The sequence below is a fragment of the Pseudomonas schmalbachii genome (genome assembly GCF_017589465.1).
Classification (GTDB): domain Bacteria; phylum Pseudomonadota; class Gammaproteobacteria; order Pseudomonadales; family Pseudomonadaceae; genus Pseudomonas; species Pseudomonas schmalbachii.
The window spans coordinates 798,700-914,042 of the sequence record NZ_JAELYA010000001.1; the positions used below are offsets into that span (position 1 = coordinate 798,700).

The window sequence follows — 115,343 nt, forward strand, 5'->3', positions numbered from 1 at the left end:
ATTGCGTGCAATTCAATTACTCAAAAGATAGGCCCGACCTGATGGGCGGGCCCGGGAACTCAGGTGCGCGGCACCAGCTTCAGCGATGCCGAGTTGATGCAGTAGCGCAGGCCGGTCGGGCGCGGACCGTCGGGGAACACATGGCCCAGGTGCGCATCGCACTGCTTGCAGCGCACCTCGATGCGATGCATGCCATGGCTGGAATCCTCGTATTCGGCGATCGCCTCGGCGGAAACCGGCTGGAAGTAGCTTGGCCAGCCGCTGCCGGAATCGTACTTGGCGTCGGAGTCGAACAGCGCCGTGCCGCAGCAGACGCAGTGATAGATACCGGGGGTCTTGGTGGCGTAGTACTCGCCGGTGAAGGCCCGCTCCGTCCCGCCGAGGCGGCAGACATGGAACTGCTGGTCCGTCAGTTCCTCGCGCCAGCTTTCCAGGGGCTTTTCGATCTTGTCCATCGGCATACCTCATCTTCGAAAAAAGCCCGGCCGCTCTCTTTTCCGGGAACCGGGCCGCACGTATGATGCGTGACTGCAAGAGCTGGTTCAGAATCTGCCGCGCGAAACCCCTTCAGCGATAAAAAAGCCTTAAAAAAGGCACTTTTTCGCTCATATCTCCGCTTTCCAGGCATTTTCCAGATATACGGCCGTGGCGCGCGAGGCTCCGGACCAGTTCTACTGACGCCAGTCTGTCACCCGCGTTACAGCCTGCCAAGCCGAGCGCTCCACGCCCGGCCGCTGGCGCGGGGTTCGTCCACTTCGGGAACCACATCATGCAGGTCAGCAAATCGAACAAGCTCGCCAACGTCTGCTACGACATCCGCGGGCCGGTGCTCAAGCACGCCAAACGCCTGGAAGAGGAAGGCCATCGCATCCTCAAGCTGAACATCGGCAACCCGGCGCCGTTCGGTTTCGAAGCGCCTGACGAAATCCTCCAGGACGTCATCCGCAACCTGCCGACCGCCCAGGGCTACAGCGACTCCAAGGGCCTGTTCAGCGCGCGCAAGGCGGTGATGCAGTACTACCAGCAGAAGCAGGTGGAAGGCGTCGGCATCGAGGACATCTACCTCGGCAACGGCGTATCCGAGCTGATCGTGATGGCCATGCAGGCGTTGCTGAACAACGGCGACGAAGTGCTGATCCCGGCGCCCGACTACCCGCTGTGGACCGCCTCGGTGGCGCTCGGCGGCGGCAAGCCGGTGCACTACCTGTGCGACGAGCAGGCCGGCTGGTTCCCCGACATTGACGACATGAAGGCGAAGATCACCCCCAATACCAAGGCATTGGTGCTGATCAACCCGAACAACCCGACCGGCGCGGTGTATTCGAAGGAAGTCCTGATGGACATCGTCGAACTGGCGCGCCAGCACAACCTGGTGCTGTTCTCCGACGAGATCTACGACAAGATCCTCTACGACGAAGCCCAGCACATCTCCACCGCCTCGCTGGCGCCGGACGTGCTCTGCCTGACCTTCAACGGCCTGTCCAAGTCCTACCGGGTGGCCGGCTTCCGCTCCGGCTGGGTGGCGATTTCCGGTCCGAAGCACAAGGCGCAGAGCTACATCGAGGGCCTCGACATCCTCGCCAACATGCGCCTGTGCGCCAACGTGCCGAGCCAGCATGCGATCCAGACCGCGCTGGGCGGCTACCAGAGCATCAACGACCTGGTGCTGCCGCACGGCCGCCTCTACGAGCAGCGCAACCGCGCCTGGGAACTGCTCAACGACATCCCCGGGGTCAGCTGCGTCAAGCCGATGGGTGCGCTCTACGCCTTCCCGCGCATCGATCCGAAGGTCTGCCCAATCCACAACGACGAGAAGTTCGTCCTCGACCTGCTGCTCTCCGAGAAGCTGCTGATTGTCCAGGGCACCGCCTTCAACTGGCCGTGGCCGGACCACTTCCGCGTGGTCACCCTGCCCCGCGTCGACGACCTGGAACAGGCCATCGGCCGCATCGGCAACTTCCTCAAGACCTATCGCCAGTAAACGGAGCACGGCGGCGCCATCCCATGGACCTGCAGATCGATGATTTCTACAAGGATGCCGCCGCCGGCCTGCTCACCCTGTACCGGGCCTTCCCGCGCAAGATCGCCCTCTACGTCGAGGACCTGATCGGCCGCGAGGACCCCGACGAGTTCGGCCTGCCGAGCATTCGTCACCAGAGTTGTCTGGGCACCCTCATCTGGCTGGCCGAGGAAGGCTACCTGCGCTTCGACAGCGCCATCCGCTACGAAGCCCTCGACCAGGCGGTGCTCACCGAGAAGGCCTTCCTCCGCCTCACCCGCTGCGTGCCCCACGCCGTGCGCGATGGAGAGCTGCCGCCAAGCGTGCGCCGCGAGCAGGCGACGCTGGCCTTCCAGTTGCGCTCCGCACTCGCCGAGCGCCATGGCGAACGCGTCGCCCGCCTCACCCGCATGGTCTTCGAAAGCGATCTGCCCCGCGCCAGCGACATAGTTTGAAATAGTCGCCGCGTTGAATAGCGTATGGGCCGCCCGTATATACCCGCCATAATTTCAACAGTCTTTACGGCGCCGCCGCGCGCGCCCACGGAATCACGACAATAATTTCAGTCGCAAAGCGCCTGATACCTGAGGAGTAGCCTTTTCCATGATGCGCATCCTGTTGTTCCTGGCCACCAACCTGGCAGTTCTGGTGATCGCCAGCATCACCCTCAAACTGCTCGGAGTGGACCGCTTCACCGGCCAGAATTACGGCAGCCTGCTGATCTTCTGCGCCGTGTTCGGCTTCGCCGGCTCGCTGGTCTCGCTGTTCATCTCGAAGTGGATGGCGAAGATGAGCACCGGCACCGAAATCATCAGCCAGCCGCGCACCCGTCATGAACAGTGGCTGCTGCAGACCGTCGAAGAGCTCTCCCGCGAAGCCGGGATCAAGATGCCCGAGGTCGGCATCTTCCCCGCTTACGAAGCCAACGCCTTCGCCACCGGCTGGAACAAGAACGACGCGCTGGTAGCGGTCAGCCAGGGCCTGCTGGAACGCTTCTCGCCGGAAGAAGTGAAGGCCGTGCTGGCCCACGAGATCGGCCACGTGGCCAACGGCGACATGGTCACCCTGGCGCTGATCCAGGGCGTGGTGAACACCTTCGTGATGTTCTTCGCGCGCATCTTCGGCAACTTCGTCGACAAGGCGATCCTGAAGAACGAGGACGGCCCGGGCATCGGCTACTTCGTTGCGACCATCTTCGCCGAGCTGGTACTGGGCATCCTCGCCAGCATCATCGTCATGTGGTTCTCGCGCCGCCGCGAATTCCGCGCCGACGAAGCCGGCGCCCACCTGGCCGGCAGCGGCGCGATGATCGCCGCACTGCAACGCCTGCGCGCCGAACAGGGCGTGCCGGTGCAGATGCCCGACACCCTGGCGGCCTTCGGTATCAACGGTGTGCTGAAGCACGGCCTGGCCGGCCTGTTCATGAGCCACCCGCCGCTGGAAGAACGCATCGAGGCCCTGCGCAACGCACGCTGAGCCACACGACAAACCGTTTTTTTGGGACAGGGCGACGAAAGTCGCCCTTTTTTTATCAGCGCCATGCTGCCCATGCAGGTTGGCGCTGAGCTTGCGAAGCCCAACGGTGCAACGCCCGGCAGATGTTGGGCTTCACTGCGTTCAGCGCCAACCTACGCCAGCAGCGCTACGGATTTGATCTGAGCCCATACCGGCAGCCCCGGCTTCAAGCCGAGCTGGTCGTGGGAAAAGCGGGTGATCCGCGCCAGCAGCGGCGTACCGGCGACATCCAGCTTCACCAGCCGGTGCGCCGGATTGTCCGTGTCGACGATCTCAGCCACCGTCGCCGGCAGCACATTGAGGATGCTGCTGTGCGCCTGCCGCTCCAGGCTCAGGCTGACGTCCCGCGCCTGGACCTTGATCCGCAATGCCCTGCCCTGCGCCAGCGCGGCGTGGGCAAGACGAATGCCCAGGTCAGTCCCCGGCAGGCCGACGCTGAGCAGGCCGTAGTCCGCGTCATGGCCGAGCACATGGCCGTCGATGACCACGCCGGCGTCTTCCAGCAGCGAGGTCGGCAGGTCGGTACGCGCCAGGGTGGCGCCGACCGGTCCGCTGGCCAGCACGCGGCCACCCTCCAGCAGCACCAGATGATCGGCCAGCCGCGCGACTTCGTCCGGCGAGTGGCTGACGTAGAGGATCGGGATATCCAGCTCGTCGTGCAGGCGCTCCAGGTACGGCAGGATTTCCGCCTTGCGCTTGAGGTCGAGGGCGGCCAGCGGTTCGTCCATCAGCAGCAGCTTCGGGCTGGTGAGCAGCGCCCGCGCCATGCCGACCCGCTGCCGCTCGCCGCCGGAAAGGTTGCGCGGCATGCGCTCCAGCAGGTGATCGATGCCGAGCAGGTCGACGGCCTGCCGCAGTTCGACGCGATGCTGGTCGCGCGGCACGCGCTTCATGCCATAGGTGAGATTGCGCCGCACCGACAGGTGCTCGAACAGATTGGCCTCCTGGAACACATAGCCGATGGCGCGCTTGTGCGGCGGCAGGAACAGGCCGCGCTCGCTGTCCTGCCAGACTTCGCCGTTCACCGCCAGATAGGCCGTGGCGGCCTTCTCCAGACCGGCGACGCAGCGCAGGCAGGTGGTCTTGCCCGAGCCGGAATGGCCGAACAGCGCGCTCACTCCGCGTCCAGGCATTTGCAGGTCCACATCCAGGCTGAATGCCGGATAGTCCAGGCGGAAACGCGCCTCGATACTCATTTCAGGTCCATGACTGCGAGCGCCGGCTGGCATACACCGCCAGCAGCACGAAGAAGGAAAACACCACCATGCCGCCGGCCAGCCAGTGCGCCTGGGCGTACTCCATGGCCTCGACGTGGTCGAATATCTGCACCGAGACCACGCGGGTCTTCTCCGGGATGTTGCCGCCGATCATCAGCACCACGCCGAACTCGCCGACCGTATGGGCGAAACCGAGGATGGCGGCGGTGACGAAGCCCGGCCGGGCCAGCGGCAGGACCACGCTGAAGAAGCAGTCCAGCGGGCTCGCCCGCAGCGTCGCGGCGGCCTCCAGCGGGCGCGTGCCGATGGCTTCGAAAGCGTTCTGCAGCGGCTGCACCACGAACGGCAGCGAATAGAACACCGAGCCCACCACCAGCCCGGCGAAGCTGAACGGCAGCAGGCCGATGCCCATTTGCTGGGTCAACTGGCCGATGGGACCGTTCGGCCCCATGGTCACCAGCAGGTAGAAGCCGATCACCGTCGGCGGCAACACCAGCGGCAGCGCCACCACCGCGCCCACCGGCCCCTTCAGCCAGGAGCGGGTGCGTGCCAGCCACCAGGCGATCGGCGTGCCGATCAGCAGCAGGATCAGGGTGGTCAGCGATGCCAGTTCGAGGGTCAGGACAATGGCCGAGATATCCGCCGACGTCAGGGGCATCGCTGTTTCCTTCCTTGTGGTTAGAGCTCGTAGCCGTAGGACTTGATCACGGCAGCCGCCTTCGGTCCCTTCAGGTATTCAACCAGGGCCTTGGCCGCCGCGTTGTCCTTGCCCTTGTTGAGGATCACCGCATCCTGGCGGATCGGTTCGTGCATGTCGGCCGGCACGATCCAGGCCGAACCGCTGCTCACCTTGCCATCCTTGTAGATCTGCGACAACGCCACGAAGCCCAGTTCGGCATTGCCACTGGACACGAACTGGTAGGCCTGGGTGATGTTCTGCCCCTCGACGATCTTGCCGGCGAGCTGCCGGGTCAGGCCGAGCTTGTCCAGCACCTGGGTGGCGGCCAGGCCGTAGGGCGCGGTCTTCGGGTTGGCGATGGAGAGGTGCTGGAACTCGTTCTTCTTCAGCACCTCGCCCTTGTCATCGACATAGCCGGTCTTCGGCGACCACAGCGCCAGGCTGCCGATGGCGTAGGTGAAGCGAGAGCCGGGAACGATCTCCTTTTCCTGCTCCAGCTTCGCCGGGGTGCTGTCGTCGGCGGCGAGGAACACCTCGAAGGGCGCGCCGTTCCTGATCTGCGCATAGAACTGCCCGGTGGAGCCGTAGGCGGCGACCAGCTTGTGCCCGGTGTCCTTCTCGAAGTCCTTGGCGATGGCCTGGATCGGCGCGGTGAAGTTGGCGGCGACGGCGACCTGAACCTCATCGGCCAGGGCAGCGTGCATGGCCAGGCAGGAGGCGATGGCCAGGGTGAGGCGGGCGAAACGATGTTTCATCTGATTGCTCCAGGGAGGTGTCGTTGTGATTTGGATGAACCGAACGGAGCCGGGGCGGTTGGTCTATAACTCCAGGCGCCCCGAAGGAAAGCCGACCGGCCCGGCAGCGAGCCGCTCCGGCGAAAGAAACCCAGAGCCCAGGAGAACAGGCCATGAAAGTCAGCGCACGCAACGTATTCAAGGGAACCGTCAAGAACCTGCGCGATGGCGCGGTGAACGCCGAGGTGGTGGTCGCCCTGCCCGGCGGCGCCGAGCTGGTGGCGATCGTCACCGAAGGCAGCGTGAAGAGCCTGGGCCTGGCCCAGGGCAAGGAGGTCTACGCGCTGGTCAAGGCGCCGTGGGTGATGCTGATGACCGAAGGCAGCGACATCCGCCTGTCCGCGCGCAACTGCCTGCCGGGCAAGGTCAAATCCGTGGCCGACGGCGCGGTGAATGCCGAAGTGGTCCTCACCCTGGATGGCGGAACCGAAGTGGTCGCCGTGGTCACCCGCGATGCCGTCAACGAACTCGGCCTGGCTCCTGGCGTCAGCGCGACGGCGGTGATCAAGGCTTCCCATGTGATCCTCGGAGTTCCTGCCTGATGACTATCCGGAGAGCCCGCCGCGAGCGGGCTCTCTTCCCTGCCCCGCAATTTGCCAGAGCGCGGCGTCTTGCACAGCACCCGTTATAGCAAAAATTACATAACGAAAGAGGTATTGCCGCGACAATGGATGCGAATGCCGGGCATGCATTCTGCATTTTCTGACCTAAAGGTCAATTTCTAGATCCTGTAGCGGAGGATCACGCCATGCGTCTCGAAGGCTCCTGCCACTGCGGCGCCGTCAGGTTCAGCCTGGAAAGCGCCCACCCCTACCCGTATCAGCGCTGCTACTGCTCGATCTGCCGCAAGACCCAGGGCGGCGGCGGTTATGCGATCAATCTGGCCGGCGACTCGCGCAGTCTGAAGGTGCGCGGGGCCAAGCGGGTCAGCGTCTACCACGCGAAGATCAAGCCGGAAGGCGCCCGCCGCGCCTACACCAGCAGCGCCGCCCGGCATTTCTGCAGCCTCTGCGGCAGCGCGCTGTGGCTGTACGACCCGACCTGGCCCGAGCTGATCCACCCGTTCGCCTCGGCCATCGACACGCCGCTACCGGTCCCGCCGGAGCACACCCACCTGCTGCTCGACTCGAAGGCGCCGTGGGTGGAAGTGGATGAGCGGCCGGGCGACAAGCTGTTCGACGGCTATCCCGAAGAGTCCATCGCGGAGTGGCATGAACGTCTGGGATTGTGTCGGTAAGAGCATTTCATCCCTAGCGTTCGTGGCCTGATTCCAATTGCAACTTTCGATATTCCGTCGAGTCAGTTCCAATTAGACCCTATGCCCGCGTCCGCCCAAGGAGAAGCGCCATGCGCCATCCCGTTCGCGAGATTTCGGAATCAGGTACACCGGCTCTGCTGCAGCGCTTCCGGCACGTGCGTGCAGCCAGCGAGGCGATCTGCGCGCCGCTGTCCGTCGAGGACCAGGTGATCCAGAGCATGCCCGACGTCAGCCCGCCGAAGTGGCACCTGGCGCATGTCAGCTGGTTCTTCGAGGCCTTCCTGCTGAAGCCCTTCCTGCCCGGCTACCGCACGCCGGAGCCGCTCTACGACCACCTGTTCAATTCCTACTACGAGACCCATGGCACGCCCTTCACCCGTGCCCGGCGCGGGCTGATCTCGCGGCCCGGAGTGGCCGAGGTCATTGCCTTCCGCGCGCATGTCGACCGGGCCATGGAGGAACTGCTCGGCGCGCCGCCGGAGCAGCACGCCGAAGAGATCGCCCGCCGCGTCGAGCTCGGCCTGCAGCACGAACAGCAGCACCAGGAACTGCTGTTCATGGACATCAAACACATCCTCGCGCAGAACCCGCTGCACCCGGCCTATCGCACCGACCTGGCGCCGCCACCGACGACGCCGGCCGCGCCGCTGCGCTGGCACGAATACGCCGGCGGCCTGCACCAGATCGGCCATGACGGCCAGGGCTTCGCCTTCGATTGCGAGATGCCGCGCCACCGTGAATTCCTCGGCGACTTCCGCCTGGCCAGCCGGCCGGTGAGCAACGGCGACTACCTTGGCTTCATCATCGACGGCGGCTATGCGCGCAGCGAGCTGTGGCTGTCCGACGGCTGGAACGAGGTGCGCCAGCACGGCTGGCACGCGCCGCTGTACTGGCTGTGGGAGGACGACGAGTGGTACGAGCTGACCCTCGGCGGCCTGCGCCCGCTGGACCTCAACGCGCCGGTCTGCCACCTGAGCTTCTACGAGGCCGACGCCTACGCCAACTGGGCCGGCGCGCGGCTGCCCACCGAGGCGGAGTGGGAAGTGGCGGCGGCGAAGCTGCCGCTGCAGGGCAACTTCGTCGACAGCGACCACTTGCAGCCGGTCGCCGCGGCGGACGATCCGCATGCGCCGCAGCAGATGTTCGGCGATGTCTGGGAATGGACCGGCAGCGCCTACCGCCCCTACCCGCGCTTCCAGCCGCTGCCCGGCAGCCTGGGGGAATACAACGGCAAGTTCATGAGCGGCCAGATGGTGCTGCGCGGCGGCTGTTGCGCGACACCGCGGGACCACATCCGCTGCACCTACCGCAACTTCTTCTATCCCGCCATGCGCTGGCAGTTCGCCGGACTGCGCCTGGCCAAGGAGGCTTGAATGGCCCTCGCAGTCAACTTCCACGACCGCCTGGCGCACGACGACAGCGCCTCGCTGCGCGATGAAGTCCTCGCCGGATTCGCCGCCGGGCCGAAACGCCTGGCGCCGAAGTTCTTCTACGACCGGCGCGGCTCCGAGCTGTTCGAGCAGATCACCCGCCTGCCCGAGTACTACCTGACGCGCACCGAGGAAGGCATCCTCGCCAGCGCCGCCGACGACATCGCCGACCGCCTCGGCCGCGACGTCACCCTGGTGGAACTGGGCAGCGGCGCCAGCCGCAAGGTCCGCCTGCTGCTGGAGGCACTGCGCCCGGCGCGCTACCTGGGCATCGACATCTCCCGCGACTTCCTCCTGAGCAGCACGCAACGACTGGCCGACGACTATCCCTGGCTGAACGTGCACGCGCTGCACGCCGATTTCTCCCACCCGCTGGCGCTGCCCCGTCCGCTGGATGACGGGCGGCCGGTGGCGTTCTTTCCCGGTTCGAGCATCGGCAACTTCACCCCGAACGAGGCGCGCATCTTCCTGCGCAACCTGCACCGCCTGCTGCCGCGCGGCGGCGGCCTGCTGATCGGCGTCGATCTGGCCAAAGACCCCCGCATCCTCGAAGCGGCCTACAACGACAGCGCCGGCGTGACCGCCGCCTTCAACCTGAACCTGCTGCAGCGCATCCGCCGCGAACTGGACACCGACCTCGACCCGTCGCGCTTCCGCCACCACGCCTTCTACAACGAGGCGCAATCGCGCATCGAGATGCACCTGCTCAGCACCCGCCCGCAGACTGTGCGCGTGGAAGGCCGGCGCTTCATGTTCCGCGACGGCGAGAGCCTGCACACGGAGAACTCCTGCAAGTACAGCATCGACGCCTTCCGCGAACTGGCCGGCTCCTCCGGCTTCCGCCCGGCGGCGCTGTGGACCGATCCGCAGCAGTGGTTCAGCGTGCATTACCTGACGCGGGAGTGACGCCGGCTCAGAACGAAGCCGCCAGCGCGACAAGCAGCAGGAGCGGCGGAGCACCCAGCGCGGCAAGGCGCGGACGGAAGGCGAAAGCCAGGACGAAGCCGAGCGCCATCACCGACAGCAGGACGCACCAGACCACCGGGCCGATGTTCCAGCCCCAGCGGAAAACCGACACGGCGAACGCCGCCAGCAGGCACAGTCCGCCGCCGAGCCGCAAAGCCAGGCGACGCAGCGGCGCGGAGGCACCACCGGCGACCTGCCGATGGTGGCGGTCCATGGCCAGCGCCCAGGCTGCCCAGCCGGCATAGAGCAAGGCCGGCACCGCGAGTGGATGGAGCATCATTCGGGCCCCCCCGGCGTTGCGTTTGCGGCGACATCCCGGCGGCTGGCCTGGCGCCGCAGGCGGATGGCCAAGGCAGCCAGCAGCAGGCCGCTGGCCAGCGCGGTGAGATCGACCAGCGCCAGGCGCCAGTCGCCCTGCGGCAGCGTACGCAGCAGGTGGCTGTCGCAGGTCAGGCCGTTCACCAGCGGCACGAGCATGGCCAGCAGCGCAGCGCCGGCGAGCAGCTCGCTCCAGAGCCGCGCCGGCGGGCGCACACAGGCGTACAGCAGGGCCGCGCCCCATGCGGCGAAGAAGCTGCCGACTTCCCAGCCGGCCCGCCCGGCGAGACCCGCCGGCAGCAGCCGGTTGGCCAGCAGGTAGGCAGCGCAGGCCAGCAGCGTTCCGCCGACCGCCGCCGGATTGAGCCGCGCGGCGAGGCGCACGACGGCGGCATCGCGGCCGCTGCGCTCGCGCTTCAGCGTGAACAGCAGCAGGCCGGTGACGATCATCGCGCAACTGCCCAGGCCGGCGAGGAAATACAGCCAGCGCAGGAAGTCGCCGCCGAAATGGGCGAAATGCAGGCCGCCCATCACCCGCTCCGTCAGGTAGCTGGCGCGCGGCTGCAGGCGCTGGGCGACGATCCCGCCGCTGCAGCCATCGAACACCAGCGCATCGCTGACCCGCGCCAGGCGGTCGTCGCGGCTGCGGAAGACATGCACCAGCGCGCCCGCATCACCGGGATTCTGTACCAGCAGGGACGCTACCCGGCCGACCCCGAACTGCGCCTCCGCGCGCTCCAGCAACGGGCCGAGCGGCTGCAACGTGCAGGCCTCGCCGGATACTGGACGCACCACCGGCGGCACCAGTTCGGTGAAATAGGCCCTGGCATCGCCGGCATACAGCGCCTGGATCGCCGCCGGCATATAGAAGGCATAGAACAGCACCAGCCCGGTGTAGGTGATCATCAGGTGGAACGGCAGCAACAGCACGCCGCTGGCATTGTGGGCGTCCAGCCAGGCGCGCTGGGTCGCGGCGCGCGGGCGGAAGGTGAAGAAGTCGCGGAAGATCCGCCGGTGGATGACCACCCCGGTGACCAGCGCCGCCAGCATGGCCATGGCCAGCCCGCCGACGATCCACACGCCGGGCTTGCCCAGCCCCAGGCTGTAGTGGAAGCGCGAGAAGAATGCGCCGCCCTGGGTGGCGCGCACGTCGAGCAGCGTGCCGCCGAGCGGGTCCAGCCAGCGGCTGCTGCCCTTCCCGTCCCGGGCCTGCCAGGCGATCTGCAGGCCCGGGTCGCGTACGTCCGGCAGGCTGATGCTCCAGCTGCGCGCACCTTCGGCCCCGGTTCGCAGCAGGCGTTCGGCGACGGCCAGCGCGTCGCGGTCCGATACACGCGCCACGCCGTGCAATTCCGGCTGCATCCAGTAGCCGATCTCCGCCTTGAACAGCGCCAGGCTACCGGTCAGGAAAACCGCGAAGAGCAGCCAGCCGGCGAACAGCCCGGCCCAGGTGTGCAGCCAGTCGAAGGACTGGACGAGGGAACGCTTCACGGCCGCCCCTCCCCCGGCCATCCGGCGACCGCCACGGCCAGCGCGGCGAGCAGCAGCAGGCCGAGCCAGAGCCGCCCCGGGCGCGGGGTGGCGAAGGTCCACAGGAGGATGCCGAGGTAGATGGCGAAGGACGGCAGCGTGGCGACCAGCGCCGCGTCGGGCCGCTCCAACGGCAGCAACGCGGCCAGGCCGGCGGTCAGCGCGTAGCTGACCAGGTAACCGCCGGGCACGGCGGCGAGCACGCGCAACGCCACCGCACCGGCATGCCGCCATCGTCCATCGCAGGTTCCGCTGCGGGTCGCCATCACCAGTACAGCTCGGTGCTGACGCCGACGGTGCGCGGCGCGTTGCGCTGACCGACCGCCGGGCTGCCGAAGGTGGGCGTGACTTCGAAGTATTCCTCGTCGAAGACGTTGTTGGCGAACAGCGTCACGGCGAAGCGCTCGCTTTCCACCCCGGCGGAGAGATTCACCGAGTTGCGCTCGTCGAGGTCGACGAAATTCCCCGCATCCGCATAGCCGCCGCGCGTCACGTAGTACTCGGCACGCAGGATGGCGTCCAGCTGGTCGGTCAGCGCCATGCGGTAGGTCGAGGCCAGGTTCAGGGTGTGGGTCGGCACATCGGGAATCCGCTTGCCGCTCACGTCCATGGTGGTGCCGGCGCCGTTCGGCGGCAGCGCCACCTGGACCTGCGGCGCGTCGTCGAACTCGGCCAGCAGGTAGCCATAGGCCGCGCTCAGTTCGAGGCCCTCCAGCGGCAGGGCGCGCAGCGACAGTTCGGCGCCATCGGTGACGCCGTCGCCGACGTTGCTGAAGAAGCTGGTAGCGCCGATCCGGGTGCGCAGCTGGAAGTCTTCCTGCTTCTGGTGGAACAGGCTGGCATTGAGGACCAGCCGGTCGTCGAACCACTGGCTCTTGGCGCCGACCTCATAGCTGATCACGTCCTCGGGATCGAAGGTGGCCTCCCCCGGGAATGGCGTCGGGCCGAAGTTGACGCCACCGGACTTGTAGGCGGTGGCGACCTTGGCGTAGGTCATCAGGTGCTCGTTCCAGTCGTAGGCGAGGCTCAGGCCGGGGTTCCAGCGCTTGTAGGTGTCGTCGCTGTCGTTGACGAACAGCGTGGTGAACCGCGGCGCGGCGGCGGTCTTGCGCAGCAGTTCCACCGACACATCCTTGTCTTCCTGGGAATAGCGCAGGCTGCCGGTCAGGCGCAGGCCGGCGAGAATCTCGTAGGTCGCCTCGCCGAAGACCGCGTACTGCTCGATGCGGCCGTCGATCAACGCCCGGTCCAGGCGCCGGTCGGCCAGCCGGGTGGTGTCCTGGCGGGTGTCGATGTCATCGCGGAAGTAGTTGAGGCCGACCACCCAGCTCAGCGGCCCGCCCACTTCGTCCGGCGAGCTGAAGCGGAATTCCTGGTTGATCTGCCTGGCGTCGAAGGTATTGAAGATCGAGGCGACCGGCGCCGCGGTGCCGTCGCCGTCGCTCAGCAGTTCGCCGTCGGGCAGGCTCAGCCCGCTGATGGAACGGACGGTCAGCCAGTCGCTGGCCAGCCACTTGATGTCGCTGCTGTAGCGGGTCGAATTGCGCGAGGTGCGGCCGAGGATGTCGTTGATGCTGTGGTCCGGGTCGTCGGCCGTGACCAACGCCGTGCCGGGCAGGCGCTGCTCGATGCGCTCGGCGCCGAACACCATGTCCCAGTCCTCGTGAGGCGTGATGCCGACCTTGAAGCGCCCGCCGTCGCGCGCCATGTCCTTCTCGTCGCGGCCGACGGTGCTGTTGGACAGGTAGCCGTCGCGCTCGTCGTGGAAGCCGGCGATGCGGAAGCGCAGGTTGCGGCTCTCGGTCGGCAGGTTGAGCATGGCTTCGAGGTTGCGCGCGTCGTAGTTGCCGGCGCCGGCCTTGACCCTGGCCTCGAAGATGTCCGTGGGGTTGGCCGTCTGGATGTTGATCGCGCCGCCCACCGCGTTGCGGCCGTAGAGGCCGCCCTGCGGGCCGAGCAGGACGTTGACCTGGTCGATGTCGAACAGCGGGATGTTGTTGTTATTGCCCTGGATGTAGTTGTAGGCGCCGTCGACGTAGAGTCCTATGCCGGCATCGGTGTTGTTGTTGCGGGTCGAGTTGCCGCGCAGGTTGATCACCACGTCGCCGTTCGAGCGTTCCTCGAAGAAGGCGTTCGGCGTCTGCCGCAGCACGCCCTCGATGCCACGGGTCTGGCTGCGTTCCAGCTCCCGGCTGTCGAAGACGTAGTCGCTGCCGGCCACCCGCTGCACATTCTCGGGGCCGCGCTTGGCCTTGATGAGCACGCTGGGCAACTGGAGGATGGCGCTGTCGGGCTCGGACTCCAGCAGCACGTCGCCGTCGGCGGTGAGCTGGAAGGTGATGCCGGTGCCGGTCAGCAGCCGCTGCAGCGCCTGCTCGGGCGGCATGGTGCCGCGCACGCCCGGCGAGTTCCGGTCCCTGACCAGATTCGCGTCGACGGAAACCTGCAGGCCCGACTGCAGGCCGAACCGCGCCAGGGCATCGGCCAGCGGCATCGCCGGAATATCGAAGCCCCGCTCGGCCGCCTGGGCCAGTTGCAGACCATCGCCCTGCGCCGACACGGCCGTCGATCCCTGTCCCTGTTCGGCCAGCGCCGAACCGGTCACCGCCATCACTGCCAGGACGCCGCCCAGCATCCGGCCCTTGCCACCCCCGGTGTATCCCATTTTCCCCTCCCAGATTCGTCGTTGATGCGGGGTAGACGCAAATGCAACTGCGCCGCATTCCCCCTCCATGCAAACAACGTCGGGGCGACGATTTTTTTCGGAAGAAAATGCGCGGATGGCGAAAATTTTTTTGATTCTTCCCGGCGCGCTCGCTTCGTAGGGCGGGTGCAACCCGCCAGTCAGGAGCTGCGATGGCGGGTTGCACCCGCCCTACCTTGCCCCGGAATTCCGCGAGCCGGCCCGCTCTGGGACGGGCTCAGCCGGCGGATATCACCAGCAGCCAGGGCGATACCTGGCGCACCTTGCCGCCGTGCGCGCCGGCCAGGATGCGCAGCGCGGCGGCCGGGTCGGCGAGGTTGTACACGCCGGTCACCCGCTGCCCGGCGAACGCGTCGTCGGCCAGGATGATCAGCCCCTGGTGGTAGCGGCGCAGTTCCTCGACCACTTCGCCCAACGGCCGGTCGCGCACCACGATCTGCCCCTGCCGCCACGCCGCCACCTGGTCGGCCGGCATGCTGCCATGCTCGACCGCGCCGTCCCGCCCGAGGCGCAGCCAGTCGCCCTTGCCCAGGCGCGCCGGCAGCGGCGCCGGGGCGCCGGGTTGCTCGACCAGCACCCGCCCATGGTCGACCGCGACGGCCACGCTGTCGCCGTCCCGACGCACCTCGAAGGCGGTGCCAAGTACAGTGGTCCGCACCTCGCCGGCCTGCACCCGGAACGGGCGCGCGGCGTCGGCGGCCACCTCGAAGAACGCCTCGCCCCGCAGCAACTGCACGCGGCGCTCGCCCTGGACGAAGGCGACGGCGATGGCGCTGTCGGCGCCCAGCCGCACCTGGCTGCCGTCCTCCAGGCGCAATGTGCGCTGCTCGGCGGTGGCGGTCAGGTGGTCGGCTTCCATTCGCAGCAGCAGGGACGGCATCGCCGCCAGCGCCAGGCAGGCAGCCATGGCACCGAGCGCCAGCCGCCGGCGCCAGGCAGTCCGCCGAGGCGTTCGCGGGGACAGGCTCGCCGGAGCCGGAGCCGCCGTGGCAGCCTCGCGCGGCGCCCAGTGTTCGGCGTGACGAGGCTGCAACTGGCCCATCATCTGGTAGACATCGGCGGTGTCCGCCCAGGCCAGGGCGTTGGCCGGACTGGCGTCCAGCCACGCCTCGAAGCGCGCCTGCAGCGCCGCGTCGTCGGGGTCTTCCTCCAGGGCAATCAGCCAGCGGGCGGCCTCCGCCGTTGCGCGCTCCTGATCTTCAGCCGGTATTGTCATGCCTCTCCCCTGGCCCACGCCGTCGGCACACGGCGCACACACAGCAATCGGAACTCCTCTCCAATAAACGTCAGAGGAGCCGGTTTTTTCGGAAAATTGCGATTCACCGCTATGGTGACGGGCGCACCCGGCGCCGGCAATGGGCGATGCCGTCGGCGACGATGTCGTGGGCGACGGTCACCGACACACCGAGATGGGACGCGATGTCCTTCAGCTTGCAGCCACCGAGCCGGCGCATCTCCAGGGCGATACGGGTGCGCTCGGGCAGTTCGGCCATCGCCGCCATGAGCAGTTCCAGCTCGCGACTGGCCAGCGCTTCCGCCTCGGGCGAAGTGGCTTCGCCGGTGATTTCCTCTTCCGCCACTTCGTTCCGACGCCCCTCGCGCACCGCCCGGCGGCGACCGTCGAGAGCGAGGTTGCGGACGATGCGGTACAGGTAGCCGAGCGGTTCCTCCAGCGCGCGCCCATCCGCCGCCGCGCCGAAGCGCAGCCAGGCCTCCTGCAGCACGTCCTCGGCCTGGGAGCGGTCGCCAACGATGCCGCTGGCGTAGTTCAGCAGCTCGCTGCGATGGGCCAGATACAGGCTGAGCATCCCGTCGCGCACGCGTCGTCGGTCCTCGTGAGTGGGTGGTGCGGTGAACTCCGCATGGATTATTTGCAAATCAGAATCCATCGCATTTGTGGAGCGAAGGCTATCTGCCACCTCCCGCCACGTCAACGTGCCGACGACGAAACCGGCAGCGCCCGGACGCATTCGCGTCCGGGCGCTGGATATTCAGCGATTGCGCCGGTCGTCCGGCTCGGCCCGTCACAACGGACGGAGCCGGCGCTGTTGGGCTTCGCAGGCTCAGCACCAACCTACTTCAGGTACTTGGCGAAGAACTCCGTCGACCGCGCATTGGCCAGCTTCGCCGAGACGGCGTTGTAGTGCACCCCGGCATGGCGGGCGAAGGCGTGGCTGCAGCCGGGATAGGTGTGGATCTCCACGTGCGGGTTGCCGCTCAGCCCGGCGACGATCTTCTGCCGGGCTTCGGCCGGGACGAATTCGTCCGCTTCGGCGATATGCATGAGCAGGCCATGCTTGACGTTGCTCGCCTCGTCCAGGTGCTTGTCGATGCCCACGCCGTAGTACGACACCGCGGCATCGACCTTGGTACGGGTGGCCGTCAGGAAGGACAGCAGCCCGCCCAGGCAGTAGCCCACCACGCCGACCCTGGTGACCGCATCGGGGCGTTTGAGGGCGGTGGCGATGGTGGCGATGATGTCGGAGACGCCGTTGTCGACATCGAAGCCGGTGTAGAGCTTCATCGCCTTGTCCCACTCTTCCTGGGTCTTGTCGGTGATGCTGACCCCGGGCTCCTGGCGCCAGAACAGGTCCGGGCAGACGGCGACGTAGCCCTGCGAGGCCAGCTTGCGGCAGGTTTCGCGCATGTCCTCGTTGATGCCGAAGATTTCCTGGATCACCACGACGACCGGAGCCGGCGTCGCCGCCGGCAAGGCGACGAAGGCGGCAAAGTCGCCATCCGGCGTGGTAACGGTCAGCGCGCTGTCGCGCACTTCCGGGTTGGCAGTGCTCATCGGGAGCATTCCTCCTCAGCTTTTGACGAACTCCAGCAGATCGCCGTTGAGCTTGTCCTTGTGGGTGTCGGTCAGCCCATGCGGCGCGCCGCGATAGACCAGCAGTCTGGCGTTGGGTATCAGCTTCGCCGATTCCTGGGCGGCGGCCTGGATCGGCACGATCTGGTCATCATCGCCATGCAATACCAGGGTCGGCACGTCGAACTTCTTCAGGTCTTCGGTGAAATCGGTTTCCGAGAAAGCCTTGATGCAGTCGTAGGCGTTCTTGTGCCCGGCCATCATGCCCTGCATCCAGAACGAATCGATGATGCCCTGGGAGGGCCGCGCGCCGGGCCGGTTGTAGCCGAAGAACGGGCCGCTGGCGATATCCCGGTACAGCTGCGAACGGTCGGCGATGGAGCCGGCGCGGATATCGTCGAAGACCATGATCGGCAGGCCCTTGGGGTTCTTCTCGGTCAGCAGCATGAGCGGCGGCACGGCCGAGATCAGGCCGGCCTTGGCGACACGCCGGGTGCCATGCCGGCCGATGTAGCGGCTGACTTCGCCACCGCCGGTGGAGAAGCCGAACAGGATGGCGTCCTTCAGGTCCAGCGCCTCGACAAGTTCGGCGAGATCGTCGGCGTAGGTGTCCATTTCGTTGCCGTTCCACGGTTGGCTGGAACGCCCGTGGCCGCGGCGGTCATGGGCGATGCAGCGGAATCCGTGGTTGGCGAGGAACAGCATCTGCGATTCCCAGCTATCGGAACACAACGGCCAGCCATGGCTGAACACGATCGGCTGGCCGGAGCCCCAGTCCTTGTAGTAGAGCTCGGTGCCGTCGCGGGTTGTGATGTAGCTCATCTTGCGCCCTCCTTTGGAATTGGAGTGCCGGACGGCCACACCGGGCCGCCCGCAGCTTTCACGGGAGACAGCGGTAGAGCCAGGCGGAGCCCTGCCGCCACGATGCCGCCGCCATTGCGGGTTGGCGGCGGTTCTCGCTCACTTCCTCTCTTCCTCCGGTGATTGCCTGCGCAAACCGCTTGGCCCGGCCGGGTGTGCCGGGATAGTCCGCCGGGGCTCACTCGCCCTGGCGGGGCATGCCGAGGTATTCGTCGGTGGAGATGACCGTCGCATACGCGAATGCAAGGGCCGCCATGAACGCTGCATGGGCCTGCCCGGCCGGCACCACCACCCCGTTGAATTCCAGATCGCGCGTAGCACAGGCGTCGTGAATCACCGTGGCCTTGTAACCGTAGTCCACTGCGGCGCGCGTGACGGCGTCCACGCACATGTGGCTCATATTTCCGACGATTACCACCTCCTCGATGCCGTGGCTGTCCAGCAGCGGCTTCAGTTCGGTCTGCCGGAAGGAGTTGACGAAGTTCTTCAGCACCACCGGCTCGTCGCCCTGGTTGCGCACCCTGGGGTTGATTTCCGCGCCGGGCGAGCCGGGCACGAAGAACGGCGCCTCGCTGGACGGGAATTCATGGCGGATATGCACCACCAGGTCGCCGGCCTCCCGCGCCGCGCCGATCAGCCGGGCGGCGTTGTCGGCCGCCGCCTCGACTCCGCTGAGGGTCCATTTGCCGCCGGGGAAGTAGTCGTTCTGGATGTCCACCACGATGAGCGCTTGCCTGGTCATGTCGTTTTCCTCTCGCTGGGGGGACGGCTGTCCCGTGTGGTCTTTGTAATCTCCCGGAATCTGGTCGAGGATTGGCGGAATCGACAATTTCGAGGGAGAAACTGACATGGTCGCCCAGCACGATACGGTGGAAGTCGGCCTGCTTGTCTACCCCGGCGCGCAGCTCGCGGCGGTGTACGGCCTGACCGACCTGTTCAGCGTAGCCAACCGGATGGCCGGCGAGCACCCCGGGTCCGGCCTGCCGACCCTGCGAGTGCGGCATTGGGCGGCGGACGCCGGGTCGGGGGATATCCGCTGCGTGTTCGACAGCCATCCAGCGCTGAGCAGCCGCATGAACGTGGTGATCCTGCCGCCCTGCCTGGACGGCCTGCCCCCGGTCGAGAACCTGCAGCCGTTCAGCCAGTGGCTGCGCCAGCAGCACGCCGCCGGCGCGACGCTCAGCTCGGTTTGCGCCGGGGTCCTGCTGCTGGCGGAAACCGGCCTGCTCAGCGGGCGCCCGGCGACCACCCACTGGAACTTCGCCAGGACGCTGGGCGAGCGCTATCCGGATATCGCGGTGGATGCCGACAAGCTGATCATCGACGACGGCGACATCATCACCGCCGGCGGCGTGATGGCCTGGGCCGACCTCGGCCTGGCGCTGGTGGACCGCTTGCTGGCGCCGTCGATCGCCTCGGCCACCGCACACTTCCTGGTGATCGACCTGAGCCGGCAGACGCAGCGCTACTTCAGCCGCTTCGCGCCGCCGCTCACCCACGGCGACGCGGCGGTGCTGAAGGTCCAGCACTGGCTGCAGAAACAGGGCGCCCGCGATGTGACCCTGGGGGCGATGGCCGAACAGGCCGGACTGGGCGAGCGCACCTTCCTGCGGCGCTTCCAGCAGGCCACCGGGCTGAAGCCGACGGAATACTGCCAGGAACTGCGCGTGGCCAAGGGACGCGAGCTGCTGGAGTTCACCACCCGCAGCGTCGACCAGATCGCCTGGGAAGTCGGCTACCAGGACCCGGGCGCGTTCCGCAAGGTGTTCCAGCGCATCGTCGGCCTGCCGCCCAAGGAGTACCGCCTGCGCTTCGGCGTGCGCTGCGCGTCTCGCCCGGCCTGAAGGTCAGTCCGACTGCGGCCGCTGGCGGCGCGGCCAGACCAGGGTGAAGCAGGCGCCGCCGAGTTTTTCGCTGCGGCCGATATGCGCCCGCCCGCCGTGCCAGCGCATGATCCGCCGGACGATGGACAATCCCAGGCCGTGCCCGCCGGTCACCCGCGTGCGGCTGTCGTCGACGCGGAAGAACGGCGTGAACAGCCGCTCCCAGCGCTCCTCCGGGACGCCGGGGCCGTCGTCCTCGACATCCACCCTGCAGCGGTCGAAGCTGACCCGGTAGCTCACCCGCACCCGCCCTTCGGCATAGCGCAGGGCGTTGCCGATCAGGTTCTGCAGGGCCCGCTGCAGGTAGCGCGGCTCGGCCTCGATCCAGCTGCCCTGGTCGAACGGCACCAGGCTGGTCGCCTCGCAGGTGATGCGAACTTCGCGGCGCAACGGCGCGATCTCTCCGGCGACCCGCTCGACCAGCGCGCTCAGCTCCAGCCGCTCGAAGGTCATGGGCGGCGAGCCCTGTTCCAGCCGCGCGTAGGTGAGCATCTCGTCGACCAGCGTATCGAGTTCCTGGATGTCGCCATCCATGCCGTCCATGTACTTGCGGCGGGCGGAATCGGTCTGCGCCGACTCGATCATCTCCAGGCCGAAACGCAGGCGCGCGACCGGCGTGCGCAGCTCGTGGGAAACCGCGCGCACCAGCTCGCGCTGGACGCTGAGCAGTTGCTGCAACTGTTCGGCCATGTGGTTGAAGGTGCCGGCCAGCCGCCCCACCGAGTCCGAGCCGCGCACCTCCACCCGCGCGTCGAGGTTGCCGCGGGCGATGCGTGCGGCCGCCGTATCCAGGCCGAGCAGGCGCTGCTCCAGGCGGCTGACCAGGAAGAACACGATCAGGCCGATCAGGGTCAGCGCGACCAGCGCGATCCCCAGCAGCAGTTGCGTCGGATAGGGATTCATCTGGTGGATCGGCCCCAGTTCCAGGGTCCACGGCGTATTGAGGATGCCCGACAGCACGCGGATCGAGCGGCCATCCTTGCCCAGCGCGAGCACCGTATCGCCCTCCTCCACGCGACGGCTCTGGTCGTCGTCGAGGTCGACATCCTTCAGGTTGCGCAGGTGCACCTCGAAGCCGAACTGCTTGTCGCGGACGATGCGCGCCAGGTGATACGGATACTGGCTGGCCGGGTAGCCCTGCAGGTCGTCCATCAGCAGGTAGATGGTCGCCCGTGCCAGCTGCTCGCTGATCTGCTCCACCTCGCCGACCAGGATCATGCCCTCCGCGGCGCTGATCTGGGTGGTCACCTTGAAGTCATGCGGGCCGTTCTGGCGGACCAGCACGTCGTCCTTCAGCAGCCGCGCGCGGTCGCGCCCGGGCATGTTCAGCGAATCCAGCGTCCGCTGCTGCAGCGGGATGCCCATCAGCCGGCTCCACTGCGACAGCGCGCGCCTGCGCTCGATGTCGTTCATCGGCCGCAGGTCGTCGGCCATCAGGCGGAAGGTGCCGCGCGCCAGCTCTTCGAGGTAGCGACCGCTGCGCACCTCGTTGACCACGTGCAGGGTGAAGGCGCCGAGCGCGGCCACCAGCACCAGGGCCAGCAGCATGCCGCCGTAGATGCGCAGGAAGATGGATTTCAATGCTTGTTCCCTCTATCCCTCAAACAACGGGAGGGGTGATGCATGCTCGGCGCCCGCCGGCATTCCGGACCGCCCCCTCTCCCTCTGGGAGAGGGCTGGGGTGAGGGGTTCTACACCTCACCGACAAACAGATAGCCCTTGCTGCGCACCGTCTTGATCTGCCGCGGATGCATCGGGTCGTCGCCGATCTTCGGGCGGATGCGCGAGATGCGCACGTCGATGGAACGGTCCTGACCGTCGTATTCGATGCCGCGCAGGGAGTTGAAGATTTCCTCGCGGGACAGGATGCGCCCGGCATTGGAGGCCAGCAGCCAGAGCAGGTCGAACTCGGCGCTGGTCAGCTCGATGGTCTGCTCGTCCAGCCAGGCTTCGCGCATGGCGTTGTCGATCACCAGGCGGCCGAACGACAGGCGCTTGCCGGAAGTTGCCGCAGCCGGCTCGACTGCTTCCTTGCGCCGCAACAGGGCGCGGATGCGCGCCAGCAGCAGGCGCGGGCGTACCGGCTTGCACACGTAGTCGTCGGCGCCCATCTCCAGACCCTGCACCTGGTCCATGTCGTCCGTGCGCGCCGTGAGCATCAGGATCGGCCCGTCATAGTCCGGGCGGATGCGCCGGCAGATCGACAGGCCGTCCTCGCCCGGCAGCATCAGGTCGAGCACGACCAGGTCCGGTCGCTCGGCAAGAATGCGCTCCACTGCCGCCGCCCCGTTGGACTCAACGGAAACCTCGAGGCCGTTGCTCTCCAGGTAGTCCTGGGTCAACTCGGCCAGACGCTGGTCATCCTCGACGATGAGAATCCGCGCCTCTTGTTCCATACCGCCTCCTAAGTCCGATCCGGGGGTGCTGAACATACCGGGTTATAGCCGCTCCGCCAGATCATGCCGCACGACAACAGGTCCGGAGCACATTCGATACTCCGCCCTTCGCCTGCCCGGCCTTCGCTCGCAGCCATCTTCCCAGTATGGAAAAACGCCGCATTGTAGCCAACAGGCCCGCCTCCCGCACTGGCGTGCCGGAAATGCCTTACAACCACTAGATATTGTGGTAGGTTTCCGCACCGTCGCAGGCCCCGGGGCGCACCGAAAAAACCATCCGGCTGCGACGAACGGGGAAAAACCGACGCTGCTCCGGCCATACGCCGCGCCCAGCCAGTCACGCACATTTCACCCACATTTTATCCACAGGTTTTCCCCACATCCTCGCCTTGCAAACCCTCCAATAGCGCATTATCTTGTACCCCCGTCGCAGCAGACCCCTACATGTTGTGGTTGGCGACAGAAATCGGACACAAGAAGAAGACGTACTCGCGAGCCGGAATCAGGCTCCTCCGGTTTTATTCCAGTTCTTTCCAGCAGTACTGAAATACAGTGGCGGTGATCCACCCCAAGGGGGCGCTTCATGTCGTTGGAAATTCGGTATGGCAGTTGCTTCAGCTACGTTCAGCGGAAGTCGACTACCACTAGGTATTGTGGTTCCAGCCTTGTCGCTGCAACCAAAGACTCGGGCCAGGGAGGCGCTCCAGTCCCTCCGCTCAGTCCTTGAATCAAGTTCCTGCAGCCGGCCCCGCCGGATGCTGCTTTTGCGTTACCGATTTTTCTTTGGAAATGGGCGTTTCGATGCCCCTCAAAAACATTACGAGAATGTGGAGATAACCACCCATGCAAATCGACCCCACTCGCGAGAACCCGCAGGCCGTGACGCCGCAGGCCGCCGAATCCGCCCAGGATCTGGCTGCCACCGCGCCGGGCCAGCTGCGCGTGATCAAGCGCAACGGCACCGTAGTCCCCTACACCGATGACAAGATCACCGTAGCCATCACCAAGGCGTTCCTCGCCGTGGAGGGCGGCACCGCCGCCGCCTCGTCGCGCATCCATGAAACCGTCGCCCGCCTGACCGAGCAGGTCACCGCGACCTTCAAGCGCCGCATGCCGTCCGGTGGCACCATCCACATCGAAGAAATCCAGGACCAGGTCGAACTGGCCCTGATGCGCGCCGGCGAGCAGAAAGTCGCCCGCGACTACGTGATCTACCGCGAAGCCCGCGCCAACGAGCGCAAGAACAGCGCCAGCACCGTCGCCCAGCCGCACCCGAGCATCCGCATCACCCGCGCCGACGGCAGCCAGCAGCCGCTCGACATGGGCCGCCTGAACACCATCATCCGCGAAGCCTGCGAAGGCCTGGCCGAAGTCGATGGCGACCTGATCCAGCGCGAAACCCTGAAGAACCTGTACGACGGCGTGGCCGAGAAGGACGTCAACACCGCCCTGGTGATGACCGCCCGTACCCTGGTCGAGCGTGAGCCGAACTACTCCTACGTCACCGCCCGCCTGCTGATGGACACCCTGCGCGCCGAAGGCCTGGGCTTCCTCGGCGTGGCCGAAAGCGCCACCCACCACGAGATGGCCGACCTCTACGCCAAGGCCCTGCCGGCGTACGTCGAGAAAGGCGTCGAGTTCGAACTGCTCGATCCGAAACTGAAGGAATTCGACCTGGAGAAACTCGGCCGCGCCCTGAACCACGAGCGCGACCAGCAGTTCACCTACCTCGGCCTGCAGACCCTGTACGACCGCTACTTCATCCACAAGGACGGCATCCGTTTCGAACTGCCGCAGGTCTTCTTCATGCGCGTGGCCATGGGCCTGGCCATCGAAGAGAAGCAGAAAGAAGAACGCGCCATCGAGTTCTACAACCTGCTGTCCTCGTTCGACTACATGTCGTCCACCCCGACCCTGTTCAACGCCGGCACCCTGCGTCCGCAGCTGTCCAGCTGCTACCTGACCACCGTTCCGGACGACCTGTCGGGCATCTACAGCGCCATCCACGACAACGCCATGCTGTCCAAATTCGCCGGCGGCCTGGGTAACGACTGGACGCCGGTGCGCGCGCTGGGCTCCTACATCAAGGGCACCAACGGCAAGTCCCAGGGCGTCGTGCCGTTCCTCAAAGTGGTGAACGACACCGCCGTCGCCGTGAACCAGGGTGGCAAGCGCAAGGGCGCCGTCTGCGCGTACCTCGAAACCTGGCACATGGACATCGAAGAGTTCATCGAGCTGCGCAAGAACACCGGTGACGACCGCCGCCGCACCCACGACATGAACACCGCGAACTGGATTCCGGACCTGTTCATGAAGCGCGTGTTCGACGATGGCTCCTGGACCCTGTTCTCGCCGTCCGACGTCCCGGACCTGCACGACCTCACCGGCAAGGCCTTCGAAGAGCGCTACGAGTACTACGAAGCCATGGCCGGCTACGGCAAGATCAAGCTGCACAAGGTCGTCCAGGCCAAGGACCTGTGGCGCAAGATGCTCTCCATGCTGTTCGAGACCGGCCACCCGTGGCTGACCTTCAAGGACCCGTGCAACCTGCGCAGCCCGCAGCAGCACGTCGGCGTGGTCCACAGCTCGAACCTGTGCACCGAGATCACCCTGAACACCAACAAGGACGAGATCGCGGTCTGCAACCTGGGCTCGATCAACCTGGTCAACCACATCGTCGACGGCAAGCTGGACACCGCGAAGCTGGAGAAAACCGTCAAGACCGCAGTACGCATGCTCGATAACGTCATCGACATCAACTACTACTCGGTCCCGCAGGCGCGCAACTCCAACCTCAAGCACCGTCCGGTCGGCCTCGGCATCATGGGCTTCCAGGACGCGCTGTACCTGCAGCACATTCCGTACGGCTCGGACGCGGCCATCGAGTTCGCCGACAAGTCCATGGAAGCGGTGAGCTACTTCGCCATCCAGGCTTCCTGTGACCTGGCCGACGAGCGCGGCGCCTACGAGACCTTCGAAGGCTCGCTGTGGTCCAAGGGCATCCTGCCGCTGGACTCCCAGCAGATCCTGATCGAGGCCCGTGGCCAGAAGTACATCGACGTCGACCTCACCGAGTCCCTGGACTGGGCACCGGTCCGCGCCCGCGTGCAGAAAGGCATCCGCAACTCGAACATCATGGCCATCGCACCGACCGCGACCATCGCCAACATCACCGGCGTATCGCAGTCCATCGAGCCGACCTACCAGAACCTGTACGTGAAATCGAACCTCTCGGGCGAGTTCACCGTGATCAACCCCTACCTGGTGCACGACCTCAAGGCGCGCGGCCTGTGGGACCCGGTCATGGTCAACGACCTGAAGTACTACGACGGCTCCGTGCAGCAGATCGAGCGCATCCCGCAGGACCTCAAGGATCTGTACGCCACCGCGTTCGAGGTGGAAACCCGCTGGATCGTCGACGCCGCCAGCCGCCGCCAGAAGTGGATCGACCAGGCCCAGTCGCTGAACCTGTACATCGCCGGCGCCTCGGGCAAGAAGCTCGACGTGACCTACCGCATGGCCTGGTATCGCGGTCTGAAGACCACCTACTACCTCCGTGCCCTGGCCGCGACCAGCACCGAGAAGTCGACCATCAACACCGGCAAGCTGAACGCCGTGTCCTCGGCGATCGACGAGACCCTGCAGGCCGCGCCGCAACCGGCGCCGGTTCCGAAGGCGTGCTCGATCGACAACCCGGATTGCGAGGCTTGCCAATAAGGCTTCGCCACGTGCGGTGAACCCCACCGCACGCACGGACAATCCCCTCTCCCTCCGGGAGAGGGCTAGGGTGAGGGGCTCTTTTTATCCCCTCCCCCGATTAAAGCTTTCGCGTGCACCTCACGCACCCAAACACCCAGGCCGGCCCAGACCGGTCCGCCAGACCAGGAGAGGAACAATGCTCAGCTGGGACGAATTCGACAAGGAAGACGGCGCCGAAGCCGTTGCCGCCAAACCCGCCGCACCGGTAGTTGCAGCGGCCATCGACAAGCTCGACAACGAAGCCGCCGGCTCGGTCGAGAGCGCCCGCGCCGTCTCGACCGACGACTCCGACGCCGTTGCCCGCGCCAAGAAAGCCCTGGACGACCTCGACATCCAGGAAGGCCTGGACGACCTCGAAGGCTCCGCCGCGCGCGTGCAGGTTGGCGACAAGCAGATGATCAACGCCCGCGCCGACCTCAACCAGCTCGTACCGTTCAAGTACGACTGGGCCTGGCAGAAGTATCTGGATGGTTGCGCCAACCACTGGATGCCGCAGGAAGTGAACATGAACGCCGACATTGCCCTGTGGAAGAGCAAGGACGGCCTCAGCGAAGACGAGCGCCGCATCGTCATGCGCAACCTCGGCTTCTTCTCCACCGCCGACTCCCTGGTTGCCAACAACCTGGTCCTGGCCGTGTACCGCCTGATCACCAACCCCGAGTGCCGCCAGTACATCCTGCGCCAGGCCTTCGAAGAGGCGATCCACACCCACGCCTACCAGTACTGCATCGAGTCGCTGGGCATGGATGAAGGCGAGATCTTCAACATGTACCACGAGATTCCTTCGGTCGCGAAGAAAGCCTCCTGGGGCCTGAAGTACACCCGCTCGATCTCCGACCCGCAGTTCCAGACCGGCACCCCGGAAACCGATCGCCAGTTCCTGCGCAACCTGATCGCCTACTACTGCGTACTGGAAGGCATCTTCTTCTATTGCGGCTTCACCCAGATCCTCTCCATGGGCCGCCGCAACAAGATGACCGGCACCGCCGAGCAGTTCCAGTACATCCTGCGCGACGAGTCCATGCACCTGAACTTCGGCATCGACGTGATCAACCAGATCAAGATCGAAAACCCGCACCTGTGGGACGCCGCGATGAAGGACGAAGCGACCCAGATGATCCTGCAGGGCACCCAACTGGAAATCGAATACGCCCGCGATACCATGCCGCGCGGCGTACTGGGCATGAACGCCGCGATGATGGAGGACTACCTCAAATTCATCGCCAACCGCCGCCTGACCCAGATCGGCCTGAAAGAGGAATACCCGGGCGCAACCAACCCGTTCCCGTGGATGTCGGAAATCATGGATCTGAAAAAGGAAAAGAACTTCTTTGAGACCCGCGTAATTGAATACCAGACTGGCGGTGCGCTGAGCTGGGATTGATATACCGAGCAATACGTCAAGACCATTAGAAACGCTGTAACTCGAAATGGAATTTTGGGGCAGTGATTAGAAAGAAGAAGCCCCGCCTTGTGCGGGGCTTCACTTTTACTCTGGAGCCACGTAAGCCGCTGGCTTATAGGAGAAAACAATGGCATGGGCAAAACCTGAGTTCAAGCCTGAGCAAGTAAACGCAGCCGCCAAGAAACTAGCCACCATGGAGTTTCCTGTTGTAGACCAAGAAGGACTAGAAAACCTCTCTATTATTAATAACTGGCGCTCCTCTCATGCTTACCCCCTCAACACCTTTCAAATAACCCTCAGAACCAAGGCAAGAAAAATTGAGCGCGAAGTAATTGTCGCCCAGCGCTCAAAGCGCCTAGAGTCCATTCATAAAAAGCTAGTTAGCAAACCTACGATGCGAATGACTCAAATGCAAGACATCGCAGGCTGCAGGGCAGTATTCACCAAGGTTAAAGATGTCTATAAGCTTGTGAGCGAATACAAAACAAGCAGGTTTGACCATAAATTCAGAAACGAAAAAGATTACATTGCCAACCCCAAACCTGACGGATATCGCTGCTACCATTTAGTTTATGAGTACAAAGGAACTAGAGTAGAAACAGCCGCTTACTCAGGCCTTCGGGTGGAGATACAAATTCGCTCAAAAATGCAACACGCATGGGCAACTGCTGTGGAGGCTGTAGGCATATTCACAAAGCAGGCATTGAAATCCAATCAAGGAAACCAAGACTGGCTCCGATTTTTCTCTTTAATGGGCTCCGCAATTGCAGCAATAGAGAGCACCGCCCCAGTTCCTGAAACCCCCACTACCAAAGCTGAATTAGTAACCGAAATAAGCCAACTAGCAACCCAACTACACGTTAAAGAAATGCTACAAGCGTATAACGCAACAATTACTACACTTGGCTCTGCGAAAGACGAGAAATATTTCATTGTAGAAATGGATCCCGAACAACACAAAATTACTGTTCGCCGCTACAAGGCAAGGCAATCTGAAGAAGCCAACAAAATTTACACCGAACTCGAAAGCAGAATACCTGATAGCTCGTCGACTCAAGTCGTACTAGTATCGGTTGAAAACATCAACGCACTTAAGCGCGCCTACCCAAACTACTTCCTCGACACAAATAATTTCAGCAAAATTGTGGATCGAGTTCTAAAAGGCAATATCCCCGAACCACAACCCCACGCTCCCCTGCTTCTTTAACGAATAGCCTGAATATACCCACGGTGGAAAAGGCTTCGCCGTTTTCCACCCTACGAGATGTCCTACGCGGAGGTGGGGTGGGTGTAGGGTGGACAACGCGAAGCTTGTCCACCACTGTTCGCCGCCACACATTTGCTCAAGGATTGAGCCGCCATGTCCACCTACCGCCGCGTCCGTGCGCCGGGGGCGACCTATTTCTTTACCGTCAATCTGAACGACCGCAGCAGCGATCTGCTGGTGCGTGAAGTCGATCTGTTGCGCCAGACGGTGCGGGCTACGAAGGCTCGCCATCCCTTCCATATCGATGCCTGGGTGATCCTGCCCGAACACATGCATTGCCTGTGGACGTTGCCTGAAGGCGACGCCGATTTCGCTCTGCGCTGGAAGGTCATCAAGTTCGCCTTCGCCAAACGTGTTCCGAAAACCGAGGCGCGCACTTGCGGACAACACAAACGCGGCGAGCGTGGGATCTGGCAACGACGCTATTGGGAACACCTGATCCGCGACGATCTCGATTACCAGCGGCACTTCGATTACATCCATTTCAATCCGTTGAAGCACGGACATGTGGATCGGCTGGCGGATTGGCCGTATTCGAGTTTTCACCGGGCCGTTCGGGCAGGAATTTATTCCCGGGATTGGTGCGATGGTTGGGATCTGGATGGCGATGGCTTCGGAGAGGGCTTAGGAACCGGTGGAAAACGCTTCGAGGTTTTCCACCCGTAGCCGTCCAGCAACCCCTGAAAAATTCCTGGCTGACAGCAGCCGATACTCGAAGTGACTGCCATGGATGACATCGCCGGCCAATGCCGGGCCCAGCCCGGAATAGGTGTACCGCTGGAAAGATGCGCCGCCACTCATTCAGACCTTCTCAGACTATTTCGTCATTCGGCTATCGAGTTCTTGCACTCAATCTAGACTGCAATCCGAACAGGTCGAATTCGGCGGCGCCCCGCCTGGAAGCAGGGCGATCTCGAGGAAGGCTCCAAAGGGCCTCAATGGTCGGCCAGTACCAAAGTCTCCCGCTGCCTGCAGGACCAGCAGAGGAAACAGCATGCAAGGCAAGCGCTACCGCAACTCCCTCCGATGCTTTGTCCCCGTCTCGGTCTGCGTACTTGGCCTGTGGCCGTGCACCACCTGGGCTGGCGGCGACCTGCTCTGCGAAGACAACCAGTTCGATGGCAATCCCCTCGCTGACGGGCTGGACCTGCACTTCGCCTACACGCGGGTCTGGCTCGGCGACATGGATGTGGGCCAGACCAGGGCGCGCTCGGGCAACACGCTGTCCGGCACTTACGACAACGCCATGCTGCACATACTGGGCGGGGGTGCGGTTTGGCGTTTCTGAAGACACGAATCGGCAGTCCCCCATCGGGGGGATCAATACCTTTTCCTTTCCGCAATAGCATTCAAAACCTGCCAATCGGCGCGACCAGACCTTCCCGTACCTGGGCAACTTCAAGCAGAGCAAGGCTGCGCCACCCTCTCACCAGGCGTTTCTACGTTTTCAGGAGGAAACCATGCTCAAACCCCATCTGCGATTGACGACACTCGCGTGTCTGATCGGCGCCCTCGCTCTGGCCCCGGTCCCGGCCAGTGCCGAGGAGGCGCCGGCCTCCCCACTGGTCAAGCAGATCAACAATGGCAACTGGCTCGACCCGAAGGAAGCCGAAAGCCTGCGTGACGAGCTGTATTACCAGCGTGCCGTGTTCGCCTACATGACCATGCTTCCGGCGCTGAACACCATTGGCCTGCGCGATGGCTCGGCGAAGGCCTTCGGCTCCGGCTACAACGTGCTGCCGATCTGGAAGGAACGCATGGACGCCCGCGCCCAGGTGCCCACGCCGAACGCCGATGTGATCTATTCCATGAGCTACCTGGACCTGAAGCAGACCGGTCCGCTGGTGGTGAACGCCCCGGCGAACGTGATCGGCATGTTCACCGACTTCTTCCAGCGCACCATCACCGACGTCGGCGCCGTCGGCCCCGACCGCGCGCGTGGCGGGCTGTTCCTGCTGCTGCCGCCGGACTACCAGGGTCATGTGCCGAGCGGCTACTACACCTTCAAGTCGCCGACCTACAACGTCTTCCTGTTCTTCCGCACCATCATGGCCAAGGGTGACGGCAAGCCGGACCCGGCGCCGGCGGTGAAGAACGCCGAGACCACCCGCATCTACCCGCTGTGGGCGCCGGAGAAGGACGTCAAGCCGATGGAATTCCCGGACGGCAGCGGCAAGCGGGTCGACATGATGTATCCGACCGACAACGCCTACTGGACCAAGCTCAAGGAGTTCGTCGACTACGAACCCGTCGAGGCCATCGCTCCGGAACTGCGCGGCGTGCTGGCGTCCATCGGCATCGTCAAGGGCGAACCGTTCAAGCCAACCGCGAAACAGCAGGAACTCCTGAAGAAGGCCGTGGAGACCGCGCCGAAGATGATCCTCGCCACCCGCCAACTGGGCCGCGACGACAAGCGCAACCTCTACTACAAGGACCGCCAGTACGAGAACACCTGGGCCGGCGGCACCGCCGAGTGGATGCAGTCCAGCTACCTGGACGTGAACCAGCGCGCCAGCTTCTTCCAGATCGCCTATTCGTCGGCGCCGGCGATGGTCATGCACACCACCGGGGCAGGCTCGAAGTATCCGTTCACCGCCCGCGACAAGGACGGCAACTTCCTCGAAGGCGGACACACCTACAAGCTGCGCCTGCCACCCAACCCGCCGGCGGGCCTGTTCTGGGCGGTGACGGCCTACAACGTGACCGACGGCACCATGCCGGAAACCAAACAGCTGTTGCCCTCCACCAACGGCTACTACGACATCGTGAAACAGGCCGACGGCTCCATCGAGATCTGGTTCGGCCCGGAGAAACCGCAGGATGTCGCCGACAACGCCTTCATCCAGACCATCCCCGGCCGCAACTTCCTCGCCACCGTGCGCCTGTATGGCACCGGGCATGCGTTCTACGACCAGAGCTGGAAACCGGACGATCTGGTCAAGGTGAAGTAATCGCGAACACCCGGCGAAGCGCCTGACAGCGACTCGCCGGGCTCCGGAACAACACGCTGTACCAACGCCAATGGATTGCCGGTCGTACATGCCCTCCCCCGCCAGGGACAAGGAGAGCAACTGGCGGCCGGCCCACCAGGAGGAACCGCTCCATGAAAGCACCGCTCAAGATTCTATCGGCCGCGATCCTGTCGCTGACCATCTGCGTTCCGCTGAGCCATGCCGCTACGCAGGGCCAGCAGCCCGCGGCCCCCATCGTCATGCCGTCGCACGACGTGCTGATGCATCCGGCATACGTCGAGACCATCGCCCGCATGGCTTATGTATGGGGCTGGCCGATGGTGAACATGCTGAACCGCTACGAAACCATCACCAAGGCACCCCATCCGGGACTGCTTGGCGGCGTCCTGCCCGTCGCGCCGCGCGGCCAGCTCGGTATGCTGCACGACTACATCACCCCGGACGAAACTTTCGTCACCTGCCCGAACCAGGACGTGGTCTATGGCCTGGGCTTCTTCTCGCTGGACGAGGAGCCGGTGATCGTCCAGGTGCCGGACTTCGGCGACCGCTTCTGGGTATACGCCCTGTACGACCAGCGCACCGACCAGTTCGGCGAGCTGGGCAAGCCCTATGCCAGCAAACCCGGCTTCTACATGCTGGTGGGACCGAAGTGGAAGGGCGAGAAGCCTGAAGGCGTCGAAGCCATCATCCGCAGCCCCACCGCCCTGGCCAATGCCATCCCGCGGATATTCATGGACGACACCGCCGCAGACCGCGCGGCGATCCAGGGCAAGATCAACCAGATCGCCGCCTACCCGCTGAAGGATTTCGACGGGAAGATGAAGACCATCGACTGGAAGAACACGCCGGACATCCCGAACCCGAATGCGGGCAAGGCCAGCGGCGGTGAAACCAAGTGGGTGGTTCCGGAGAAATTCTTCGACCAGTTCGCCAGGGTGCTGGAGATGGTTCCGCCGCAGCCGGGCGAGGAAGCGCTCTATGGCCAGTTCCGCCTGCTCATGGACGCCGCCGCCAAGGACCCGGCGATCAAGAAGCAACTGATCGAAGTGGCGCAGAAGACCGAGAAGGAAGTGATCGCGCCGTTCTTCCAGTGGAAGCACAACGGCCGCCCCGCCGGCAACGGCTGGAACCGATCCACCAACAATGCGGCGTTCGGCCTCGACTACTTCAACCGTGCCGGCACGGCCAAGTCGAACATGTTCGACAACCGGCCCAACGAAACCCAGTACTACTACACCGACTTCGACGAGTCGGGCGCGCAGCTCAACGGCAGCCACAGCTACCAGGTCACCTTCGCCGCCGGGCAGGAGCCGCCGGTGCAGGGCTTCTGGTCGCTGACGCTGTACAACCAGCACCACCTGTTCAGCGCCAACGAGCTCAACCGCTATTCGCTGGGCACCAAGAACAAGGACCTGAAGCACAATGCCGATGGTTCGCTGACGCTGTATGTCGGCCCCACCTCGCCCGGCAAGGACAAGGAAGCCAACTGGCTGCCTTCGCCGAAGGAACCCATCTCGCTGTACCTGCGTGCGTACTGGGGCAAGGAAGGCGTCACCGGTGGCAGCTGGAAGCCGCCAGTGATCAAGAAGCTGTAAGCGATCCGCAAAAGACAATGCCCTCCTTGGAGGGCATTGTCGCTTTGAATGCCTGGGCGCTGCCCATATGCAGGGCAATCCCTCAAGAACGATCGGCCGCTCAGCTCACCAGCCCCAGTTCCTTGGCCCGCACGATCGCCTGGGTGCGCCGGGAAACGCCGAGCTTGTTGTTTATCCGCTGCGCATGACTCTTCACCGTATGCAGGGAGATGTGCAGGCGCTCGGCGATTTCCTGGTTCGCCAGCCCCTCGGCGATCATCTCCAGCACGGAGCGCTCGCGACGGCTCAACTGCCCGGGATCGGCCGCCGCGACCTCGTCGCTGTCGACTTCGTTTCTGACGATCCATCTGCCAACTTCGGGCATGAGCGCCTGCCACTGGTACTCGAAGGCCGTTCCCCCCATTCGCCGCGCCTGTCCCAGTCCCTCCAGCAGTGCCGCCTGCGCCTTGCGCTGGCGACCACCGGCGAGATGCGCCTCGGACAGTGCGAACCACAATTCGCACGCCTGCCCCTGCAATCCCTCTTCCTGGATCTGCTCCAGCAAGCCCTCGATCACGCCCGTCACATCCTCGCCAGCGGCAATGCGAGTACGCGCATGCAGCAGCTCGAACTGGCGCCGGACATCCAGTCCCAGGTGGGCAAGCCGCCATCCCGGCCGCATCCGGCACCGTTCCAGGTAACGGGTCGCCAGGACCGCGCAGCGTTGGTGCTGCCCCTGCAGCAGCCACAGCTTGCCGCGCAGCAGATCGAGCTGCGGCTGGTACAGCGCTGCCGATACCCGACGCAGCTGCATGGCGCGCGTGGCTTCACCGAGCTGCTCGAAAGCATCATCCAGGCGGCCCAGCGACGCATCCACCTCCGCCAGGCCGATATAGGCCCATACGGCAGCGGGATCGCTACATTCCAGACCGATATCCAATGCCCGCGCATAGGACTCCCTGGCCGCCACTGCGTGACCCTGGCGCCAGAAAATCCGGCCCTGCTGGATCAATGCCCTGCCTCCCACCATACCGGTCAGCGAGCCCAGTTCGGCCACCACGCGGGCCAGCAGACGCTGCGCGCGCAACAGCTCTCCCCGCTGCTCCAGATGGCCTGCGTACTGCAGCATCAGCAGCCCCTCCAGCTGGAGGTTGCCGTTCGCCCGCACCTCCTGCGAAGTCGCGGTACTGAAGCGCTTCGCTTCGTCCAGCCTGCCCTCGGCGTAGGCGATGTCGATCAGCAGCAGATGCGCCATCGCACGTTGCGCCAATGCTTCCGGCGGCAGTTCCGGCAAGGCCGCGCGAATCAGCGACGACGCGATTTCGGCATGTCCACGCAGCAGCGCCAACTGGCCGGACAGCAGCCGCCACTGGGCCAGCAGTTCGCCGTGCTGCCTATCGTCGGGCCGCTCGAGGAAACCCTCCAGCTCGTCGATGCAACCCTGCGCCTCCTCCAGGCGCCCGGCCAGCAACAGTGCCCAGCCCAGCAATACCACCAGGCGCGGCGTGCTTCGCAGCAACTCGCCGGGCAGCTCGTCTCGCCATTGCAGCAGGCGGCTCATGCCATTGCCCTGCAGCAGGGCATCCACGGCGTAGCGTTCCAGCAGGCTGGCGGCCACGTCGGACTGCCCCGCCAGCAGCGCGAAGCGAATGGCGCCATCGACTTTCCCCTGGGCGGAGAAGTATTGCGATGCCCGGCGGTAAAGCCCGGTTCGATGGCTCTCCGGCACGCTCACCGCCAGCAGCGGCGCGGCGACCGGATGCACGCGATAGCGTCCATCCGACGCTTGCAGCGGTTCGACGAATGCGCCCGAGTCGATGAGTTCGCTCAGCGGCCGATGCTCGTCGGGCGCTCGCAGGGTCCGGTACAGCTGTTCATCGAAACTGGGCAGGCAGGCCAGCAGGCACAGCGTTTCGCGGTGCTGCGTCGGCATCCGCGCGAGCAGCTCGCCGTCCAGATAGCTGTTCAGCAGATGCTCGGCGGAAAATGGCGAGTGCGCCAGCAGGTGCAACCTGACAGCAGCCCACCAGCCCTGCGTGCGCTGCATCAGCAGGTCGACATCGATCCAGCTGTCGTCTCCTTCGACCTTCTGCACCAGCTCGGCCAGCTCGCTGCAGGTCAGCGCCAACTGCCGTGCATCCACTTCGCAGAGATCGTTCGACAACAGCAGGCGGGTAAGCTGCAAGGCTGGCCGGCGGCGGCTGGCTACCCACCAGCCGATCTGCGGCGAGGCGAGATGCATGAGATGCCTGAGCAGGGAGTCGAACGCCTCGCAGGATGTCTGCGGAAGGTTGTCGAGCATGATCCACAACGGCCGGGCGCAATTGGCCAGGAACGACGCGATCGCCTGGCTTTCGGAGGTCGGCAGGCCCAGCGCGGCGGCCAGACGCTGGTGGAACTCCGCAGTCCCGGTCGCGCTTCCATGCAGCTCCAGCCAGCAGATGGCGGTACCGGGCGGGCAGAATCCGGCGCACTCCCGCAGCAGCACGCTCTTTCCGCTGCCCGGCGGGCCGGACAGGAGGCGCAGGCGTGGAGCGCCGCGCAGGAGATGCTGGGTGAGACGGGGGCGTGGCAGATGATCCGCTGGCAATGCGGGAAGCCTGCTCAGCTCGATTCCGGGCAGTTCCGGGTGCATGGGATTGGCCTTTGGCTTGAGTCCGCCGATCCTAGGAAGCACGCGCGGTATCGTTGATCCCCTGAATGGGGGAAAAAATGCGGCCCGAAGGCCGCAAATCAGGAGTAGCTCTTACGAGCATCGGGGCTTCCCCCGACTCCACCGGGTGCCGCGCACCAGCCCGGCACCCTGCAGATCCGTTTTAGAAGTTCACCCCCAGGCTCAGCGCGATGAAGTCCCGATCGGTCGAGGTGTTGAAGTCGCCGCCGAAGAAGTCTGTATAGGAAAGGCTGGCCGTGTAGGTGTTGGCGTAATCCGCGTCCAGGCCCAGGCTGATAGCCTTGCTGCCTTCGTTGAACAGCCCGTTGGGGCCATAGCCGTTCACGTCGTGGGACCAGCTGATGTTCGGCTTGAGGTTCACCCCGGCGAACGCGTTGTTGTAATCCCAGATCGCGCGGGCGCGGTAACCCCAGGAGGTGCTGGTCACGTAACCGTCGTTCACGCAGTTGCTGGTCAGGTTGGTGAAGTCGTTGTTGCCCACGGCGCCGGAAATGGTCGTCTGGTTCAGCGCGCGGCAGGTATCCACCCCGCCGGTGGCGGGCAGCGGCCCCGGACCGAAGACTGGATCGCGGCCGAAACGCGCTTCGCTGGTGGACTCCAGCCCGCCGGCATGCACTACGCCGAGTTCGCCGATCAGCGTCAGGCGCTCTGCACCCATTACCTGGTCGAAGAAATGCGCCAGGGTGGTCTGGAACTGGGTGATTTCCTTGCGACGGTAACCGTGCAGGTCGGCACCGGGGGTGGCATCGAGGACCGAGGCATTGCCGAAGGCGGCGAACGCCGGGTTGAGCGCCGCCAGCGGGCCGACGTTGGCGAACAGGATGTCGGTGGTGTTCAGTTGCACCGGAGCGTTCGGCCGATAGCTCAGCTCGCCGCTCCAGGCGGTGCCGGTCGGCAGCGTGGTGGCGAAGCTCAGGCCGTAGAGATGGATGTCCTCGGGGTACTCGATGAAGTAACTGGTGTTGCCGGCGACCACCAGCGGCGCAGCGGCACCCGTACGCGCGCCAGTGTTGTAGACGACCTGCCCCGGTGCCGACGTGCTGAGGAACGGTGTGCGGCTGTGGTAGTTCATGTAATAGGCGCCGAACTCGGTGTCCAGCGGTTCGAAGGTGTAGCGCAGCGTCATGCCCCACTGCCCGCTGTCGCGCGCATCGCGGTCGCCCGCGCGGCGTACCAGCGTGCCTTCGCTGTTCTGGTCGATGTCGAGCGCAGTCCCGGGCAGTGCGGCATTGACCGCCTGTCCCGCCGCCAGGTTGTTGGTCAGCACGCGGAGGTTGTCATTGCAGCCGTCGGCAGCCACGTCCGCCTGGGAGAAGAAGGTGCCGCAGTTGTCGATGACGGTCTGGTCCCATTCGATCTGGTAGAAGCCTTCGACGGCCAGGTTGTCGGTCAGGCTCTGCGACAGATAGAACATGTTCACCGGGATCAGGCCTTCCTTGATCTCGGCGCCGGGACGGCGGAACGCGGAAACGTCGATCGGGTTGATCGAGTTGATGCTGTTCAGGATGAAGGTACTTTCACCCCAGCTCACCACCTGCTTGCCCAGGCGCACCGAGCCCGGTTTATCGGCGATGTTGTAGTTGTGGTAGATGAACGCGTCTAGCAGCTGCGCGCCGGAGGATTTGGCGCCTTCCTTGCGACCGCTGTCGTCGATGTCCTTGAACAGGCGGCTCTCGTCCTTCAGCTCGAAGTCGTACCAGTACTTGCCGCGCAGGAAGATGCCGGTGTCCTGGTATTTCAGTTCGAGGTCGTGGATGCCCTTGAAGATCTTCGAGAAGGTCTCGCCCTGCTTGAAGTTCAGGTGCCCATCGTCGGAGGTCTGCGACAGCCCCCTGCCGCCGTTGTTGACGCCGATCAGGTCGCGGTCGGGATTGGCTGTCGCCCAGCTGGCACCGATGGAAAGGCTGGAGTCGAACTGCCCTTCGATTTCACCGATGTTGAAGGTGGCGGCCTCGCTGTGACCCGCCAGACCGGCGGCGATCGCCACGGCCAGTGCCTGGAACTTGAATCCGGCGCGCTTTTTTATTTTGCTCATGCGGCTCTTCCCTATTGGGTGTTTGTTGGCCGCGAAAGCTAATCAAGCACCACCGGCGCACGTAAGCGACAAAGTAGTGATTCGAAATTCATACCTCCGTGCGCACCGCGGCGCGACTGGAGTCCTGTTTGCCGTGCCCCCCATTCGGGGGACATTTTCCCCCGTGGCGGATTGATAGCGTGGATACCGGGTAGCACGTCCTGCCCGCGCCGGGTCGAACCCGGCACACCTGCGCCCCATCAAGTACATCGAGGAAAGTGACATGTCCCCAATAAGATCCTGGCTGCGAGCCGGGGCTTTCTCTCTTACCGCCCTGTCCGCCGCCACGCTGGCCGCCGTGCCCGCTGACGAAGCCGCACAACTCGGCAAGAACCTCACGCCCATGGGTGCGGAAATGGCCGGCAATGCCGACGGCAGCATCCCCGCCTGGACCGGCGGCCTGCCGAAGAACGCCGCGCCGGTGGATGCCAAGGGCTTCCTCAGCGATCCCTTCCCCAACGACAAGCCGCTGTTCACCATCACCAAGGACAACTACGCTAAGTACCAGGACAAGCTGACGCCCGGCCAGGTCGAGATGTTCAAGCGCTATGGCGACAGCTATGTCATGCCGGTCTTCCAGACCCGCCGCACTGCCACCGTGCCCGATGCGGTATTCGCCGCTGCGAAGAAGAACGCCACCACGACCACCATGGTCACCGGCGGCAACGGCCTGACCAACTTCGATACGGCCGTCCCCTTCCCCATTCCCAGGAACGGGCTGGAAGTCATCTGGAACCACATCACCCGCTATCGTGGCGGCAGCTTCAGCCGGCAGATCGTCCAGGCCACCCCGCAGGCCGACGGCACGCCGAGCCTGGTGACCTTCGAGGATCACTTCACCTTCCGCACCAACCTGAAGGACTACAAGCCCGACGAGAACACCAACCTGCTGTTCTGCTTCACCCAGCAGGTGGTACAGCCGGCGCGTCTGGCCGGTAGCGTGCTGCTGGTCCGCGAGCCCATCGACCAGGTCGAGGAACCGCGCCAGGCGTGGATGTACAACGCCGGCCAGCGCCGCGTACGCCGCGCCCCGCAGGTCGCCTACGATGGTCCGGGCGTCGCCACCGACGGCCTGCGCACCTCCGACAACTACGACATGTACAACGGCTCGCCCGACCGCTACGACTGGAAGCTGATCGGCAAGAAGGAGATCTACATTCCCTACAACAGCTATCGCCTGACCTCCACCAAGCTGAAGTACTCCGACATCCTCAAGGCCGGCCATATCAACCAGAACCTCGCCCGCTACGAGCTGCACCGGGTCTGGGAAGTCGAGGCGACCCTCAAGACCGGCCAGCGCCATATCTATGCCAAGCGCCACTTCTTCATCGACGAGGACACCTGGCAAGCCGCCGAGATCGACCACTACGACGGCCGCGGCCTGCTCTGGCGCGTAGCCGAAGCCCATGCCATGCAGATGTATGACTACCAGGTGCCGTACTACGCCCTGGAAACCCTCTACGACCTGCAATCCGGCCGCTACCTGGCGCTGGGCCTGACCAACCAGGAGAAGCATTTCTACAATTTCAACTTCCAGGCTTCCAACGCCGACTACAGCCCTGCGGCGCTGCGCAACATGGGCGTTCGCTGATCGCGGATTCCGTTGCGGTAATACGAAAGGCCACCTTCGGGTGGCCTTTTTCATTTATGTACGGCGAGGCGACAGGTGTCCGTAGGTTGGCGTTGAGCGAAGCGATACCCAACAGGACGATTGGTGCGACGCGGTTTCACTGTAGGAGCGGGCCATGCCCGCGAAAAATCGCCATGCAAGAGCTTCGCGGGCATGGCCCGCTCCTACGATCATCCGCGGGGCGAACTCCTGTAGGAGCGAGCTCTGCTCGCGAAGCTTTTGCGGGGCTGAGGTTCGCGAGCAGAGCTCGCTCCTACAAAAAAGCACCCTCGGTCGCAAGACAGTTGCTCCTACACGGGCGTAGCAGCCAGCTGGCTCGGATGATCGCCAGCAAGCTGGCTCCTACAGGTCAGGGAGGGGCTGGGCGCTTACCCAACGATTCATGGTTCCCACGCTCCCGCGTGGGAACCCATCCCGGGACGCTCCGCGTCCCATCGACGCGGGAGCGTCGAAAGCTGCATTCCCACGCAGGAGCGTATGACCGGCATACGCATCATGGGTATCGCTTCGCTCAACCCATCCTACGAAGGCCATGCGTAGCCCGGAAAGCACGAAGCCCGGCGATTGCCGGGCTTCGTGAGCACACCGAATGACGCCGGAGATTACTGCGCCAGATACCCCCCATCGATCACCAGGTCGGCCCCGGTCATGTAGCTGGAGTCATCACTGGCGAGGAACAGCGCGCCCCTGGCGATCTCCTCGGTGCCGCCGAGGCGCCCCATGGGAATGCGCTGCTCCAGATAGTTCTGAAACTGCTGCGCCAGCTCATTGCCCATCTCCGCCATGCCGCCGGTGATCATGGCCGTCGCCGCGTATCCCGGGCACAGGTTGTTGATGCGGATCGCATAGCCGCGCCGCGCGCAGTGCGCTGCCGCAGCACGGCTGAAGATGCGCACCCCGCCCTTGCTGGCGTTGTACGACGGCACCATCGGTTCGCCGATGATGCCCTCGATGGAGGCGACGTTGATGATGGAGCCGCCCTGCTCCTTCATCGCTGCGATGGCCTGCTGGGTGCCGATGAATACGGCATCCAGGTTCACCGCATTGACCTTGCGCCATTGCGCCAGGCTGAGGGTTTCCACATCGGCAAGAATGGCGATGCCGGCGTTGTTGACCAGCACGTCGAGCCTGCCCCAGCGCTCCTGCAGTCCCTGCAGGACCTGCTTCCAGGCCGCCTCGTCGGTGACGTCGTGACAGGCGAACCAGGCATCCAGCCCTTCGTCACGCAGGCGCTGGGCTTCACTCTCGCCGCGAGCCGAATCGATATCGGTCAGCAGCACCTTCGCGCCCTCGCGCAGGAAGGTTTCGGCGATGGCCAGGCCGATGCCGCTGGCGGCGCCGGTGACCAGGCAGGTCTTGTCGTTCAGGCGTTTCATCTACTTACTCCGTATCAGGTTCATGGCCAGATAGCGCGCTCCCCTCAGCAGGCCGAAGCGCCGCCGTCCAGCACCAGTTCGGCGCCGGTCATCCAGGCCGAAGCCGGGCTGGCGAGGAACAGCACCGCCGAGGCCACGTCACGTGGCTGGCCGTAGCCCAGCGGGTGCAGGGACTCGACGTAGGCATCGGCGCTGGCCTCGTCCGGCGCGAGGCCGACGCGGACGAGGTTGTTCACCACGTTGGCGCCCATCTCGGTCTTGATGATCGCCGGATGCACGGAGTTGATCCGCACCCCGTAACCCAGCCTGGCCGACTCGATGGCCGTCGCCTTGGTCATCAGGCGTACCGCACCCTTGGAGGCGCAGTAGGCGGTGAGACTCGGCATGCCGATCAGGCCCGCCACCGAGGACAGGTTGATGATCGAGCCGCCGCGCCCGCAGGCGCCGCCCGGGCGCATGGCGCCCAAAGCGTGCTTGATGCCGAGGAAAACGCCATCGACGTTGATCGCCATGGTCCGCTGGAAATCCTCCAGCTCGCAGTCGACGACCAGCGCCGCGGTTTCGATGCCGGCGTTGTTGACCAGGATGTCGAGGCCGCCGAAGTGGCCGAGCGTGCCTTCCACGGCTGCCGCCCAGTCGGCCTCGCGGGTCACGTCGTGGCGCAGGAACGCCGCACGATCACCGTAGGCCTTGGCCAGGCGTTCCGCCGTCTCGGCACCGAGGGTATCGAGCACGTCGGTCAGCATCACGCAGGCGCCGGCCTGCAGCAGGGCCTCGGCCACTTCCGCGCCAAGTCCACGGGCGGCGCCGCTGACCAGGGCGACCTTGCCGTCCAGGCGGATCTGTTCCAGGTACTGAGTCATGGGCGAGGTCTCCGCGTCAGGCCGGCAGCGCGCTGCAGAAGCCGCGCTCATGGAAGCGCTGGATCAGCTCGCGGTGGCCGAAGGCCTTGGCTGGCGACTGGAAGCCGACCGCCTTGAGCTGGCCATTGAGCAGGCGCTCGGCGCCCTCGGCGCAGATGTCGCCGGTCCAGGTGTAGGCGGCGGACAGGTTCATCACGTAACTGGTGGTGACGCGGCGGCCCTGGCCGTGGACGACGATGACGCCGCGCTGCACGTCTAGCGAGTCCTTCGGCGGCTCGCCGGAGTCCATCTGGTCGCCCATGCGGTTGGTCCACTCCTCGCGTTCTTCCTGGCTCAGGCCCGGCGCGGCAGCGTTGAACGCCTTGATGGCGGCGATCACGCCATCGATCATGTGCTCGCCGATGGCGGTCAGCACCTTGCAGTTGCGCACGCGCGGGTCGTCCTTGAACCAGATCGGTTCGCAGGCGCCACCCCAGGGATGGGCGCGGAGGATCGCGTTGCGGTACGGCACCGATACCAGGTGGGCGATGTCGTTCGGCCAGGCCTTGAGTTGGTTCTGCTCCAGGTAGTACTGCGACACGTCGTTGCAGACCATGCGCAGGAAGGACTTGGTGGACGCTTCCGACGGCAGGCCGTTGTCGACCTGGTAGCAGATGTCCAGGCTGTCGACTTCCGGATTCTCCAGCACCACTTCGGCGGCCATGGCGCCGGCGGCCCACATGAAGGAGTTGGCCGGGCACAGCAGCAGCTCCCTGGCGGCGTAGGCCGCGCCGTATTTTTCGGCGATGGCTGCGGTCCAGTCCTGCTCGCCGGTGGTGTCCAGGTAATGCACTCCCGCTTCCAGGCAGGCTTCGACGACCGGCCAGCCCAGCTGCATGAAGGGGCCGACGTTGTTGATCAGCACCTTGATCTCCAGGCGCTTGAGCAGATCGACCAGTTCGCCGACCGAGTGCTCGACGCTGACCAGCTCGGCATCCACTTTGCTGCCGTGGCGCTCCTCGACCACGCCCAGCGCGGCCTCCAGGCGCGACAGGGTGCGCCCCGCCATGTAGAAGGGAATCTCGCGCTGGGCCAGGGATTCGGCCACCAGCTTGCCGGTGTAACCGCTGGCGCCATAGACCAGTACATTGCGTGCATCAGACATGGATTTTTCCTCTTGTTGTTCGTAGTGGCTCAACGCGCTTCGCAGTGCACGTTGGCGCGGTCCTGTTGCAGCGCTTCCAGCAGGAAGCGCTCCTGGGGTTTTTCCGAAGCGGTCTTGGGTATCTGCTCCAGCACCTGCAGGTAGCTGGGCACGAAGTTGGCTTCGAGCCTTTCCCGGCAGATGCGGAAGATGAGTTGCGGATCGAATTCGCCGCGCAGCTTGGGCACCACCGCCGCGACCACGTCCTTCTCACCGGGGACGCCATTGCTGGAGGGAATGCCGTAGACGTAGACGTCGTCGACTTCCGGGCACTCGGCGATGGCCTTCTCGATGAAGGCGCCGTTGATGAAGTCGCCGTTGCGGCGGATTCCGCTGCCCTTGCGGTACTGGAAGTACAGCCAGCCAGCGGCGTCGGCGACCACCACATCGCCCATGTGCAGCCAGCCGTTGGCGCACTTCTTCGCCGAGGCATCCGGGTTGCCGAAGTACTCGACCTTGAACGGCGTGCCGTCGATGGGCTGGAACAGCAGTTCGCCCGGCTCGCCCGGCGCGCAGTCGTTGCCGGCTTCATCGACGATGCGGTGGCGCAGATTGGGCACCGGCTTGCCGATGCTGCCGACCGGACCGATGCCGACCGGATTGATGGTCAGCCCACCTTCCGCCGCGCCGTAGAACTCCAGGATCTGCACGCCGAAGCGCTCCGCGAAGTTCTCCCAGATCGCCTTGGGCATGCCTGCCGATACCACGAAGCGCACCGGGTTGTCGGCATCGTCCGGACGACGCGGCTCGGCGTAGATGGCCGTGGTCATGCCGCCGAGCAGGGTGAAGCTGGTGCAGCCGAAGCGGCGGCAGATATCCCACAGGCGCGACTTGCTGAAACGCTGCGACAGGACGCAGCGCAGGCCCAGCGCCAGGGACGCGCCGAGCGTCACCAGCTGGGCGTTGGCATGGGTCAGCGACAGCCCCGAGTACGGACGGTCGTCATTGCCATAGCCGAAGACCCGGTCGGTGATCAGCGCCGTTTCGCAATAGCGCCTGTGGGTCATGACGATGCCCTTGGGATCGCCGGTGGTGCCCGAGGTGAAGATCAGCTGCATGGGTGCTTCATCGGACGGCAGGTTCAGCGGATGCTCCGCCGCCCCGCTCACCAGCAGGTCTTCGTAATGCAGCAGACCCGAATCCGCCGGCAGCACCTGCTCCACCTCGCCGGTGGACAGCACGGCGATGGCCGGCAGCAGCGGCAACTGCTCGCGTACCGCGCAGAGGTTGGCCAGTGCGTAATCGGCGGCGATTACCGCCCGGCACCTGGCGTTGTTGAGAAAGAAGGCGAGTTTCTCGCCACGGGCGCGCGGGTCGATCGGCACGAAGACGGTGCCGGTGATGGCGGCCGCCAGCATGGCGTCGACGAACTCGGCATGATTGGCCATCAGCAGGGCGAAGCTGTCGCCCGGCTGCAATCCGAGACGGGTGAGGCCCCAGGCCAGCGCATGGCCGTTCTCCCAGAGCTGCCGATAGGTGCGGGTCTGCAGCGGTGCGTCGGCGCCGTTCTCGACGGTCAGCACATCCAGGTCCGGCATGCGCTGCACGCGGTTGCCGATCAGGCCGGCGAAATTGAGGTCGCTATAAACAGTCACTTCAATTCCTCCCGTACCAGCAGGCTGACCACGGTGGCCGCCGCGTCCAGACCGATGGCGCCGCCACCGTTGTGCGCCAGGCCGACCCGCGCGCCATCGACCTGGCGAGCGCCGGCACGGCCCTGCAATTGCTCGGTCAGTTCCACGATCTGGGCGCAGCCGCTGGCTCCCACCGGGTGTCCCTTGCGCAGCAGGCCGCCGGAAGTGTTCACCGGGATGCGTCCGCCCAGGGAGGTGGCGCCGGACTCCAGCAGCTCGGCGCCGGCGCCGCGTGGGCAGAGGCCCAGGTATTCGTAGGCCATCAGTTCCGACGGCGCCGAGGCGTCGTGGAGCTCCACGCAGGAGAGATCCTGCGGCCCCAGTCCCGCCGCCTCGTAGGCCTGGTTCGCGGCGAGCGCGCCGACGCTGTCGTCCGCCCTCTCGAAGTCCCAGCCGGAGACCAGCGCCGAGGCTGCGACCCGGACCGGATTGCGCAGGCCGAGCTGGCGGGCCTTGCGCTCGCTGACCAGTACAACTGCCGCCGCGCCGTCGCCGATGGGCGAACACATGGGCAGGGTCAGCGGGTCGATGATGGAGCGGGCGGCCAGCACCTGTTCCACGCTCATTTCCTCGCGGAACTGGGCTCGCGAATTGAGGGCGCCGTGGCGCGAGTTCTTCGCCGCCACCATGGCGAAGTGGCGCGCGGTGGAGCCGTACTGCTTCATGTGCTTCTTCGCCATCATGGCGTAGATGTCCATGAACACCGAGCGGGTGCTGCCCGCCCCTTCGGCATCGAAGGGCTCGCCAGCCGCCTCGGCCAGCTTCTTCACCACGTTCACCGCGCCGTCCGGGTCCTCCACATCCACCGCACTGGAGAAGGCCCCCAGGCTGCGGGCCTTGTCCTCGTGGAAGAGCTTTTCGTAACCGCACACCAGCACGATGTCGTAGTAGCCGGCGCTGACCATGGCGCAGGCCTGCTGGAAGGCGGTGGAGGACGACGCACAGGCGTTTTCCACGTTCACCACCGGAATCCGGCCGATGCCCATGCCGCGCAGGACCACTTCGCCGCGAATCATTTCCTGGCCGGTGACCACACCCGCCGCGGCATTGCCCATCCAGGCCGCCTGCAAATGGGCCTTGTCCAGCCCGGCATCGTTGAGTGCCAGCTGGATCGCCTGCCCGGCGAGGCTCTTCAGGGTTTTGTCCAGGTGTTTGCCGAAGGGCACCATGCCCACTCCGGCGATGAATGCATTCATCCTCATGACCAGCCTCAGATCCGCGAAATCAGGGTGCCGCCCTTGATGGCGAGCATTTCGTTGCAACCGTCCTCGATCATCGAGGAGCGTGCATCGCGCAGCAGTTTCTCCACCGGGTACTCACGGGTGACGCCATTGCCGCCGAACATCTGGACGGCCTGCGACGCGACATCGAAGGAGGTCTGGGTGGCGGTGATCTTCGAGGCGATGGAGCCCTGCAGGGCCGGTTGCGGCGCCACTTCGTTGAACAGCATCGCGCGACGCGCCAGGGCGCGGGCGGCCTCGACGCGGGCGAACATGTGGAACAGGCGATGGCGCACGTTCTGGTGCTGGATGATCGGCACGCCGCCCTGCTTGCGCTGGTGCGCGTATTCGTAGGCGTGCTCGTAGGCGGCGCGCGCCGCACCGGTCCACATGACCCCCATCAGCGCGTTGGCTTCGGTCAGCACACCCTGTTCGGCGCGGACGTAATCCTCCGGACCGGCCACCAGGTGATCCAGCGGCAGGCTGACGTTGTCGAAGAACAGCTCGCCCTGCGGCAACGCACGCTGTCCCATCTTGTCCAGCGGTGCGCCACGGCTGACGCCCGGCAGGTCCAGCGGCACCAGCACCACGCAGCGCTTGTCCTCGCCGGAGCCGTCGTCGAAGCCGCAGAACAGGATGCACACCTGGGCGATGGGACCGTTGGACACCCACGCCGATTTCTGGCCGTTGATGACGATGCGGTCGCCCTGCAGGCGGGCGTGGCAGTTCAACCGGCCGTGGGCCGCGCCTGGATGGCGCGCATGGCCGCTGCTGTCGAGCATGTCCGAACCGTGGTCCGGTTCGGTGATGCCCCAGCAGCCGATGGGCTTGTCCGCATAGCGCTGCAGAAGATCGGTGCGGCCCATGCTGTGCAATACGATGCTCGGCACCATCGACGCACCCAGCAACACGGCCAGGCCACCGTCGCCGTAACCGAGCTCCTCGAAGATCACGCATTTCAGGCGCGCGCGGTCGGCTGCCGGCAGTTCCATCAGGTCGTCGAGGGTGATGCCGAGCTGGCCGAACTCGCTGAACACCTGCCACAGCGGCGAATCGGCAGCGATGACTTCCGACGGCTGCATCTGGTCGAGTTGCTGCCCGATCGGCCGCAGCACCTTGCTGGCGAAACGCCGCGCGCCCAGCTGCATCGCCTGTTCGATTTCGTTGAGGTCGGCGTCGAGGCCGGTGGGCTCCAGCTCGACTCTTGCGTTATAGCCAGTCATTCTTGTTTTCCCCGCAAGGTAGATTCGCCGCGCGACAGCCACCTGCTGTCGCGTCTGGGACGCCTTGGATACTATTCAGGGGAAGAAAAGGTATTGACCCCCCCCGATGGGGGATGCCCTCACAGCGATTCGAACAGAACAATAACGAATGCATTCTCCGCTGCTTTCCACCAAGGTCCTGCCCCCCCGCAGAGGTCGCGGCACCCTGCCTCGCCCGCGCCTGGAGCAACTGATCGAGCGTATTGCCGAGGCCAGCCTGACCGTACTCAGGGCACCGCCCGGCTTCGGCAAGAGCACCCTCGCCAGCACCTGGGCCGAAGCCGCGCTGGCGCGTGGCGGCCGGGTCGCCTGGCTCAACCTGGATGAAGCGGACGACACGCCCGAACGCCTGCTGCTGTATGTCGCCGCAGCCATCCAGCGCGGCTTCGATGGCACCCAGGGTGGGCACCTGCTGAAGGACCTGTCGCTGATTCCGGCAGAGCACCTGAGCACGATGCTGGTAAACGACCTGGAGAGCCGTGACGAACAGTGTTTCCTGTTCATCGATGACTACCACTGCGTGCCGCCGGCTACCCTGGTCGCCGGCTTCGAGAACCTGGTGCGCTTCGCCCCGGACAATCTGCACCTGGTGTTCTGCGGACGCAGCGACCTGCCATCGGCACTCTTCGCGCATGCCTACGCCGACGCCTGCCTTGAAGTGGATGCCGCGCAATTGCGCTTCGACCTGGACGAAACGCGTGACCTGCTGCTGCGTTCCGGCGGGGCCGCGATCGACCCGACAGAGCTGATGGAGCTGCACCAGTCCACCGAAGGCTGGATCGCCGCCCTTCGCGCCAGCCTGCTCACCCTGCGCCAGCGCCCTGCCGGCAGCGCACGCCTGTCCAACAGCATCAGTGGCCTGCTCGACGAGCTCCTCGACCGCCTGCCCCGCGAGTTGGTCGAGCAATTGTCGAAGCTGGCGGCGGTCGACAAGTTCAGCGCCAGACTGGCCGAAGAGCTCACGGGTACGCCGAACGGCCAGGCGCTGATCGGCGACCTCGATCGCCGGCAGCTGTTCCTGGTTTCGCTGGATGACCAGGCGCACTGGTTCAGCTTCCACCCGTTGTTCCGTGAGCACCTCCGCCACCGGTTACCCGCGACGGAGCTGGCTGGCACCCTGGACAAGGCCGCCCGCTGGTTCGCCGGGCAGCAGTTATGGATGGACGCCGTGCGTACCGCACTGGCGACGGACGACAACGACAGCGCCCGCAACTGGATTGCCCATTGCGCCATGGATATGGTCGAGCGCGGCGACATCATCATCCTGCTCGACTGGGAACGTCAGTTGCACGACCGCCTGCTGGAAAGCCCTGCGCAGCTGAAGCTGGCACTGGCCTGGGCAGCCGGCCTGGCGATGAGCAGCGGCAATGCCCGGCGTCTGCTGGGCGAGGTCCGGACAGCGTTGCCAGGTATCGAAGACGACGCGCAGAAAACTCACCTCGAATGGGAGTGCCGCGCGCTGGAAGCCATGCTCCTGGCCCTGGAAGATCGGAGCGAAGCTGGCGGACGACTGGCCAGCGCATGCCTGCCCTATGTGCAGGACCGCCCCTGGATCAGCAACACCCTGCTCAATGTCCTGTGCTACAGCCACCTGTTGAGCTGTCGCTGGCAGGAGTTCTACACCATGCCGCCCATGGCCAGCACACCGCTGGACCCCACCCGCTACCAGTTCAACCAGGTCTATCGCCTGTGCCTGATGGGCCTGGGCGAGACCCTGCAGGGGCGCTTCTCCCAGGCCGCGGCCATCTTCGAGGAGGCCATGCGGATCACCGCTTCGCAGCACAGCAATCGCGCAGGAGCGCGCCATCCGGTACTGCGCGCCCTGCCCGCCAGCTTCCTCGCCGGCGTTCGCTACCTGCAGGGCAACTTCGCGGAAGCGGAACGGCTGAGCCTGGAAAACCTGGACACCGTGAAGATCACGGGTTTCCTCGATTGCGCGGCGACCCTGTTCATCACCATCAGCCGCCTCAGCAACAGCCACGCCAGCCCCCAGGGCGCGCGCTACTTCCTCGAGGACGGCGACCGTCTGGCGCAGACACGCGCCTGGCCGCGCATGCAGGCACAGCTGCTGCTGGAACGCACGCGGGTCAGCCTGATCGAGCAGAAGGCCCACGAGGCCCATGCTTGCACGGCTCAACTCGAAGCGCTGAACCTCGCCCACGCGCCCGAGGTTTCCGCTGAAATATCGGAGTACGCCTGCCTGGCCAGCCTCGCTGCGCTATGGTGCGAAGCCTGCGGACTGTCCCGCTCGGCAGACCTGGAACAGGCCGAACGCCTGCGCCACCAGGCCCAGCAGTTCAACCTCCGGCTCATGCAGCTCCGCCTGGCCGGAAGCCTGGCCATGGCCCACTGGCGAAGACGTTCCACCGATCGGGCGGTAGCCTACCTGCTGGAAGTCGCCGAACTGATGGAACACTGCAACGCACCGCAGATACTGGCGGACCTGCCGGCCCGACAACCCCTGCAGCAACTGGTCTCGCATACCCTGCAGGTTTCCGGATTGAACCAGGCCTTGAAGTCCCGACTGCAAAGCCTGCAATCCGGCGAGACCGATGCCGCCGCCAGCCAGAATGCCTCGCGCATGATGATCACCCTCACCAGCAAGGAACGGCATGTGCTGGAGCTGGTGGCCCAGGGCAAATCCAACAAGGAGATGGCCAAGCTCCTCGGCGTCACCCCGGAAACCATCAAGAGCCACATGAAGCACATCTTCAGCAAACTTCAGGTGGACAGCCGGGCGCAGGCCGCCGTTGCCGCCAAGGCTTGCGGGTTGATCTAGTCCTTCCGCCTCCCCATCCGTGGGCAACGAGCCCCCCTTGGGTTTCAGCCGGAGCTGCCTTGATCATGTAGCCTGGACACGGCATGGTGGAAAAGGCTTCGCCGTTTTCCACCCTACCCGGCTGGTGAGGGCGGTTGTGGGCGTGGGAACGATGGAAGCCTTCAGACCTTGAAGTGATTGCGCTTGCGGAACTGTCCCGGGGCCATATCGAAGAGTTCGCGGAAGCAGCGGGTGAAGTGCGGCAGGGTCACGAATCCGGTTGCCACGGAGATTTCGATCAGGGACTTGTTGGTCTGCTGCAGCAACTGGCGCGCGCGGGTCAGGCGCAGTTCCAGGTAGTAGCGCGGCGGCGTGGCCTTCACGTAGCGGCGGAACAGGCGCTCCAGGTGCCGCCGGGAGATGCCGACGTAACGGGCGATCTCGTCGATCTCGATGGGGTCTTCGATGTTGCTGTGCATCAGTTCCAGGGCGAGCTTGATGGTCTGCGGCAGGGTCGGGTCGAAGTCGATGGAGACGACGGACACATCGACGACATCCCGCATCTTGTCGCAGCTGAGCACCTCCTCCACCGCGCTCACCAGCTCCTGGCCGGCGCTGTGGCGCACCACCTCCAGCATCATGCCCAGGGAGCTGTTCGCGCCGGCGCAGCTGATCCGCTTGCGGTCGAGCACCTGGGAATGGGTGGTCACGCTGACCTTGGGAAACAGCTCGGACATCATCGCCCTGCCGTCCGGATGGAAGGCGCATTCATGGCCATCCAGCAGCCCGGCCTCGGCAAGGAAGTAGGCGCCGTTCCACAGCCCGCCAAGAACCGCCCCCGCCGCATCGGCCGAGCGCAGTTTGGACCGCAGTTGGGCGTCGCCTTCGAGGCGCACGCGGAAGCCGCCGCACACCACGATGATGTCCTGGCGCTTCTCGTCCAGCCCGGCCAGGGTGCAGTCGGTGGAAATGGAGATGCCCAGGTCGCTCACCACCAGGGTGTCGTCGCCCCCGACCACCCGCACTTCGAACAGCGGCGTCGAGCTCATGAGGTTGGCCGTCACCAGCGCATCCACCGCCCCGGTGAAGGCCATCATCGAGAAGTGCTCGCGCAGCACGAAGGCCACCCGCCTGACGGTGGGCGTCAGCCCTGCGCGGCCGGCCTTGTCCAGGTGTGCCAGGTTCTTGCTCTTCAGAACGCTCTCGAAGGAGGCTCTCATTTCTTCACCCCAGGGCGTTGAGAGGCCGCGTCACGTCATCGATCACTGGCGTGATCGAATACATGGCCTCTGGATTCAGGCACCCAGAGTATTCCATCCTGAAACGCAAGGCAGCTTCCCCGGAGCGACGTTTCAAACCCTGAAATGTGTACGCAGGCGAAACTGGCCCGGGGCCACGTCGAATTTCTCGCGGAAGCAGCGGCTGAAATGCGGAAGCGTCGTAAAGCCGCTCGCCACGGCGATTTCCGTCAGGGACTTGTTGGTGTGCTGCAGCAGTTGCCGCGCATGGGTGAGGCGCAGCTCCATGTAGTAGCGCGGCGGCGAGGCTTTTACGTAGCGCAGGAACAGGCGTTCCAGATGGCGCCGGGAAATGCGCGCATATCGTGCGATCTCGCCTATGTCGATGGGATCTTCGATATTGCTGTGCATCAGTTCCAGGGCGAGCTTGATGGTGCGGGGAAGGGTCGGGTCGAGGTCGATGGACACGACCGAAATATCGACCGTCTCCCGCATCTTGTCGCAACCCAGTATCTCCTCGACCGCATCCAGCAGTTCCTGGCCGGCGCTGTGGCGCACCACTTCCAGCATCATGCCCAGCGAACTGTTCGCGCCGGCGCAGCTTATGCGCTTGCGGTCGAGCACATGGGAATGGCTGGTCACGTTCACCCTGGGGAACAGCTCGGACATCATCGCCCTGCCATCCGGATGGAAGGCGCATTCATGGCCATCCAGCAGCCCGGCCTCGGCAAGGAAGTAGGCGCCGTTCCAGAGGCCGCCGAGGACCGCGCCAGCCGCGTCGGCGTGGCGCAGCCTGGTTCTCAGCAAGGGCTCGCTTTCGAGGCGGACGCGGAAGCCGCCGCACACCACGACGATGTCCTGCTGCTTCTCGTTCAGCTCGGCCAGGCTGCAGTCGGTGGAGATGGCGATACCCAGGTCGCTGACCACCAGGTTGCTTTCTCCGCCGACGACCAGCACTTCGAACACCGGCGTCGAACTCATGAGATTGGCCGTCACCAGGGCATCCACCGCGCCGGTAAAGGCCATCATCGAAAAATGCTCGCGCAGTATGAAGGACACGCGGCGCACTGGCGTCGTCAGTCCGGCACGGCTGGCCTTGTCCAGATGCATCAGGTTCTTGCATTTCAGGACGCTTTCGAATGCTGTTCTCATCGTTCGACTCGCAACTGCTCAGGCGGCCGGCTCGAACAGCAACGCCAGCAGCTTCTCGCAGCTGGAGCGGTCCGGCAGGGCCGCGATCTCCTGTTCGATGTCGCGCCGCTGTTTCTCGTCCAGGCTGATTGCCGCCAGCAGGTCGAATTTTTCGCGGAATTCCGCCTGGCTCATGGCCGTCTCGGGATCGCCCCTGGCTGCGGTGATCGGACTTGAGAAGGACTGGCCATCCTTGAGCTGGACCAGGACCCTCGAAAGAATCTCCCGGGGGAAACGCGCCGAGAGTTCGTCGCTTTCGATGATCTCGATCCGCTGGCTGACAGCCAGGATATCGGCGTCATGTATCGCCTCCCCGGTCACTTCCAGAGGACCGACCTGGCCACGCACCACCAGCGCAGCCAGCGGGAAGGCCAATGCGTACTGGGCCTCGTCGGCATTCGCCGGAGTGTGGCCCTGCAGGCGCATGGACTCGTGGAACGTCTGCACCTGGATCTGCTCGATGTTCTCGCCGCGAATCTGCGGATGCTCGGCCATCAGCGCGGTCATGGCCGTGAGCGCCGGTTGCGCCCAGCGACAGACGGGCCAGGGCTTGAAGTACTGGGCGTCGATTTCCCAGCGCTCGCCAAGATCCCGCCAATGGGCGGCCACGGCAGCGTCCTCCACCGTCTCGGCCGGCGCTCCGGTGACACCCGCCTCGGCCAGCAGCAAGGCGTTGAGACCGGCGTAGGCCCCGGCGCCATGGGCGTCGCGCAGCATGGACGGGTGATCGACCAGGCGCATCATCGGGCAACGCGGACCGAAGTATTCGGCGATGCCCAGGGCATGGCGGAACTGCTCCTCGCTCATCCGCAGCAGACGTGCGCCGCCGCAGACGACGCCGATGCCGGAGAACGAACCGGACGCATGGTATTCGGGCGCTGTCGCCATCAGCGCAGCGCCGGCCCGCAGAGCCGTCTCGTAGCCGATGCACAGCGCGCTGAGAAACTCCTCGCCGCTGATGCTCCGGCCCTGCTCGCGGCAGGCATCGACCAGGGCCAGCAAGGCCGGCACCACCGTCGCGCCGGCATGTCCCTTCGAGGTGAAGTGCCCTTCGTGGGCATCCAGGCTGTCGACGCTGAAGCCCCCCGCCCAGGCCGCCCCCAGCGGGTGGACCGGACGGCCATCGAACAGCAGGCGGCTGGACAGCGTCCCGGCCGGATAGTGGTTCAGCGCGTACCGCTTGAGGACCTGGCTGGTGTGATTGTCCCGCGCGCCGGCCGCCACACCGAGGATATCCGGCAGGCAGGTCTGCAACAGCTCGCGGGTATGGGTCGGTGCATCGCGGAAACGGAAATCGCGGACGAACGAATAGAGCGACATGTGGAGACTCCACAGACGGAATTCGAAGGAAGGAAGAACGGGCGCCCGCTGCCGGGCACCCGAGGGACTCACTGCTTGGCCTGGCTGACCTGATTGCCGGCAGCGGCCCGGGATGCCTGCAGCCAGGCGTCGAACTGCTGGCGATGCGCGGCGACCCATTCGTCCGCGTGGCGGCGGATATCGGCGGGTTTGTTCTCGCCGTTCTGCATCTTCAGGTTCTGCTGGCTCTCGTCGTCGGTGCTGATCTGCACCAGCGAGAGGAACTTGAGCGCGGCCGGGTTCTTCTCGGCGAACTCCTTGTTCAGCACCGCCTCCACCTTGTCGATGGCGAAGCCCAGGTTCTTGCCCTCGTAGGTGGTGTTCACGTCGTTCTTGCCATCCGGCAGGTCGGTATAGGGCACTTCGAGCCAGACGACGTCCTTGCCTTCAACCAGCACACCGGCGATCCATTGCGGCACCCAGGTGAAATAGAGGACCGGCTGGCCCTGCTTGTAGCGGGTGATGGTGTCCGCCATCAGGGCGAAGTACGAACCGCGGTTGTGGGTGACGGTCTTCTCCAGGCCATAGGCCTTGAGATGGTGATCGATCACCAGTTCGCAGCCCCAGCCGGGGTTGCAGCCGGTCAGGTCGGCCTTGCCGTCGCCGTTGATGTCGAACAGCTTGGCGATCTCCGGCTTCTTCAGGTCGGTCAGGTACTTGATGTTGTGGGCCTCGGCGGTCTTCTTGTCGATGAGATAGCCCTGCAGCACGCCGGGGATCACGTCGCCAGCCTTGACCAGGTTCCTGTCGCCGCCGACCTTCTGGTAGAAGGTGTCGTGCAGCTTGTCCCAGAGGTGCACGGTGAAGTCGGCATCGCCGTAGGACAGCGCGACCATCATCGCCGCGTACTCGGTTTCCTTGGGCTCCTGGACGTCATAGCCCAGCTCGCGCAGACCCGCCATGGCGACCTCGCCACGGAAGCGCTCCTCGGCAATCGGCGGGAAGATCGGCGAGACCGAAACACCCTCCCCCGGCTTGTCCGCCGAGGCCGCCATCCCATACAGCGACACCAGGCTCAGGGAGAGCGCGGAGGCGCATTGAACAAATTTTCTGGTGAAGTCGAAGAACATCGTCGCGTACCTCTTGTTGTTTTACTGTGGTCCGGCGGACCTGTAGGGATTCGCTGAAAAAAGACTCACGCCGCCTTGCCGCGCACCGGCTGGTTGCCCACCAGCCGCAGCACCAGGCCGACCGGGCCGCTGTGATACCAGCGCAGGCTCGGGTCCGAGTTGGTGCGCTCGCCCATCGCCTGGGTCAGGCGGTCGAGGAAGATCGCCAGCAACACCAGCCCTACCCCGCCCACTGTGGCCAGGCCCATGTCCAGGCGGCCGATACCGCGCAGGACCATTTGCCCGAGGCCGCCGACGGAGATCATCGAGGCGATCACCACCATCGACAGCGAGAGCATCAGGGTCTGGTTCACGCCGGCCATGATGGTCGGCGTGGCGAGCGGCAGTTGTACGCGCATCAGCATCTGCCGGGGCGTGCAGCCGAAGGCGCGCGCCGCTTCGATCTTGTCTTCGGGCACCTGGCGGATGCCCAGGTTGGTCAGGCGCACCAGCGGCGGCACGGCGAAGACGATGGTCACGAGGACGCCCGGCACGTTGCCGATACCGAAGAGCATCACCACCGGAACCAGGTAGACGAAGGCCGGGAGCGTCTGCATGGCATCGAGTACCGGCCGGACGAGTCTTTCCAGCCGGTCGCTGCGGGCCGAGAGGATGCCCAGCGGGATGCCGATCAGGGCGCAGAAGAACACCGAGGTCAGCACCAGCGCCAGGGTGGTCATGGATTCGGACCAGACGCCGATCAGGCCGAGCAGGGTCAGGGTCACCACGCACAACCAGCCGATACGCTGGCCGCCGACCTGCCAGCCAAGCAGGCCGGAAAGCAGGATGCCGATGGTCGGCGGGATGCTCTGCAGGGTGTATTCGATGCCGTTGAGTACCTGGTCGATCGGCCAGCGGATGGCGCGGAACACATCGCGGAAGTTCTGCACCAGATAATTCAGGACGACTTCCACCCACTCGCCGAGGGGAATGTTCGCGCTTTGGAAAGGATCGAGAAGACTGAATTCAGACATGCTGGCTACCTATTCTCCGAAGTTGCAGTTGTTGCGTGATCGAGGGAGCGCGCTCAATGGCGGCTCAGGGTGTGCAACAGCTGGTTCTTGGAAATGGTGCCCTTCAGAGCACCGCTGTGGTCCAGGACAGGCACGGGATAAGGCAGCGTCGCGACGATATCGAGCACGTCGTGCAAGGGCGTGTCGGTGTACACGGGATGCTGCCTGTGCAGGCTGAGTGCCTCGTCCGGCGACCCGTTCAGGGCGCTGCCGGCTTCGTCGGCGCCCACCACGCCCAGCAGTTGGCCGCGTTCGTCGATCAGGTAGCCGTATGGCATGCCGGCCTTGAAATGCGGCGTCTTGCCGTTCACCCGGCACACCATCTCCGGATCGAACCTGGCGACGTCGCCGGCCTTGAGTACGCGGGAACTGTCGAAGCCCTTGAAGAAGGTCTCGACGTACTCGTTGGCGGGCTGGTTCAGCAGCTCCTGCGGGGTGCCGATCTGCACCACCCGGCCGCCTTCCATGATCGCGATGCGATGGCCGATGCGGATGGCTTCCTCGATATCGTGGGAGATGAAGATGATGGTGCGCTGCTGCTCGGCCTGCAGGCGGATCAGCTCGCCCTGCATTTCGCTGCGGATCAGCGGATCGAGGGCGGAGAACGCCTCGTCCATCAGCAGGATCGCCGGATCGTTGGCCAGCGCGCGGGCCAGGCCGACGCGCTGCTGCATGCCGCCGGAGAGCTGGTGCGGATAGCTGTACTCGTGTCCGGCCAGGCCGACCTGGCGCAGCGCCTCGCTGGCACGGGCATTCCGCTCGCGCTCGCTCACGCCGGAGATTTCCAGGCCGAACGCGGTGTTCTCCAGCACGCTCATGTGCGGCATCAGCGCGAAGGACTGGAAGACCATGCCCATTTCCTTGCGCCGGACGTCCAGCAGGTCCTTGTCCGACAGCCCGGTGATCTCGCGGCCGTTCAGGTGGATGCTGCCGGAAGTGGGTTCGATCAGGCGGTTGAACAGTCGCACCATGGTCGACTTGCCCGAGCCCGACAGTCCCATGATGACGAAGATCTCGCCACGCTTGACTGAGAAACTGGCGTCGAACACACCCACGACATGTCCGGTCTTGCTGAAGATCTCGTTCTTGTCGGCGCCCTTGCGCAACATCTCCATCGCAAGTTCGGGACGGGGCCCGAACACCTTGAAGATGTTCTTCACCGAAAGAATCTCGTCGGCCTGATTCATACAACCCTCTTTTATTATGCTTATTAACCAATCAGTCAGCTTTGCGCCTTCCCGTTATCGGTGCATCAGATAACCGGACATCCATTGGTTTCCAACTGGAAACCGGCACGCAGAAAATCCTGCTCCCTGAAGGCGACATCGGTTGATGGGTGTCGCGTTGCAGCTCCAAGTTAGGATTTGACGACCACAGCGTCCAACGACATTTGTTCGCCCTTAACCATAACCTCATGTTATGAGTCGCGAGTGGCCTCCCCTGGCACGGGAGCGCACTCGCGATCCGCCGCTCCCTGATGGGCAAGGAAAATCGCCGCGAGCAGAACCATCGCTCCGCCGCCGAGCATGGCGGACGTAACGTGCTCCCCCATGAACAGCACGGCGATGCTCACGGCCACCATCGGCTCCAGCGTCGAGAGGGTGGCGGCGGCGGAGGGACCGATCCGGGGCGATCCCGCCAGGAATGCCGCGACCGGCACCAGCGTGGCGAACAGCGCCAGCCCGGCCGTCCCCCACCAGGCCGGGGCCGTCGCCGGCAGGGACGCGCCCTGCACGACAGCGGCGACGGTGAAGGTCAGTGCGCAGCCCAGCAACAGCATGGCCGCCGAGGCCAACGGGTTCTCATGGACGATCCGGTGGGTGCCATAGATGATCGAGCTGCCGTAGCACACCGCGGCGAACAGCGCCCATAGCGCACCCAGCGATGCGCCGGACAGGTCGAGGCCCGTGGCGATCACCACCCCGCCCACCGCCAGTGCCAGGCTGGCCAGCTTGAGGGCGCTGGTTCGCTCCCCCAGGCAGGTTATGGATAGCGCCGTGACGAACGCCGGAAAGGTGTACACCAGCGTGATCGCCAGGCTGACCGAGGTGGAGCGCGCCGCGCTGTAATACCCCAGCGCCGCCAGCCCATAGCCGACTCCGAGCAGCAGGTTCTGCCGCGCCAGACGGCCGGACGGCAGCGGTATTCCGCGCCAGCGCAGCCAGACCAGCAATATCCCGGCGGCGATAGAAAAGCGTGCCAGAAGGAGCCCCACCGGGTCCGCGCCACCGGCGTAGGCGAACCGGGCGAAGAACGGCTGCAGGCCGTAGCAGAAGGCAGCCAGCAGTACCAGGCAGAAGCCCATGGCATGGCCGTTCCGGCGAGAAAGCGAATGTGTGTGCATTACCGAATCCTGGGCCTGTCGGACAGAAAAAGGCCCCGTTTCACAGGCGAGTGAAACGGGGCCGGATTGAAGGCGAGCGAGGCTCAGTCGGCCAGCCGATCCGCCATGGTCGAGCAGTACCAGTCGACGAACTGGCAGACCCCGTTCTCCGCTATCGAGGAGTAAGGTCCGGGCTCATAGGCCGGGGAGCTGACGCCCGCCTGAGCGCCCTCGACCAGACGCCGATCCTGGTCATTCGTCGCGACCCAGACCCGCGTCAGACGGTCGAGGTCGTAGTCGATGCCTTCCTGGGCATCCTTCGGCACCAGCCATTTGGTGGTCACCAGCGTCTCGTTGGGCCCTTGCGGCAGCACACGGAAACTCAGGGCGTGGTCGCCAAGGAAGTGGTTCCAGGTGGACGGATAGTTGAAGTACAGCAGCGCGCCGATGTTCTCCTCGCCGCTGCGGTCGAGGCGCCTGGACACCGCGGCCTTGCCGTCCATGGTGTAGCTGACGGCGCCGGCCGACAGCGGGATGCGCGTCATGCGGAACTGTCCGCCTTCGTCCATCACCAGGCGGCTGGGCAGGCCGGCGGCTTCGCAGCGATCCCAGTGCGCCGCCAGCTCGGGATCTTCCTCGCCCCCTACCCCGGCTACCGAGAGGTTCTCGACGAACGAGTTGAGCAGCTCCGGATGGGTGCCCTCGCAGTGGTAGCACTCGCGGTTGTTCTCGAAGACCAGCTTCCAGTTGCCGCGCTCGATCAGGTTGGACTCGAACGCCACCTTGCAATCCTCCAGGTTGTGGGGAGTGATGAAAGGGGAAACGGCACTGCGGAAACGCTCGAAATCCGGCGCCTTCTCGGCGACGCAGACGAAGATGTAGGTGTTCACCACTTCGCAATGGGCCGGCTTGAGGCCGTAGTCGGCAACGTTGAAATCGGGGCCCATGTTGCCGGCGAACAGCAGCTTGCCATCCAGATCGAAAACCCATTTGTGGTAGGGGCAAACGAGTTTCGCCACCTTGCCGCTGCTCTCGCTGCACACCTTGGAGCCCCGGTGACGGCAGGCATTGTGGAACGCCCGCACCTGCCCATCGCCACCCCGGACCACCGCAACCGGATAGTCCCCGATCTGCAGGGTCAGGTACTGGCCCGGCTTTTCCAGTTCGAAGGTATGGCCGGCGAAGATCCATTCCTTGTGCCAGATCTGCTCCAGATCCTGGCGATAGGCATCGGCGTCGCTGTAAAGCGCGCGAGGAAGGGCGTGGCGCTCCTTGCGCTGGCGGATCAGGGCTAGTACGGCGTTCTTCTTGTCCATTGTTGTTTTCTCCGAAGAGGCGCAGGAAGTTGTCGGTGCTGGCTGAAGCAGCGAAAGATGGAACGGTGAGGTCATCCGGTTGCCGTTTCAGCGTTGGGGCTTTCTGTAGGAATGCCCTTTCGGATAACCTCAGGACGAGCAGCGAAGCCGCCCCGCAGCGATTGCAGCAGTCCGCAGTCTAGGGCGAGGTCGTCAGCCGGCAGAACCGACTTTTTATTCAGGATCTTGATTACATCTAGTTATGGTTAAGCACACCGAACCTGATCAGACCCTGGTCAAGATGCCGCCGCTGCGCGCCGTGAAGGCCTTTGTCGCGGCCGCCAAGTACCAGAACTTCACACGGGCGGCCGAAGCCCTGTGCGTGACCCAGGCGGCGATCAGCCGGCAGATCCGCGAGCTGGAAATCTATCTGGGCGACGAGCTGTTCAAGCGCGTGGGACGCGCCGTGGAACTGACGACGGCGGGCTCGATCTTCTTCGATGCGGTGCAGCTGTCCTTCGTCAACATCTCCCAGGCCGCCGACCGGATTCGCAAGAAGACCACCTCCAGGCGCGTGCTCACCCTCTGCTGCTCCCCGGCCTTCTCGGCGCACTGGCTCGCGCCCCGGCTGCCGAGCTTCTTCAGCGCCAACCCGGACGTCGACCTCAACCTGATCACCACGCAGAATTTCCTGTCCATGGAGCCCGGCGTGCGCCCCGACATCTTCATCACCAAGATGGCCAAGGTCCGCGAGGGGTATCGCAGCTATCCGCTGATGCATGACGTGATCTATCCGGTCTGCACGCCGAAGTACCTTGAGCAGCACCCGGAAATACGCACCCTGGAGGGCCTGCGCGACACCGTGCTGCTGAACCTCAGCCCCTACGGCCGCTCGCAGGTCGCCGAGCATATCGACTGGAAGGTCTGGCTGGCATTGCACGACATCGACCTCGATGCACGCCCGGCCAATGGCCCGCACTTCTTCAATGCCAACGACTACATCCTGCTGGTGCAGATGGTCCTGAACCACCAGGGCGTCTCCCTGGGCTGGGATCACCTGGTGGGGCACCTGGTCGCCGAGGGGCAGCTGGTGCGGCCGGTCGAACAGGAACTGGTGCTCAAGGACACCCTGCACTACCTGACATTCAATGAAGACAAGGAGGATGACGAAGCCTGCTGCCGCCTGCGCGACTGGGTGCTCGCGCAACTCTGATGACCGGAAGTTATCGTTACCCGGCAGATTATGTTATTTAGCCGGACTTTTAATTCCTGTTAGCCTTTAATATTTTTATTTTTCCCAACCTGCTTTCATGCAGGTTTTTTTATGCCTCCTCCAATCCCTCCCCGCTCTCATAACTCCACATCATTGATTGCCTTCCCTAAATGTTGCTTTTGCCGGCAGGAGGGGGTCGTTAATCTTCGAGCCTAATGTAACGGGATCTGCAAGCCGATCCCGAGGCGGCCGCCGCCATCGTCCGGGCGCAAGCTGATATAAGAACAGGCCTCGAAAATGACAAAAATCACATCCTTACCTGCCGATGACAAAAGTTGTGGTTGGTACCATCTGAGCAAACCCCGTCAGCCAAGACCCAGCCATTTTGGCAAGAGTTCGGCCCGCTGGGTTGTAGTAGGTGCCGGCTTTACCGGTCTCGCCGCCGCCCGGCAATTGGCGCTCAACTTCCCCAATGAAGAAATCATTCTTGTCGAAGCGCAGGAAGTCGGGTTCGGTACTTCCGGACGAAACGCCGGTTTTGCAATAGACCTGCCCCACGATATTGGCGCCGATGATTATATCGGCGATATCGAGACGGCGAAGATCAGTCTCAAGTTGAATCTTACCGGCCAGTCATTGCTCAAGGATCTGGTGCAGCAGCACGATATCGATTGCCAGATGAAAGCCTGCGGCAAATACCAGGCTGCCATCGAAGATCGTGGCATCGCCGTACTGGATGCCTATCGGCGCGGCCTGGACAAGCTTGGCCAGGAATACCAGATGATCGAGGCCGACGAGCTTCCCGCGCACATCGGCACGCACTTCTACCGCAAGGCGCTGTTCACGCCGGGGACGATACTCATCCAGCCGTCCGCGCTGGTCAAAGGCCTGGCGGACAGCCTTCCGGACAACGTCACCCTTTACGAAAACACGCCGATCACCGAGGTGGAGTACGGCGACAAGACCGTGCTCACCCACGCCTACGGCAGTATCACCACCGACAAGCTGGTCCTCACCAATAACGCCTTCGGCATGAGCTTCGGGTTCCTCAAGGGCAGGATGCTGCCGGTCTTCACCTACGCCAGCATCACCCGCCCGCTCAGCAGCGACGAGCAGGCTCGCCTGGGTGGCAAACCGTTCTGGGGCGTGATCCCTGCCGACCCGTTCGGCACGACGGTACGCCGCACTCCGGACAACCGCCTGCTGATCCGCAACAGTTTCAGCTTCAACCCGGACGGCCGCAGCAACAGCAAATACATCGAGCGCTTCGTCAACCGGCATCGGGACTCTTTCGAACGTCGATTCCCGATGTTGCCGGATGTCGAGTTCGAATATACCTGGGGCGGCGCACTGGCCCTGTCGAGAAATCACATGGGGCACTTCGGCCAACTGGCGCCGAATGTTTATGGCGCCCTTTGCTGCAATGGACTTGGTGTAACCAGAGGCACCGTCACCGGCAAGTTGCTGGCCGACTGGCTGGCTGGCAAGCGGAGCGAACTTATCGACTTCCTGCTGGGGGCTCCAGGCCCGAATGTTAATCCTCCGGAGCCGCTTCTTTCGGTGGGTGTGAACCTGAATCTTAGTTGGGGCCAATATCGGGCCGGCAAAGAACGCTGAAATTTTTGTGCAACTTGAATTCGGACAACTTGCGCATTCTGAAGCTGGAGGTGTCTTCAGGAACAGGTCCGGATAATGCGAATACTATTAGAGTCGGAAGAAAACAATGACAATTTCCAGATCGGTCGAAGATGTACCTCTCAACAACTTCCACAAGTTGTTGACCATACGTTCCGGCGGCGGCTCGTTCGTCGATGGATATGTCCTGAGCATCATCGGCGTTGCCATGCTGCAACTGACCTCGGGCCTGAACCTCAGCGACTTCTGGCAGGGCCTCATCGCCGCCTCGGCGCTGATCGGCATCTTCTGCGGCGGTTTCCTTGGCGGCTGGCTGACCGACAGGCTGGGCCGCAAGAACGTCTTCTTCGTTGGCCCGACCATCTTCATCCTCGGTTCGCTGGCGCAGTTCTGGGTCGAATCGGCCATGGCGCTGTTCCTGCTGCGCTTCCTGATCGGCATGGCCGTCGGCATCGAGTATCCGGTGGCCACCTCCCTGCTCGTGGAGTTCCTGCCGCGGAAATATCGCGGACCGCGACTGGCCACCCTGACCATCCTCTGGTTCGCCGGCGCGGCGCTCGCCTATGTCGCTGGCAACTTCATCCTGAGCGCAGGCGGCGATGACGCCTGGCGCCTGGTGCTGGCCAGCCCAGCCGTGATCGGCGCGATCCTGTTCGCCGTGCGCATGGGCACGCCGGAATCGCCCCGCTGGCTGTTGAGCAAGGGCCGCGCGGCCGAGGCCGAAAGCATCATCAGGCAGGTGTACGGACCCGACTTCTCCCTGAAGAACCTGCCCGAACAGGCGGAAGCCAAAAAGCTCTCCGTGTGGAATCTCCTGCACTCCGGCTACGGCAAACGCATGCTGTTCGTCAGCGTGTTCTGGACCTGCTCGATCATTCCGGTGTTCGCGGTCTATGCCTTCGCACCGAAGGTACTGCAGGCGCTCAACCTGAAAGGCGACTGGGCCTCGTTCGGATCGGTAGCGATCACCCTGCTCTTCGTGGTGGGCTGCATCATCGCCACCCGCCTGATCAACTCCATCGGCCGCCGCAGCATGCTGATCCAGAGCTTCCTCTGGTCCGGCCTGGCGCTGCTCGGACTGGGCGCGTTCAACAGCGGTTCGGAAGTCCTGATCCTGCTCCTGTTCGGCGCCTACGCCCTGTTCATCGGCGGCGCCCAGGTGCTCCAACTGGTCTACCCCAACGAACTGTTCCCCACCGAGATCCGCGCGTTCGCGGTCGGCGTCGGCACATCGCTGTCGCGGGTCGGCGCCGCGGTAGGCACTTACCTGGTGCCCATCTCGCTGGAAACCCTCGGCATCGCCCAGACCATGTATGCGGCGGCAGCCGTGACCCTCGTCGGCCTGCTGGTCGCCTGGGCGCTGGCCCCCGAAACCCGTTCGCTCAACCTGCAACAGGCGGCGTCGCTCACCTGAAATCCGGACATGCCGCGCCGCCGCACGACTCAGCCGCGCGGCGACAGGCAAGGCCCTCACCCCCAGGAGAATCCAATAATGAACTTCGACGGTATCTTCACCCCGGCAATCACTCCCCTGACCGCAGCGGGAACCATCGACAAACCGGCCTTTGCCGAAGTGCTGGAATACCTGATCGAATCGAAGGTCCACGGCATCGTCATCGGCGGCTCCACGGGCGAGTACTACGCCCATACCGCCCAGGAGCGCTTCGATCTCGCCGCCCAGGCCAGTGATGTGATCAACGGCCGCCTGCCCCTGGTGGTCGGCACCGGCGCCATCCGCACCGAGGAATCGGTCGCCTACGCCGAAGCGGCCAAAGCCATCAAGGCCGATGCGATCCTGGTCGGCTCCCCGCCGTACGCCCTGCCGACCCAGAAGGAAATCGCCCTGCACGTCCGCGCCGTCGACCGCGCGGCGGACCTGCCGATCATGCTCTACAACTACCCCGCCCGCATGGGCGTCGGCATGGGCGACGAGTTCTTCGCCGAAGTGGCCGACTGCAAGAACATCGTCGCCATCAAGGAAAGCTCGGGCGACACCGCCCGCCTGCACCGCCTGGCGGTGTCGCACCCCGAAATCGCCCTGTCCTGCGGCTGGGACGACCTGGCCCTGGAGTTCTTCGCCTGGGGCGCCCGCAGCTGGGTCTGCGCCGGCTCCAACTTCATTCCCCGCGAACACGTCGCCCTGTACGAGGCGTGCGTGATCGAGAAGGACTTCGACAAGGGCCGCCGCATCATGGCCGAAATGATGCCGCTGATGGACTTCCTCGAAAGCGGCAAGTTCATCCAGTCCATCAAGCACGGCTGCGAGCTGAGCGGCCTGCGCGCCGGCGGCGTACGCGCGCCGATGCAGCCGCTGGAAAGCGAAGAGAAGCAGGCGCTGAAGGAGATCCTCAGCGTACTCAAGCGCAACATCGCGAAGATCAGCGAGGGTTCCAACAATGGCTGACTTGCTGAGCAAACAGGAGTACGCGGCGATTGCCGCGAAGCTGAACTTCCGCACCCAGGCGTTCATCGACGGCAGCTTCCGCGACTCGCTGTCGGGCAGGACCTTCACCTCGACCAACCCGGCGACCGGCGAAGCGCTGGCCAGCATCGCGGCGTGCGACGCCGCCGATGTGGACGTTGCCGTGGCCAGCGCCCGCCAGGCATTCGAAGACGGCCGCTGGCACAAGCGCTCCCCCGCCGAGCGCAAGTCGGTGCTGCTGCGCTTCGCCCAGCTGCTCGAAGACAACGCCCACGAGCTGGCCGTGATGGAGAGCCTGGACAGCGGCAAGCCCGTCCGCGAATGCCAGACCATCGACGTTCCCGAGACGATCCACACCCTGCGCTGGCACGCCGAGCTGATCGACAAGATCTACGACGCCACCGCCCCGGTCGGCGGCGCGGTGACCATGGTGGTGCGCGAGGCCATCGGCGTGGTCGGCCTGGTGCTGCCGTGGAACTTCCCGCTGCTGATGCTCGCCTGGAAGATCGGCCCGTCGCTGGCCGCGGGCTGCTCCATCGTGGTCAAGCCGGCCAAGGAAACCACCCTCACCGCCCTGCGCGTCGCCGAACTCGCCTTCGAGGCGGGTGTGCCGGCCGGCGTGTTCAACGTGGTGCCCGGCGGCGGCAAGGACGCCGGCGAAGCCATCGGCCGCCATCCGGACGTGTCCATGGTCAGCTTCACCGGCTCGACCGAGACCGGCCGGCTGTTCCTGAAGTACGCCGCCGAGTCGAACCTCAAGCGCGTGGTGCTGGAGTGCGGCGGCAAGAACCCGGCCGTGGTGATGAACGACGTGGAAGACCTCGACCACGTCGCCCAGCACGTGGTCAACGGCGCCTTCTGGAACATGGGCGAGAACTGCTCCGCCTCGTCGCGCCTCATCGTCCATGCCGAGATCAAGGACGCGTTGCTGGAACGCATCGGCGTGCACATGCGCGACTGGAAGATGGGCGACCCGCTGGACCCGGAAAACCGCCTCGGCGCGATGATCAGCAAGTCCCATTTCGAGAAGGTCCGCTCGTACATCGAGCAGGCCGGCGCCGAGAAGCTGGATACCGTCTTCGGCGGCAAGACCGAGCAGGGCATCTTCGTCCAGCCGACTGTCTACGATGGCGTGAGCCCCGACAGCCGCCTGTTCCGCGAAGAGATCTTCGGCCCGGTCCTGGCAGTCACCAGCTTCAGCGACGTCGACGAAGCCATCGCCCTGGCCAACGATTCGGTCTACGGCCTCGCCGCCTCGGTCTACACCGGCAGCCTGCGCAATGCGCTCAAGCTGTCGCGGGCGATCCGTGCCGGCGTGGTCACCGTCAACTGCTTCGGCGAGGGCGATGCCTCCACGCCGTTCGGCGGCTACAAGGAGTCCGGCTTCGGCGGCCGCGACAAGTCGATCTGGGCCCATGACCAGTACACCGAACTGAAGACCATCTGGATCGACGCTTCCGAATAAGACGAGCGCCGACCGACCCGCTTCGCCACCGTGTTCCGCGCGGCGGCGAAGCGGGCGACCTTTCGTTCTACCCGCACGCAAGCAGCCAATAGCTCAGGAAGAGCGCCGCCAACGCTGCAGCACCCGGCATCCACCGCGTCCGGATGTCATCCCGAATCCCCATTCGTCATCGAAACCAGTGCGCACGACCACAGGGGAGTGTGTCGGCCACGCCATTCGTAAAGACCTGCTGCCCATGCTTTCCGTAGATGTAACCCAGGTTGCTCCTTCGAGCAGCCATCGTGCTTCCCTGACCGTTGCCCACATCGCAGCGGTGCTCTTCGGCCTGACCGGCATTTTCGGCGCGCTGATCCATGCCGATGCCACCGTCATCACCTTCGGTCGCGCCGCCTTCGCGGTGCTTGCCCTGCTGGTCGTTGCGCAAGTGCAGCGACGTTCCCTGTTTCGCGGGCTGAGCTGGCGAAAGCTGGCGATCCTGTTCCTCTCCGGCGCCATGCTCACGGCCCACTGGGTCACCTTCTTCATCGCCATCAAGGTCGGCGGAGTCGCGGTGGCGACGCTTGGCTTCGCCAGCTTCCCGGCCTTCATCGCCCTGCTGGACCTGCTGGTTTTCCGCGAACGGATCGGCGCACGCGAAGCCGTCCTCCTGCTGCTGGTCAGCATCGGACTGGTGCTCGTCACGCCTTCGTTCGACCTGGGCAACCAGGGCACGGTCGGGCTGCTCTGGGGCCTGGCTTCCGGCCTTTCCTTCGCCATGCTGGCCATGACCAACCGCCGCGCCACGCGGGGGATGGACGCCATGCAGGTGGCCTTCTGGCAGAACATGACCGTCGCCCTGCTGATCTCGCCGTTTTCGCTGGAAGGCTTCATGACCGACGGGCTGACGACGACCGACTGGATCTACCTCGGCCTCCTGGGCGTGTTCTGCACGGGGCTGTCGCAGTACCTGTTCGTGAAGAGCCTGGACGGTCTCGATGCGCGCAGCGCCGGAATGATCATCGCGCTGGAGCCGGTGTACGCCATTGCCTGCGCCTGGTGGCTTTTCGGCGAGCGACCCTCGCTGCTGATGGTTGCCGGGGCGGCCCTGATCATCGTCGCCACGGTTCTGTCGGCGCGGAGCAAGCCCGACGAACCGGCCGCCGCCTGACGAGATGCCGCAAGCGCACAAGACGATGTCGTTTTTCCTCAACCCGGTGGCGAGTAGGACCAACCGGCCTCCAGGCCACGTGGACTATGTTGGCCTCGCGTGATGCCTGCCGACAGCGATTGCCGGCGAGCCCAGCGGCGAACCGGCAAGGGCCGGCGCCCAGGCTCCCGGCGACCTGGCGGCAGCTTTGCGTCTCCCATAACAAGTCCAAGAGAAGAGATCCGAATGACCATCACCAGAGCGGAAAACGCAAGCGGCGGACTGGCGCAAGGCTTCAAGCCTCGCCATATCACCATGCTCTCGATAGCCGGCATCATCGGCGCGGGATTGTTCGTCGGCTCCGGACACGCCATCGCGGCGGCCGGCCCTGCCGCGATCGTGGCGTATGCATTGGCCGGGACCCTGGTGGTGCTGGTCATGCGCATGCTTGGGGAAATGGCGGTCGCCAGCCCCGACACGGGCTCGTTCTCCACCTACGCGGACCAGGCCATCGGCCGCTGGGCCGGCTTCACCATCGGCTGGCTGTACTGGTGGTTCTGGGTGCTGGTGATTCCCATCGAGGCGATTGCCGCGGGCGTCGTGCTGAACAACTGGTTCCCGCAATTCGAGACCTGGTTCTACGCGATGTCGGTGACCGTGCTGCTGACCGCCACGAACCTCTTCAGCGTGGCGAAATACGGCGAGTTCGAGTTCTGGTTCGCCATGCTCAAGATCATCGCCATCGTGGCCTTCATCGCGCTGGGCGCTGCCGCCCTGCTCGGCTTGCTGCCCGATCGCGAAGTCAGCGGCCTGCAGCGTCTGCTGGTGGCACACGACGGCTTCATGCCCAACGGCTGGACGGCGATCTTCGGCGCCCTGCTGACGACGATGTTCAGCTACATGGGCACGGAAGCGGTGACCATCGCGGCGTCCGAGTCGAGCAACCCGGCCAGGAACATCGCCAAGGCCACCCGTTCCGTGATCTGGCGGATCAGTGTTTTCTACCTTTTGTCGATCTTCGTGATCATCTCCATCGTGCCGTGGAACGACCCGCTGCTGCCGGTGCAGGGTTCCTACCAGCGCGCGCTGGAAATCATGAACATCCCCTACGCGAAGTTCCTGGTCGACATGGTGGTGCTGGTGGCGGTCGCCAGCTGCCTGAACTCCTCGATCTACATTTCCTCGCGCATGATCTATTCGCTCGGCAAGCGCTCCGATGCGCCGGCCTTCATCCAGCGCACCTCCGGCGCCGGCGTGCCCCGCGCGGCCGTCATCGCCAGCACCCTGATCGGCATGCTGACCACGGCCCTGAACTTCTTCGCGCCGTCCCAGGTGTTCGCCTTCCTGCTGGCCAGCTCCGGATCGATTGCCCTGCTGGTCTATCTGGTGATCGCCTTCTCGCAGCTGCGCATGCGCTCGATGCTGCAGAAGCGCAATGCCGAAATCGCCTTCAGGATGTGGCTGTTCCCCTGGCTGACCTGGGCCGTCATCGCCTTCATCGTCTTCGCCCTGGGCGTGATGTTCGTCATGCCCCAGCACCGGCTCGAAGTGACTTCGACCCTGGGGCTGGCCGTGGCGATCATGCTCATCGGCATCGCCACCAAACGACCGCACCAGCAACCCAAGCATGCTGGCGCCGCGGGGAAACCGGCCTGACCTGAACGGCCAGGCACTTCTGCCGGCCAGTCGCGGTAAATGATCGAACAGGAAGCGCCCGGGCGACGACGTCCGGGCGCTTCCTGTTTTCAAGCTTTTGCCTGGCCCGATGACTTCGTCGGCCCGGGCGCTGAATCGTTGGACCCGTTGGAAGGAAAGAGGACGAGATTGAAAGAAAGGAGGTATTTCAGCGATGGCTTGCAGGGACGCAACCTCCGCTTCGTTGGCGAACAGAAGGACGAGTTCCTGCCGGAAGCACGGGTGGGCTTCGTCCTGCTCGAACACTTTTCTCTTCCGGCCTTCACGCAAGCGCTCGACACCCTGGTCACCGCGAACCTGATCAGGGCGGGAGCTTTTGCCACGCGGACCTTCAGCCTGGATGGAAACTCGGCCGCCAGCGACCTCGGGCTGGTCATCACCCCGAGCGCGGCACTGCGGATCGAGCACCTGCACGAGTTCGATCTTCTGGTGGTGTGCGGCGGCCTGCGAACGGCGCTGCGTCCCACACCCGAGCTGACGCACCTGTTGCAGGCAGCGGCCGAAAAGGGCATCGCACTGGCCGGGCTGTGGAATGGCGCCTGGTTCCTGGGTCAGGCGGGGCTGCTCGACGGCTACAAGTGCGCCGTGCATCCGGAGAATCGGGCAGCGCTCGCCGAAATAGCCAGGAACAGCCAGGTGACCTGCGAGAGCTATGTGGTCGACCGCGACCGGCTCACCGCCGCGAGCCCCATGGGCGCCTTCAACATGGTGCTGAAATGGATCGACAACCTGCATGGACGCGGACTGGTCGACGCCATCGTCGATATCCTCGCCTTCGAAGAGTCCCGCTATCGAAGAGTGCATCCGTCGCTGCACGAGAAAATGAGCGAGCCGGTCCGGGATGCGATCACCCTGATGAGCGCGAACATCGAAGAACCCCTGAGCCAGGATCAGCTTGCCGTTTATGTCGGCCGCTCCAAGCGACAGCTCGAACGGCTGTTCAAGCAGCAACTGGGAACCACGCCGGTGCGTTTCTATCTGGAATTGCGGATAACCGAGAGCCGTCGCCTGCTCCAGCACTCGGACCTGCCCATTTCCGAAGTGAGCATCGCCTGCGGCTTTGCTTCGGCCAGCCACTTCAGCAAGTGTTACGCCGCCTTCTATGGGTACTCCCCATCCAGGGAGGTACGGTACGGGTGCGTGAAGTCGGCGAAGTAGTCGAAGGCTCGCCATCGCCCTGGATGCGGGTTTCAATGATGAGGGAGCAACTGTCGCACAGGCTCATACATAACCAGAAGCATAGGTGAACGGAATGATGCCACGCAGCCAGGCTCGTCTTGCGCGGCACGGTCGAACTACTATTCAGGACAGGCCCCATCTTTCCTGGCCGCCCTTGCGGCCACCGGGGCACGACACCGCGGACACGCGGTCGATGATCCAGATGCCAGAAGTCGGAATCGCATACATGGAAGCAGTAAAGTCCTCCAGATTCACCGTCAACGCCGCCGTCAGCCCCAAGGGCACCCTCGAAACCCTGTCCCAGCGTGAAGTGCAGCAGCTCAGCGAAGCTGGCTCGGGCAGCATCTACGGCCTCTTCCGCCAGTGCGCGCTAGCCATTCTCAACACCGGCGCGCGTATCGACGACGCCAGGACCATCCTCGACGCCTACCGCGACTTCGAGGTCCGCATTCACCAGCAGGACCGTGGCGTGCGCCTGGAACTGGTCAATGCGCCGGCCGACGCCTTCGTCGATGGCGAAATGATCGCCGGCACCCGCGAAATGCTCTTCAGCGCATTGCGCGATATCGTCTACACCGCCAGCGAGCTGGAGAACCAGCGCGTCGACCTGAACAGTTCGCAGGGCATCACCGATTACGTCTTCCACCTGCTGCGCAACGCCCGCACCATGCGGCCGGGCGTGGACCCGAAGATCGTCGTGTGCTGGGGCGGGCATTCGATCAGCAGCGAGGAATACATCTATTCCAAGCGGGTCGGCCACGAGCTCGGCCTGCGCAACCTGGATGTCTGCACCGGTTGCGGTCCCGGTGTGATGAAAGGGCCGATGAAGGGGGCCACCATCGGCCACGCGAAGCAGCGCCATCACGGCGGCCGCTACCTCGGGCTGACGGAGCCGGGGATCATCGCCGCGGAGGCGCCCAACCCTATCGTCAACGAGCTGGTGATCCTGCCGGACATCGAAAAGCGCCTGGAAGCCTTCGTACGCGTCGGCCATGGCATCGTCATCTTCCCGGGCGGGGTCGGCACCGCGGAGGAGTTCCTCTACCTGCTGGGCATTCTCATGCACCCGGCCAACGCCGACCTGCCCTTCCCGCTGGTGCTCACCGGCCCCCGGAGCGCCGAGCCCTACCTGCGGCAACTGCATGAATTCGTCGGCGCGACCCTGGGCGAGGTCACGCAGCGGCGCTACAAGATCATCATCGACGACCCCGCCGAAGTGGCGCGGCAGATGGCCCAGGGGCTGAAGGAGGTCAAGCAGTTCCGCCGGGAACGCAACGACGCCTTTCACTTCAACTGGCTGCTGAACATCGACGAGCACTTCCAGCGCCCGTTCGACCCGACCCACGAGCACATGGGCAGCCTGCAGCTCAGCACCGCGCTTCCGCCCCACGAGCTGGCGGCGAACCTGCGCCGCGCGTTCTCCGGCATCGTGGCCGGCAACGTCAAGGAAAAGGGCGTACGCCTGATCGAAGAGCACGGCCCCTACGAAATCCATGGCGATGCCCGGGTGATGAAACCGCTCGACCAGCTGTTGCAGGCTTTCGTCAAACAGCACCGCATGAAGCTGCCCGGCGGCGCGGCGTATAAGCCCTGCTATCGGGTGGTCGGCGGGAATTGAACTGGCGGGCCTGGCATCGTCGCGATGCCCCCTCACCCTAGCCCTCTCCCTCGAGGGAGAGGGGACTGTTCAGAGTTGCCGGCTGGCACGGCATATCGCCCGACGCAATTGTGCCCCCTCTCCCTCCGGGAGAGGGTTGGGGTGAGAGAATCGCAACGCCGGTGCTGCGCAGCGCAGTCTGAGCGAAGCGATACCCATGCTGTTCCGGATGATGGGTATCGCAAGCTCAACCCATCCTACGATGCCTTTCCACTGTCCCGCTCCATTGAGAAGACTGCCATTCCATGAGCGACCTCGTCACACGTTCCGCCTTTCTTGCCACGCTACTTGCCCTGGCCGCGTGCGGCACACAGAAACCGCAGGAGCCGGTGCTGCGCCCGGCCGAAGTGCGGGCCAAGGTGGTCAGGCTGATGCCGGCCAAGGTGCCGGACCGCCAGGGCTGGGCCACGGATATCCAGGCCGCCTTCGCCGCCCAGGGCATCGCGCCCAGCGACAGCAACCTCTGCGCCGTGCTGGCGGTCACCGAGCAGGAGTCCACCTACCAGGCCGATCCGCCCGTGCCGGGGCTGGCGAAGATCGCCCGGGAGGAAATCCAGCGGCGCGCCAGTCGCCTGCACGTGCCGGCGCTGCTGGTGAGCGCCGCCCTGAAGATCGACTCGCCCACCGGCAAGACCTACGAACAGCGCCTGTCCACGGTGCGCACCGAGAAGGAGCTGAGCGCCATCTTCAACGACTTCATCGGCATGGTGCCCCTCGGCCAGAAACTGTTCGGCAGCCTGAACCCGGTGCACACCGGCGGCCCGATGCAGGTGAGCATCGCCTTCGCCGAAGCCAATGCGCAGCGCTACCCCTATCCGGTCGATGGCTCCATTCGCCAGGAAGTCTTCACCCGGCGCGGCGGCATGTACTTCGGCATCGCCCACCTGCTTGGCTACCCGGTCCACTACCCGCGGCCGCTGTACCGCTTCGCCGATTTCAACGCAGGCTGGTACGCCAGTCGCAACGCCGCGTTCCAGCAGGCGGTAAGCCTCGCCTCGGGCATTCCGCTGGCGCTGGACGGCGACCTGGTCATCCATGGTTCCAGCAAGGCCGGCACAACCGAACTGGCGGTGCGCGCCCTGCAGAAGCAGCTCGGCCTTGGCGAGTCCGCCATCCGCCGGGCGCTGCTCAAGGGCGACAGCCTGGAATTCGAGGAAACCGATCTGTACGAGCGGGTCTTCGCCCTGGCCGAGAAGATCGAGCGGCGCAAGCTGCCCCGCGAAACGATGCCCGGCATCGACCTGAAGAGTCCGAAGATCACCCGCAAGCTGACCACCGAGTGGTTCGCCCGGCGGGTCGACGGGCGCTACCAGAACTGCATGAAGCGCGCCGCAGGGAGCTGATATCGGCTGCGGCGCCCAGGCATTGACATTCGGACCGGGCGGGAGTCCGATGGAGTTTCGATGTTCGACCGGTTCGACGCGCGACCCGCCACTGCGGGCCGCGCCACATCGCCGAGGCTCGGCCTGGCGAGGAGGGAAGCGATGAGGGCATTGCGAATGGGCACGCTGGCATTCGCGGCATGCGTGGCCCTGGCGACGACATCGGGCATTTCCCGTGCCGACGAGGTGCCGATGGTCACCGGCGAGCAATGGATGCAGTCGTCGGAGCAGATCAAGAAGGCCTATCTCGTCGGCATCGCCAATGCCTACCACGTGGAGGCGGCCTTCCACGGATCGACGCCGCCGTCCGATGAGCAGAGCCTGATTCCGCGTTTCGCCAGGGGCCTGAAGGGCCAGACGCTCGACACCGTGCGCGAAGGGCTCGACAAGTGGTACGCCGCCAATCCGGACCGCGTGAATCAGCCCGTCATCGAGACCATCTGGTTCGAGATGGTCGTGCCCGGTTTGCAGCGGAACAAGTAGCGGAGATGAACATGAAGCGATTCCTGGCGTTTGCCGCAGCCCTCACCGCAGCGAGCGTGATCGGCTGCACGTCGATGAGTTCCCAGCAGCAGGGGACGTTGAGCGGCGCAGCCATCGGTGCCGCGGCCGGCGCCGGCATTGCCGCGATCTCCGGCGGCAGCGGCTGGACCGGCGCGGCGATCGGCGCCGTCGCCGGCGGGGTTGCCGGCAATATCAGGGGCAGGAAGTAGGCCACCAGGGTGAAACCCGGCGCCTGGCTGGTCTGTCCCCGTCGCCACCTTTCTGCGGGCTGCAGAAGCCCGTGGCGCCTGTTCGCTCGCGAACGGACACCTGCAGCGGCGTGGTGATAGGGAATGTCGATCAGCTACGAAAGCCTGTGTTCGCATTCAGGCTATGGCCATTCGAAACGGGCGTCCAATCGCTATTCGTGACGACTTGATCGAAACCCTCTATCACTCCGAAAACCACTATCGACGAGGGTTTCATGGCGAAAATCGAAATCCTGGCGCAGTGATAGACAGCATCGATCACTCGGTCGCAACTACCGATTGGACGCCGCGCCTGCCTGCGCTTAGCTTTTCCGCATGACTGGCGCGAGCTTCCTCCGCCAGCGGACATGACGAGGCGCCCATGGCGGACAGGATTTTGCTGGATGGCTTCGATCGGAAGATCGACTACCTGCGGATGTCGGTGACCGACCGCTGCGACTTCCGCTGCGTCTACTGCATGGCCGAAGACATGCAGTTCCTGCCCCGGCAGCGCATCCTCAGCCTGGATGAGCTGTACCTGCTGGCCGAGCGCTTCGTCGCCCTGGGCACCCGCAAGATCCGCCTGACCGGTGGCGAACCGCTGGTGCGCAACGGCATCGTCGAGCTGTGCCGGCGTATCACCGCCCTGCCCGGCCTGCGCGAACTGTGCATGACCACCAACGGCTCGCAGCTCGCCCGCCTGGCCGGCCCGCTGTTCGACGCAGGGCTGTCGCGGCTCAACGTCAGCCTCGACAGTCTCGACCCGCAGCGCTTCCGCGAGCTGACCCGCACCGGCGATCTGGCGAAAGTGATCGCCGGCATCGATGCGGCGCGCGACGCGGGCTTCCGCCATATCAAGCTCAACTGCGTGGTGCTCAAGGGCCGCAACGACGGCGAGATCAACGATCTGCTGCGCTTCGCCATCGACCGCCAGCTGGATATCTCCTTCATCGAGGAAATGCCGCTGGGCGCGATCAGCGAGCACAGCCGTGGCGAATCCTTCTGCTCCAGCGACGAGGTGCGCGCACGCATCGCCGAGCGCTACACGCTGATGGAGTCGGCCGAGTCCACCCAGGGCCCGTCGCGCTACTGGCGCCTGGCCGAGGCCCCGGAAATCCGCATCGGCTTCATCTCGCCGCACAGCCACAACTTCTGCGGCAGTTGCAACCGCGTGCGCCTGACCGTCGAGGGCCGCCTGCTGCTGTGCCTCGGCAACGAGCACTCGGCGGACCTGAAGGCCGTGCTGCGCGCCCATCCCGGCGATCCGCAGCGGCTGGAGAAGGCCATCGTCGAAGCCATGCGGATCAAGCCCTGGAGCCACAACTTCGTGGTCAACGACGAGGTCCAGGTCGTTCGCTTCATGAACATGACCGGCGGCTGATTTCCCGCTTCCACCACCAGACTGGCGCGACACCCATGATCGTTCGACCGAAACCCAACCTGCTCAACGTGCTGATCTCGCTGAAGGGCTCGATAGCCCGGCGCATCGCCGTGCGCAGCCTGATGATCACCCTGCTGGCGGCGCTCATCGTGCTGGTCGGGACCATCCATCCCGACTGGTTCGTGCGGGTCGAGGCCACGCCCTTCACCCTGCTCGGCCTGTCGCTGTCGATCTTCATGAGCTTCCGCAACAACGCCTGCTACGACCGCTGGTGGGAAGGCCGCAAGGCCTGGGGCCGGGTGATCCTGGAGATTCGCGCCTTCGCCCGCCAGAGCGTGGCGATCGGCAACGACGCCCTGCGCGAAAAGCTGCTGCGCGAGCTGTGCGGTTTCGCCCATGCGCTCAACGCCAGGCTGCGCGACGAGGACGAACTCGCCGCGGCGAGCAAGTGGGTGGCCGACCTGCCCGAGCGGCCGGGCCAGAACGTCAGCGACGCCATCCTGCGGCGCATCGGCCGGCAGTGCACGCACCTGGCGCAGCGCCAGGCGATCAGCGAATGGCGGGCCATCGCCCTGGAGGAACGCCTGAACGGCCTGACCGAGGCGCAGGCCACCTGCGAGCGGATCAAGTCGACACCGCTGCCGTTCCCCTACACCCTGCTGCTGCACCGCACGGCCTACATCTTCTGCATCCTGCTGCCGTTCGCCATGGCCTTGCCACTCGGCTGGCTGGCGCCGCTCTTCACCGCCGTGGTCAGCTACACCTTCTTCGGCCTGGACGCCATCGGCGACGAACTGGAAAACCCCTTCGGCCGCGACGAGAACGACCTGCCGACCGACGCCATGGTCCGCACCATCGAGCGGGAGATTCTTTCCTCCCTCGGCCACTGGGAACTGCCGCCGGTGCTGGAGCCGGTGGACTTCGTGCTGAGCTGAAGTCGGGGCTCAGCTTCGCCCCCGTAGGTTGGGCTGAGGCACGAAGCCCAACGAAATGGGTGCAGGCCCCACCAGATGTTGGGCTTCGCAAGCTCAGCGCCAACCTACGCCGTAAACTCGTCATCGCCACGCTGGAGCGTCGTAGCCATGGACATCAAGCAACTCAAATTCCTCATCGCCCTCGACCAGACCCGCCACTTCGGCCAGGCTGCCGCGCTTTGCCATGTCACCCAGCCCACGCTGTCGATGCGCCTGCGCAACCTGGAGGACGAGCTGAATCTCGTCCTGGTGAAACGCAGCCAGCGCTTCGAGGGTTTCACCGAGGCCGGCGAGCGCATCCTCGCCTGGGCCCGCACGCTGCTGTCGGCCCACGACGGCCTGCAGGCCGAGGCGGCGAGTTGCCGGGGACAACTGGTGGGCAGCCTGTGCCTCGGCATGGTGCCGCTGGCCAGCTTCAACCCGACCCACCTGCTCAAACCCCTGGCCGAGCGCTACCCCGAGCTGCGCTTCCAGCTGTCGTCGCTGAGTTCGGAGCAGATCATCGACGGACTCGCGCGCAACCAGCTGGACCTGGGGCTGTGCTACCTGGACCAGGTGGACAGCAGCTTCTTCGAGGTGATCGAACTGGCCTCGACGCGCATGGGCCTGCTGCACGACACCCGCTTCTTCGCCTTCGAGCAGCCGGAACTGCAATGGGAAGCCCTCGGCCAGCTGCCGCTGGGGCTGCTGACCAGCGGCATGCACTTCCGCCAGTCCATCGACCTGAGCTTCCGCAGCCGCGGGCTGGACCCGACGCCCCTGCTGGAAAGCGAATCCACCTTCCAACTGGTCCAGGCGGTGAGCGCCGGCATCTGCTGCGCGATCATGCCGCTTGCCAACGGCCTGGAAGACCTGAACGAACACCTGCGCGTACTGCCCATCGCCGAGGCCACCGTGCACGCCCCGCTTGGTCTGGTCCTGCGCCGCACCGAACCGCGCTCGGTGCTGGCCGAGAAATGCTTCGCCGAAGCCCGGGCGATATTTGGCGAAGCCTGATGCTCAGCCGGCCAGCTCGCACAGATAACTCCAGGGATAGATGCCGCGCTCGTGGCCATCGCTGAACAGCAATTGCACGCCGTAGCCCTGCCCGTTGATCGAGCGCAGGCGGACGTCCGCCGGCACCGCGTCGATGCGGCCGTGCAGGCGCGCCGCGCGGCACTGCGAGCAGGGACAGGCGGCGCGCAGGCGGGCGTGGCTGATCCGGCTGACCTTGCCATCCGCCCACTCCAGGGTAAGCAGGCCGGCGGCGCTGCGCAGGGCGGTCGGCGCGTTCATCGCGCGCCACCCTGCAACTGGCCGATGGCGATGCGCACGGCCTTGCGTACTTCCGGGTCGCAGTCCTGTTCGGCGGCCTGTAGTGCCGGCAGCGCGGCCGGGTCGGCCAGTTCGCCGAGCGCCAGCGCCGCTTCCTTGCGCAGGTTGCTGATGCTGTGGCCGAGCAGTTCGACCAGCGCGGCCAGCGCCCCGACGAAGCGCAGCTTGCCGAGGGCGCGGGCGGCGCGCAGACGCACCTGCCAGTAGCTATCACCAAGCGCCTCGACCAGCGCCGGACCGGCCTCGGCCAGACCGATCTTGCCGAGCGTGGTGGCGGCCTCCTCGCGCACCTGCCATTCCCGGTCGACGAGGGCCGTCTGCAAGGACGCCAGCACGCTGGGGTCGCTGCCGAAACCCAGCGCGCCGGTGGCGGTGCGGCGCACTTCGGTATCGGCATCGTCGCTGGCCAAGCGTGCCAAGGCCGGCAATGCATCGCCCTGCCGGAGCCAGCCGAGAATGCCGACCGCCTCGCGGCGCACGAAGGCGTCGGCGTCTCCCAGCGCACGCAGGGCCAGCGGCGCGGCCTCGGCCAGGCGCAACTCACGCAGGGCGCGCAAGGCGCTGGCGCGGACGAAGGCATCGGCGTGCGCGGCCCAGGGCAGGATCACCCTGCCCGCCTGCGCGTCCTTCAGTTCGGACAAGCTCTGCGCGGCGGCACCGCGCACCGCCTCGTCGGCATCGGCCAGGGCAGCGCAGAGCGCGGCCACCACATCGGGCCCTTCCCAGCCTTCCAGCAGGCGCGCGGCCTCGCTGCGCACCTCGGCGGCCGGGTCGTCGCGCAGAGCGTGGATCAGCCAGGGCAAGGCCTCGGGGTCCTCCAGATCGGCGAGGTCGATCAGGGCGATGCGGCGCACGCTGGCGTCTTCATCAGCGAGGCGCGGCAGCAGATCGAGGATGTCGGAGTTATCGGTGGTCAGGTCGGTCATAGGGCGATTCGCAGTGGCGGGTGATCGGTAGTCGGAAGGCCGAGCGGGGTCAGGCGCGGCAGTTCGCGGCCTTCCTCGTGGCGCAGCAGTTCCAGGCAGTGGCGCTTGAGGTGGACGAAGGCCGGGCTGGTGAGCAGGGACGCTTGCCGCGGGCGGCGAAAATCGACGCGCAGGTCCTCGATGAAACGTCCGGGTCGCGGGCTCATCACCAGCACACGGTCGGCGAGGAACAGCGCCTCGTCGATGTCGTGGGTGACGAACACCACGGTGGTGCGGATGCGCGTCCACACGTCCAGCAGCAGTTCCTGCATGCGCGCGCGTGTCTGCGCGTCGAGGGCGCCGAAGGGTTCGTCCATCAGCAGCAGGCGCGGCCGGTTGACCAGCACGCGGGCGATCTCGGCGCGCTGCTGCATGCCACCGGAAAGCTGGCTGGGCCAGCGCGCGGCGAAATCCTGCAGGCCGACCAGACGCAGCATTTCGCTGGCCTGCGCGTGTCGCTCGGCCTTGCCGATGCCGCGCATCTTCAGGCCGAAGGCGACGTTGTCGAGCACGCTGCGCCAGGGCAGCAAGGTGTGGTGCTGGAACACCATGCCGCGTTCGGGCGAGGGTCCATTCACTGGCTGACCATCGACGCGCAGGCTGCCGGCGCTGGGCTGCAGGTGGCCGGCCAGCGCGCCGAGCAGGGTCGACTTGCCGCAGCCGGAGGGACCGAGGATGCAGACGAACTCGCCGGGCTCGACGGCGAAGCTCAGCCGCTGCACCGCCTCGAAGGCTTGAGCGCCCTGCCCCAGCCGAATCGACAGTTGGTCGATATCGATGCGGCCGGGTTCGATGTTGCGTTCGTAGATGCTCATCAGGCATTCCCCCTGCCGCGATACCAGGGCGTGAACAGGCCACCGAGATACCTGACCAGGCCGCTGCTGCCCATGCCGAGCAGGCCGATCAGCAACATGCCGACGATGATCTCCGGGTAGCGCTGGATGGTGTAGGACTCCCAGGTGTAGTAGCCGATGCCGAACTGCCCGGAGATCATCTCGGCGGTCACCAGGCAGAACCACGAGGTGCCCATGCCGATGGCGAGGCCGGTGACGATGCTCGGCGTGGCGCCCGGCAGCACCACCTCGCGCAGGATCGCCAGCCGCCCGGCACCGAGGCTGCGCGCCGAGGCGACCAGGCGCGGATCGACGGCCTCCACCCCGTGCACGGTGTTGAGCAGGATCGGGAACAGCGCGCCGGTGAAGGTGATGAAGATCATCGACAGCTCGGACGAGGGGAACATCAGGATCGCCAGCGGAATCCAGGCCACGGCCGGAATCGGTCGCAGTACCTCCAGCGGCGGCAGCAGGCTGTCCTCGGCCCACTTCGAGCGGCCGATGGCGAGGCCGAGCAGAACACCGACCACGGCGGCGGACAGATAGCCGGCGAACACCCGCGCCAGGCTGCTGGTCAGGTGCGGCAGCAGCTTGCTGGACTCGACCAGCGCCCAGGCGGCTTCGAGCACGGCAGTTGGCGTCGGCACATAGGTGAAGGTGAGCAGGCCCAGGTCCAGGCGCTGGCTGGCGGCGACCTGCCAGAACAGCAGGCAGGCGGCCAGCGACGCGAGGCGCAGGGGCCAGCGGTGTAATGAGGTCATGAAAATCTCCGCTTCGAGCGCTTGGCTTTTGGTAGGAGCCAGCTTGCTGGCGATCCATCGTTTCCGGTTAAGCGCCGGAGTTGCCGGCGCGCACGGTTGATCGCCAGCAAGCTGGCTCCTACAGGTCCGGTGCGGTTGTAGGGCGGGTGCAACCCGCCATTACGGGTTGTCAGCGCCCCGCCACCAGCTTCTGATTGGCGCTGACGAAATCCAGCGCCGTGCCGCCGTGTTGCTGGGCGTAGGCTTCGGCCTGGTCCTTGAGCAGGAAGGCGCTGAGCTCGCCCTTGTCGTTGCGCACGAACCACGCCTGGTTGGCCAGCAGCTTGATCCCGCTGTCGGCGGCCTGGGCGTAGATGGCGCGGATGTCCTTGCCTTCCTGCTCCAGTTGCGCGAGTGCCTTCAGCGCCGACTCCGGCGAGGCGTAGTGACGGACCTTGTCCTCGCCGCGCACCCAGATCTGCGCCAGCCGCCTGAAGTCGGTGATCGGCTTGCCGGTCAGGGCATCGTTGGCCTGCAACGGCAGCTGCGCGTAGTTGACCAGCGCCTTGTCGTAGTCCAGCCCGGACTGCTGGAAGGCGGCGCGGATGTACTGGTCATCGACGAACTTGTCGACATCCAGGCCGCGGTCGGTCTTCTTCAGCAGCTTGAGGGTGTCGATGGAGGTCGCTACCGCCTTGCGGTATTCCGACTTCCAGGTCAGATCGCGGGTCTGCAGGCCGAGCGGGCCGTGGAACAGGTAGTTCACCTCGGCCTCGATGCCGGTGACCTTCTCGATCAGCTCGCTGTACTTCTCCGGCTCGGCGGCGAACAGGCGGTCGGCCTCCAGGCTGGCGCGCAGGTAGGCGGTGACGATCTCCGGGTACTTCTTCGCATAGGCCGCATCCACCAGCGCGCCGTGGAAGGTCGGCGACTCGGCCTGGGAACCGTCGTAGATCTTGCGGGCGAAGCCACGGCTGGGGAACAGCTCGGCGAACGGCACGAAGTCGGCGTGCGCCTCGATACGGTTGCTGCGCAGGGCCGAGCCGGCGATCTCCGGTGCCTGGGCGATGATGCGCACGTCCTTCTCCGGGTCCCAGCCCTGGGCGGCGACAGCGCGCAACAGCATGCCGTGGGCGGTGGAGGCGAACGGCACGGAGATGGTCTTGCCCTTGAGCTGCTCCAGCGACTGCACGGCGGACGCCGCCGGCACCACGATGCCGTTGCCGCTGCCCTTGGTGCTGCCCGACAGCACGCTGATGAACAGGCTGCGCTTGCCGGCGTCGAGGTGGGCGACGCCGTTGAACGAACCGGGGAAGTCGGCCATGGCGCCGAAGTCCAGCTTGCCGGCGACCATCTCGTTGGTCAGCGGCGCGCCGCTGGTGAAGTTCTTCCACTCGATCTCGTATTTGGCATCCTTGTACTTGCCATCGTGCGGCAGGTACTTGTCGAGCAGGCCGAGTTCGCGGATCAGCAGGCCGCCGGTGGCGCAGTTGATGGTGGTGTCCTGGGTGCCGATGGCGACGCGGATGGTCTCGGCCTGGGCGTGGATGGAAGCGATAGCCAGGGCGAGGCCGGCCAGGGTTGTACGCAAGCGCATGGGTGTTTCCCCTCGAATCGTTGAGTGTTGGAATCGTCTCCGCCACGCGGTCCGGGTGGTGGGAAACGAGGGGGTGTTTCATCAGGCGTCCGGTGGTTGGCCGGATGGCGTTACTTGCTCTTCTTTAGTTTTTGCATCGCGTCGCAGCGTCCCCCTCACCCTAACCCTCTCCCTCAAGGGAGAGGGGACTGGTCGGAGTTGCCGGTTTGCACGGCACATATCCCGACGCAGAAGTGCCCCCTCTCCCTCCGGGAGAGGGTTGGGGTGAGGGAATCCCCGCGCAAACGATCAACGCAGCAGGTACGGAATCTCCACCTTCACCGCGCCGGTCGGGCAGTCCTTCTCGCAGGGCATGCAGTACCAGCATTCGTCGAAGGCCATGTACGCCTTGCGGGTCGCCGGGTTGATCGCCAGCAGGTCCATAGGGCAGACCTCGACGCACACGGTGCAGCCCTTGTCGGCGATGCACTTGTCCTCGTCGACGGTCACCGGCGCGTTGCTGCGGAAGAAGATTTCCTGGGGCTGGTAGGCCATGTCACGGTTTCCTCTTTGTTCTGTTTCCGTGGTGGAAAACGCTTCGCGGTTTTCCACCCTACGGTTTGCACCCGCAGGGTGGATGGCGCTCTTTCCATCCACCCTTTCGTTACGCCGCTGCGGTTCTCACCCGCAGCTTCTCGTAGGCCTTCTGCTCCTCGTCATCCAGCGGAATCAGGTACGGCTCGACCGCCCGCTTGAAGCTGGTCATGGCGCCGTCCCCGCCCTTCTTCAGATGGCAGTGGCAGAACCACTCGGCATCGTTGCGCTCGGGGTGATCGACGCGGTGGTGATACAGGCCCCAGCGGCTCTCGGCGCGGAACAGCGAGGCGCGCGCGGCCATCTCGGCGCAGTCGCGGATCACGCTGACTTCCAGGGCGCGCATCAGCTCGTGGGGATTGCTCGCCTTGAGCTGGTCGAGGTCGCGTTCGATCTCGGCGAAGCGGGTCAGGCCGATCTCCATCTTCTTCGTCACCTTTGGCGGCTGCAGGTAGTCGTTGACCATGCGCCGCAGCTTGTACTCCACCTGCGCCGGCGGCAGGCCGTGCTCGCGGTTGAGCGGTGCGTAGACCCGCGCCTTCTCGCGCTCGACCTGCTGCGCATCCACCTCCGTGAAATCCCGCCCGGCGATATAGGCGACGGCATTGACCCCGGCGAACCAGCCGTAGGTGAAGGCGCCGAGCATGTAGTTGTGCGGCACGGCGGCCATGTCGCCGGCGGCGTAGAGGCCCTGCACGCTGGTTTCGGCGCGCTCGTTGACCCACACGCCCGATGCCGAATGGCCGGAGCAGAAGCCGATCTCGGAAATGTGCATCTCGACCATCTGCGAGCGGTAGTCGGTGCCGCGCCCGGCGTGGAACTGGCCGCGGCTCGGCCGTTCGTTGCCGTGCAGGATTTCCTCGATGGTCTGGATGGTTTCCTCGGCCAGGTGGTCGAGCTTGAGGAACACCGGGCCGTTGCCGCTTTCCAGTTCCTGGTGGAACTCCCACATCATCTGCCCGGACCAGTAGTCGCACTCGATGAAGCGCTCGCCCTTGTTGTTGGCGGTGTAGCCGCCGAGCGGGCCGGTCACGTAGGCGCAGGCCGGGCCGTTGTAGTCCTTGATCAGCGGGTTGATCTGGAAGCATTCGAGGTTCGCCAGCTCGGCGCCGGCGTGGTAGGCCATGGCGTAGCCGTCGCCGGCGTTGGTCGGGTTCTCGTAGGTGCCCATCAGGTAGCCGGATGCGGGCAGACCGAGGCGCCCGGCGGCGCCGCAGGCGAGGATCACCGCTTTCGCACGGATCACATGGAAGTCCGCCGTGCGGCAGTCGAAGCCCATCACGCCATTGACCGTGCCCTCAGCGTCGGTGAGCAGGCGGGTGGCGATGACGCGGTTGGTGATTTCCACCCGCGCGCGCTTGAGCTGGCGATACAGCACCTTCTTGATGTCGTGGCCTTCCGGCATCGGCAGCACGTAGGCGCCCATGTGGTGGACCTTCTTCACCGCGTAGTCGCCGGTCTCGTCCTTCTCGAACTTCACGCCCCAGCGGTCGAGCTGCTCGATCGTCTCGTAGCTGTGGGTGGCGTAGGCGTAGACCGCCGCCTGGTTGACGATGCCGTCGTTGGCGATGGTGATTTCCTTGGTGTACTGCTCGGGCGTCGCGTGGCCGGGGATCACCGCGTTGTTCAGGCCGTCCATGCCCATGCTGATGGCGCCGCTGCGCTTGACGTTGGCCTTGTCCAGCAGCAGCACGCGCAACTCGCGGTTCGCCTCCTTGGCCTTGATCGCGGCCATCGGCCCGGCCGTGCCGCCGCCGATCACCACCAGGTCGTATTCGCGTTCGATCGTGTTCATGCGTGGGAGCCCTTCTGCCGGTCGATGCGCAGGCGATACTGGAAGGCGTCGCCGCGGTAGTAGAGGTATTCGAAGTCCAGCGGCGTGCCGTCGCTGCCGTGGGTAAGGCGCTCGATGCGCATGATCGGCGAGCCCTCCTCGACACCCAGCACGCGGGCCAGGTCCTCGTCGGCGAGCATGGCGTCGATGGCGAGGTCCGCATGGCCGAGGGCGAGGCCGCAGTCGTTCTCGATGATCAGGAAGATGTCGCGGGCCACCAGGTCGGACTTCTCCAGGCGCTCGCCGATGGCGCGCGGCACGTAGGTGACTTCCAGGGATACCGGCTCGCGGTTGACCAGGCGCACGCGCTTGATCTCGCTGACCGGCGCTCCCTCCTCCAGCTGCAGGCGCTCGGCGACCTGCGCCGTCGCCGGCAGATGCTTGAGGCTGCACAGGCGGTTGATCACCTCGTAGCCCATCTGCTTCATCGACTCGCCCAGGCCCTGCAGCGTGCTGACGTTCTGGAACGCCTTGGGCCTGGCGACGAAAGTGCCCTTGCCGTGCAGCTTGAAGATCAGACCTTCCTTCTGCAGGTCGCCGAGCGCCTGGCGCACGGTGATGCGGCTGACCCCGAACGCACGGCCCAGCTCCGCTTCGGAGGGCATGCGGCTGTGGGGTGGATAGGTACCGTCGAGGATGCGCCCGCGCAGCAGCTCCTTGAGCTGGCTGTAGAGGGGCACCGGGGAAAGGGAAAGCAGTTCGGCCATGTCGTCCTTCGCTCAACTTGTTATAACAAGCTATGGCGAGACAATAAAGGACATAAGAAAATTAGTGGAAATACTTTTTAGGAATAAAATTATTTCCTGGGGAGGGCCTGGCTCTGCGATTCGCGCGCATGGCGCGCTCCTACACAAAGCGCCGCGCTTTTCCCCTCACCCTAACCCTCTCCCGGAGGGAGAGGGGACTGTTCGGTGTTGCCGGATAGCACGCTGCATCAGCCCACTCCAGAGTGCCCCCTCTCCCTCCGGGAGAGGGCTGGGGTGAGGAAACTTGAGCGCCGAAGCTTACGAGTACCAGCCGCCTACGGCGCCCCAAACATCGCCGTCCAGTAAATCCCCGCATCGCTCTTCGGATCGGTCGCGTAGGCCGCGCCGAGTTCGCTGTACTGCGGGTTCATCAGGTTGGCGCAGTGGCCGGGGCTGGACAGCCAGCCGTCGACGACCTTGCGCGGAGTATCCACGCCGGCGGAGATGTTCTCGCCGATCTGCTGGCCGTTGTAGCCGGCCAGTTCGGCGCGGTCGCTGGGGATGCGGTCGTCGCGGTCGGTGTGGGAGAAGAAGTTGCCGTTGGCCATGGCCCGGCTGTGGGTTTCGGCCACCGTGCCCAGCACGGCGTTCCAGGCCAGCGGCTTGGCGGCGGCGAAGGACTGGCCGCCGCACTTGCGCGGCTGGGCGCGGGCGGCGTTGATCTGTTCCAGCACCTTCTGCCCTTCCGCCTGCCAGTCGCCCTGGTGTGCGCTCAGCAGCGGCCGCGCCAGCACGATGCGCCAGTCGCGGTCTGCGCGGCTCACGCCGATATCGACGAACTGCGGATCGAGGACGATCTGGCAGAAGCTCTCCTGCAGCGCGGTCATGGCCGCCTGCGCGTCGCGCGGCCCGGACAGGCTGATCGCCTGCACGTTGAGCAGCGGATAGGCCGAGCGGGTCAGCGAGCCCTGCAGGTCCACCGGCCCGCTGGCCGACAGGACCAGGCGCGGATCGCTCGCCAGCGGCGGCAGTTCCTCGGAGGCCGTGCCGGCGCAGCGCTGCGGCTGGCTGCGGTAGGCGTTGATCGACTCCACCAGTTGCGCCTCTTCGGCCGCCTCGACAGTGGCCGCGCAGAACAGTCCTAGGGCCAGAACGGATGAAATGACGCGCATGAAAATCCCCCTCGAACAGAATCCGCCCATGATGCGCCAATCCCTACCCTCCCCGGAAGCACCGTAGGTTGGCGCTGAGCTTGCGAAGCCCAACGGTGCCACGCCCGACAGTTGTTGGGCTTCGCTGCGCTCAGCGCCAACGACGATGGATCGCCAACCTACGGCAACGGGCTATGATCGATTGCCATGAACAGCCAGATCCCGATCCGCCAACCCTGCCCGCCCGGCGTCTGCGACTGCCGGCGCGATGAGCTGCTGGCGGCGCCGGGTGGCGACCTGCGCATCCTGCGCCTGACCCGCCAGGAAGAGCAGCGCCTGCTCGAACGCCTGGAGAACCTGCAGAGCCTGGACGACCTCGAACACATGCAGCGGCGCATGTTCGAGCAGCTGGGCATCCGCATGAGCGTCGAGCCCAGCCACAACGAAGTGCGCAGCATGCGCGGCATCGGCTTTCATTTCGCCTTCCAGCCCGGCCTTTGCCGCAAGACCCGCCAGTCGATTCCCGCAGCGATCCGCCGGGCCCTGGAGAAGCATCCGGAAATCGCCTGGCGCCTGCTCGACACCCACGACCTGCTGCGCGACGCCTGAAGACTGCGCCGGCAATGGTCGATCCAGACATTCAGAAACCGAATGCAGCGGATTCCAACATTTAATTGGTAGATACCTCAGCCTGCCGATATGGTGTGACACATCCCCCCGTACCTGCCTTTCCGAGCGGCAGGACCATCACTGCGGAGAATTGCTCCATGTCGAATACCACCTACTACGCCCCCCACGGCGGCCACCCGGCCCAGACCGAGCTGCTGACCGACCGGGCGATGTTCACCGAAGCCTATGCGGTGATCCCGAAAGGCGTGCTGCGCGATATCGTCACCAGCCACCTGCCCTTCTGGGACAACACCCGCCTGTGGGTGCTGGCGCGCCCGCTGTCCGGCTTCGCCGAGACCTTCTCGCAATACATCGTGGAAGTCGGCCCGGGCGGCGGCAGCGACAAGCCGGAGCAGGACCGGGAAGCCGAGGGCGTGCTGTTCATCGTCGAAGGCGAGCTGGAACTGACCCTGCTCGGCACCCGCCACATCCTCACGCCGGGCGGCTACGCCTTCATTCCGCCGGCCTCCGACTGGTCGGTGCGCAACACCAGCGGCGAGCCGGCGCGCTTCCACTGGATTCGCAAGCGCTACCAGGCCGTCGACGGCATTCCCCATCCGGAAGCCTTCGTGACCAACGAGCAGGACATCGAGCCGATCCCGATGCCCGGCACCGAAGGACGCTGGGTCACCTCGCGCTTCGTCGACATCTCCGACATGCGCCACGACATGCACGTGAACATCGTCACCTTCCAGCCGGGCGGCGTGATCCCGTTCGCCGAGACCCACGTGATGGAGCACGGCCTCTACGTGCTGGAAGGCAAGGCGGTGTACCGCCTGAACCAGGACTGGGTGGAAGTCGAAGCCGGCGACTTCATGTGGCTGCGCGCCTTCTGCCCGCAGGCCTGCTACGCCGGCGGCCCCGGCCCGTTCCGCTACCTGCTGTACAAGGACGTCAACCGGCACATGAACCTGACGCTGAACAGCGCCCGCTGACCCAACGCAAAGGCCCGCCCGGATCATCCCGGCGGGCCTTTTGTCATTCAGGCTGGGCGCGATTCGCGGTCCAGCATCGCCACCAGGGCCTTCACCAGTTCCCCGATCACCGGGTCCACGGCCGGGCGATGGACGATGGCGATCTCGAAATCGTCGATCCTGCGCAGGCCATCCTTTTCGCCCAGCAGCACGTGTTCGGCCGTCACCGCTCGCGGTGGCAGCAGGCCGATGCCCATGCCATCCGCCACCGCGCCCTGGATCGCGCTGAGGCTGGAACTGGTGAACGCGATGCGCCAGTTGCGCCCCATCGCCTCGATGGCCTGGATCATGTCGTCGCGGCACAGTCCGCGCGGCGGGAAGGTCACCAGCGGTACGGGGTCGAGGTGGAAGGACGGATGTTTCGCGCTGTCGATCCACACCATCCGCTCCGGACGGCAGGCGACCGCCTCGCGGCTGTTGCGCCGCTGCTTGACCAGCGCCAGGTCCAGTTCGCCACGGTCGTAGCTGGCGATCAGGTCGCGGCTCAGCCCGCTGGTGACTTCCAGCTTGACCTCGGGGTACTTGCGATTGAAGGCCGCCAGCGCCTGGGTGGTCTTGCCGGTAACGAAATCGTCCGGCACGCCGAGGCGGATGATCACCGCGACGAAAGCCCCCGACAGCGCCTCCAGCATCCGGCCATTCAGGGCGAGCATCTGCCGCGCGTAGCCGAGCAGCGTCTCGCCGGCATCGGTCGGATGCACTTCGCGGTGCCCGCGTTCGAGCAGCCTGTGCCCGACCATTTCCTCCAGCCGGCGCACCTTCTGGCTCACGGTGGACTGGGTGGAGTGCAGCCGCGCCGCAGCGGTGGTGAAGCTGCCGCAGTCGGCGACCATGACGATGGCCCGCAGCAGGTCCAGGTCGAAGAGCGGTCTATTCGATTTCGCGCTGTCATCCATCGGGATATTCGACTTTCAAATGGAAAGATCGACTTCTAGCATCCCGCAATGCGCCAGGGAAAGCCCCGTAGGTTGGGCTGAGGCACGAAGCCCAACGAAGTTGGTGCCTGACCCCGCCAGATGTCGGGCTTCGCAAGCTCAGCGCCAACCTACGGGTGCCCCCGGACCGACACCCGGTCCGATGCCCCCGGCCTCGCATGCTAGTCTTGGGGACTCTTCCGAAATCGTCCGCTGCCGCGTGCCGGCAGCGCAGATGGCTATGAGGAAAATGGCCCATGTCTCGTCCGATGGTGCAACGACCAGTCGGCGCGGCCATTGCCTTGCGTGATGACGCTTTGGCCAACGCCCTGCTCGAAGAGTGGCTGGGTGAGCGCAGGCAACCGTGTTCGCTGTTCCTCGATGTCGACGGCACCCTTCTGGATATCGCCGAGTCTCCCGATGCGGTCCATGTGCCGCGCGAACTGTGCGTGGCGCTGGAGTCCCTGCATCGGCGACTGGACGGCGCGCTGGCGCTGGTCAGCGGCCGCCCGGTCGACAGTCTCGACCGTCTCTTCGCCCCCCTGCGGCTACCGTCCTGCGGCAGCCACGGAGCCCACTGGCGCGTGCATGCCGGCGAGCCGCTGCGCCATGAGGCGGAGCGTCCCCTCCCCGCCCCCGTCCGCCAGCGCCTGCAGGCCCTGGCCCGCGCCCATCCCGGCGTCCTTGTCGAGGACAAGGGCAGCAGCGTCGCCCTGCACTACCGCCAGGTGCCGGATGCCGGCCCGCCGCTGGCATCCGCCCTGCGCGAGCTGCTCGGCGAGCCCGCTGGAGCCGGTCTGCGCCTGCTGCCGGGCAAGATGGTCTACGAGGTGATCGCCCACTCCAGCGACAAGGCACAGGCGATCCGGCGCTATCTCGACGCACCGCCATTCGCCGGCCGGCGTCCGCTGTTCATTGGCGACGACGTCACCGATGAACCGGCCCTGGCCATGATGCCCGCGCTGGGCGGCCTGGCCCTTTCGGTCGGACACCTGCTGCCCGGCGCCAGCGCCAGCTTCGCCGATGCCGCGTCGGTGCGCGCCGCCCTCGACAGAGCAGCCCGGAGGACATCCCGATGAGCGACAAGCACAACGGCTCCCTTGAGCTCGGCCTGATCGGCAACTGCCGCGTCGCCGCGCTGGTGAACACCCACGGGCGGATGGTCTGGTGGTGCTATCCGAACTTCGACGGCGACCCGGTGTTCTCGCGCCTGCTCGCCGGCGACGAGGAAAAGGGCTTCAGCGACTGCCTGCTCGACGGGATGGTCAGCCACCGTTCGGAATACCTGCGCAACACGGCGATCATCAGCACCATCCTCGAAGACGCCCACGGCAACGCCGTGCGCATCACCGACTTCGCCCCGCGCTTCCTCATGTACGGCCGCAGCTTCCGCCCGGCGCAGCTGTGCCGGCTGATCGAGCCGGTGAGCGGCGTGCCGCGCATCACCCTGCGCATCCGCCCCACTCATCACTACGGCAAGCCGTGCCAGGCGGTCGCCGGCTCCAGCCATATCCGCTACCAGGGCGGCGCCGACACCATCCGCCTGACCACCGACGCGCCGCTGTCCTACATCATGCGCGAGACGCAATTCGTCCTCAGCCGGCCGATCAGCATGGTGATCGGCGTCGACGAACCGCTCGACGACGCCCCGGAGGAAGTGGTGCGGACCTTCCTCAAGCGCACCCAGGCCGGCTGGAGCGAGTGGGTGCGCGCCCTGGCGATCCCCTTCGAATGGCAGGACGTGGTGATCCGCGCCGCCATCACCCTCAAGCTGTGCAGCTTCGAGGAAACCGGCGCGATCATCGCCGCGGTGACCACCTCGATCCCGGAAGCCCCCGGCACCCAGCGCAACTGGGACTACCGCTACTGCTGGCTGCGCGACGCCTACTTCGTGATCCTCGCCCTCAACCGCCTCGGCGCGACCAAGACCATGGAGCGCTACGTCGACTTCATCACCACGGTGGCGGCCGGCGATGCCCACCTCAAGCCGCTGTACGGGGTGGTTCCCGACCTCGACCTGACCGAGCGGATCGAACCCGACCTGGCCGGCTTCCTCGGCCACGGGCCGGTGCGGGTCGGCAACCAGGCGGTGGAGCAGATCCAGCACGACGTGTTCGGCTCGGTGATCCTCGCCGTGCTGCAGAGCTTCATCGACGAACGCCTGCCGACTCCGGGCGACGAGGCCATGCTGCAGATGCTCGAATCCCTCGCCACGCGCGCATCCCGCTTCGCCTTCGAGCCCGACGCCGGCATCTGGGAATACCGCGGCCGGCAGCGCGTGCACACGCACTCGGCGCTGCTCTGCTGGACGGCCTGCGACCGCGTCGGGCGCATCGCCGCGCGGCTCGGCCTCACGCAGAAAGCCGAGACCTGGCACAAGGAATCGCAGCGCCTGCGCGACCACATCCTCCGTGAAGCCTGGAGCGAAAAGCGCCAGTGCTTCACCGGCAGCTTCGGCCACGACGACCTCGACGCCAGCGTGCTGCTGATGAACGAGCTGGGCATCATCGAGGCCAGCGACCCGCGCTTCATCGCCACCGTGGACTGCGTGGGGCGCGAACTCAACGTCAACGGCCACCTGCTGCGCTATGCCACGGCCGATGATTTCGGCGTGCCGGAAACCGCCTTCCTGGTGGTGAAGTTCTGGTATCTGGACGCCCTCGCCGCCATCGGCCGCCGCGACGAAGCGCGCGCGCTGTATGGCGAACTGGTTGCCGCGCGCAACACCTACGGATTGCTGTCCGAGGATCTCCATCCGCATACCGGGGAGATGTGGGGCAACATTCCCCAGACGTACTCGATGGCCGGGCTGATCAACACCGCGATGCGCCTGTCCATCAGTTGGGAGGAAGGCTTATGTCGCGGCTCGTGGTGATATCCAACCGGGTGGTGTACCCCGACGAGAACGGCAATACCGCGCCCGGCGGGCTCGCGGTGGCGGTGGAGGCGACCATGCAGGACCGCGACGGCCTGTGGTTCGGCTGGAGCGGGCAGGTCTCCGAGGACCCGCCGCAACCCACCACCATCGAATGCGAGAAGATGCAGTACGTGCTGACCGACGTGCGCCCGCAGGATTTCCAGGAGTACTACAACGGCTTCGCCAACCGCGTGCTGTGGCCGATCCTGCACTACCGGGTCGATCTCGCCGAGTTCAACGAGGCCGATTTCGGCGGCTACCAGCGGGTCAACGAATTCTTCGCCGAACGCCTCAGCCCGCTCCTCGAAGCCGACGACATCCTCTGGGTCCACGACTACCACCTGATCCCGCTGGCCCAGGCGCTGCGCGCTCGCGGCCACAACAACCGCATCGGCTTCTTCCTGCACATTCCGATGCCGCCGCCGGACCTGCTGACCACCCTGCCCCATCACGCGGAGCTGATCGGCGCGCTCACCGAATACAACCTGATCGGCTTCCAGACCGACAACGACGCCAGCAACTTCGCCCGCTACCTGACCCGCGTGCTCGGCGCGGCGACGCCCGATGGCCGGCACTACAACCTCGGCCAGCAGCGCTTCCGCGTCGGCGTGTTCCCGGTTGGCGTGGACACCGACGGCTTCCGCCGCCTGGCGGAGACTGCGACGCAGGCGCCCGTCGCCGCCGAGTTCACCGAAAGTCTCTCCGGCCGAGCGCTGATAGTCGGCGTGGACCGCCTCGACTATTCGAAGGGCATCGTCAATCGCGTCGACGGCTACGAGCGCTTCCTGGAGAAGTACCCGGAGTGGCACGGCCGCGTCACCTACCTGCAGATCGCCCCCGGCAGCCGCCAGGACATTCCCGAATACGCGCAGATCGACGCAGCGGTCAGCGCCCGCGTCGGCCACATCAACGGCCGCTTCGGCGAGGTGTCGTGGGTGCCGCTGCGCTACGTGAGCCGCAACCACCGCCGCGAGGACATCGCCATGGTCATGCGCATGGCGCGCATCGGGCTGGTCACGCCGCTGCGCGACGGTATGAACCTGGTGGCCAAGGAATTCGTCGCCGCCCAGGACCCGGACGATCCGGGCGTGCTGATCCTCTCCCAGTTCGCCGGCGCCGCCGCCGAGCTGGGCGCCGCGCTGATGGTCAACCCGCACGACCGCGACGCCATGGCCGACGCGATCAACGCCGCGCTGCTGATGCCGCTGGAGGAACGCCGCGCCCGCCACCAGGAGATGTACACCGTGCTGGAGGCCAACCATATCCGCTACTGGGGCCAGAGCTTCGTCGACGCCCTGACCCGGCCGGGACGCGCGCTGAACTGGCTGTCGAGCCGGCTGGCGGCGCATTGAGAACGAAGCCCCGTGTAGGATGGGTTGAGCTTGCGATACCCATCATTCGCGGCACCCATGGGTATCGCTGCGCTCAACCCATCCTACGGGAAGGAGCTGGCACCGTTGGGCTTTTCCGTAGGGCGGGTGAAACCCGCCGTGACGCCTCCGGATTGGCGGGTTGCACCCGCCCTACCTCTGATACCGCTTCGCAAATGAAAACGCCCCGCCAGGGCTTGTAACCATGGCGGGGCGTCGGGCGCAGGTGCCGGGTCAGGCGGCCTGCATGTCGCGGTGAGTGTCGATCAGGTGTTGCACCACTCCGGGATCGGCCAGGGTGGAGATGTCGCCGAGGGTGTCGTACTCGGCGGCGGCGATCTTGCGCAGGATGCGGCGCATGATCTTGCCCGAACGGGTCTTCGGCAGACCCGGTGCCCACTGGATCACGTCCGGCGTGGCGATCGGACCGATTTCCTTGCGTACCCAGGCTTTCAGTTCCTGGCGCAGCTTCTCGTCGGCGGTCTCGCCGGCGTTCAGGGTGACGTAGACGTAGATGCCCTGCCCCTTGATGTCGTGCTGCATGCCGACTACCGCGGCCTCGGCCACTTTCGGGTGGGCGACCATGGCGCTCTCGATCTCGGCGGTGCCCATGCGGTGCCCGGAGACGTTGAGCACGTCGTCGACGCGGCCGGTGATCCAGTAGTAGCCGTCCTCGTCGCGGCGCGCGCCGTCGCCGGTGAAGTACATGCCCTTGAAGGTCTTGAAGTAGGTGTCGACGAAGCGGTCATGGTCGCCGTACAGGGTACGCGCCTGGCCCGGCCACGAGTCGAGGATCACCAGGTTGCCCTCGGTGGCGCCTTCGAGGATGTTGCCGAGGTTGTCCACCAGCGCCGGCACCACGCCGAAGAACGGCTTGGCGGCGGAGCCCGGCTTCATGGCGTGGGCGCCCGGCAGCGGAGTCATCAGGCAGGCGCCGGTTTCAGTCTGCCACCAGGTATCGACGATCGGGCAGCGCGACTGGCCGACGGTCTCGTAGTACCACTGCCAGGCTTCCGGGTTGATCGGCTCGCCGACCGAACCCAGCAGGCGCAGGCTGGAGCCGTTGGCGCCTTCCACGGCGGCCTTGCCCTCGGCCATCATGGCTCGGATGGCGGTCGGCGCGGTGTAGAGGATGTTCACCTTGTGCTTGTCGATGATCTGCGACACGCGGGTGATGTCCGGATAGTTCGGTACGCCCTCGAACAGCAGGGTGGTGGCGCCGTTGGCCAGCGGGCCGTAGACCACGTAGCTGTGGCCGGTGACCCAGCCGATGTCGGCGGTGCACCAGAAGACTTCGCCCGGCTGGTAGTCGAACACGCGCTCGTGGGTCAGCGAGGCGTACACCAGGTAGCCGCCAGTGGTGTGCAGCACGCCCTTCGGCTTGCCGGTGGAGCCGGAGGTGTAGAGGATGAACAGCGGCTCTTCCGCGCCCATTTCCTTCGGCGCGCAGGTGCTGCCGGCGACCTTCATCAGGTCTTCGTACCAGACGTCGCGGTGCTGGTTCCACTTGATATCGGAACCGGTGCGCTTGCAGACGATGAGCTTCTGCACGCTGCTGGTTTCCGGATTGGTCAGGGCGTCGTCGACGTTGGCCTTCAGCGGGGTCTTCTTGCCGCCGCGCACGCCTTCGTCGGCGGTGATCACCACCTTGGACTTGCAGTCGATGATGCGGCCGGCCAGTGCTTCCGGGGAGAAGCCGCCGAACACCACCGAGTGGATCGCGCCGATGCGGGTGCAGGCCAGCATGGCGACCACCGCTTCGGGGATCATCGGCATGTAGATGGTCACCACGTCGCCACGGTGCACGTCCTGGCCGCGCAGGGCGTTGGCGAACTTGCAGACCTGCTCGTGCAGTTCGCGGTAGGTGATCTCGCGGTGTTCGGAAGGATCGTCGCCTTCCCAGATGATGGCGATCTGATCGCCGCGCTCGGCCAGGTGGCGGTCGAGGCAGTTGTAGGAAACGTTGAGGGTGCCGTCGGCGAACCACTTGATGTCGACGTGGTGATCGTCGAAGGAGGTCTGCTTGACCTTGGTGAACGGCTTGATCCACTCAAGGCGCTGGGCCTGGCCACGCCAGAAGCCGTCCGGGTTTACCACCGACTGCTGGTACATCGACTTGTAGGTGGCTTCGTCAGTCAGGGTACGGGCGGCCGCTTCGGGACGCACGGGATACACGGATGCCGCAGACATGTTGATACCTCGGTCAGAGTGTTGTTCTTGTTGCGGGTATTTGTATCCCTCCCCGCATTTGGCGGGCCATTCGACCATGGTCTTAACCCTCTGGCACTCGTCCGAATGGCCGATATAAGTGCGGCCGATAGCAAAAAAAACGCCCACGGGAGGACCGGTGGGCGTGATGCGCGAGGTGACTTACGGTTTTTTATGAATCATGAGTCTGTAGGGCGGGTGCAACCCGCCATTTTGGCGTTCGTTGGCGGGTTGCACCCGCCCTACGCGGATTCGCCGGCGCGTTGCAGCAGGCGGCGGGCGCGCTCGATCACCGGGCCGTCGACCAGTGCGCCGTCGATCTGGAAGGCCGCCACGCCGGCCGCCGCGCCTTCGACCACACGGCGCGCCCAGGCCAGTTCCTCGGCGCTCGGCAGCAGCGCGGCATGCACCACCGCGACCTGCCGCGGATGGATGCACAGCGCCCCGGCGAAGCCCATGTCGCGGGCGCGCTGGATATGCGCGGTGAGGCCGGCGTCGTCGCTGAAGGCCGGGAAGACACTCTCCAGCGGCGGCTGCAGACCGTTCACCCGCGAATGCAGCAGCATGGCGAAACGCAGCTGGTCGAGCATCGCCTCGGCCGCCGCGCTGCCGGCGCTGAGGCCAAGGTCGAGACCGAGATCGAGCGCGCCGTAGGTCAGCCGCTGCACACCTGCGCAGGCGGCGATTTGCGGCAGCGCCAGCACGCCACGGGCGCTCTCGATCAGCGGCCAGACCGGCTTGCCACAGGTCGCCACGTAGCGCACCTGTTCGGCGCTTTCCGCCTTGGCCAGCATCACGCCCGCCACGCCCGGCAGTTCGCGGCACAGGGCCAGGTCGGCGGCATGTTCGGGATGGTCGGCGCCATTGATGCGCACCCACACGCGGGACGCGGGATTTTCGCCGAGGAAGGCCGCCAGATGCTCGCGCGCCTGGGCCTTGAGGCTCGCTTCGACAGCATCCTCGAAATCGACGATGACGACGTCGGCGCCGACCAGCAGCGCCTTGGCGAAGCGCTCCGGACGGCTGCCGGGGACGAACAGGGCGGAGCGGATGGATTGGGTCATGGGAACTCCTTGATCATTTCGGCGCGATTCATTTTCCCTCACCCCTGCCCTCTCCCGGAGGGAGAGGGGGCTATCCGGCATCAAGCGAGACGCCGTGCCAACCGGCAACTCCGAACGGCCCCCTCTCCCCCTGGGAGAGGGTTGGGGTGAGGGAAGCCCGGGCGCTTAAACCGCGCCGCTCTCATGCATCCGCTGGATATCCGCCGGCGCATAACCCAGCTCGGCGAGCAGCTTGTCGGTATGTTCGCCCAGCCCCGGCACTGCATCCATCCGCGGTGCGAAGGCATTGCTGCGCCCCGGCGGCAGCATGGCCGGCAGCGTGCCGACCGGGCTATCAATCTCGCGCCAGCTGTCGCGCGCGGCAAGCTGCGGGTGGTTCCACAGCCCCTGCATGTCATTCACATGGGCGTTGGCGATCTGCGCCTGCTCCAGGCGCTCGATCACCGCTTCCGCCGTCAGCCCGGCGAACGCCTCGGCAATCGTCGCGCGCAGTTCTTCACGATTGGCCACCCGCAGCGCCGTCGTGGTGAAGCGTGGATCGCCGGCCAGTTCCGCACGCTGCAGCACGGTCTGGCAGAACGACGCCCACTCGCGCTCGTTCTGCACCGCCAGCATCACGGTATTGCCATCGCCGACCGGGAACGGCCCGTACGGGTAGATGGTGGCGTGGGCGGCACCGGCGCGTACCGGCGGGGTGGCGCCTTCGAAGGCGTAGTACATGGGGAAGCTCATCCACTCCGCCATGCTCTCCAGCATCGACACGTCGATGCGGCTGCCCTTGCCGGTGCGTCCGCGCAGCAGCAGGGCCGAGAGGATGCCGCTGTAGGCATACATGCCGGCGGAAATGTCGGCGATGGAGCAGCCGGCCTTGGCCATCTGGTCCTCGCCCGGACCGCCGGTGACCGAGAGGAAGCCGCTCTCGCTCTGGATCAGCAGGTCGTAGGCCTTCTTGTCCTGGTACGGGCCACCTTCGCCATAGCCGGAGATGTCGCAGACGATCAGGCGCGGGAAGCGCTCGTGCAACGCTTCGAACGACAGGCCCATGCGCGCGGCGGCGCCCGGCGCGAGGTTCTGCACCAGCACGTCGGCCTGGCCGAGCAGTTGTTCCAGCACGGTCTGCGCGGAGTCCTGCTTGAGGTCGAGGCTCAGGCTTTCCTTGGAACGGTTGGTCCAGACGAAGTGCGAGGCCATGCCGCGCACGCGCTCGTCGTAGCCGCGGGCGAAGTCACCGACGCCGGGGCGCTCGACCTTGATCACCCGGGCGCCGAGGTCGGCGAGCTGGCGGGTGCAGAACGGCGCGGCGATGGCGTGTTCGAGGCTGATCACGGTGATGCCGTCGAGGGGACGGGGATTGTTCATGTTTCCAACTCCAGCCGTAGGGCGGGTGCAACCCGCCGATACGCGTAATCTGCGGTTCTGGCGGGTTTCACCCGCCCTACTCCAGCTTCGGTGCGTAGCTCTATCGATCCACCACGGCCGCGCAGGCGGCCCCGGAATGGTGGATGGAAGAGCGCCATCCACCCTACGTTTTGATGAGCCCTGCTCTTGTCTTCAGGCGATGACCTGAACGTCTTCCAGTTGGTGCAAACGCCAGACCTTGGCGATCAGCTCGCTGCCCTGCTCCGGGGTACGCGCGCCGGAATAGGCCAGCAGGCGCTGGAACTTGTCTTCCAGTTCCGGACGGCTGAGGGTGTTGCCCGGGTCGCCCTTCGGCTCGTCGATCGCGCCCTGCAGGTGGCGGCCATCGACCGTTTCCACTTCGACGCGGCCGAGCCAGCGCTGCGGATAGGCGCCGTCCACTTCCGGGTCCAGCACCATGCTCACCTTCTCGCGGAAGGCGGCGACGCGCGGGTCGGTCAGGGAAAACGCATCGAACTCCACCAGCCCGGCCTTGCCATGCACGGCGAGCAGGCCAAGCACGGTGCCCATGGAGAACTTCGCCTGGTGCACGGTCTGCGGCACCATCACGCGACCGAGCACGTCGATGGCGCCCTGGTGCACACGGGTGGTGACCTTGGCGATCTGCTCGGCAGCCAGCCCTTCGCGCTGCATCAGGTCCAGCAGCGCATCGGCGGCCGGGTGGGTGTGACGGCAGGAAGCGTGGAACTTGAAGGAGGTCTCGGCCAGCGCCCAGCGGGTGCCGAGGCCATCGACCAGCCACTTGGCGTCGGCGTCCTTCGACATGCCGGCAGCCATGCCCTGCTCGCCTTCGAGGATGTTCTTCGCCCCGGTCAGGCCCTCGGCAGTCATGTACGCGGCCAGCAGGCCATCGGCAGCGGCCTTGGCGGTGTGCAGCTGCTTGGAGTCCGCCGCCTCGCGGAGGAACTCCCACAGCCCGGCGGCCTGGGTGCCGGCGCTGCCGATGCAGTTGAGGAACTGCTCGGTGTCGAAGTCCAGCAGCTTGGCCACGGTCACCGCGGCGGCCAGGGTGCCGACGGTCGCGGTGGTGTGGAAGATGCGGTAGTGCGAGCGGCCGAGGAATTCGCCGATGCGGATGCCGGCCTCATAGCCGGCGACCGAAGCGAGGATCACGTCGCGACCCGACTTGCCGAGGTCCTGCGCCGCCGCCAGCGCCGCCGGGAAGACGACGGTGGCCGGGTGCAGCACGGAGCTGTTGTGCAGGTCGTCCTGCTCGATCAGGTGCGAGCTGGCGCCGTTGACCAGCGCCGCGAAGTACGCCGAGGTGCGCTTGCCGTTGACCAGCACGGCGCAGTTGCCGTCGGCCGGTCCCATCTTCTGCGCATAGCGCTCGAACAGCGGGATCGGGTGCTGTCCCTGGCTGCCAAGCGCCGAGGCCAGCCAGTCGAGGAACAGGTCCTCGGTGCGCTCGACCACCGACTGCGGCAGGTCTTCGTAGCGCAGGCCGGCGAGGAATTCGGCGAGACCGCGGGTTGCCTGACTCATGCTCTTCTCCTTAGAAGGAACGCGGCAGGTCGAGCAGGTGCTCGGCCACATAGGACAGGATCAGGTTGGTCGATATCGGCGCTACCTGGTACAGGCGGGTCTCGCGGAACTTGCGCTCGACATCGTATTCGCAGGCGAAGCCGAAGCCGCCGTGCGTCTGCAGGCAGGCGTTGGCCGCTTCCCACGAGGCTTTCGCGGCGAGGTACTTGGCCATGTTGGCGCTGCCGCCGGCGTTCTTGCCGGAGTCGTATTCCTCGCAGGCGCGCCAGCGCATCAGGTCGGCGGCCTCGATCTCGATGTGGGTTTCGGCGATGGGGAACTGGATGCCCTGGTTCTGCCCGATCGGGCGGCCGAATACCACACGCTCGCGGGCGTAGGCGCTGGCTTTCTCGACGAACCAGCGGCCGTCGCCGATGCACTCGGCGGCGATCAGGGTACGCTCGGCGTTGAGGCCATCGAGGATGTACTTGAAGCCCTTGCCCTCTTCACCGATCAGGTTCTCGGCGGGGATTTCCAGGTTGTCGAAGAACAGCTCGTTGGTCTCGTGGTTGACCATGTTGGCGATCGGCTGGACGGTCAGGCCGTTGCCGATGGCCTCGCGCAGGTCGACGATGAAGATCGACATGCCCTCGGACTTCTTCTTCACCTCGGCCAGCGGGGTGGTACGGGCCAGCAGGATCATCAGGTCGGAGTGCTGGACGCGGGAGATCCACACCTTCTGGCCGTTGACCACGTACTTGTCGCCCTGGCGCACGGCGGTGGTCTTGATCTTGGTGGTGTCGGTACCGGTGGTCGGCTCGGTCACGCCCATGGACTGCAGGCGCAGTTCGCCGCTGGCCAGCTTCGGCAGGTACTTGCGCTTCTGCTCCTCGCTGCCGTTACGCAGCAGGGTGAACATGTTGTACATCTGGCCGTGGATGGTGCCGGAGTTGCCGCCGCAGTGGTTCACCTCCTCCATGATCACCGAAGCTTCGGCCAGGCCCAGGCCCGAACCGCCGTACTCGGTCGGGATCATCGCCGACAGCCAGCCGGCCTTGGTCATGGCCTCGACGAATTCTTCCGGGAAGCCGCGGGCTTCGTCGATCTTGCGCCAGTATTCGGCCGGGAATTGCGCGCAGAGGGCACGGACGCCTTCGCGGATGGCATTCAGTTCTTCGCTGTACGGATTCATTCGGTCATTCCTCGATTCTTGTGCTGTTGTAGGAGCCAGCATGCTGGCGATCAGCGGGCTGGGCTCAGTGATCGCCAGCAAGCTGGCTCCCACGAAAAAGGGGTTTCAGTCGAATTCCACTTCGGCACGCTGGGCGATGCCGCCGGTATTACTGGCCCACAGTTCGGCCTTGCCGGGAGCGACGATGCGCCCGCCGACTTCGAACGCTTCCGGCGCGATCAGCGGACGCTGGCCGCGATAGCTGAAGCGACGCACCCGCGCTTCGGGATGGGCGCGACAGAACGCGCGCAGGTTGAGCGTGGCGACCAGCGGACCGTGCACCACCAGCCCCGGATAGCCTTCGGCTTCGGTGACGTAGGGCCAGTCGTAGTGGATGCGGTGGCCGTTGAAGGTGACGGCGGAATAGCGGAACAGCAGGGTCGGCGTCGGCACCACGAGCTCGCTCCACTCGCCTTCCGGCGCGGGTTCGCCGGCGCCGAGTTTCGGCGGAGTCGGCTCGCGATAGACGATGTCCTGCTCCTCGCGCATGGCCAGGCGGCCATCCTGCATGAAATCGTGGCGAACGGTGACGAACAGCAGCGAACCGGTGCGACCGACCTTCTCCTCGACCTGCAGGATGGTGCTGACCCGCGTGACCTGGCTGCCGACCCGCAGCGGCTCGTGGAACTCGAAGCGCCCGCCGGCCGCCATGCGGTTGCGGCCATCGGCTGGAGGCAGGAAGCCGCCACGTGCCGGATGGCCATCCGCACCGAGACCGGATTCGCCCACGGGATTTGGCTCCTGGAAGAATCCCCAGTGCCACAGCGACGGCAGCGCATCGCCAATCGACAGGTTCGCTTCGTCGAAGGTCGCGGCCATGCGCTTGACCACAGTGGTATCGAGCTGCTCGTGGGTCTCTTCGCTGCGCCCGATCCAGGCGCTGACGGCGGAATCGCTCATGGAGTGGATTTCCGTGAATTTCGGGGTTTGCCCAAGGATGCGATTGCCGAAGCGTTTTGTGAATTTGCAATTTTGCAGGGTAGCGTTCAGGATGCCTGAACGCCAAAGCCCCTGGATATCCCATGCACTTCGATCTCGCCGACCTGCGCCTGTTCATCCATATCGCCGAGTCCCCCAGCCTGACCCAGGGCGCAAAACGGGCGTTCCTCTCCCCTGCCGCCGCCAGCGCGCGGATCAAGGCGCTGGAAAGCCAGCTCGGCAGCCGCCTGCTCTACCGCGACAGCCGTGGCGTCGAGCTGACGCCGTCCGGCGAGCGCCTGCTGCAGCACGCGCGGCTGATCATGCGCCAGGTGGAATACCTGAAGAGCGAGTTCGCCGAATACGCCAGCGACGCCGCCGGGCATATCCGCATCTTCGCCAACACCACGGCGGTGACCGAGTTCCTCCCGGAAGTCCTCGCCGGCTTCCTCGCCGAGCGCCCGGGCGTGACCATCGACCTGCAGGAACGGCTGACCCGCGACATCGTGCGCGGCGTTCTGGACGGCTCCACCGACCTCGGCATCGTCGCCGGCCCGGTCGCCGCCAGCGGCCTGCAGGTGCTGCACTTCAGCACCGACCGCCTGGTGCTGGCGGTGCCGAAGGACCACCCGCTGGCCGGCGCGAAGTCGCTCAAGCTGCGCGACACCCTGCGCTACCCGCACGTCAGCCTGGCGGAAGGCACCACCCTGCACGCCTTCGTCGCCGATCAGGTGGAACAGATGGGCGAGCAGCTGTCGTTGCGCATCCAGCTGTCGAGCTTCGAAGCGATCTGCCGGATGATCGAAAGCGGCGTCGGCATCGGCGTCATCCCCGAATCCGCCGCCCGCCGCCACAGCAAGACGATGAAGCTCGCCACCATCCAGCTCGACGAACCCTGGGCGATACGCGAACGCAGCATGCTGGTGCGCGATATCGAAGCGTTGCCGAATTGCGTGCGGGCGTTGATCGAGACATTGCAGAAGCACGGCGGGTCCACGTAGGGCGGGTGCAACCCGCCGGGATCGTGCGTGGAAATTGGCGGGTTGCACCCGCCCTACGCCCGTCTTGCCGATAGGAAGGATGTTTTTTGTAGGAGCGGGCCATGCCCGCGATTCGCGCGCGTGGCGCGCTCCCCCTACGCACCCAACCGCCCACCCAGCTCCGCCATCATCCGCTCATGCTCGCCGAGCATCCCCGGCAGGCAGTCGCGGAGGAATTCGACCCAGGTTCTGATCTTCGCATCGAGGAACTGTCGCGACGGGTACAGCGCGTAGACGTTGAGGTGGAACAGGCTGTAGTTGGGCAGCACGCGCACCAGCGAGCCGTTCTTCAACCCCTGCACCGCCGAGTACACCGGCAGCGCGCCGATGCCCATGCCGGCGACCAGCGCTTCGGTCATGGCGTCCGCCGTGTTCACCTGGAAATGCGTGCGGTTGATGCTGACCATCTCCTGCCCGTCCGGGCCTTCGAACAGCCACTTGTCCAGCGACATCACCGAATTGACCAGGCGCAGGCAGCGGTGCGTCGCCAGCTCGCCGGGAGTCCTGGGGAAGCTATGTTTTTCCACGTACGCCGGCGAGGCGCAGAGCACGCTGTAGGTTTGCCCGAGACACTTGGAGACGAAGCCGGAATCCGGCAATTCCTGGGCGATCACCACGGAGATGTCGTAGCCCTCGTCGAGGATGTCGGTGGTGCGGTTGGCGAGGGTCAGGTCGAAGCCGACCTCCGGGTAGATCTCGCAGTACTGCGAAATCGCCCTGATCAGGTAGTGCTGGCCGATGCCGGTCATGGCGTGGATTTTCACCGTGCCGGCCGGCTTGGCATGGGCATCGCCCGCCTCCGCTTCGGCCTCCTCGATGTAGCCGAGGATCTGCTGGCAACGCAGCAGGTAGCGCTGACCGGCTTCGGTCAGGGCGATGCGGCGGGTGGTGCGGTGCAGCAGGCGGGTACGCAGGTGGCTTTCGAGCCGGGCGACGGTGCGGGAAACGTAGGCGGTGGTGAGGTCCATGCGCTGGGCGGCGGCGGTGAAGCTGCCGGTCTCGGCGACACAGACGAAGGTACGCATGTTGTGCAGGAGGTCCATGATCGGTCCCTGGAAAGGGTGACGGATTGTCGCATGTTTCAAAATGTTGATTATTGCCGATCCGGACAACAATCAATCGCTCAACCGGCAACTTATCCGCTCCCGGGCCGCCTCCTAGAATCGCCTCCCCTCGCGGCCGACCGCTCTATCCAGGACCGATGCTGTGCCCCGCTCGCTTCCCCGCGCCCGCTGGCCGTTGCCCCAGCGCAGCCTTCCCGTCCGCCTGCCGAATGCCTCGGCGCTGCGCCTGGCGCTGTCCGACTGGGCGCGCAGCGACGGGGTCACCTGGGTATTCATCGGCAAGGCGCTGATCACCGCTTTCACCGCGCTCTGGCTGGCCTACCGCCTGGAGCTGCCGCAGCCGAACACCGTGCTGGTCAGCGCCTTCATCGTCCTGCAACCGCAGAGCGGCCAGGTGCTGGCGAAGAGTTTCTACCGCATCCTCGGCACGCTGCTCGGGCTTGGCGTGATGGTCGCGCTGATCGCCCTGTTCGCCCAGGAGCGCGTGCTGTTCCTGCTCTGCCTGGCGCTCTGGGTCGGCCTGTGCACCGCCGGCGCGGCACGCTACCGGGACTTCCGCGCCTACGCCTGCCTGCTCGCCGGGTATACGGCAGTGATGATCGGTATCCCCGCCACGCTGCATCCGGAAGGCGCCTTCATGCAGGCGTTGTGGCGGGTGCTGGAGATCAGCCTGGGCATCCTCTGCACCGGCGTGGTCAGCGCCGTGGTGCTGCCGCAAACCAGCAGCGCCGCGCTGCGCAGCGCCCTCGACACGCGCTTCGGCGACTTCGCCGGACTGGCCAGCGCCGGGCTCGCCGGCAATCTCGACGCCGAGCGCTTCGAGCAGGCCAGCGCGCGCATCGCCGCCGAGGCGGTGGGGCTGGAGAGCCTGCGCAACGTCACGGTCTTCGAAGACCCGCACATGCGCCTGCGCAGCGGCCGCCTGGCGCGCCTGAACAGCGAATTCATGCAGCTCACCACGCGCTTCCACGCCCTGCAGCGCCTGCTCGACCGCCTGCGCCAGCGGAAAGCCGCTGCAGTGCTGGAAGCGCTGATGCCATGTCTGCTGGAAGTCAGCGAACTGCTCGCCGGCTGGCACGGCCGCCCGCTGCGCGACGCCGATGCCGCCTGCCTCGCTGCGCAACTGGACGACTGCAAGCGCCAATTGGCACCACGCATCCGTCAGGCTCGCGCCCTGCTTGCCCAGAGCTGCCCGCGCGAAGGCGACCAGTTGGACTTTGCGACCGCCGCCGAGCTGCTCTACCGCTTCGCCGGCGACCTCCACGACTACGCCCAGACCCACGCCTCGCTGGCCACCGACCGGCACGAGCGCGAACAGTGGAAGGAACGCTTCACGCCCAAGGCCAACGCCCTCGCCGCAGCCGTCGCCGGCTTCCGCTGCGCGCTGCTGGTGCTGGCCGGCGGCACCTTCTGGATCGCCACCTCATGGCCCAGCGGCGCCACCTTCGCCCTGACCTCGGTGCTGATCGCCGCGCTCTCCTCCGCCTCGCCCAACCCCAGGCGCCTGTCGCTGCAACTGACTCTCGGCACCCTGCTCGGCGCCAGTCTCGGCTTCGTCCTGACGTTCCGCGTGCTGCCGCACCTGGATGGCTTCCCGCTGCTGTGCTGCGCGCTGGCGCCGGTGTTCGCCCTCGGCGCCTTCCTGATCACCCGACCGCAATGGAACGGCTACGGCGTCGGCCTGCTGGTGTGGTTCTGCATCGCCTCGCTGCCGGCCAACGTCGCCCGCTACGACGCCTACCACTTCATCAACGAATACCTGGCGATGCTGCTGTCGATGGGCATGGCGGTGATCGCCGCAATCGTCATCCTGCCGCCGAACCGGCCGTGGCTGTGGGAGCGTCTGGAAGGCGAACTGCGCATGCGCGTGGTGCACACGATCAGCGACCCGCTGCCGGGGCTTTCTTCCGGTTTCGAAAGCGGCACCCGCGATCTGCTCAACCAGGCCTACGGACTCTCCGCCGGCCGCCCGGACGTGCAGCGGCGGCTGCTGCGCTGGACCTTCCTGGTGCAGGAAATCGGCCTGGCGATCATCGAGTTGCGCCGCGAGCAGGCAGCGCTGCCAGCCGAGCCCAGGTACGCGGAAAGAATGCCCTGGCGCCGGGCGATCCGTGCCATGGGCCGCGCGCTGATCCGTCTGTTCGCCCATCCCGGCGAGACCAACCGCCTGCGTGCCCTCGGCGCGGTGGAACACGCCATCCACGCCACCCGCAACACCCCCGAACCGCACCCGCCGCACTTCGACACCTCGCCGCTGCGCAGGGTGTGCAGCTACCTGCATTTCATCCGCACCTCGCTGCTCGATCCGCAGTCGCCATTAAGAGAGAGAACCTAGGCCCGCGATACGGCGCTTTTCGTAGGAGCCAGCTTGCTGGCGATCAGCCGATCCAGCCGGCCACGAAGTGGTTGCCGGCTAGTCCAGGATCGCCAGCAAGCTGGCTCCTACAGTCCGACGGTGCCTCTGTTCTTCGTAGGAGCCGGATTATTGCCTGTCAGTACGAAGTATTTAAGGCGTCCGGACATATGAATCCGGGGGGCTGAAACCTATCATTTCCGTGCTGTTACAGCGCGCGCCGCAACACCACTTCTCCCCGTATCGATCCCCTTGAAAGCGTCCCGAACAAGCCGCCCCGCCCTTTGCGTCCGGGCTGGCCTGCGCTCGGGCAAAAGGCAGGTAATTTCATGAAAGCCGTCGTCATCCTGGCCCTGGCCAGTCTCTCCCCGTTCGCCTTTGCCGAAGAGGCGAATGCCGGCGCTGCGCAGTCCTCCGCCGTGGAGCAGTACACCTACGACATGAAACTGGACATCGCCCACGTGATCTCCACCACCGATGTATCGGACAAGTGCGGCGTGGTGCCGGCGCGCATGACCTACGAGGACTCCCAGGGGCAGCGGCATACCATCCAGTACCAGGTGTGGGGGAATGGCTGTTCCGGGGGTTGAGGCAACGCCCGCGTCCTCGCAAGGCCATGGATCGGCCTTCTTTCCTTTCCCTTCCCCTTGCCCTGAATCATTGCCCTGCCCGATCCGCCTCCCGGCGAATGGCAGGGCGGTCGACGGCCACTACACTTCCCGGCAGGACCGTCGTAGGGCGGGTGCAACCCGCCATGCCGGATGCGTAACGGCGGGTTGCACCCGCCCTACGGATTTACCCGCGATAACCCGAAACAGACTTCAAGGACGTACCCATGCTCCAGTCCGTTTCCCCCAAGCACGACCTGCCACTCGAAACCGAACCCGAAGCCACCCCCGACACCCGCAGCGGCGTGCTCGCGCCGTTCGGCATCGCCGCCTTCCGCATCATCTGGATCTGCAACCTGTTCGCCAACCTCGGCACCTGGGCGCAGTCGGTGGCGGCCGCCTGGGTGGTCACCGAGGCCCATGCCAGCCCGCTGATGGTGGCGATGATCCAGGTCGCCGCGGCCTTGCCGCTGGTGCTGCTGTCGATCGTCTCCGGCGTGCTGGCGGACAACCATGACCGGCGCAAGGTCATGCTGGTCGGCCTATTCCTCGAACTGAGCGGCGCCGTGCTGATCACCACCCTGGCGTTCCTCGGCTATCTCGACCCGCGGATGCTGATCCTGTCGATCCTCTGGCTGTCCCTCGGCAGCTCGATCACCATCCCGGCCTGGCAGGCGGCGGTGAACGAGCAGGTGCCGCCACGCATGGTCGGCGATGCGGTGCTGCTCAACAGCGTCAACTACAACGTCGCCCGCGCCGCCGGTCCGGCCATCGGCGGGCTGCTGCTGAGCGCCACCGGCCCGGCCTGGGTCTTCCTGTTCAATGCCCTGTGCTACGTGGCGCTGATCTGGGCCATCTGGCAATGGCGCCGCGAAATACCCAAGCGCACGCTGCCGCCGGAACACATCTTCGAAGGGGTGGTCGCCGCCCTGCGTTTCACCCAGTACTCCAGCGTCACCCGGCTGGTGATGCTGCGCTCGTTCCTCTTCGGCATTTCCGCCAGCGCGGTGTGGGCGCTGCTGCCGCTACTGGCGCACCGCAATCCGGACGGCAACGCCTCGGTGTACGGCTACATGCTCGGCGCCCTCGGCATCGGCGCGATCATCGGCAGCACCCTGGTCAGTCGCGCGCGGCGCCGGATCGGCAGCAGCCGGCTGATCAGCCTGGCGGCCGCGGTCCTCGCCCTGGTGATGCTGATCCTCGGCGCGGTCGACTCGCTGTGGGTGCTGTTCCCGGTGCTGGTGGTCGGCGGCAGCTGCTGGATCGCCGCAGTCGCCACCTACAACTCGGCGGTGCAGATTCTCGTCCCCGACTGGGTCAAGGCGCGCGCCCTGGCGCTGTACCAGACGGCCATCTACGGCGGGCTGGCGCTCGGCTCGTTCCTCTGGGGCCACTTCGCCGGCAGCATCGGCGTACATGGCGCGCTGCTCGCCGCCGGCTGCACGCTGCTGGTGACCGTCGCGCTGCTATACAACTCGCGCCTGCCGGAACTGGAACCCGGGCACATCGCCCCGGCGCCGGACCGCGCGCCCGGTGCGCCGACCTTCGCCTTCAACCCCGAGCGCGGCGCGGTGCTGGTGTCGATCGAATACCGCATCCCGGTGGCGCACACCCGCGACTTCGTCCGCGCCAGCCGGCCGTTGCGCCGCCTGCGCCTGCGCAACGGTGCCGAACGCTGGGCGCTGTATCGCGACGTCAGCGATCAGGAAAGCTGGCAGGAACTGTTCCTGGTGGACAACTGGATCCAGCACCTGCGCATGCTCGACCGCCTGACCATCGAGGACCGCAGCATCATCGACACCATCAACAGCATGCACAGCGGAGAAGGCCCGCCAGTGGTCCGCCACGGTGTGAGCTACGAATCCGGCAGCTACGAGGCGCCGCCGGACACCCTCGGCTGAAGGCCCTTCAGCGCCCGGATTTCAGCGCCTGTTCCAGCGCCACTCCGGCGCCGAACAGGCCCGGGTGCTCGGCGGTCATCACCCACACCGGAACCTGGGCGAGGTAGGGCCCACTGGTCTTGCCGCGCGTGGCGAAGGCCTCGGCGAAGCCGCTCTGGCGGAAGCGGTCGAGGAAGCGCGGCACGATGCCGCCGGTGATGTACACCCCGCCCAGCGCGCCGACGGTCAGCGCCGCATTGCCGGCGACCCGCGCCAGCCAGAGGAAGAAGTGTTCGAGCACCTTGTCGGCATAGGGATCGCCGGCCATCGCCAGTTCGCCGATCTCCGCAGCGCTGGCGCATTTCGGTTGCACGCCGTCAATGCCGCAGCTGATGCGATAGAGATTTTCCAGGCCACGTCCGCACAGCACGCGCTCCGCCGAGACATGGCCATGCAGCTCGCGCAGCTGCTGCCAGATGGCGAAGTCGCGCTCGGAAGTCACCGGCAGGTCGACGTGTCCACCCTCGCAGGGCAGCACTTCCCAACCGCCACCGGCTGTCGGCAGCAAGCTGCTGACACCAAGGCCAGTGCCCGGCCCGATGATCAGCCGCGCGCGATCCTTCTGCGGCGTGCCTTCGCGGACGCAGACCAGATGCTTCGCATCCAGGCTCACGGTGGCCCAGGCCATGCTGCTGAAGTCGTTGACCAGCAGAAGGTGGCTGAGCCCCAGCTCGGCGCGGAATTTTTGGCGATCGATCACCCAGTGGTTGTTGGTGAAACGGAAGTCGCCCTCGCCCACCGGCCCGGCGCAGGCCAGGCAGACCGAATGGATATCGCCGAGCGGCCGGTCGATGCGCCGCAGGTATTCGCGCGCGGCATCCTCGATGCGCGGATAGTCGGCGCAGGCCAGCACCTCGATCGCGTCGAGGCGCCCGCCGCGCCAGAGGGCGAAGCGGGCGTTGGTGCCACCGATATCGCCGACCAGCGCGAGGCCGGCCGGAGCATTCTGCTGGTTGTCGTTCATCGCGGGCTCACGCGGTTCGTGGACTGTCCAGATAGCGTTGGCCAGGAGACCGCCTACTGCAAGGCGTTCAGCTCGGCGGTAAAGCTGCAGGCACCCTGCTCCGCCGGACTCATGGCCTGGCGCATGAAGGCGAACAGCTCGCGCCCGCAGCCGCTGCCGTCGTCTTCCGGCTTCGGCGCCAGCGGCCGGGACTGCCACTCGGCCTCGTCGACCAGCACGCGCAATTCGCCGGTCGCACCATCCACGCGCACCACGTCGCCATCGCGCAGGCGCGCCAGCGGGCCGCCGTCGATGGCCTCGGGGCTGAGATGGATCGCCGCCGCCACCTTGCCGGACGCGCCGGACATGCGCCCATCGGTGACCAGCGCGACCTTGTAGCCGCGATCCTGCAGCACGCCGAGGAACGGGGTGAGCTTGTGCAGCTCCGGCATACCATTGGCCTTCGGCCCCTGGAAGCGCACCACGGCGACCACGTCGCGGTCCAGCTCGCCGGCCTTGAAGGCGGCGGCCAGTCCGGCCTGGTCGTGGAAGATGCGTGCCGGCGCCTCGACCACCTGATGTTCGGCAGCGACCGCGGAAATCTTCATCACCCCACGGCCGAGATTGCCTTCCATCAGCCGCAGGCCGCCTTCAGGGGAAAACGGATTGCCCAGCGGACGCAGGATGCTTTCGTCGAGGCTGTTTTGCGGCCCTTCGCGCCAGACCAGCTTGCCGCCGTCGAGGAACGGCTCCTGGAGATAACGGCGCAGGCCCTTGCCGACCACCGTCTGCACATCCTCGTGCAGCAGGCCGCCGTCGAGTAGCTGGCGGATCAGGAAGGACATGCCGCCCGCCGCCTGGAAGTGGTTGATGTCGGCCTGGCCGTTGGGATAGATGCGCGTCAGCATCGGCACCACGTGGGACAGGTCGGACATGTCCTGCCAGGTCAGCTGGATGCCGGCGGCCTGGGCGATGGCCAGCAGGTGCAGGGTGTGGTTGGTCGAGCCGCCGGTGGCCAGCAGCGCCACCACCGAGTTGACGATGCAGCGCTCGTCGACGATCTCCGCCATCGGCACGTAGTTGCCGTTTTCCGGCGTCATGCGGCTGGCCTGGCGTGCCGCCTCGCGGGTCAGCTCGTCGCGCAGCGGGGTGTTCGGGTTGACGAAGGACGCGCCCGGCAGATGCAGGCCCATCACTTCCACCAGCAGTTGGTTTGTATTGGCGGTGCCATAGAAGGTGCAGGTGCCCGGCGCGTGGTAGGAGGCCATCTCCGAGGCCAGCAGCTCCTCCCGGGTGGCCTTGCCCTCGGCGAACAGCTGGCGCACCGCCGCCTTCTCCTTGTTGGAGATGCCGCTGGGCATCGGCCCGGCGGGCACGAACACCGCCGGCAGATGACCGAAACGCAGCGCGCCGATCAGCAGGCCGGGGACGATCTTGTCGCACACGCCCAGGTACAGCGCGGCGTCGAACATGTTGTGCGAGAGGGCGATGGCGGTGCCCATGGCGATCACGTCGCGGCTGGTCAGCGACAGCTCCATGCCCGGCTCGCCCTGGGTCACGCCATCGCACATGGCCGGCACGCCGCCGGCGAACTGGCCCACCGAGCCGATCTCATGCAGCGCTTCCTTGATCAAAGCAGGGAAACGCTCCAGCGGCTGGTGCGCCGAGAGCATGTCGTTGTAGGAAGAGACGATGGCGACGTTGGCCTGGTTCATCAGGCGCAGGGTCTGCTTGTCGCCTTCACCGCAGGCCGCCACGCCATGCGCGAGGTTGCCGCACGGCAGCGTGCCACGGTGCGGGCCCTTGGTGGCCGCGGCCCTGACCATGTCGAGGTAACGCTGGCGGGTGGCCGCGCTGCGGGCCTGGATGCGCTGGGTGACTTCGAGCACGCGGGGGTGCATGGCGCCATTCTCCTCAAGACTATCGATTATTGTTTTTACAACATAATCGTCGATTACAGGATGTTTAATTTTAGATAACGTCGAAATGTAATTGTTTTTACCACAAACACGGAAGAGAGACGACCTCCATGACCATCCGCCTGGCGATAAACGGATTTGGCCGCATCGGCCGCAACGTCCTCCGCGCCCTGTACACCGGCGATTACCGCGACACGCTGCAGGTGGTGGCGATCAACGACCTCGGCAAGCCCGAGATCAATGCCCACCTGTTCCAGTTCGACAGCGTGCACGGGCGCTTCTCCGGCGACGTCGCGCACGACGCCGAAAGTCTCAGCGTAAACGGCGACCGCATCGTCGTCACGGCGATCCGCAGTCCGCAGGAACTGCCCTGGGAGGCGCTGGGGGTGGATATCGTGCTGGAGTGCACCGGCGCCTTCACCAGCCGCGAGAAGGCCGCCGCGCACCTGCTGGCGGGAGCGCGCAAGGTGATCATCTCGGCGCCGGGCAAGGAGGTCGACGCCACCGTGGTGTACGGCGTCAATCACGACGTGCTGCGCGCCTCGCAGCAGATAATCTCCAACGCCTCGTGCACCACCAACTGCCTGGCGCCGGTCGCCCAGGTGCTGCACCGCGAGCTGGGCATCGAGCACGGCCTGATGACCACCATCCACGCCTACACCAACGACCAGAGCCTCACCGATGTGCACCACGCGGACGTCTACCGCGCGCGCTCCGCCACCCAGTCGATGATCCCGACCCGGACCGGTGCCGCCGAAGCCGTCGGCCTGGTGCTGCCGGAACTGGCGGGCAAGCTGAGCGGCCTGGCGGTGCGCGTGCCGGTGATCAATGTGTCGCTGGTGGACCTGACCGTCCAGGTGAGCCGCGATACCGACGCGGCGGAGGTCAATCGCCTGTTCCAGGCCGCCAGCGAAGGCTCGCCGGTGCTCGGCTACAACGCCCTGCCGCTGGTCTCGGTGGACTTCAACCACGACCCGCGCTCGTCGATCTTCGACGCCAACCACACCAGGGTCAGCGGCCGATTGGTCAAGGTGATGGCGTGGTACGACAACGAATGGGGCTTCTCCAACCGCATGCTGGATACGGCGCGGGCGCTGTGGAATGCGCCGGCGTAGTGCGACCTCGTAGGTTGGCGCTGAACGCAGTGAAGCCCAACATGGCCACGCCGGACGTTGGGCTTCGCAAGCTCAGCACCAACCTACGGAGTTACCAAAATTTGCGCCGGCCCTGCGCCTCGAATACCAATAGACGCATATCCGACTCCGCCAGCACCGCCTGCTGGCCGAGGTGGTCGAGCTTCTTCCAGCCCTTGATTTCCTCGCGGGTGCGACCGCAGCCGAGGCAGATGCCCTCGTCGAACTTGCAGACCTTGATGCATGGACTCTTCACGCTTCCCCCTGTCGATCGATGGTCGTACAGGGCCTATCTCAAGGGAAACGAGAGAAAGGGTCCAAGGGGAAAAAGGCATGGCGCTGATCGAAAGCGCCAATGATCGAGTGAGGGGGTGTTTTTGTAGGAGCCAGCTTGCTGGCGATCAATGGCGCCAGCAGGTAACTCGGTGCCAGGTGAAACCCCGGATCGCCAGCAAGCTGGCTCCTTGTATGTCGACTAGCCCGCATCAGTGGGCGATAGTCTCCGACTGATCCTCGGAAGGAGGGCCTGGAAGACGACTCGCTCCTTAGGCTTCGAGCCTGCATCGTAGATAGTGCTCCGGCCCTCCGCACTCACCCAGTGAATCCGAACGGTATCTTGAGCCCGCATTACGCGAGAGCTCGTATTGGCAAGGTTGGATCGGGTGTAGTGATGATCGACGAGCATTCATTGAGGAGGACCCTATGCCCATCGTTGTCGGCGTTGATATTGCCAAACGGACATTCGATATCGCCCTGCTGCAAGCCAATGGCAAATACCGCACCAAGGGCAACCTGAGCAATGATCCGGCTGGTTTCAGGGAGTTTACCCAGTGGCTGGAAAAATATGCCGAGCCGGGGGCCTGGGTCGTTATGGAGGCGACCAACGTGTACCACGAAGCCCTCGCCGATCATCTGGTGGGGCTGGGTTATCGGCTGTGCGTGGTCAATCCGGCGCGGATCGCCAGCTATGCACAAAGCCAACTGCAGCGGGTGAAGACCGACAAGGTCGATGCCAAGCTGATGGCGCTGTTTGGTACGCGGCACATCGACGAACTGCAGCCCTGGCAACCCGAGCCGCCGGCCCGGCGGCGCCTGCGCGCCCTGGTGCGGCGCTACGAAGAGCTCAAGGAGCTCTACCGGATGGAAAGCAACCGCCTGGACACGGCCGAGTCCAGCGTCAAGGAATCGATCCTTTCGGTGATGACCCACTTGGAGCGGCAGATCGACCAGACCCTGAAAGCAATCCAGGAACAGATCGACGACGATCCTGACCTGCGCGGCAAGCGCGATCTACTGGTGAGCATCGACGGTATCAGCGACAAGACCGCTGCCTTGTTGCTGGCGGAGTTGGGCGACCTCTCGCGGTTCGACAATGCGCGTGCCGTCGTCGCCTTTGCCGGCCTGAATCCACGCCTACAGCAATCCGGTAGCCACCAGGGGCAGGTGCGGATCTCCCGCATGGGCTCGGCCAGGCTGCGGGCCGGCCTGTACATGCCGGCCATGTGCGCGATGCTGCACAACGCAGCGGTAAAGGCCCTGCGCCTACGTCTGCAAGAGAACGGAAAAACCGGCAAGCAAATCATCTGCGCTGCTATGCGCAAGCTGCTCCATATCGCCTATGGCGTTCTCAAATCAGGCCAGCCCTTCAAGGCAGAACTGGCCTTGCCCGCTCGCTAGAGACACGGTATCTACAGGAAATCGCGCTGGGTGTAGGGCGGGTGCAACCCGCCACAACCCCGGTCCTTACAGCAGAGTGAACTTCCCTTCCTTCACATCCTGCGAATCCAGGCCGATGTAGACCTTGAAGTCGCCCGGCTCGGAGGCGTAGCGCAGGTTGCTGTCGTAGAAGCGCAGGTCCTGCTCGCGCAGCATGAACTCGACGTCCTTCGACTCGCCCGGCTTGAGCATGATCTTGCGGTAGTTCTTCAGCTCCTTGACCGGGCGGCTGATCGACGCGGCCACGTCCTGCACATACAGCTGCACCACGGTTTCGCCGGCGCGCTTGCCGGTGTTCTTCACCGTCACCTTCGCGGTCAGGGTGTCGTCCTTGCCAATCTTGTCGGCGGAAAGGGTCACATCCGAGACGCTGAAACCGGTGTAGCTGAGCCCGAAGCCGAACGGGTACAGCGGGCCGTTGGCGGCGTCGAAGTAGCGCGAGGTGTACTTGTTCGGGTTCTGGTGGTCGAACGGCCGGCCGGTGTTCAGGTGATTGTAGTAGATCGGCACCTGGCCCACCGAGCGCGGGAAGGACATCGGCAGCTTGCCGGACGGGTTGTAGTCGCCGAACAGCACGTCGGCGATGGCGTTGCCGCCTTCGGTGCCGCTGAACCAGGTTTCCAGGACGGCATCCATGTTCTCGCTTTCCCAGCGCAGGTCCATCGGCCGGCCGTTCATCAGCACCATGACCAGCGGCTTGCCGGTGGCCTTGAGCGCCTTGAGCATCTCGACCTGGCTGGTGGCGATGCGCAGGTTGGTCTTGCTCGACGCCTCGTGGGCCATGCCCTGGGATTCGCCGACCACCGCGACGACAACATCGGCCTGCTTCGCCGCCTCGACCGCTTCCACCAGCATCGCCTGCGGGCTGCGCGGGCCCACGACGACATCGGGGTTGTATTCGTTGAGGTAGGCGAGGATTTCCGGATCGTCGGTGACGTTGGCGCCCTTCGCATAGATCAGCTGCGCGCGGTCGCCGATGGCATTCTGCATGCCCTGCAGCACGCTCACCGCCTGTTTGGCCTTGCCGGCCGCCGACCAACTGCCCATCACGTCGCGCTTGCTGTCGGCCAGCGGGCCGATCACGGCGATGGTGCCCTGGCGCTTCAGCGGCAGCACGTCGCCCTGGTTCTTCAGCAGCACCATGCCCTTGCGCGCCACCTCGCGCGCCACCTCGCGGTGCAGGCGGTCTTCGGCGTCGGTGTCCACCGGGTCCCTGCCCTGCAGGTAGCGGTACGGATCGTGGAACAGGCCCATCTCGTACTTGGCCACGAGCACTTCGCGGCAGGCGCGGTCGATGTCGCTCTCGCTGACCTCGCCGGCCTTCACCAGCTCCGGCAGATGGTTGCGGTAGAGGTCGTCGTTCATGTTCATGTCGACGCCGGCCT

94 protein-coding genes and 1 pseudogene (1 of these 95 running past the window's edge) are annotated in these 115,343 nt (G+C 65.5%); 43 read left to right on the forward strand and 52 right to left on the reverse strand.

The window, feature by feature from the left end:
* Positions 1–59: 59 nt before the first annotated feature.
* Positions 60–455, reverse strand: coding sequence for a peptide-methionine (R)-S-oxide reductase MsrB (gene msrB, locus JFY56_RS03520; protein WP_208312075.1), 396 nt, complete (start codon positions 453–455; stop codon positions 60–62).
* Positions 456–769: 314 nt separating this feature from the next.
* Here msrB and JFY56_RS03525 point away from each other — a divergent pair, with 314 nt between their 5' ends.
* From JFY56_RS03525 to htpX, 3 genes are all read left to right on the forward strand, one after another.
* Positions 770–1,981 carry a pyridoxal phosphate-dependent aminotransferase gene (locus JFY56_RS03525; RefSeq protein WP_208312076.1) on the forward strand — a complete coding sequence of 404 codons (1,212 nt, stop codon included), beginning with the start codon at positions 770–772 and terminating at the stop codon, positions 1,979–1,981.
* Positions 1,982–2,004: 23 nt separating this feature from the next.
* Positions 2,005–2,454, forward strand: a complete 450-nt coding sequence (locus JFY56_RS03530) for a hypothetical protein (protein ID WP_208312077.1) — start codon at positions 2,005–2,007, stop codon at positions 2,452–2,454.
* Between the two features lie 148 nt (positions 2,455–2,602).
* The gene (htpX, locus tag JFY56_RS03535; protein WP_208312078.1) at positions 2,603–3,475 is read left to right on the forward strand and encodes a protease HtpX; all 873 of its coding nucleotides are present in this window, start codon (positions 2,603–2,605) and stop codon (positions 3,473–3,475) included.
* Between the two features lie 152 nt (positions 3,476–3,627).
* Here htpX and modC read toward each other — a convergent pair whose 3' ends face one another.
* From modC to modA, 3 genes are read right to left on the reverse strand one after another with little or no spacing between them, the layout of a single operon-like run.
* Positions 3,628–4,710: a molybdenum ABC transporter ATP-binding protein gene (gene modC / locus JFY56_RS03540; RefSeq protein ID WP_208312079.1), complete on the reverse strand. Its 1,083-nt coding sequence runs from the start codon at positions 4,708–4,710 to the stop codon at positions 3,628–3,630.
* Between the two features lies 1 nt (position 4,711).
* On the reverse strand, positions 4,712–5,389 hold the full coding sequence (modB, locus tag JFY56_RS03545; protein ID WP_208312080.1) for a molybdate ABC transporter permease subunit: 678 nt from the start codon (positions 5,387–5,389) through the stop codon (positions 4,712–4,714).
* A 20-nt stretch (positions 5,390–5,409) separates the two neighbouring features.
* A complete protein-coding gene (gene modA, locus JFY56_RS03550) occupies positions 5,410–6,165 on the reverse strand; it encodes a molybdate ABC transporter substrate-binding protein (protein ID WP_208312081.1) in 756 nt (251 codons plus the stop codon).
* Between the two features lie 152 nt (positions 6,166–6,317).
* Between modA and JFY56_RS03555 the strand changes: the two genes are divergently transcribed.
* The 4 genes from JFY56_RS03555 to egtD all read left to right on the forward strand — a co-directional run bounded on the left by JFY56_RS03555 (position 6,318) and on the right by egtD (position 9,798).
* On the forward strand, positions 6,318–6,746 hold the full coding sequence (locus JFY56_RS03555) for a TOBE domain-containing protein (RefSeq protein ID WP_208312082.1): 429 nt from the start codon (positions 6,318–6,320) through the stop codon (positions 6,744–6,746).
* 206 nt (positions 6,747–6,952) lie between these two features.
* Positions 6,953–7,441 carry a GFA family protein gene (locus JFY56_RS03560; protein WP_208312083.1) on the forward strand — a complete coding sequence of 163 codons (489 nt, stop codon included), beginning with the start codon at positions 6,953–6,955 and terminating at the stop codon, positions 7,439–7,441.
* Positions 7,442–7,551: 110 nt separating this feature from the next.
* Positions 7,552–8,835: an ergothioneine biosynthesis protein EgtB gene (egtB, locus tag JFY56_RS03565; protein ID WP_208312084.1), complete on the forward strand. Its 1,284-nt coding sequence runs from the start codon at positions 7,552–7,554 to the stop codon at positions 8,833–8,835.
* Entirely contained in the window at positions 8,836–9,798 is a 963-nt protein-coding gene (gene egtD / locus JFY56_RS03570) for an L-histidine N(alpha)-methyltransferase (protein ID WP_208312085.1), read from the forward strand.
* A gap of 7 nt (positions 9,799–9,805) precedes the next feature.
* Here egtD and JFY56_RS03575 read toward each other — a convergent pair whose 3' ends face one another.
* The 9 genes from JFY56_RS03575 to JFY56_RS03615 form a co-directional block, all read right to left on the reverse strand.
* Complete coding sequence (locus tag JFY56_RS03575; RefSeq protein WP_208312086.1) at positions 9,806–10,135, reverse strand: DUF3325 domain-containing protein; 330 nt, start codon at positions 10,133–10,135, stop codon at positions 9,806–9,808.
* Positions 10,135–11,667 (reverse strand): PepSY-associated TM helix domain-containing protein, encoded by a 1,533-nt coding sequence (locus tag JFY56_RS03580; RefSeq protein ID WP_208312087.1) that lies wholly within the window; start codon positions 11,665–11,667, stop codon positions 10,135–10,137. The genes JFY56_RS03575 and JFY56_RS03580 overlap by 1 nt, the downstream gene beginning before the upstream one ends.
* A complete protein-coding gene (locus JFY56_RS03585) occupies positions 11,664–11,972 on the reverse strand; it encodes an iron transporter (RefSeq protein WP_208312088.1) in 309 nt (102 codons plus the stop codon). Before JFY56_RS03585 ends, JFY56_RS03580 begins: the two co-directional genes overlap by 4 nt.
* Positions 11,972–14,371, reverse strand: coding sequence for a TonB-dependent receptor domain-containing protein (locus JFY56_RS03590; RefSeq protein WP_208312089.1), 2,400 nt, complete (start codon positions 14,369–14,371; stop codon positions 11,972–11,974). Before JFY56_RS03590 ends, JFY56_RS03585 begins: the two co-directional genes overlap by 1 nt.
* Before the next feature lie 256 nt (positions 14,372–14,627).
* Positions 14,628–15,626 carry a FecR family protein gene (locus tag JFY56_RS03595; RefSeq protein WP_208312090.1) on the reverse strand — a complete coding sequence of 333 codons (999 nt, stop codon included), beginning with the start codon at positions 15,624–15,626 and terminating at the stop codon, positions 14,628–14,630.
* A gap of 109 nt (positions 15,627–15,735) precedes the next feature.
* Positions 15,736–16,287: a sigma-70 family RNA polymerase sigma factor gene (locus JFY56_RS03600; protein ID WP_236032412.1), complete on the reverse strand. Its 552-nt coding sequence runs from the start codon at positions 16,285–16,287 to the stop codon at positions 15,736–15,738.
* Positions 16,288–16,484: 197 nt separating this feature from the next.
* Positions 16,485–17,204, reverse strand: coding sequence for a dienelactone hydrolase family protein (locus tag JFY56_RS03605; RefSeq protein WP_208312091.1), 720 nt, complete (start codon positions 17,202–17,204; stop codon positions 16,485–16,487).
* 15 nt (positions 17,205–17,219) lie between these two features.
* Positions 17,220–18,044, reverse strand: coding sequence for an alpha/beta fold hydrolase (locus JFY56_RS03610; RefSeq protein WP_208312092.1), 825 nt, complete (start codon positions 18,042–18,044; stop codon positions 17,220–17,222).
* A gap of 217 nt (positions 18,045–18,261) precedes the next feature.
* Positions 18,262–18,825: a cysteine hydrolase family protein gene (locus tag JFY56_RS03615; protein ID WP_208312093.1), complete on the reverse strand. Its 564-nt coding sequence runs from the start codon at positions 18,823–18,825 to the stop codon at positions 18,262–18,264.
* A gap of 106 nt (positions 18,826–18,931) precedes the next feature.
* On the opposite strand from JFY56_RS03615, the gene JFY56_RS03620 reads away from it, so the two are divergent.
* The gene (locus JFY56_RS03620) at positions 18,932–19,927 is read left to right on the forward strand and encodes a GlxA family transcriptional regulator (RefSeq protein ID WP_208312094.1); all 996 of its coding nucleotides are present in this window, start codon (positions 18,932–18,934) and stop codon (positions 19,925–19,927) included.
* Positions 19,928–19,930: 3 nt separating this feature from the next.
* Here the strand turns inward: JFY56_RS03620 and JFY56_RS03625 are convergent, their stop codons facing one another.
* Entirely contained in the window at positions 19,931–21,547 is a 1,617-nt protein-coding gene (locus tag JFY56_RS03625; protein WP_208312095.1) for an ATP-binding protein, read from the reverse strand.
* 110 nt (positions 21,548–21,657) lie between these two features.
* Positions 21,658–22,362: a response regulator gene (locus tag JFY56_RS03630; RefSeq protein WP_208312096.1), complete on the reverse strand. Its 705-nt coding sequence runs from the start codon at positions 22,360–22,362 to the stop codon at positions 21,658–21,660.
* Positions 22,363–23,205: 843 nt separating this feature from the next.
* Here JFY56_RS03630 and JFY56_RS03635 point away from each other — a divergent pair.
* The 7 genes and pseudogenes from JFY56_RS03635 (at position 23,206) to JFY56_RS03665 (ending at position 33,360) form a co-directional block, all read left to right on the forward strand.
* Positions 23,206–26,079 carry a ribonucleoside-diphosphate reductase subunit alpha gene (locus JFY56_RS03635; RefSeq protein ID WP_208312097.1) on the forward strand — a complete coding sequence of 958 codons (2,874 nt, stop codon included), beginning with the start codon at positions 23,206–23,208 and terminating at the stop codon, positions 26,077–26,079.
* A 178-nt stretch (positions 26,080–26,257) separates the two neighbouring features.
* Positions 26,258–27,505, forward strand: a complete 1,248-nt coding sequence (locus tag JFY56_RS03640) for a ribonucleotide-diphosphate reductase subunit beta (protein ID WP_208312098.1) — start codon at positions 26,258–26,260, stop codon at positions 27,503–27,505.
* Positions 27,506–27,653: 148 nt separating this feature from the next.
* Positions 27,654–28,733 (forward strand): RelA/SpoT domain-containing protein, encoded by a 1,080-nt coding sequence (locus JFY56_RS03645; protein WP_208312099.1) that lies wholly within the window; start codon positions 27,654–27,656, stop codon positions 28,731–28,733.
* Between the two features lie 153 nt (positions 28,734–28,886).
* Positions 28,887–29,459, forward strand: a complete 573-nt coding sequence (locus tag JFY56_RS03650) for an REP-associated tyrosine transposase (protein WP_236032413.1) — start codon at positions 28,887–28,889, stop codon at positions 29,457–29,459.
* A 469-nt stretch (positions 29,460–29,928) separates the two neighbouring features.
* A pseudogene (locus JFY56_RS03655) lies at positions 29,929–30,081 on the forward strand (transporter); the annotation flags it as partial.
* 172 nt (positions 30,082–30,253) lie between these two features.
* Positions 30,254–31,744 carry a DUF1254 domain-containing protein gene (locus JFY56_RS03660; protein WP_208312100.1) on the forward strand — a complete coding sequence of 497 codons (1,491 nt, stop codon included), beginning with the start codon at positions 30,254–30,256 and terminating at the stop codon, positions 31,742–31,744.
* 152 nt (positions 31,745–31,896) lie between these two features.
* Positions 31,897–33,360 carry a DUF1254 domain-containing protein gene (locus JFY56_RS03665; RefSeq protein WP_208312101.1) on the forward strand — a complete coding sequence of 488 codons (1,464 nt, stop codon included), beginning with the start codon at positions 31,897–31,899 and terminating at the stop codon, positions 33,358–33,360.
* Positions 33,361–33,460: 100 nt separating this feature from the next.
* Here the strand turns inward: JFY56_RS03665 and JFY56_RS24610 are convergent, their stop codons facing one another.
* Both JFY56_RS24610 and JFY56_RS03675 read right to left on the reverse strand, forming a co-directional pair.
* Positions 33,461–36,016 (reverse strand): helix-turn-helix transcriptional regulator, encoded by a 2,556-nt coding sequence (locus tag JFY56_RS24610; protein WP_208312102.1) that lies wholly within the window; start codon positions 36,014–36,016, stop codon positions 33,461–33,463.
* Positions 36,017–36,155: 139 nt separating this feature from the next.
* The gene (locus tag JFY56_RS03675; RefSeq protein WP_208312103.1) at positions 36,156–38,048 is read right to left on the reverse strand and encodes a DUF1302 domain-containing protein; all 1,893 of its coding nucleotides are present in this window, start codon (positions 38,046–38,048) and stop codon (positions 36,156–36,158) included.
* A gap of 262 nt (positions 38,049–38,310) precedes the next feature.
* Between JFY56_RS03675 and JFY56_RS03680 the strand changes: the two genes are divergently transcribed.
* Entirely contained in the window at positions 38,311–39,678 is a 1,368-nt protein-coding gene (locus tag JFY56_RS03680) for a DUF1329 domain-containing protein (RefSeq protein ID WP_208312104.1), read from the forward strand.
* Positions 39,679–40,319: 641 nt separating this feature from the next.
* Here JFY56_RS03680 and JFY56_RS03685 read toward each other — a convergent pair.
* From JFY56_RS03685 to JFY56_RS03710, 6 genes are read right to left on the reverse strand one after another with little or no spacing between them, the layout of a single operon-like run.
* Positions 40,320–41,093, reverse strand: coding sequence for a glucose 1-dehydrogenase (locus tag JFY56_RS03685; RefSeq protein WP_208312105.1), 774 nt, complete (start codon positions 41,091–41,093; stop codon positions 40,320–40,322).
* Positions 41,094–41,137: 44 nt separating this feature from the next.
* A complete protein-coding gene (locus JFY56_RS03690) occupies positions 41,138–41,956 on the reverse strand; it encodes a glucose 1-dehydrogenase (RefSeq protein WP_208312106.1) in 819 nt (272 codons plus the stop codon).
* 16 nt (positions 41,957–41,972) lie between these two features.
* Positions 41,973–43,100, reverse strand: a complete 1,128-nt coding sequence (locus JFY56_RS03695) for a saccharopine dehydrogenase family protein (RefSeq protein WP_208312107.1) — start codon at positions 43,098–43,100, stop codon at positions 41,973–41,975.
* Between the two features lie 29 nt (positions 43,101–43,129).
* Positions 43,130–44,734, reverse strand: coding sequence for an AMP-binding protein (locus tag JFY56_RS03700; protein WP_208312108.1), 1,605 nt, complete (start codon positions 44,732–44,734; stop codon positions 43,130–43,132).
* Positions 44,731–45,969, reverse strand: a complete 1,239-nt coding sequence (locus JFY56_RS03705; RefSeq protein WP_236032414.1) for a thiolase family protein — start codon at positions 45,967–45,969, stop codon at positions 44,731–44,733. The genes JFY56_RS03700 and JFY56_RS03705 overlap by 4 nt, the downstream gene beginning before the upstream one ends.
* A 14-nt stretch (positions 45,970–45,983) precedes the next feature.
* The gene (locus JFY56_RS03710; protein WP_208312110.1) at positions 45,984–47,216 is read right to left on the reverse strand and encodes an acyl-CoA dehydrogenase family protein; all 1,233 of its coding nucleotides are present in this window, start codon (positions 47,214–47,216) and stop codon (positions 45,984–45,986) included.
* Between the two features lie 148 nt (positions 47,217–47,364).
* Between JFY56_RS03710 and JFY56_RS03715 the strand changes: the two genes are divergently transcribed.
* Positions 47,365–50,034 carry a LuxR C-terminal-related transcriptional regulator gene (locus JFY56_RS03715; protein WP_208312111.1) on the forward strand — a complete coding sequence of 890 codons (2,670 nt, stop codon included), beginning with the start codon at positions 47,365–47,367 and terminating at the stop codon, positions 50,032–50,034.
* Between the two features lie 161 nt (positions 50,035–50,195).
* Here JFY56_RS03715 and JFY56_RS03720 read toward each other — a convergent pair whose 3' ends face one another.
* From JFY56_RS03720 to JFY56_RS03755, 8 genes are all read right to left on the reverse strand, one after another.
* Positions 50,196–51,233 carry a GlxA family transcriptional regulator gene (locus tag JFY56_RS03720; protein WP_208312112.1) on the reverse strand — a complete coding sequence of 346 codons (1,038 nt, stop codon included), beginning with the start codon at positions 51,231–51,233 and terminating at the stop codon, positions 50,196–50,198.
* 132 nt (positions 51,234–51,365) lie between these two features.
* Positions 51,366–52,403, reverse strand: coding sequence for a GlxA family transcriptional regulator (locus JFY56_RS03725; RefSeq protein WP_208312113.1), 1,038 nt, complete (start codon positions 52,401–52,403; stop codon positions 51,366–51,368).
* Between the two features lie 18 nt (positions 52,404–52,421).
* Positions 52,422–53,762, reverse strand: a complete 1,341-nt coding sequence (locus tag JFY56_RS03730; RefSeq protein WP_208312114.1) for an MmgE/PrpD family protein — start codon at positions 53,760–53,762, stop codon at positions 52,422–52,424.
* 68 nt (positions 53,763–53,830) lie between these two features.
* Positions 53,831–54,871, reverse strand: a complete 1,041-nt coding sequence (gene proX / locus JFY56_RS03735; RefSeq protein WP_208312115.1) for a glycine betaine/L-proline ABC transporter substrate-binding protein ProX — start codon at positions 54,869–54,871, stop codon at positions 53,831–53,833.
* A 65-nt stretch (positions 54,872–54,936) separates the two neighbouring features.
* Positions 54,937–55,884 carry a glycine betaine/L-proline ABC transporter permease ProW gene (gene proW, locus JFY56_RS03740; protein WP_208312116.1) on the reverse strand — a complete coding sequence of 316 codons (948 nt, stop codon included), beginning with the start codon at positions 55,882–55,884 and terminating at the stop codon, positions 54,937–54,939.
* 53 nt (positions 55,885–55,937) lie between these two features.
* Positions 55,938–57,110 carry a glycine betaine/L-proline ABC transporter ATP-binding protein ProV gene (proV, locus tag JFY56_RS03745; protein WP_208312117.1) on the reverse strand — a complete coding sequence of 391 codons (1,173 nt, stop codon included), beginning with the start codon at positions 57,108–57,110 and terminating at the stop codon, positions 55,938–55,940.
* 230 nt (positions 57,111–57,340) lie between these two features.
* Positions 57,341–58,267: a DMT family transporter gene (locus JFY56_RS03750; RefSeq protein WP_208312118.1), complete on the reverse strand. Its 927-nt coding sequence runs from the start codon at positions 58,265–58,267 to the stop codon at positions 57,341–57,343.
* A gap of 83 nt (positions 58,268–58,350) precedes the next feature.
* Positions 58,351–59,562, reverse strand: coding sequence for an aromatic ring-hydroxylating oxygenase subunit alpha (locus JFY56_RS03755; protein WP_208312119.1), 1,212 nt, complete (start codon positions 59,560–59,562; stop codon positions 58,351–58,353).
* Between the two features lie 241 nt (positions 59,563–59,803).
* Between JFY56_RS03755 and JFY56_RS03760 the strand changes: the two genes are divergently transcribed.
* The 15 genes from JFY56_RS03760 (at position 59,804) to JFY56_RS03830 (ending at position 77,397) form a co-directional block, all read left to right on the forward strand.
* On the forward strand, positions 59,804–60,754 hold the full coding sequence (locus JFY56_RS03760; protein ID WP_208312120.1) for a LysR substrate-binding domain-containing protein: 951 nt from the start codon (positions 59,804–59,806) through the stop codon (positions 60,752–60,754).
* A 297-nt stretch (positions 60,755–61,051) separates the two neighbouring features.
* On the forward strand, positions 61,052–62,371 hold the full coding sequence (locus JFY56_RS03765; protein ID WP_208312121.1) for an NAD(P)/FAD-dependent oxidoreductase: 1,320 nt from the start codon (positions 61,052–61,054) through the stop codon (positions 62,369–62,371).
* Positions 62,372–62,477: 106 nt separating this feature from the next.
* Positions 62,478–63,803 (forward strand): MFS transporter, encoded by a 1,326-nt coding sequence (locus tag JFY56_RS03770; protein WP_208312122.1) that lies wholly within the window; start codon positions 62,478–62,480, stop codon positions 63,801–63,803.
* Positions 63,804–63,881: 78 nt separating this feature from the next.
* Positions 63,882–64,793, forward strand: a complete 912-nt coding sequence (locus JFY56_RS03775) for a dihydrodipicolinate synthase family protein (protein ID WP_208312123.1) — start codon at positions 63,882–63,884, stop codon at positions 64,791–64,793.
* Complete coding sequence (locus JFY56_RS03780) at positions 64,786–66,276, forward strand: aldehyde dehydrogenase (RefSeq protein ID WP_208312124.1); 1,491 nt, start codon at positions 64,786–64,788, stop codon at positions 66,274–66,276. Before JFY56_RS03775 ends, JFY56_RS03780 begins: the two co-directional genes overlap by 8 nt.
* A 235-nt stretch (positions 66,277–66,511) precedes the next feature.
* Positions 66,512–67,423 (forward strand): DMT family transporter, encoded by a 912-nt coding sequence (locus JFY56_RS03785; protein ID WP_208312125.1) that lies wholly within the window; start codon positions 66,512–66,514, stop codon positions 67,421–67,423.
* Positions 67,424–67,648: 225 nt separating this feature from the next.
* Positions 67,649–69,058, forward strand: coding sequence for a GABA permease (gene gabP, locus JFY56_RS03790; protein ID WP_208312126.1), 1,410 nt, complete (start codon positions 67,649–67,651; stop codon positions 69,056–69,058).
* 168 nt (positions 69,059–69,226) lie between these two features.
* Complete coding sequence (locus tag JFY56_RS03795; protein WP_208312507.1) at positions 69,227–70,255, forward strand: GlxA family transcriptional regulator; 1,029 nt, start codon at positions 69,227–69,229, stop codon at positions 70,253–70,255.
* 247 nt (positions 70,256–70,502) lie between these two features.
* Positions 70,503–71,894, forward strand: coding sequence for a nucleotide 5'-monophosphate nucleosidase PpnN (gene ppnN / locus JFY56_RS03800; protein WP_208312127.1), 1,392 nt, complete (start codon positions 70,503–70,505; stop codon positions 71,892–71,894).
* A gap of 284 nt (positions 71,895–72,178) precedes the next feature.
* Complete coding sequence (locus JFY56_RS03805; protein ID WP_208312128.1) at positions 72,179–73,276, forward strand: DUF1615 domain-containing protein; 1,098 nt, start codon at positions 72,179–72,181, stop codon at positions 73,274–73,276.
* Between the two features lie 60 nt (positions 73,277–73,336).
* The gene (locus tag JFY56_RS03810) at positions 73,337–73,798 is read left to right on the forward strand and encodes a hypothetical protein (protein WP_236032415.1); all 462 of its coding nucleotides are present in this window, start codon (positions 73,337–73,339) and stop codon (positions 73,796–73,798) included.
* Positions 73,799–73,809: 11 nt separating this feature from the next.
* On the forward strand, positions 73,810–74,028 hold the full coding sequence (locus JFY56_RS03815) for a YMGG-like glycine zipper-containing protein (protein ID WP_208312129.1): 219 nt from the start codon (positions 73,810–73,812) through the stop codon (positions 74,026–74,028).
* Positions 74,029–74,428: 400 nt separating this feature from the next.
* Positions 74,429–75,427, forward strand: coding sequence for a GTP 3',8-cyclase MoaA (gene moaA / locus JFY56_RS03820; RefSeq protein ID WP_208312130.1), 999 nt, complete (start codon positions 74,429–74,431; stop codon positions 75,425–75,427).
* 35 nt (positions 75,428–75,462) lie between these two features.
* Positions 75,463–76,362, forward strand: coding sequence for a bestrophin family protein (locus tag JFY56_RS03825; protein ID WP_208312131.1), 900 nt, complete (start codon positions 75,463–75,465; stop codon positions 76,360–76,362).
* Between the two features lie 147 nt (positions 76,363–76,509).
* Positions 76,510–77,397, forward strand: coding sequence for a LysR family transcriptional regulator (locus JFY56_RS03830; RefSeq protein ID WP_208312132.1), 888 nt, complete (start codon positions 76,510–76,512; stop codon positions 77,395–77,397).
* 3 nt (positions 77,398–77,400) lie between these two features.
* Here JFY56_RS03830 and JFY56_RS03835 read toward each other — a convergent pair whose 3' ends face one another.
* The 9 genes from JFY56_RS03835 to JFY56_RS03875 all read right to left on the reverse strand — a co-directional run bounded on the left by JFY56_RS03835 (position 77,401) and on the right by JFY56_RS03875 (position 86,115).
* Positions 77,401–77,676 carry a DUF971 domain-containing protein gene (locus tag JFY56_RS03835; RefSeq protein ID WP_208312133.1) on the reverse strand — a complete coding sequence of 92 codons (276 nt, stop codon included), beginning with the start codon at positions 77,674–77,676 and terminating at the stop codon, positions 77,401–77,403.
* Entirely contained in the window at positions 77,673–78,641 is a 969-nt protein-coding gene (locus JFY56_RS03840; protein WP_208312134.1) for a HEAT repeat domain-containing protein, read from the reverse strand. Before JFY56_RS03840 ends, JFY56_RS03835 begins: the two co-directional genes overlap by 4 nt.
* Positions 78,638–79,495 carry an ABC transporter ATP-binding protein gene (locus JFY56_RS03845; protein WP_208312135.1) on the reverse strand — a complete coding sequence of 286 codons (858 nt, stop codon included), beginning with the start codon at positions 79,493–79,495 and terminating at the stop codon, positions 78,638–78,640. The genes JFY56_RS03840 and JFY56_RS03845 overlap by 4 nt, the downstream gene beginning before the upstream one ends.
* Positions 79,495–80,274, reverse strand: a complete 780-nt coding sequence (locus tag JFY56_RS03850) for an ABC transporter permease (protein ID WP_208312136.1) — start codon at positions 80,272–80,274, stop codon at positions 79,495–79,497. The genes JFY56_RS03845 and JFY56_RS03850 overlap by 1 nt, the downstream gene beginning before the upstream one ends.
* 169 nt (positions 80,275–80,443) lie before the next feature.
* The gene (locus tag JFY56_RS03855; protein ID WP_208312137.1) at positions 80,444–81,850 is read right to left on the reverse strand and encodes an ABC transporter substrate-binding protein; all 1,407 of its coding nucleotides are present in this window, start codon (positions 81,848–81,850) and stop codon (positions 80,444–80,446) included.
* Between the two features lie 288 nt (positions 81,851–82,138).
* Positions 82,139–82,384 carry a 4Fe-4S dicluster domain-containing protein gene (locus JFY56_RS03860; RefSeq protein WP_208312138.1) on the reverse strand — a complete coding sequence of 82 codons (246 nt, stop codon included), beginning with the start codon at positions 82,382–82,384 and terminating at the stop codon, positions 82,139–82,141.
* Between the two features lie 109 nt (positions 82,385–82,493).
* Positions 82,494–84,218, reverse strand: coding sequence for a fumarate reductase/succinate dehydrogenase flavoprotein subunit (locus JFY56_RS03865; protein WP_208312139.1), 1,725 nt, complete (start codon positions 84,216–84,218; stop codon positions 82,494–82,496).
* Positions 84,215–84,964, reverse strand: coding sequence for a GntR family transcriptional regulator (locus JFY56_RS03870; RefSeq protein ID WP_208312140.1), 750 nt, complete (start codon positions 84,962–84,964; stop codon positions 84,215–84,217). Before JFY56_RS03870 ends, JFY56_RS03865 begins: the two co-directional genes overlap by 4 nt.
* A 314-nt stretch (positions 84,965–85,278) precedes the next feature.
* Positions 85,279–86,115: a CAP domain-containing protein gene (locus JFY56_RS03875; RefSeq protein ID WP_208312141.1), complete on the reverse strand. Its 837-nt coding sequence runs from the start codon at positions 86,113–86,115 to the stop codon at positions 85,279–85,281.
* 186 nt (positions 86,116–86,301) lie between these two features.
* Here JFY56_RS03875 and JFY56_RS03880 point away from each other — a divergent pair, with 186 nt between their 5' ends.
* Both JFY56_RS03880 and JFY56_RS03885 read left to right on the forward strand, forming a co-directional pair.
* On the forward strand, positions 86,302–86,703 hold the full coding sequence (locus JFY56_RS03880) for a hypothetical protein (protein WP_208312142.1): 402 nt from the start codon (positions 86,302–86,304) through the stop codon (positions 86,701–86,703).
* A 158-nt stretch (positions 86,704–86,861) separates the two neighbouring features.
* Complete coding sequence (locus tag JFY56_RS03885; protein WP_208312143.1) at positions 86,862–87,698, forward strand: bifunctional allantoicase/(S)-ureidoglycine aminohydrolase; 837 nt, start codon at positions 86,862–86,864, stop codon at positions 87,696–87,698.
* A gap of 47 nt (positions 87,699–87,745) precedes the next feature.
* Here the strand turns inward: JFY56_RS03885 and JFY56_RS03890 are convergent, their stop codons facing one another.
* Positions 87,746–88,633: a LysR family transcriptional regulator gene (locus tag JFY56_RS03890; protein ID WP_208312144.1), complete on the reverse strand. Its 888-nt coding sequence runs from the start codon at positions 88,631–88,633 to the stop codon at positions 87,746–87,748.
* 275 nt (positions 88,634–88,908) lie between these two features.
* On the opposite strand from JFY56_RS03890, the gene otsB reads away from it, so the two are divergent.
* The 3 genes from otsB to otsA are packed head-to-tail and all read left to right on the forward strand — an operon-like array spanning position 88,909 to position 92,920.
* Positions 88,909–89,730 carry a trehalose-phosphatase gene (gene otsB, locus JFY56_RS03895; RefSeq protein ID WP_208312145.1) on the forward strand — a complete coding sequence of 274 codons (822 nt, stop codon included), beginning with the start codon at positions 88,909–88,911 and terminating at the stop codon, positions 89,728–89,730.
* Positions 89,727–91,526 (forward strand): glycoside hydrolase family 15 protein, encoded by a 1,800-nt coding sequence (locus tag JFY56_RS03900; RefSeq protein ID WP_208312146.1) that lies wholly within the window; start codon positions 89,727–89,729, stop codon positions 91,524–91,526. The genes otsB and JFY56_RS03900 overlap by 4 nt, the downstream gene beginning before the upstream one ends.
* Positions 91,508–92,920 (forward strand): alpha,alpha-trehalose-phosphate synthase (UDP-forming), encoded by a 1,413-nt coding sequence (otsA, locus tag JFY56_RS03905; RefSeq protein WP_208312147.1) that lies wholly within the window; start codon positions 91,508–91,510, stop codon positions 92,918–92,920. The genes JFY56_RS03900 and otsA overlap by 19 nt, the downstream gene beginning before the upstream one ends.
* A gap of 252 nt (positions 92,921–93,172) precedes the next feature.
* On the opposite strand, the gene acs is transcribed toward otsA, so the two are convergent.
* The 6 genes from acs to JFY56_RS03935 form a co-directional block, all read right to left on the reverse strand.
* Positions 93,173–95,128 (reverse strand): acetate--CoA ligase, encoded by a 1,956-nt coding sequence (gene acs, locus JFY56_RS03910; RefSeq protein ID WP_208312148.1) that lies wholly within the window; start codon positions 95,126–95,128, stop codon positions 93,173–93,175.
* 260 nt (positions 95,129–95,388) lie between these two features.
* Positions 95,389–96,210, reverse strand: a complete 822-nt coding sequence (locus JFY56_RS03915) for an HpcH/HpaI aldolase/citrate lyase family protein (protein ID WP_208312149.1) — start codon at positions 96,208–96,210, stop codon at positions 95,389–95,391.
* A 165-nt stretch (positions 96,211–96,375) separates the two neighbouring features.
* The gene (locus JFY56_RS03920; RefSeq protein WP_208312150.1) at positions 96,376–97,569 is read right to left on the reverse strand and encodes a CaiB/BaiF CoA transferase family protein; all 1,194 of its coding nucleotides are present in this window, start codon (positions 97,567–97,569) and stop codon (positions 96,376–96,378) included.
* A 192-nt stretch (positions 97,570–97,761) separates the two neighbouring features.
* On the reverse strand, positions 97,762–99,114 hold the full coding sequence (locus JFY56_RS03925; RefSeq protein WP_208312151.1) for an MmgE/PrpD family protein: 1,353 nt from the start codon (positions 99,112–99,114) through the stop codon (positions 97,762–97,764).
* Positions 99,115–99,124: 10 nt separating this feature from the next.
* Positions 99,125–100,285, reverse strand: coding sequence for an acyl-CoA dehydrogenase family protein (locus JFY56_RS03930; protein WP_208312152.1), 1,161 nt, complete (start codon positions 100,283–100,285; stop codon positions 99,125–99,127).
* Between the two features lie 105 nt (positions 100,286–100,390).
* Entirely contained in the window at positions 100,391–101,224 is an 834-nt protein-coding gene (locus tag JFY56_RS03935; protein WP_208312153.1) for an FAS1-like dehydratase domain-containing protein, read from the reverse strand.
* Between the two features lie 122 nt (positions 101,225–101,346).
* Here JFY56_RS03935 and JFY56_RS03940 point away from each other — a divergent pair, with 122 nt between their 5' ends.
* Positions 101,347–102,243 (forward strand): LysR family transcriptional regulator, encoded by an 897-nt coding sequence (locus JFY56_RS03940; RefSeq protein ID WP_208312154.1) that lies wholly within the window; start codon positions 101,347–101,349, stop codon positions 102,241–102,243.
* 134 nt (positions 102,244–102,377) lie between these two features.
* Here JFY56_RS03940 and JFY56_RS03945 read toward each other — a convergent pair whose 3' ends face one another.
* Positions 102,378–103,325 (reverse strand): LysR family transcriptional regulator, encoded by a 948-nt coding sequence (locus JFY56_RS03945; protein ID WP_208312155.1) that lies wholly within the window; start codon positions 103,323–103,325, stop codon positions 102,378–102,380.
* A 196-nt stretch (positions 103,326–103,521) separates the two neighbouring features.
* Between JFY56_RS03945 and JFY56_RS03950 the strand changes: the two genes are divergently transcribed.
* The 3 genes from JFY56_RS03950 (at position 103,522) to JFY56_RS03960 (ending at position 108,208) form a co-directional block, all read left to right on the forward strand.
* Positions 103,522–105,681, forward strand: coding sequence for an FUSC family protein (locus JFY56_RS03950; protein WP_236032453.1), 2,160 nt, complete (start codon positions 103,522–103,524; stop codon positions 105,679–105,681).
* Between the two features lie 347 nt (positions 105,682–106,028).
* Entirely contained in the window at positions 106,029–106,289 is a 261-nt protein-coding gene (locus tag JFY56_RS03955; protein ID WP_208312156.1) for a DUF2790 domain-containing protein, read from the forward strand.
* Positions 106,290–106,534: 245 nt separating this feature from the next.
* Positions 106,535–108,208 (forward strand): MFS transporter, encoded by a 1,674-nt coding sequence (locus JFY56_RS03960; protein WP_208312157.1) that lies wholly within the window; start codon positions 106,535–106,537, stop codon positions 108,206–108,208.
* Between the two features lie 7 nt (positions 108,209–108,215).
* On the opposite strand, the gene JFY56_RS03965 is transcribed toward JFY56_RS03960, so the two are convergent.
* A complete protein-coding gene (locus JFY56_RS03965) occupies positions 108,216–109,211 on the reverse strand; it encodes a glucokinase (protein ID WP_208312158.1) in 996 nt (331 codons plus the stop codon).
* Between the two features lie 53 nt (positions 109,212–109,264).
* Positions 109,265–111,091 carry a phosphogluconate dehydratase gene (gene edd / locus JFY56_RS03970; protein WP_208312159.1) on the reverse strand — a complete coding sequence of 609 codons (1,827 nt, stop codon included), beginning with the start codon at positions 111,089–111,091 and terminating at the stop codon, positions 109,265–109,267.
* Between the two features lie 128 nt (positions 111,092–111,219).
* Between edd and gap the strand changes: the two genes are divergently transcribed.
* Positions 111,220–112,224 carry a type I glyceraldehyde-3-phosphate dehydrogenase gene (gene gap, locus JFY56_RS03975; protein ID WP_208312160.1) on the forward strand — a complete coding sequence of 335 codons (1,005 nt, stop codon included), beginning with the start codon at positions 111,220–111,222 and terminating at the stop codon, positions 112,222–112,224.
* A 91-nt stretch (positions 112,225–112,315) separates the two neighbouring features.
* Here gap and JFY56_RS03980 read toward each other — a convergent pair whose 3' ends face one another.
* Positions 112,316–112,498: a DUF1289 domain-containing protein gene (locus JFY56_RS03980; protein WP_208312161.1), complete on the reverse strand. Its 183-nt coding sequence runs from the start codon at positions 112,496–112,498 to the stop codon at positions 112,316–112,318.
* A gap of 446 nt (positions 112,499–112,944) precedes the next feature.
* Here JFY56_RS03980 and JFY56_RS03985 point away from each other — a divergent pair, with 446 nt between their 5' ends.
* Entirely contained in the window at positions 112,945–113,919 is a 975-nt protein-coding gene (locus JFY56_RS03985) for an IS110 family RNA-guided transposase (RefSeq protein ID WP_208312162.1), read from the forward strand.
* Positions 113,920–113,985: 66 nt separating this feature from the next.
* Here JFY56_RS03985 and bglX read toward each other — a convergent pair whose 3' ends face one another.
* Positions 113,986–115,343, reverse strand: partial view of a beta-glucosidase BglX gene (gene bglX, locus JFY56_RS03990; protein ID WP_208312163.1) — the 3' portion only. The gene runs 940 nt beyond the window's last position; 1,358 of the gene's 2,298 nt are visible here — the last part of the coding sequence; its start codon lies beyond the right edge, outside the window; its stop codon occupies positions 113,986–113,988.

What these genes read in the sequence shown, in the direction of transcription:
- JFY56_RS03730 (WP_208312114.1), bottom strand. Translation starts at nt 53,762, where the DNA reads ATGTCGCTCTATTCGTTCGTCCGCGATTTCCGTTTCCGCGATGCACCG.
- gap (WP_208312160.1), top strand. Translation starts at nt 111,220, where the DNA reads ATGACCATCCGCCTGGCGATAAACGGATTTGGCCGCATCGGCCGCAAC.
- JFY56_RS03660 (WP_208312100.1), top strand. Translation starts at nt 30,254, where the DNA reads ATGCTCAAACCCCATCTGCGATTGACGACACTCGCGTGTCTGATCGGC.
- JFY56_RS03955 (WP_208312156.1), top strand. Translation starts at nt 106,029, where the DNA reads ATGAAAGCCGTCGTCATCCTGGCCCTGGCCAGTCTCTCCCCGTTCGCC.
- JFY56_RS03760 (WP_208312120.1), top strand. Translation starts at nt 59,804, where the DNA reads ATGGTTAAGCACACCGAACCTGATCAGACCCTGGTCAAGATGCCGCCG.
- egtB (WP_208312084.1), top strand. Translation starts at nt 7,552, where the DNA reads ATGCGCCATCCCGTTCGCGAGATTTCGGAATCAGGTACACCGGCTCTG.
- JFY56_RS03900 (WP_208312146.1), top strand. Translation starts at nt 89,727, where the DNA reads ATGAGCGACAAGCACAACGGCTCCCTTGAGCTCGGCCTGATCGGCAAC.
- JFY56_RS03860 (WP_208312138.1), bottom strand. Translation starts at nt 82,384, where the DNA reads ATGGCCTACCAGCCCCAGGAAATCTTCTTCCGCAGCAACGCGCCGGTG.
- JFY56_RS03810 (WP_236032415.1), top strand. Translation starts at nt 73,337, where the DNA reads ATGTTCGACCGGTTCGACGCGCGACCCGCCACTGCGGGCCGCGCCACA.
- JFY56_RS03705 (WP_236032414.1), bottom strand. Translation starts at nt 45,969, where the DNA reads ATGAATGCATTCATCGCCGGAGTGGGCATGGTGCCCTTCGGCAAACAC.
- JFY56_RS03840 (WP_208312134.1), bottom strand. Translation starts at nt 78,641, where the DNA reads ATGACCGACCTGACCACCGATAACTCCGACATCCTCGATCTGCTGCCG.
- JFY56_RS03920 (WP_208312150.1), bottom strand. Translation starts at nt 97,569, where the DNA reads ATGAACAATCCCCGTCCCCTCGACGGCATCACCGTGATCAGCCTCGAA.
- otsB (WP_208312145.1), top strand. Translation starts at nt 88,909, where the DNA reads ATGTCTCGTCCGATGGTGCAACGACCAGTCGGCGCGGCCATTGCCTTG.
- JFY56_RS03880 (WP_208312142.1), top strand. Translation starts at nt 86,302, where the DNA reads ATGAACAGCCAGATCCCGATCCGCCAACCCTGCCCGCCCGGCGTCTGC.
- proX (WP_208312115.1), bottom strand. Translation starts at nt 54,871, where the DNA reads ATGTTCTTCGACTTCACCAGAAAATTTGTTCAATGCGCCTCCGCGCTC.
- JFY56_RS03825 (WP_208312131.1), top strand. Translation starts at nt 75,463, where the DNA reads ATGATCGTTCGACCGAAACCCAACCTGCTCAACGTGCTGATCTCGCTG.
- JFY56_RS03650 (WP_236032413.1), top strand. Translation starts at nt 28,887, where the DNA reads ATGTCCACCTACCGCCGCGTCCGTGCGCCGGGGGCGACCTATTTCTTT.
- JFY56_RS03755 (WP_208312119.1), bottom strand. Translation starts at nt 59,562, where the DNA reads ATGGACAAGAAGAACGCCGTACTAGCCCTGATCCGCCAGCGCAAGGAG.
- ppnN (WP_208312127.1), top strand. Translation starts at nt 70,503, where the DNA reads ATGGAAGCAGTAAAGTCCTCCAGATTCACCGTCAACGCCGCCGTCAGC.
- JFY56_RS03640 (WP_208312098.1), top strand. Translation starts at nt 26,258, where the DNA reads ATGCTCAGCTGGGACGAATTCGACAAGGAAGACGGCGCCGAAGCCGTT.
- JFY56_RS03935 (WP_208312153.1), bottom strand. Translation starts at nt 101,224, where the DNA reads ATGAGCGATTCCGCCGTCAGCGCCTGGATCGGGCGCAGCGAAGAGACC.
- JFY56_RS03765 (WP_208312121.1), top strand. Translation starts at nt 61,052, where the DNA reads ATGACAAAAATCACATCCTTACCTGCCGATGACAAAAGTTGTGGTTGG.
- htpX (WP_208312078.1), top strand. Translation starts at nt 2,603, where the DNA reads ATGATGCGCATCCTGTTGTTCCTGGCCACCAACCTGGCAGTTCTGGTG.
- JFY56_RS03680 (WP_208312104.1), top strand. Translation starts at nt 38,311, where the DNA reads ATGTCCCCAATAAGATCCTGGCTGCGAGCCGGGGCTTTCTCTCTTACC.
- JFY56_RS03750 (WP_208312118.1), bottom strand. Translation starts at nt 58,267, where the DNA reads ATGCACACACATTCGCTTTCTCGCCGGAACGGCCATGCCATGGGCTTC.
- edd (WP_208312159.1), bottom strand. Translation starts at nt 111,091, where the DNA reads ATGCACCCCCGCGTGCTCGAAGTCACCCAGCGCATCCAGGCCCGCAGC.
- JFY56_RS03985 (WP_208312162.1), top strand. Translation starts at nt 112,945, where the DNA reads ATGCCCATCGTTGTCGGCGTTGATATTGCCAAACGGACATTCGATATC.
- modB (WP_208312080.1), bottom strand. Translation starts at nt 5,389, where the DNA reads ATGCCCCTGACGTCGGCGGATATCTCGGCCATTGTCCTGACCCTCGAA.
- JFY56_RS03925 (WP_208312151.1), bottom strand. Translation starts at nt 99,114, where the DNA reads ATGAGTCAGGCAACCCGCGGTCTCGCCGAATTCCTCGCCGGCCTGCGC.
- acs (WP_208312148.1), bottom strand. Translation starts at nt 95,128, where the DNA reads ATGTCTGCGGCATCCGTGTATCCCGTGCGTCCCGAAGCGGCCGCCCGT.
- JFY56_RS03695 (WP_208312107.1), bottom strand. Translation starts at nt 43,100, where the DNA reads ATGTCTGATGCACGCAATGTACTGGTCTATGGCGCCAGCGGTTACACC.
- proV (WP_208312117.1), bottom strand. Translation starts at nt 57,110, where the DNA reads ATGAATCAGGCCGACGAGATTCTTTCGGTGAAGAACATCTTCAAGGTG.
- moaA (WP_208312130.1), top strand. Translation starts at nt 74,429, where the DNA reads ATGGCGGACAGGATTTTGCTGGATGGCTTCGATCGGAAGATCGACTAC.
- JFY56_RS03590 (WP_208312089.1), bottom strand. Translation starts at nt 14,371, where the DNA reads ATGGGATACACCGGGGGTGGCAAGGGCCGGATGCTGGGCGGCGTCCTG.
- gabP (WP_208312126.1), top strand. Translation starts at nt 67,649, where the DNA reads ATGACCATCACCAGAGCGGAAAACGCAAGCGGCGGACTGGCGCAAGGC.
- JFY56_RS03720 (WP_208312112.1), bottom strand. Translation starts at nt 51,233, where the DNA reads ATGAGAGCCTCCTTCGAGAGCGTTCTGAAGAGCAAGAACCTGGCACAC.
- JFY56_RS03775 (WP_208312123.1), top strand. Translation starts at nt 63,882, where the DNA reads ATGAACTTCGACGGTATCTTCACCCCGGCAATCACTCCCCTGACCGCA.
- JFY56_RS03960 (WP_208312157.1), top strand. Translation starts at nt 106,535, where the DNA reads ATGCTCCAGTCCGTTTCCCCCAAGCACGACCTGCCACTCGAAACCGAA.
- JFY56_RS03560 (WP_208312083.1), top strand. Translation starts at nt 6,953, where the DNA reads ATGCGTCTCGAAGGCTCCTGCCACTGCGGCGCCGTCAGGTTCAGCCTG.
- JFY56_RS03675 (WP_208312103.1), bottom strand. Translation starts at nt 38,048, where the DNA reads ATGAGCAAAATAAAAAAGCGCGCCGGATTCAAGTTCCAGGCACTGGCC.
- JFY56_RS03530 (WP_208312077.1), top strand. Translation starts at nt 2,005, where the DNA reads ATGGACCTGCAGATCGATGATTTCTACAAGGATGCCGCCGCCGGCCTG.
- JFY56_RS03915 (WP_208312149.1), bottom strand. Translation starts at nt 96,210, where the DNA reads ATGACCCAATCCATCCGCTCCGCCCTGTTCGTCCCCGGCAGCCGTCCG.
- egtD (WP_208312085.1), top strand. Translation starts at nt 8,836, where the DNA reads ATGGCCCTCGCAGTCAACTTCCACGACCGCCTGGCGCACGACGACAGC.
- JFY56_RS03930 (WP_208312152.1), bottom strand. Translation starts at nt 100,285, where the DNA reads ATGAATCCGTACAGCGAAGAACTGAATGCCATCCGCGAAGGCGTCCGT.
- JFY56_RS03595 (WP_208312090.1), bottom strand. Translation starts at nt 15,626, where the DNA reads ATGACAATACCGGCTGAAGATCAGGAGCGCGCAACGGCGGAGGCCGCC.
- proW (WP_208312116.1), bottom strand. Translation starts at nt 55,884, where the DNA reads ATGTCTGAATTCAGTCTTCTCGATCCTTTCCAAAGCGCGAACATTCCC.
- modA (WP_208312081.1), bottom strand. Translation starts at nt 6,165, where the DNA reads ATGAAACATCGTTTCGCCCGCCTCACCCTGGCCATCGCCTCCTGCCTG.
- JFY56_RS03945 (WP_208312155.1), bottom strand. Translation starts at nt 103,325, where the DNA reads ATGGACCTCCTGCACAACATGCGTACCTTCGTCTGTGTCGCCGAGACC.
- JFY56_RS03870 (WP_208312140.1), bottom strand. Translation starts at nt 84,964, where the DNA reads ATGGCCGAACTGCTTTCCCTTTCCCCGGTGCCCCTCTACAGCCAGCTC.
- JFY56_RS03940 (WP_208312154.1), top strand. Translation starts at nt 101,347, where the DNA reads ATGCACTTCGATCTCGCCGACCTGCGCCTGTTCATCCATATCGCCGAG.
- JFY56_RS03610 (WP_208312092.1), bottom strand. Translation starts at nt 18,044, where the DNA reads ATGAGCTACATCACAACCCGCGACGGCACCGAGCTCTACTACAAGGAC.
- msrB (WP_208312075.1), bottom strand. Translation starts at nt 455, where the DNA reads ATGGACAAGATCGAAAAGCCCCTGGAAAGCTGGCGCGAGGAACTGACG.
- JFY56_RS03885 (WP_208312143.1), top strand. Translation starts at nt 86,862, where the DNA reads ATGTCGAATACCACCTACTACGCCCCCCACGGCGGCCACCCGGCCCAG.
- JFY56_RS03585 (WP_208312088.1), bottom strand. Translation starts at nt 11,972, where the DNA reads ATGGCGACCCGCAGCGGAACCTGCGATGGACGATGGCGGCATGCCGGT.
- JFY56_RS03685 (WP_208312105.1), bottom strand. Translation starts at nt 41,093, where the DNA reads ATGAAACGCCTGAACGACAAGACCTGCCTGGTCACCGGCGCCGCCAGC.
- modC (WP_208312079.1), bottom strand. Translation starts at nt 4,710, where the DNA reads ATGAGTATCGAGGCGCGTTTCCGCCTGGACTATCCGGCATTCAGCCTG.
- JFY56_RS03770 (WP_208312122.1), top strand. Translation starts at nt 62,478, where the DNA reads ATGACAATTTCCAGATCGGTCGAAGATGTACCTCTCAACAACTTCCAC.
- JFY56_RS03830 (WP_208312132.1), top strand. Translation starts at nt 76,510, where the DNA reads ATGGACATCAAGCAACTCAAATTCCTCATCGCCCTCGACCAGACCCGC.
- JFY56_RS03555 (WP_208312082.1), top strand. Translation starts at nt 6,318, where the DNA reads ATGAAAGTCAGCGCACGCAACGTATTCAAGGGAACCGTCAAGAACCTG.
- JFY56_RS03855 (WP_208312137.1), bottom strand. Translation starts at nt 81,850, where the DNA reads ATGCGCTTGCGTACAACCCTGGCCGGCCTCGCCCTGGCTATCGCTTCC.
- JFY56_RS03710 (WP_208312110.1), bottom strand. Translation starts at nt 47,216, where the DNA reads ATGACTGGCTATAACGCAAGAGTCGAGCTGGAGCCCACCGGCCTCGAC.
- JFY56_RS03575 (WP_208312086.1), bottom strand. Translation starts at nt 10,135, where the DNA reads ATGCTCCATCCACTCGCGGTGCCGGCCTTGCTCTATGCCGGCTGGGCA.
- JFY56_RS03665 (WP_208312101.1), top strand. Translation starts at nt 31,897, where the DNA reads ATGAAAGCACCGCTCAAGATTCTATCGGCCGCGATCCTGTCGCTGACC.
- JFY56_RS03805 (WP_208312128.1), top strand. Translation starts at nt 72,179, where the DNA reads ATGAGCGACCTCGTCACACGTTCCGCCTTTCTTGCCACGCTACTTGCC.
- JFY56_RS03780 (WP_208312124.1), top strand. Translation starts at nt 64,786, where the DNA reads ATGGCTGACTTGCTGAGCAAACAGGAGTACGCGGCGATTGCCGCGAAG.
- JFY56_RS03645 (WP_208312099.1), top strand. Translation starts at nt 27,654, where the DNA reads ATGGCATGGGCAAAACCTGAGTTCAAGCCTGAGCAAGTAAACGCAGCC.
- JFY56_RS03835 (WP_208312133.1), bottom strand. Translation starts at nt 77,676, where the DNA reads ATGAACGCGCCGACCGCCCTGCGCAGCGCCGCCGGCCTGCTTACCCTG.
- otsA (WP_208312147.1), top strand. Translation starts at nt 91,508, where the DNA reads ATGTCGCGGCTCGTGGTGATATCCAACCGGGTGGTGTACCCCGACGAG.
- JFY56_RS03815 (WP_208312129.1), top strand. Translation starts at nt 73,810, where the DNA reads ATGAAGCGATTCCTGGCGTTTGCCGCAGCCCTCACCGCAGCGAGCGTG.
- JFY56_RS03890 (WP_208312144.1), bottom strand. Translation starts at nt 88,633, where the DNA reads ATGGATGACAGCGCGAAATCGAATAGACCGCTCTTCGACCTGGACCTG.
- JFY56_RS03690 (WP_208312106.1), bottom strand. Translation starts at nt 41,956, where the DNA reads ATGACTCAGTACCTGGAACAGATCCGCCTGGACGGCAAGGTCGCCCTG.
- JFY56_RS03725 (WP_208312113.1), bottom strand. Translation starts at nt 52,403, where the DNA reads ATGAGAACAGCATTCGAAAGCGTCCTGAAATGCAAGAACCTGATGCAT.
- JFY56_RS03605 (WP_208312091.1), bottom strand. Translation starts at nt 17,204, where the DNA reads ATGAGCACTGCCAACCCGGAAGTGCGCGACAGCGCGCTGACCGTTACC.
- JFY56_RS03620 (WP_208312094.1), top strand. Translation starts at nt 18,932, where the DNA reads ATGGTCGCCCAGCACGATACGGTGGAAGTCGGCCTGCTTGTCTACCCC.
- JFY56_RS03525 (WP_208312076.1), top strand. Translation starts at nt 770, where the DNA reads ATGCAGGTCAGCAAATCGAACAAGCTCGCCAACGTCTGCTACGACATC.
- JFY56_RS03635 (WP_208312097.1), top strand. Translation starts at nt 23,206, where the DNA reads ATGCAAATCGACCCCACTCGCGAGAACCCGCAGGCCGTGACGCCGCAG.
- JFY56_RS03965 (WP_208312158.1), bottom strand. Translation starts at nt 109,211, where the DNA reads ATGAACGACAACCAGCAGAATGCTCCGGCCGGCCTCGCGCTGGTCGGC.
- JFY56_RS03615 (WP_208312093.1), bottom strand. Translation starts at nt 18,825, where the DNA reads ATGACCAGGCAAGCGCTCATCGTGGTGGACATCCAGAACGACTACTTC.
- JFY56_RS03875 (WP_208312141.1), bottom strand. Translation starts at nt 86,115, where the DNA reads ATGCGCGTCATTTCATCCGTTCTGGCCCTAGGACTGTTCTGCGCGGCC.
- JFY56_RS03630 (WP_208312096.1), bottom strand. Translation starts at nt 22,362, where the DNA reads ATGGAACAAGAGGCGCGGATTCTCATCGTCGAGGATGACCAGCGTCTG.
- JFY56_RS03850 (WP_208312136.1), bottom strand. Translation starts at nt 80,274, where the DNA reads ATGACCTCATTACACCGCTGGCCCCTGCGCCTCGCGTCGCTGGCCGCC.
- JFY56_RS03715 (WP_208312111.1), top strand. Translation starts at nt 47,365, where the DNA reads ATGCATTCTCCGCTGCTTTCCACCAAGGTCCTGCCCCCCCGCAGAGGT.
- JFY56_RS03845 (WP_208312135.1), bottom strand. Translation starts at nt 79,495, where the DNA reads ATGAGCATCTACGAACGCAACATCGAACCCGGCCGCATCGATATCGAC.
- JFY56_RS03865 (WP_208312139.1), bottom strand. Translation starts at nt 84,218, where the DNA reads ATGAACACGATCGAACGCGAATACGACCTGGTGGTGATCGGCGGCGGC.
- JFY56_RS03785 (WP_208312125.1), top strand. Translation starts at nt 66,512, where the DNA reads ATGCTTTCCGTAGATGTAACCCAGGTTGCTCCTTCGAGCAGCCATCGT.